Annotated in this window: 111 protein-coding genes and 4 pseudogenes (2 of these 115 cut by a window edge); 62 read left to right on the top strand and 53 right to left on the bottom strand. The window is 60.5% G+C overall.

Annotated features, from left to right (window positions below; genetic code table 11):
* On the top strand, window positions 1-604 hold the 3' portion of the coding sequence (locus tag M0D64_RS07635; protein WP_266257202.1) for a hypothetical protein. It extends 446 nt beyond the left edge of the window; the window shows 604 of its 1,050 coding nt (coding positions 447-1,050); the start codon falls outside the window, past its left edge; the stop codon is at window positions 602-604.
* Between the two features lie 90 nt (window positions 605-694).
* Here M0D64_RS07635 and M0D64_RS07630 read toward each other — a convergent pair.
* Window positions 695-793, bottom strand: a pseudogene (locus M0D64_RS07630) (IS5/IS1182 family transposase); the annotation flags it as partial.
* Between the two features lie 545 nt (window positions 794-1,338).
* Between M0D64_RS07630 and M0D64_RS07625 the strand changes: the two are divergent.
* The 5 genes and pseudogenes from M0D64_RS07625 to M0D64_RS07605 all read left to right on the top strand — a co-directional run bounded on the left by M0D64_RS07625 (window position 1,339) and on the right by M0D64_RS07605 (window position 7,584).
* Window positions 1,339-2,910: a PAS domain-containing methyl-accepting chemotaxis protein gene (locus M0D64_RS07625; protein WP_266257201.1), complete on the top strand. Its 1,572-nt coding sequence runs from the start codon at window positions 1,339-1,341 to the stop codon at window positions 2,908-2,910.
* Window positions 2,911-3,422: 512 nt separating this feature from the next.
* A pseudogene (locus M0D64_RS07620) lies at window positions 3,423-4,268 on the top strand (relaxase); the annotation flags it as partial.
* Between the two features lie 36 nt (window positions 4,269-4,304).
* Complete coding sequence (locus M0D64_RS07615) at window positions 4,305-5,036, top strand: IS6 family transposase (RefSeq protein WP_266257200.1); 732 nt, start codon at window positions 4,305-4,307, stop codon at window positions 5,034-5,036.
* A 190-nt stretch (window positions 5,037-5,226) separates the two neighbouring features.
* A complete protein-coding gene (locus M0D64_RS07610; RefSeq protein WP_266257199.1) occupies window positions 5,227-7,140 on the top strand; it encodes an FAD-binding monooxygenase in 1,914 nt (637 codons plus the stop codon).
* A 3-nt stretch (window positions 7,141-7,143) separates the two neighbouring features.
* Window positions 7,144-7,584 carry a MarR family winged helix-turn-helix transcriptional regulator gene (locus M0D64_RS07605; RefSeq protein WP_266257198.1) on the top strand — a complete coding sequence of 147 codons (441 nt, stop codon included), beginning with the start codon at window positions 7,144-7,146 and terminating at the stop codon, window positions 7,582-7,584.
* 571 nt (window positions 7,585-8,155) lie between these two features.
* Here the strand turns inward: M0D64_RS07605 and M0D64_RS07600 are convergent.
* Window positions 8,156-8,524, bottom strand: a complete 369-nt coding sequence (locus tag M0D64_RS07600; RefSeq protein WP_266257197.1) for a hypothetical protein — start codon at window positions 8,522-8,524, stop codon at window positions 8,156-8,158.
* Between the two features lie 55 nt (window positions 8,525-8,579).
* Between M0D64_RS07600 and M0D64_RS07595 the strand changes: the two genes are divergently transcribed.
* The 15 genes from M0D64_RS07595 to M0D64_RS07525 all read left to right on the top strand — a co-directional run bounded on the left by M0D64_RS07595 (window position 8,580) and on the right by M0D64_RS07525 (window position 27,020).
* Window positions 8,580-9,791 carry a M24 family metallopeptidase gene (locus tag M0D64_RS07595; RefSeq protein ID WP_266257196.1) on the top strand — a complete coding sequence of 404 codons (1,212 nt, stop codon included), beginning with the start codon at window positions 8,580-8,582 and terminating at the stop codon, window positions 9,789-9,791.
* A gap of 282 nt (window positions 9,792-10,073) precedes the next feature.
* Entirely contained in the window at window positions 10,074-10,871 is a 798-nt protein-coding gene (locus M0D64_RS07590; protein ID WP_266257195.1) for a creatininase, read from the top strand.
* Between the two features lie 21 nt (window positions 10,872-10,892).
* Window positions 10,893-12,350: a cytosine permease gene (locus M0D64_RS07585; protein ID WP_266257194.1), complete on the top strand. Its 1,458-nt coding sequence runs from the start codon at window positions 10,893-10,895 to the stop codon at window positions 12,348-12,350.
* 131 nt (window positions 12,351-12,481) lie between these two features.
* Window positions 12,482-13,645 (top strand): porin, encoded by a 1,164-nt coding sequence (locus M0D64_RS07580; RefSeq protein WP_266257193.1) that lies wholly within the window; start codon window positions 12,482-12,484, stop codon window positions 13,643-13,645.
* 235 nt (window positions 13,646-13,880) lie between these two features.
* Window positions 13,881-14,891 (top strand): GlxA family transcriptional regulator, encoded by a 1,011-nt coding sequence (locus M0D64_RS07575; protein ID WP_266257192.1) that lies wholly within the window; start codon window positions 13,881-13,883, stop codon window positions 14,889-14,891.
* A gap of 227 nt (window positions 14,892-15,118) precedes the next feature.
* Window positions 15,119-16,330, top strand: a complete 1,212-nt coding sequence (locus M0D64_RS07570) for a M24 family metallopeptidase (RefSeq protein ID WP_266257191.1) — start codon at window positions 15,119-15,121, stop codon at window positions 16,328-16,330.
* A 69-nt stretch (window positions 16,331-16,399) separates the two neighbouring features.
* Complete coding sequence (gene glyA, locus M0D64_RS07565) at window positions 16,400-17,659, top strand: serine hydroxymethyltransferase (RefSeq protein WP_266257190.1); 1,260 nt, start codon at window positions 16,400-16,402, stop codon at window positions 17,657-17,659.
* Between the two features lie 10 nt (window positions 17,660-17,669).
* Window positions 17,670-19,046 (top strand): L-serine ammonia-lyase, encoded by a 1,377-nt coding sequence (locus M0D64_RS07560; protein WP_266257189.1) that lies wholly within the window; start codon window positions 17,670-17,672, stop codon window positions 19,044-19,046.
* Window positions 19,047-19,057: 11 nt separating this feature from the next.
* Window positions 19,058-20,302 (top strand): sarcosine oxidase subunit beta family protein, encoded by a 1,245-nt coding sequence (locus M0D64_RS07555; RefSeq protein WP_266257238.1) that lies wholly within the window; start codon window positions 19,058-19,060, stop codon window positions 20,300-20,302.
* Between the two features lie 14 nt (window positions 20,303-20,316).
* Window positions 20,317-20,598, top strand: coding sequence for a sarcosine oxidase subunit delta (locus M0D64_RS07550; protein ID WP_266257188.1), 282 nt, complete (start codon window positions 20,317-20,319; stop codon window positions 20,596-20,598).
* Complete coding sequence (locus tag M0D64_RS07545) at window positions 20,595-23,591, top strand: sarcosine oxidase subunit alpha family protein (RefSeq protein ID WP_266257187.1); 2,997 nt, start codon at window positions 20,595-20,597, stop codon at window positions 23,589-23,591. The genes M0D64_RS07550 and M0D64_RS07545 overlap by 4 nt, the downstream gene beginning before the upstream one ends.
* A complete protein-coding gene (locus M0D64_RS07540; RefSeq protein WP_266257186.1) occupies window positions 23,581-24,168 on the top strand; it encodes a sarcosine oxidase subunit gamma in 588 nt (195 codons plus the stop codon). Before M0D64_RS07545 ends, M0D64_RS07540 begins: the two co-directional genes overlap by 11 nt.
* 43 nt (window positions 24,169-24,211) lie before the next feature.
* Window positions 24,212-24,652, top strand: coding sequence for a dihydroneopterin aldolase (locus M0D64_RS07535; protein ID WP_266257185.1), 441 nt, complete (start codon window positions 24,212-24,214; stop codon window positions 24,650-24,652).
* A 23-nt stretch (window positions 24,653-24,675) separates the two neighbouring features.
* Window positions 24,676-25,563, top strand: coding sequence for a formyltetrahydrofolate deformylase (gene purU / locus M0D64_RS07530; protein WP_266257184.1), 888 nt, complete (start codon window positions 24,676-24,678; stop codon window positions 25,561-25,563).
* A 77-nt stretch (window positions 25,564-25,640) separates the two neighbouring features.
* Window positions 25,641-27,020: an MFS transporter gene (locus M0D64_RS07525; RefSeq protein WP_266257183.1), complete on the top strand. Its 1,380-nt coding sequence runs from the start codon at window positions 25,641-25,643 to the stop codon at window positions 27,018-27,020.
* 566 nt (window positions 27,021-27,586) lie between these two features.
* On the opposite strand, the gene M0D64_RS07520 is transcribed toward M0D64_RS07525, so the two are convergent.
* On the bottom strand, window positions 27,587-29,002 hold the full coding sequence (locus M0D64_RS07520) for an ISKra4 family transposase (protein WP_266257182.1): 1,416 nt from the start codon (window positions 29,000-29,002) through the stop codon (window positions 27,587-27,589).
* A gap of 108 nt (window positions 29,003-29,110) precedes the next feature.
* Here M0D64_RS07520 and M0D64_RS07515 point away from each other — a divergent pair, with 108 nt between their 5' ends.
* From M0D64_RS07515 to M0D64_RS07505, 3 genes are read left to right on the top strand one after another with little or no spacing between them, the layout of a single operon-like run.
* Window positions 29,111-30,427: a Mu transposase C-terminal domain-containing protein gene (locus M0D64_RS07515; RefSeq protein ID WP_266257181.1), complete on the top strand. Its 1,317-nt coding sequence runs from the start codon at window positions 29,111-29,113 to the stop codon at window positions 30,425-30,427.
* Window positions 30,428-30,435: 8 nt separating this feature from the next.
* Complete coding sequence (locus M0D64_RS07510; protein ID WP_266257180.1) at window positions 30,436-31,305, top strand: TniB family NTP-binding protein; 870 nt, start codon at window positions 30,436-30,438, stop codon at window positions 31,303-31,305.
* The gene (locus tag M0D64_RS07505) at window positions 31,283-31,810 is read left to right on the top strand and encodes a TniQ family protein (protein WP_266257179.1); all 528 of its coding nucleotides are present in this window, start codon (window positions 31,283-31,285) and stop codon (window positions 31,808-31,810) included. The genes M0D64_RS07510 and M0D64_RS07505 overlap by 23 nt, the downstream gene beginning before the upstream one ends.
* A gap of 154 nt (window positions 31,811-31,964) precedes the next feature.
* Here the strand turns inward: M0D64_RS07505 and M0D64_RS07500 are convergent, their stop codons facing one another.
* Window positions 31,965-32,549, bottom strand: coding sequence for a hemerythrin domain-containing protein (locus M0D64_RS07500; RefSeq protein ID WP_266257178.1), 585 nt, complete (start codon window positions 32,547-32,549; stop codon window positions 31,965-31,967).
* Between the two features lie 873 nt (window positions 32,550-33,422).
* On the opposite strand from M0D64_RS07500, the gene M0D64_RS07495 reads away from it, so the two are divergent.
* The 6 genes from M0D64_RS07495 to M0D64_RS07470 all read left to right on the top strand — a co-directional run bounded on the left by M0D64_RS07495 (window position 33,423) and on the right by M0D64_RS07470 (window position 37,779).
* Window positions 33,423-34,043 carry a c-type cytochrome gene (locus M0D64_RS07495; protein WP_266257177.1) on the top strand — a complete coding sequence of 207 codons (621 nt, stop codon included), beginning with the start codon at window positions 33,423-33,425 and terminating at the stop codon, window positions 34,041-34,043.
* 217 nt (window positions 34,044-34,260) lie between these two features.
* Window positions 34,261-34,842: a hemerythrin domain-containing protein gene (locus M0D64_RS07490; protein WP_266257176.1), complete on the top strand. Its 582-nt coding sequence runs from the start codon at window positions 34,261-34,263 to the stop codon at window positions 34,840-34,842.
* 124 nt (window positions 34,843-34,966) lie between these two features.
* Window positions 34,967-35,314 carry a hypothetical protein gene (locus M0D64_RS07485; protein ID WP_097389460.1) on the top strand — a complete coding sequence of 116 codons (348 nt, stop codon included), beginning with the start codon at window positions 34,967-34,969 and terminating at the stop codon, window positions 35,312-35,314.
* A 201-nt stretch (window positions 35,315-35,515) separates the two neighbouring features.
* Entirely contained in the window at window positions 35,516-35,674 is a 159-nt protein-coding gene (locus M0D64_RS07480) for a hypothetical protein (protein WP_154563341.1), read from the top strand.
* Window positions 35,675-36,076: 402 nt separating this feature from the next.
* Window positions 36,077-36,550: a YbhB/YbcL family Raf kinase inhibitor-like protein gene (locus tag M0D64_RS07475; protein ID WP_266257237.1), complete on the top strand. Its 474-nt coding sequence runs from the start codon at window positions 36,077-36,079 to the stop codon at window positions 36,548-36,550.
* A gap of 278 nt (window positions 36,551-36,828) precedes the next feature.
* On the top strand, window positions 36,829-37,779 hold the full coding sequence (locus tag M0D64_RS07470) for a universal stress protein (RefSeq protein WP_266257175.1): 951 nt from the start codon (window positions 36,829-36,831) through the stop codon (window positions 37,777-37,779).
* A gap of 77 nt (window positions 37,780-37,856) precedes the next feature.
* On the opposite strand, the gene M0D64_RS07465 is transcribed toward M0D64_RS07470, so the two are convergent.
* Together M0D64_RS07465 and M0D64_RS07460 are read right to left on the bottom strand one after the other, a co-directional pair.
* Window positions 37,857-39,203, bottom strand: a complete 1,347-nt coding sequence (locus M0D64_RS07465; RefSeq protein WP_266257174.1) for an ATP-binding protein — start codon at window positions 39,201-39,203, stop codon at window positions 37,857-37,859.
* 23 nt (window positions 39,204-39,226) lie between these two features.
* Window positions 39,227-39,889: a response regulator transcription factor gene (locus tag M0D64_RS07460; protein ID WP_266257173.1), complete on the bottom strand. Its 663-nt coding sequence runs from the start codon at window positions 39,887-39,889 to the stop codon at window positions 39,227-39,229.
* 219 nt (window positions 39,890-40,108) lie between these two features.
* On the opposite strand from M0D64_RS07460, the gene M0D64_RS07455 reads away from it, so the two are divergent.
* The gene (locus M0D64_RS07455; protein WP_266257236.1) at window positions 40,109-40,378 is read left to right on the top strand and encodes a PepSY domain-containing protein; all 270 of its coding nucleotides are present in this window, start codon (window positions 40,109-40,111) and stop codon (window positions 40,376-40,378) included.
* Window positions 40,375-40,926: a cytochrome b/b6 domain-containing protein gene (locus M0D64_RS07450; RefSeq protein WP_266257172.1), complete on the top strand. Its 552-nt coding sequence runs from the start codon at window positions 40,375-40,377 to the stop codon at window positions 40,924-40,926. Before M0D64_RS07455 ends, M0D64_RS07450 begins: the two co-directional genes overlap by 4 nt.
* A gap of 133 nt (window positions 40,927-41,059) precedes the next feature.
* Here the strand turns inward: M0D64_RS07450 and M0D64_RS07445 are convergent, their stop codons facing one another.
* The 3 genes from M0D64_RS07445 to M0D64_RS07435 form a co-directional block, all read right to left on the bottom strand.
* Window positions 41,060-41,656 carry a hypothetical protein gene (locus M0D64_RS07445; protein ID WP_266257171.1) on the bottom strand — a complete coding sequence of 199 codons (597 nt, stop codon included), beginning with the start codon at window positions 41,654-41,656 and terminating at the stop codon, window positions 41,060-41,062.
* 46 nt (window positions 41,657-41,702) lie between these two features.
* Entirely contained in the window at window positions 41,703-44,213 is a 2,511-nt protein-coding gene (locus tag M0D64_RS07440; protein ID WP_266257170.1) for a cation-translocating P-type ATPase, read from the bottom strand.
* Window positions 44,214-44,721: 508 nt separating this feature from the next.
* Window positions 44,722-45,000, bottom strand: coding sequence for a hypothetical protein (locus M0D64_RS07435; protein ID WP_266257169.1), 279 nt, complete (start codon window positions 44,998-45,000; stop codon window positions 44,722-44,724).
* On the opposite strand from M0D64_RS07435, the gene M0D64_RS07430 reads away from it, so the two are divergent.
* Genes M0D64_RS07430 through M0D64_RS07420 form a run of 3 tightly spaced genes read left to right on the top strand, consistent with a single transcriptional unit; the run spans window position 44,993 to window position 46,791 of the window.
* Window positions 44,993-45,472 carry a CreA family protein gene (locus tag M0D64_RS07430; RefSeq protein ID WP_266257168.1) on the top strand — a complete coding sequence of 160 codons (480 nt, stop codon included), beginning with the start codon at window positions 44,993-44,995 and terminating at the stop codon, window positions 45,470-45,472. The genes M0D64_RS07435 and M0D64_RS07430 overlap by 8 nt on opposite strands.
* A 5-nt stretch (window positions 45,473-45,477) precedes the next feature.
* On the top strand, window positions 45,478-45,903 hold the full coding sequence (locus tag M0D64_RS07425) for a hypothetical protein (RefSeq protein ID WP_266257167.1): 426 nt from the start codon (window positions 45,478-45,480) through the stop codon (window positions 45,901-45,903).
* An 18-nt stretch (window positions 45,904-45,921) separates the two neighbouring features.
* The gene (locus M0D64_RS07420) at window positions 45,922-46,791 is read left to right on the top strand and encodes an ADP-polyphosphate phosphotransferase (protein ID WP_266257166.1); all 870 of its coding nucleotides are present in this window, start codon (window positions 45,922-45,924) and stop codon (window positions 46,789-46,791) included.
* A 127-nt stretch (window positions 46,792-46,918) separates the two neighbouring features.
* On the opposite strand, the gene M0D64_RS07415 is transcribed toward M0D64_RS07420, so the two are convergent.
* Window positions 46,919-48,667 carry a SulP family inorganic anion transporter gene (locus tag M0D64_RS07415; protein ID WP_266257165.1) on the bottom strand — a complete coding sequence of 583 codons (1,749 nt, stop codon included), beginning with the start codon at window positions 48,665-48,667 and terminating at the stop codon, window positions 46,919-46,921.
* Window positions 48,668-48,728: 61 nt separating this feature from the next.
* Here M0D64_RS07415 and M0D64_RS07410 point away from each other — a divergent pair, with 61 nt between their 5' ends.
* The gene (locus tag M0D64_RS07410; RefSeq protein WP_266257164.1) at window positions 48,729-49,025 is read left to right on the top strand and encodes a hypothetical protein; all 297 of its coding nucleotides are present in this window, start codon (window positions 48,729-48,731) and stop codon (window positions 49,023-49,025) included.
* Between the two features lie 173 nt (window positions 49,026-49,198).
* Window positions 49,199-49,921 carry a substrate-binding domain-containing protein gene (locus M0D64_RS07405; protein ID WP_266257163.1) on the top strand — a complete coding sequence of 241 codons (723 nt, stop codon included), beginning with the start codon at window positions 49,199-49,201 and terminating at the stop codon, window positions 49,919-49,921.
* Between the two features lie 178 nt (window positions 49,922-50,099).
* Here the strand turns inward: M0D64_RS07405 and M0D64_RS07400 are convergent, their stop codons facing one another.
* Together M0D64_RS07400 and M0D64_RS07395 are read right to left on the bottom strand one after the other, a co-directional pair.
* Entirely contained in the window at window positions 50,100-50,345 is a 246-nt protein-coding gene (locus tag M0D64_RS07400) for a hypothetical protein (protein ID WP_266257162.1), read from the bottom strand.
* A 580-nt stretch (window positions 50,346-50,925) separates the two neighbouring features.
* A pseudogene (locus M0D64_RS07395) lies at window positions 50,926-51,063 on the bottom strand (capsid portal protein); the annotation flags it as partial.
* A gap of 200 nt (window positions 51,064-51,263) precedes the next feature.
* Between M0D64_RS07395 and M0D64_RS07390 the strand changes: the two are divergent.
* Window positions 51,264-51,764, top strand: a complete 501-nt coding sequence (locus tag M0D64_RS07390; protein WP_154560335.1) for a hypothetical protein — start codon at window positions 51,264-51,266, stop codon at window positions 51,762-51,764.
* 241 nt (window positions 51,765-52,005) lie between these two features.
* On the opposite strand, the gene M0D64_RS07385 is transcribed toward M0D64_RS07390, so the two are convergent.
* The 7 genes from M0D64_RS07385 to M0D64_RS07355 all read right to left on the bottom strand — a co-directional run bounded on the left by M0D64_RS07385 (window position 52,006) and on the right by M0D64_RS07355 (window position 57,455).
* Complete coding sequence (locus tag M0D64_RS07385) at window positions 52,006-52,446, bottom strand: ester cyclase (RefSeq protein WP_266257161.1); 441 nt, start codon at window positions 52,444-52,446, stop codon at window positions 52,006-52,008.
* A 38-nt stretch (window positions 52,447-52,484) separates the two neighbouring features.
* Window positions 52,485-52,832, bottom strand: a complete 348-nt coding sequence (locus M0D64_RS07380; protein ID WP_266257160.1) for a hypothetical protein — start codon at window positions 52,830-52,832, stop codon at window positions 52,485-52,487.
* Between the two features lie 204 nt (window positions 52,833-53,036).
* Window positions 53,037-53,612 carry a hemerythrin domain-containing protein gene (locus tag M0D64_RS07375; RefSeq protein ID WP_266257159.1) on the bottom strand — a complete coding sequence of 192 codons (576 nt, stop codon included), beginning with the start codon at window positions 53,610-53,612 and terminating at the stop codon, window positions 53,037-53,039.
* A 381-nt stretch (window positions 53,613-53,993) separates the two neighbouring features.
* A complete protein-coding gene (locus M0D64_RS07370) occupies window positions 53,994-54,959 on the bottom strand; it encodes a hypothetical protein (RefSeq protein WP_266257158.1) in 966 nt (321 codons plus the stop codon).
* A gap of 76 nt (window positions 54,960-55,035) precedes the next feature.
* The gene (locus M0D64_RS07365; protein ID WP_266257157.1) at window positions 55,036-55,839 is read right to left on the bottom strand and encodes a glycosyltransferase family 2 protein; all 804 of its coding nucleotides are present in this window, start codon (window positions 55,837-55,839) and stop codon (window positions 55,036-55,038) included.
* A gap of 318 nt (window positions 55,840-56,157) precedes the next feature.
* On the bottom strand, window positions 56,158-57,210 hold the full coding sequence (locus M0D64_RS07360) for a glycosyltransferase family 2 protein (RefSeq protein ID WP_266257156.1): 1,053 nt from the start codon (window positions 57,208-57,210) through the stop codon (window positions 56,158-56,160).
* Window positions 57,207-57,455: a hypothetical protein gene (locus M0D64_RS07355; protein ID WP_266257155.1), complete on the bottom strand. Its 249-nt coding sequence runs from the start codon at window positions 57,453-57,455 to the stop codon at window positions 57,207-57,209. The genes M0D64_RS07360 and M0D64_RS07355 overlap by 4 nt, the downstream gene beginning before the upstream one ends.
* Window positions 57,456-58,083: 628 nt before the next feature.
* Here M0D64_RS07355 and M0D64_RS07350 point away from each other — a divergent pair.
* Both M0D64_RS07350 and M0D64_RS07345 read left to right on the top strand, forming a co-directional pair.
* The gene (locus M0D64_RS07350) at window positions 58,084-58,305 is read left to right on the top strand and encodes a hypothetical protein (RefSeq protein WP_154560342.1); all 222 of its coding nucleotides are present in this window, start codon (window positions 58,084-58,086) and stop codon (window positions 58,303-58,305) included.
* A gap of 167 nt (window positions 58,306-58,472) precedes the next feature.
* A complete protein-coding gene (locus tag M0D64_RS07345; RefSeq protein WP_166618183.1) occupies window positions 58,473-58,721 on the top strand; it encodes a hypothetical protein in 249 nt (82 codons plus the stop codon).
* Window positions 58,722-59,029: 308 nt separating this feature from the next.
* Here M0D64_RS07345 and M0D64_RS07340 read toward each other — a convergent pair whose 3' ends face one another.
* The 4 genes from M0D64_RS07340 to M0D64_RS07325 all read right to left on the bottom strand — a co-directional run bounded on the left by M0D64_RS07340 (window position 59,030) and on the right by M0D64_RS07325 (window position 62,817).
* Window positions 59,030-60,562 carry a sensor domain-containing diguanylate cyclase gene (locus M0D64_RS07340; RefSeq protein WP_266257154.1) on the bottom strand — a complete coding sequence of 511 codons (1,533 nt, stop codon included), beginning with the start codon at window positions 60,560-60,562 and terminating at the stop codon, window positions 59,030-59,032.
* Between the two features lie 247 nt (window positions 60,563-60,809).
* Window positions 60,810-61,232: a biopolymer transporter ExbD gene (locus M0D64_RS07335; RefSeq protein ID WP_266257153.1), complete on the bottom strand. Its 423-nt coding sequence runs from the start codon at window positions 61,230-61,232 to the stop codon at window positions 60,810-60,812.
* Window positions 61,229-61,939 (bottom strand): MotA/TolQ/ExbB proton channel family protein, encoded by a 711-nt coding sequence (locus tag M0D64_RS07330; protein WP_301717310.1) that lies wholly within the window; start codon window positions 61,937-61,939, stop codon window positions 61,229-61,231. The genes M0D64_RS07335 and M0D64_RS07330 overlap by 4 nt, the downstream gene beginning before the upstream one ends.
* 2 nt (window positions 61,940-61,941) lie before the next feature.
* Window positions 61,942-62,817 (bottom strand): energy transducer TonB, encoded by an 876-nt coding sequence (locus tag M0D64_RS07325; protein ID WP_266257152.1) that lies wholly within the window; start codon window positions 62,815-62,817, stop codon window positions 61,942-61,944.
* Window positions 62,818-63,130: 313 nt separating this feature from the next.
* Here M0D64_RS07325 and M0D64_RS07320 point away from each other — a divergent pair, with 313 nt between their 5' ends.
* Entirely contained in the window at window positions 63,131-65,416 is a 2,286-nt protein-coding gene (locus M0D64_RS07320) for a TonB-dependent receptor (protein WP_266257151.1), read from the top strand.
* A gap of 79 nt (window positions 65,417-65,495) precedes the next feature.
* On the opposite strand, the gene adh is transcribed toward M0D64_RS07320, so the two are convergent.
* Window positions 65,496-67,016: an aldehyde dehydrogenase gene (gene adh / locus M0D64_RS07315; protein ID WP_154560347.1), complete on the bottom strand. Its 1,521-nt coding sequence runs from the start codon at window positions 67,014-67,016 to the stop codon at window positions 65,496-65,498.
* Between the two features lie 474 nt (window positions 67,017-67,490).
* Between adh and M0D64_RS07310 the strand changes: the two genes are divergently transcribed.
* Window positions 67,491-69,218 carry a methanol/ethanol family PQQ-dependent dehydrogenase gene (locus M0D64_RS07310; RefSeq protein WP_266257150.1) on the top strand — a complete coding sequence of 576 codons (1,728 nt, stop codon included), beginning with the start codon at window positions 67,491-67,493 and terminating at the stop codon, window positions 69,216-69,218.
* A gap of 91 nt (window positions 69,219-69,309) precedes the next feature.
* Window positions 69,310-70,542 carry a c-type cytochrome gene (locus M0D64_RS07305; RefSeq protein WP_266257149.1) on the top strand — a complete coding sequence of 411 codons (1,233 nt, stop codon included), beginning with the start codon at window positions 69,310-69,312 and terminating at the stop codon, window positions 70,540-70,542.
* A 116-nt stretch (window positions 70,543-70,658) separates the two neighbouring features.
* Here the strand turns inward: M0D64_RS07305 and pqqE are convergent, their stop codons facing one another.
* The 6 genes from pqqE to M0D64_RS07275 all read right to left on the bottom strand — a co-directional run bounded on the left by pqqE (window position 70,659) and on the right by M0D64_RS07275 (window position 76,110).
* Window positions 70,659-71,795, bottom strand: coding sequence for a pyrroloquinoline quinone biosynthesis protein PqqE (gene pqqE / locus M0D64_RS07300; RefSeq protein ID WP_266257148.1), 1,137 nt, complete (start codon window positions 71,793-71,795; stop codon window positions 70,659-70,661).
* A 1-nt stretch (window position 71,796) separates the two neighbouring features.
* Complete coding sequence (gene pqqD / locus M0D64_RS07295; RefSeq protein ID WP_266257147.1) at window positions 71,797-72,078, bottom strand: pyrroloquinoline quinone biosynthesis peptide chaperone PqqD; 282 nt, start codon at window positions 72,076-72,078, stop codon at window positions 71,797-71,799.
* Window positions 72,075-72,794, bottom strand: coding sequence for a pyrroloquinoline-quinone synthase PqqC (gene pqqC / locus M0D64_RS07290; RefSeq protein WP_266257146.1), 720 nt, complete (start codon window positions 72,792-72,794; stop codon window positions 72,075-72,077). Before pqqC ends, pqqD begins: the two co-directional genes overlap by 4 nt.
* 2 nt (window positions 72,795-72,796) lie before the next feature.
* Complete coding sequence (gene pqqB / locus M0D64_RS07285) at window positions 72,797-73,720, bottom strand: pyrroloquinoline quinone biosynthesis protein PqqB (protein WP_266257145.1); 924 nt, start codon at window positions 73,718-73,720, stop codon at window positions 72,797-72,799.
* Window positions 73,721-73,789: 69 nt separating this feature from the next.
* The gene (pqqA, locus tag M0D64_RS07280; RefSeq protein WP_006410019.1) at window positions 73,790-73,864 is read right to left on the bottom strand and encodes a pyrroloquinoline quinone precursor peptide PqqA; all 75 of its coding nucleotides are present in this window, start codon (window positions 73,862-73,864) and stop codon (window positions 73,790-73,792) included.
* A 272-nt stretch (window positions 73,865-74,136) separates the two neighbouring features.
* Window positions 74,137-76,110, bottom strand: coding sequence for a sigma-54-dependent Fis family transcriptional regulator (locus M0D64_RS07275; RefSeq protein ID WP_154560354.1), 1,974 nt, complete (start codon window positions 76,108-76,110; stop codon window positions 74,137-74,139).
* Window positions 76,111-76,584: 474 nt separating this feature from the next.
* Between M0D64_RS07275 and M0D64_RS07270 the strand changes: the two genes are divergently transcribed.
* From M0D64_RS07270 to M0D64_RS07250, 5 genes are all read left to right on the top strand, one after another.
* Window positions 76,585-77,043: a universal stress protein gene (locus M0D64_RS07270; RefSeq protein WP_266257144.1), complete on the top strand. Its 459-nt coding sequence runs from the start codon at window positions 76,585-76,587 to the stop codon at window positions 77,041-77,043.
* A 193-nt stretch (window positions 77,044-77,236) separates the two neighbouring features.
* A complete protein-coding gene (locus M0D64_RS07265; protein WP_266257143.1) occupies window positions 77,237-78,052 on the top strand; it encodes a creatininase family protein in 816 nt (271 codons plus the stop codon).
* 62 nt (window positions 78,053-78,114) lie between these two features.
* Complete coding sequence (locus M0D64_RS07260; RefSeq protein ID WP_266257142.1) at window positions 78,115-79,287, top strand: YncE family protein; 1,173 nt, start codon at window positions 78,115-78,117, stop codon at window positions 79,285-79,287.
* Window positions 79,288-79,669: 382 nt separating this feature from the next.
* Window positions 79,670-79,906: a haloacid dehalogenase-like hydrolase gene (locus tag M0D64_RS44875; protein ID WP_233464857.1), complete on the top strand. Its 237-nt coding sequence runs from the start codon at window positions 79,670-79,672 to the stop codon at window positions 79,904-79,906.
* 144 nt (window positions 79,907-80,050) lie between these two features.
* The gene (locus tag M0D64_RS07250) at window positions 80,051-80,632 is read left to right on the top strand and encodes a hemerythrin domain-containing protein (RefSeq protein ID WP_266257141.1); all 582 of its coding nucleotides are present in this window, start codon (window positions 80,051-80,053) and stop codon (window positions 80,630-80,632) included.
* A gap of 195 nt (window positions 80,633-80,827) precedes the next feature.
* On the opposite strand, the gene M0D64_RS07245 is transcribed toward M0D64_RS07250, so the two are convergent.
* The 3 genes from M0D64_RS07245 to acs all read right to left on the bottom strand — a co-directional run bounded on the left by M0D64_RS07245 (window position 80,828) and on the right by acs (window position 84,309).
* The gene (locus M0D64_RS07245; RefSeq protein ID WP_154560359.1) at window positions 80,828-81,571 is read right to left on the bottom strand and encodes a YoaK family protein; all 744 of its coding nucleotides are present in this window, start codon (window positions 81,569-81,571) and stop codon (window positions 80,828-80,830) included.
* A 49-nt stretch (window positions 81,572-81,620) separates the two neighbouring features.
* Window positions 81,621-82,226: an acetate uptake transporter gene (locus tag M0D64_RS07240; protein WP_266257140.1), complete on the bottom strand. Its 606-nt coding sequence runs from the start codon at window positions 82,224-82,226 to the stop codon at window positions 81,621-81,623.
* A 106-nt stretch (window positions 82,227-82,332) separates the two neighbouring features.
* The gene (acs, locus tag M0D64_RS07235; protein ID WP_266257139.1) at window positions 82,333-84,309 is read right to left on the bottom strand and encodes an acetate--CoA ligase; all 1,977 of its coding nucleotides are present in this window, start codon (window positions 84,307-84,309) and stop codon (window positions 82,333-82,335) included.
* A 290-nt stretch (window positions 84,310-84,599) separates the two neighbouring features.
* Between acs and M0D64_RS07230 the strand changes: the two genes are divergently transcribed.
* Window positions 84,600-84,791, top strand: a complete 192-nt coding sequence (locus tag M0D64_RS07230) for a DUF2964 family protein (RefSeq protein ID WP_154560362.1) — start codon at window positions 84,600-84,602, stop codon at window positions 84,789-84,791.
* A gap of 67 nt (window positions 84,792-84,858) precedes the next feature.
* Here the strand turns inward: M0D64_RS07230 and M0D64_RS07225 are convergent, their stop codons facing one another.
* The 3 genes from M0D64_RS07225 to M0D64_RS07215 are packed head-to-tail and all read right to left on the bottom strand — an operon-like array spanning window position 84,859 to window position 86,090.
* Window positions 84,859-85,335, bottom strand: a complete 477-nt coding sequence (locus tag M0D64_RS07225) for a hypothetical protein (protein ID WP_266257138.1) — start codon at window positions 85,333-85,335, stop codon at window positions 84,859-84,861.
* A gap of 9 nt (window positions 85,336-85,344) precedes the next feature.
* On the bottom strand, window positions 85,345-85,746 hold the full coding sequence (locus tag M0D64_RS07220; protein ID WP_154560364.1) for a DUF3564 domain-containing protein: 402 nt from the start codon (window positions 85,744-85,746) through the stop codon (window positions 85,345-85,347).
* A 47-nt stretch (window positions 85,747-85,793) separates the two neighbouring features.
* Window positions 85,794-86,090, bottom strand: coding sequence for a cytochrome C (locus M0D64_RS07215; RefSeq protein WP_154560424.1), 297 nt, complete (start codon window positions 86,088-86,090; stop codon window positions 85,794-85,796).
* 346 nt (window positions 86,091-86,436) lie between these two features.
* Here M0D64_RS07215 and M0D64_RS07210 point away from each other — a divergent pair, with 346 nt between their 5' ends.
* Window positions 86,437-86,712: a DUF1488 domain-containing protein gene (locus tag M0D64_RS07210; RefSeq protein ID WP_266257137.1), complete on the top strand. Its 276-nt coding sequence runs from the start codon at window positions 86,437-86,439 to the stop codon at window positions 86,710-86,712.
* A gap of 30 nt (window positions 86,713-86,742) precedes the next feature.
* On the opposite strand, the gene M0D64_RS07205 is transcribed toward M0D64_RS07210, so the two are convergent.
* The 5 genes from M0D64_RS07205 to M0D64_RS07185 all read right to left on the bottom strand — a co-directional run bounded on the left by M0D64_RS07205 (window position 86,743) and on the right by M0D64_RS07185 (window position 92,286).
* On the bottom strand, window positions 86,743-87,774 hold the full coding sequence (locus M0D64_RS07205; RefSeq protein WP_266257136.1) for a nitroreductase family protein: 1,032 nt from the start codon (window positions 87,772-87,774) through the stop codon (window positions 86,743-86,745).
* Window positions 87,775-88,106: 332 nt separating this feature from the next.
* A complete protein-coding gene (locus tag M0D64_RS07200) occupies window positions 88,107-88,889 on the bottom strand; it encodes a helix-turn-helix domain-containing protein (protein ID WP_154560367.1) in 783 nt (260 codons plus the stop codon).
* On the bottom strand, window positions 88,882-89,313 hold the full coding sequence (locus tag M0D64_RS07195; protein ID WP_266257135.1) for a response regulator transcription factor: 432 nt from the start codon (window positions 89,311-89,313) through the stop codon (window positions 88,882-88,884). The genes M0D64_RS07200 and M0D64_RS07195 overlap by 8 nt, the downstream gene beginning before the upstream one ends.
* A gap of 184 nt (window positions 89,314-89,497) precedes the next feature.
* Entirely contained in the window at window positions 89,498-90,145 is a 648-nt protein-coding gene (locus M0D64_RS07190) for a response regulator transcription factor (protein ID WP_154560369.1), read from the bottom strand.
* On the bottom strand, window positions 90,142-92,286 hold the full coding sequence (locus tag M0D64_RS07185; RefSeq protein WP_233464858.1) for a CHASE domain-containing protein: 2,145 nt from the start codon (window positions 92,284-92,286) through the stop codon (window positions 90,142-90,144). The genes M0D64_RS07190 and M0D64_RS07185 overlap by 4 nt, the downstream gene beginning before the upstream one ends.
* A 322-nt stretch (window positions 92,287-92,608) precedes the next feature.
* Here M0D64_RS07185 and M0D64_RS07180 point away from each other — a divergent pair, with 322 nt between their 5' ends.
* Window positions 92,609-93,085, top strand: a complete 477-nt coding sequence (locus tag M0D64_RS07180; protein WP_266257134.1) for a universal stress protein — start codon at window positions 92,609-92,611, stop codon at window positions 93,083-93,085.
* A gap of 111 nt (window positions 93,086-93,196) precedes the next feature.
* Here the strand turns inward: M0D64_RS07180 and M0D64_RS07175 are convergent, their stop codons facing one another.
* The 10 genes and pseudogenes from M0D64_RS07175 to M0D64_RS07130 form a co-directional block, all read right to left on the bottom strand.
* Window positions 93,197-94,024 (bottom strand): universal stress protein, encoded by an 828-nt coding sequence (locus M0D64_RS07175; protein WP_266257133.1) that lies wholly within the window; start codon window positions 94,022-94,024, stop codon window positions 93,197-93,199.
* A complete protein-coding gene (locus M0D64_RS07170) occupies window positions 94,021-94,524 on the bottom strand; it encodes a universal stress protein (protein WP_154560372.1) in 504 nt (167 codons plus the stop codon). Before M0D64_RS07170 ends, M0D64_RS07175 begins: the two co-directional genes overlap by 4 nt.
* A 42-nt stretch (window positions 94,525-94,566) precedes the next feature.
* Complete coding sequence (locus M0D64_RS07165) at window positions 94,567-95,403, bottom strand: universal stress protein (RefSeq protein ID WP_154560373.1); 837 nt, start codon at window positions 95,401-95,403, stop codon at window positions 94,567-94,569.
* 139 nt (window positions 95,404-95,542) lie between these two features.
* Window positions 95,543-95,819: pseudogene (locus tag M0D64_RS07160) on the bottom strand (SDR family oxidoreductase); the annotation flags it as partial.
* Between the two features lies 1 nt (window position 95,820).
* Window positions 95,821-96,732: a carbamate kinase gene (gene arcC / locus M0D64_RS07155; RefSeq protein ID WP_266257132.1), complete on the bottom strand. Its 912-nt coding sequence runs from the start codon at window positions 96,730-96,732 to the stop codon at window positions 95,821-95,823.
* Window positions 96,733-96,742: 10 nt separating this feature from the next.
* On the bottom strand, window positions 96,743-97,741 hold the full coding sequence (gene argF, locus M0D64_RS07150) for an ornithine carbamoyltransferase (RefSeq protein ID WP_266257131.1): 999 nt from the start codon (window positions 97,739-97,741) through the stop codon (window positions 96,743-96,745).
* Between the two features lie 38 nt (window positions 97,742-97,779).
* Window positions 97,780-98,997, bottom strand: a complete 1,218-nt coding sequence (locus M0D64_RS07145) for an arginine deiminase (protein ID WP_266257130.1) — start codon at window positions 98,995-98,997, stop codon at window positions 97,780-97,782.
* Window positions 98,998-99,022: 25 nt separating this feature from the next.
* Entirely contained in the window at window positions 99,023-100,504 is a 1,482-nt protein-coding gene (gene arcD / locus M0D64_RS07140) for an arginine-ornithine antiporter (RefSeq protein WP_266257129.1), read from the bottom strand.
* A gap of 33 nt (window positions 100,505-100,537) precedes the next feature.
* Window positions 100,538-101,998 carry an MBL fold metallo-hydrolase RNA specificity domain-containing protein gene (locus M0D64_RS07135; RefSeq protein WP_266257128.1) on the bottom strand — a complete coding sequence of 487 codons (1,461 nt, stop codon included), beginning with the start codon at window positions 101,996-101,998 and terminating at the stop codon, window positions 100,538-100,540.
* Window positions 101,999-102,034: 36 nt separating this feature from the next.
* Complete coding sequence (locus M0D64_RS07130; protein ID WP_154560379.1) at window positions 102,035-102,274, bottom strand: hypothetical protein; 240 nt, start codon at window positions 102,272-102,274, stop codon at window positions 102,035-102,037.
* Window positions 102,275-102,580: 306 nt separating this feature from the next.
* Between M0D64_RS07130 and M0D64_RS07125 the strand changes: the two genes are divergently transcribed.
* The 10 genes from M0D64_RS07125 (at window position 102,581) to M0D64_RS07080 (ending at window position 109,871) form a co-directional block, all read left to right on the top strand.
* Complete coding sequence (locus M0D64_RS07125) at window positions 102,581-103,093, top strand: flavodoxin (RefSeq protein ID WP_266257127.1); 513 nt, start codon at window positions 102,581-102,583, stop codon at window positions 103,091-103,093.
* 157 nt (window positions 103,094-103,250) lie between these two features.
* Window positions 103,251-104,729, top strand: a complete 1,479-nt coding sequence (atpD, locus tag M0D64_RS07120; RefSeq protein ID WP_266257126.1) for a F0F1 ATP synthase subunit beta — start codon at window positions 103,251-103,253, stop codon at window positions 104,727-104,729.
* Window positions 104,726-105,190: a F0F1 ATP synthase subunit epsilon gene (locus tag M0D64_RS07115; RefSeq protein WP_266257125.1), complete on the top strand. Its 465-nt coding sequence runs from the start codon at window positions 104,726-104,728 to the stop codon at window positions 105,188-105,190. Before atpD ends, M0D64_RS07115 begins: the two co-directional genes overlap by 4 nt.
* Window positions 105,187-105,504: an AtpZ/AtpI family protein gene (locus M0D64_RS07110; protein ID WP_266257124.1), complete on the top strand. Its 318-nt coding sequence runs from the start codon at window positions 105,187-105,189 to the stop codon at window positions 105,502-105,504. Before M0D64_RS07115 ends, M0D64_RS07110 begins: the two co-directional genes overlap by 4 nt.
* Window positions 105,497-105,775 carry an ATP synthase subunit I gene (locus M0D64_RS07105; protein WP_266257123.1) on the top strand — a complete coding sequence of 93 codons (279 nt, stop codon included), beginning with the start codon at window positions 105,497-105,499 and terminating at the stop codon, window positions 105,773-105,775. Before M0D64_RS07110 ends, M0D64_RS07105 begins: the two co-directional genes overlap by 8 nt.
* Window positions 105,772-106,470: a F0F1 ATP synthase subunit A gene (locus M0D64_RS07100; protein ID WP_266257122.1), complete on the top strand. Its 699-nt coding sequence runs from the start codon at window positions 105,772-105,774 to the stop codon at window positions 106,468-106,470. The genes M0D64_RS07105 and M0D64_RS07100 overlap by 4 nt, the downstream gene beginning before the upstream one ends.
* A complete protein-coding gene (locus tag M0D64_RS07095; protein ID WP_012427417.1) occupies window positions 106,467-106,715 on the top strand; it encodes a F0F1 ATP synthase subunit C in 249 nt (82 codons plus the stop codon). The genes M0D64_RS07100 and M0D64_RS07095 overlap by 4 nt, the downstream gene beginning before the upstream one ends.
* A gap of 9 nt (window positions 106,716-106,724) precedes the next feature.
* Window positions 106,725-107,474, top strand: a complete 750-nt coding sequence (locus M0D64_RS07090) for a F0F1 ATP synthase subunit B (RefSeq protein ID WP_266257121.1) — start codon at window positions 106,725-106,727, stop codon at window positions 107,472-107,474.
* A gap of 1 nt (window position 107,475) precedes the next feature.
* Window positions 107,476-109,029 carry a F0F1 ATP synthase subunit alpha gene (locus tag M0D64_RS07085; RefSeq protein WP_266257120.1) on the top strand — a complete coding sequence of 518 codons (1,554 nt, stop codon included), beginning with the start codon at window positions 107,476-107,478 and terminating at the stop codon, window positions 109,027-109,029.
* Window positions 109,026-109,871 carry a F0F1 ATP synthase subunit gamma gene (locus tag M0D64_RS07080; RefSeq protein WP_266257119.1) on the top strand — a complete coding sequence of 282 codons (846 nt, stop codon included), beginning with the start codon at window positions 109,026-109,028 and terminating at the stop codon, window positions 109,869-109,871. Before M0D64_RS07085 ends, M0D64_RS07080 begins: the two co-directional genes overlap by 4 nt.
* Before the next feature lie 58 nt (window positions 109,872-109,929).
* On the opposite strand, the gene M0D64_RS07075 is transcribed toward M0D64_RS07080, so the two are convergent.
* Window positions 109,930-111,534: an oleate hydratase gene (locus M0D64_RS07075; RefSeq protein ID WP_266257234.1), complete on the bottom strand. Its 1,605-nt coding sequence runs from the start codon at window positions 111,532-111,534 to the stop codon at window positions 109,930-109,932.
* Between the two features lie 353 nt (window positions 111,535-111,887).
* On the opposite strand from M0D64_RS07075, the gene M0D64_RS07070 reads away from it, so the two are divergent.
* The gene (locus M0D64_RS07070) at window positions 111,888-112,718 is read left to right on the top strand and encodes a potassium channel family protein (protein WP_266257118.1); all 831 of its coding nucleotides are present in this window, start codon (window positions 111,888-111,890) and stop codon (window positions 112,716-112,718) included.
* Here M0D64_RS07070 and M0D64_RS07065 read toward each other — a convergent pair.
* Window positions 112,684-113,331 carry the 3' portion of a PAS domain-containing sensor histidine kinase gene (locus M0D64_RS07065; protein ID WP_266257117.1) on the bottom strand. It continues 471 nt past the right edge of the window, so 648 of the gene's 1,119 nt are visible here — the last part of the coding sequence; its start codon lies beyond the right edge, outside the window; the stop codon is at window positions 112,684-112,686. The genes M0D64_RS07070 and M0D64_RS07065 overlap by 35 nt on opposite strands.

Below are 113,331 nucleotides of genomic sequence, written 5' to 3'. Positions count from 1 at the left end.
CGTGCAGCGAACCACCGTGAATTTCAGCGATCACCGCGCACGGGTGTGCGCCAGCACGGAGCCGGCGCTTCGAGAGGAGATCGTGCGCCATGTGATGGATCAGCTCGTGCTGGCGGGCCTCGAGCGAATCGGTGCGGAAGCGTTGCGCCGCGACGAACTGGAGAAGGAGCGCGCGCTGCTCAAGACGCGCCTCGCGCTGCTGCAGCGGCAGGGCAGCGGGATGAGCGCCGTATTGGGCGCGCAGCCATCGTCCGGTCTCGTGGAGCTGGCGCGCCTGCAGGCGCAGATGGAAGAAAACGACGCGGAGCTGGCGCGTCTGGGACTCGCGACCGAGGCGATCGACCGCCGGTTGGAGACAATTGCTGATGTGCTCAATTCGCCCGCGGAACACCTGCATGTACTCAAGAGGGAACTGCGGCTCGATCGCATGAACGTGATCGTTGAAAACGGGCCCGCGCGGGAGAGCACAACGATCGAATTGAGGCTCGCGAGCGTGCCGGAAACAGCGGGTGCCATGCGGGCGTTCGCGCTGGTGCAATTTGCCCGCTCCGATCTGCTGCCGGCGCCCAGCATGGTCGATGAGGCGAGAAAGTTCTTGATCTGACGACGCCGCGAACGCTCTCGAGGAATCAGCCCTAGAAGGCAGTGTTCGATATACGACTGGCCCAAACGCGCAGGCAAGCGATGCAAACACGAGATAGGTCTCGGCGAGCTTGTCATATCGAGTGGAGGCGCGACGAAAATGCTTGATGAGATTGAAGAACCGCTCGACCAGGTTTCGTGTACGGTACAGCACACAGTTGTAGCCGCGCTTTGTCTTGCAATTCGAACGCGGCGATCGGCCGGCTAGAGATTCGCGCTCAGCTTGCTCCACCCCCGCTTCGCGCATTCGCCTTTACTGACATTATGCGCATTTATGACCATATTGTCACTACCGACATTAGAGTCTATACTTAGGTATAAGTAAAGACACCTGAAACCGTCTTGAGGGTCGGCCGCGATCGTGAAATTTTCGCCAAAAAAGTTTAAGGCGTTGATCAGGAAAAAAATTTGGTTTCGGCGTGGGTGCCGTTGTCGAACGCGGCGTCTTGCAAAGTCGAAATCGAGGACGGCAGTGCTAATCGTCCACCACCCACTTCGGCCCTTCGACCCGGCACGACTCTTATGGCAGCTCCCAAGGTATTTCGGTCAGAACTTTGCTTAGCGCTTGCTCGTTGCTGTAACTGAGAGAGGTTCGCAAACACAGGAAGCGGTCTCTTACCCAGAGGCTCTGATTGCCGCTCATCCTGGGCCTCTTGCGTCTCGCTGAAATATCCTTCTACAAGGCTCATCCACGTCATGCGCACTAATTTGCCCGTCACACAGCACGAGTACGAGTTCCCGCAAGACGCGACGCTCATGTCAACGACCGACACTCAGAGCAACGTCACGTACGCGAATGCCGCTTTCGTTCAGGTGAGCGGATTCGACAGCGATGAGATCTTGGGACAAGCGCATAATCTCGTGCGGCACCCGGACATGCCAGCTCAGGCCTTTGCGGACATGTGGGCAACGCTCAAAGCCGGCCTGTCCTGGACGGCGTTGGTGAAGAACCGGCGAAAAAACGGCGACCATTACTGGGTACGGGCCAACGCGACGCCGGTGATCCGCAATGGGCAATTGGCCGGGTACCTGTCGGTACGCACCAAGCCCAGCCGCGACGAGGTCGCTGCCACGGAAAAGATTTATCGGGAGTTCAGGGAAAACAAGGCTGGTGGCCGAAAGTTCCATCAGGGCTTGATCGTTCGCACCGGACTGTTTGCGTGGTTGTCTCTGTTGCAGACGATGTCGGTGCGGTGGCGCATTCGTGCTGGTCTGATGTCCTTGCTCGCGCTAGTTGCGGCGTGCGCTTTTTCGTTCGGTCTGCATGGCGCAATGTTAGGTGGGTTTGTTGGGTCGGCGGCAGTGATCTCGCTGCTGCCTACATTTTGGCTCGAGGCACAGGTTTCGAACCCGCTACGACGGGTACTCAAGCAGGCGCTTGCGGTCGCGGCGGGCCAGCCTGGCGAAAACGTTCATCTGAACCGAGTGGATGAAATCGGGATGATCCTGCGGGCGGTCAATCAGTCCGGATTGAACTTGCGCTCGCTGGTTGACGACGTGAGCGAGCAGCTTTCGGGGCTACAGACCGCAAGCGGCGAGATCGTTGCAGGTAACAACGATCTGAGTGTGCGTAGTGAACAGGCTGCGGCGAGCCTCGAGGAAACCGCGGCATCGATGGAACAGATGACAGCGACAGTCAAGAACAATGCCGACACCGCTGCGCAGGCGAGCCTGCTCGCCGGTTTGACAAGCGAGGCTGCCGCGACGGGCGGTGTCGTGGTTGGGGAGGTCGTTGATACGATGGTTGCGATCGCTATAGCCAGCAAAAAAATTAGCGAGATTATTGGCGTGATTGACGGTATTGCGTTTCAGACTAACATCCTGGCTCTCAACGCGGCAGTCGAAGCAGCGCGTGCCGGTGAACAGGGTCGCGGCTTCGCGGTAGTTGCGGGCGAAGTTCGCACGCTCGCGCAACGTAGCGCCAGTGCGGCGAAGGAAATAGCGGGCCTGATTAATGACAGCGTCCAGAAGACCGAAGCGGGCAGGGAACTTGTCAATAAGGCGGGGGCAGCAATGACGGACATAATGACGCAGGTTGCTCGCGTGACGGATCTGATTAGCGAAATCAGTTCTGCCACGAAGGAGCAGTCGGACGGAATCGGCCAGGTCAACGTCGCCGTCACGCAGCTCGATGAGATGACGCAGCAGAATGCGGGGTTAGTACAAGAATCAGCAGCGGTAGCCGACAGTCTTGAGGTAAGAACCCAGCAATTGGTTCAAGCGGTGGCGGTCTTCAAGGGTGCCGAAACGATTTCCAGGGAACGTTAACGCACGGCGACGCCGAAGGCTGGGCAAAAGCAACAGTGTCCAAGCAGAAAATTGGATCCGAAAGTATCGCAGCATGCGCATCGTTGGCAATGCATGCGCCATCGCCGCCGTGCCGAACAGGCCACCCTTGTCGATATACTGCCTGAAGTGCCACCCCATCGTGTGGCAGACCTCTCGTTCACCCGTAATGACACTTGTCGTCCGGCTTATACATGTAGTATCGGGCTCGCCAGCTCAACCGAAGACAGCAATTTGATCGAGTCATTGCTAAACGCGGCCGACAAGGTGCGCTACTAGGCCAAGGAGCGGCTCGGTCACCGTCGGCGGCCGCGTGTCGTAGGCCGCATCTCAAGAGAGAAGTGACGATTTTATTTCGAGTCCGGTAAACCCATGCTCCAGGCCTGGCCGGGATTCGTTAATATCTTAAGCTTCAGATATTTACGAATCCCGGTCAGGCCTCATCGCAGCAATGGTGGAACGAGCTCGAACGCGCGCACCGCGAAATCACGGGGCGATGGCGAGCCGGAGCGGATCACGACCTTGACGCTCGCTTCGATCGATCCGGCGCGCCGTCCCAACCCGCTCACCGTGTGCATGGCATGCCCGGCCGCGGTGTGGATGGCGACGCCGCGCGACGTCAAATGCTTCTGCCGACTGATGCATTACTGGAGCTGGGAGACCAGCAAGCCGAACGAGTTGACGCATTGCGATGGTCTGGCGATCGCGAGCGAACGGGAAGAGAACAGCTAGGCACCTTGGTGCCGCAGTCGCGATGGCGCGAAGGTGCCGACCGCGACTTCGAACCCGGCGGAAGTTACGGCGAGAGGGAGGATCGCTGGCAATGGTCGGGCGAGCCCGATGCTGTTGACAGGCCCGCCGGCGAGCCGGAATGGAAAGTGATGGTCGATCGCATGTTTGTCGCGTGGGACCAGGCAGACGAGGCAGGGCGGACGCGTCTTGCGCGTACCGGTGCCGAGAAGTTCATGCGGGCCGGAGGACCGTTCGGCTCACGCGAGCCTTTTGGTTTGAGCGGCGGCCGCCTGCCCGCAGGGTTCGGACCACGTGAGGAAATCCGCAGCCTCGCGGATGTGCAATCGTTCGATGCGATCGAATCGCTGCCGTTCGAGATCCGGCCAACTGATTCGCCGCCGACGACGGACGCAGCGTCGGTCGATTTCAATGCGAGTGCGCGCGCGTCGACGGGCCGGGCAGCCGATACCGTTCGCGACCAGTTTGCGCGTGACCTGTCCGAGGCTCGTACGGCGCGACGTGCCCGGGAGCGGGATGAGTTCACCGAGATCCGTGCGATGCTAGACGCGGGCCGGTTGCTGGCCGCGCTCGCGCACTCGCACGGGCTTTGTCACGTTGCGAAGGTGGTCGCGTAGAATCGGGAGATGAATATTTCTAGATCGCTCTATCACGGTCATCGCTTTCCGGCGGTGGTGATCAGTTGTGCCGTTCGCTGGTACTTTCGGGTTCAGTTGAGCTTGCGCGACATTGAAGAGTTGCTGTTCGAGCGCGACATCGTGGTGAGTTACGAAACCGTGCGCCGCTGGTGCGATAAATTTGGCACAGGGTTCGCGCATCGCGTCAAGGCTGCCCGGCGCAAACCGGGCAGTACCTGGCATCTCGATGAGTTGTTCGTGATGCTGCGCGGTGAACCTTATGTGCTGTGGCGAGCCGTCGACGAGCACGGCGCCGAACTCGATATCCTGCTGCAGACGCGGCGCGACACGGTCGCAGCCGAACGATTCTTCAAGCGCGTGCTTCGTTCGTGCCCGGTGCCGCGCAAAATCGTAACTGACCAGCTGCGCAGTTATCCGGCCGCGAAGTCCAGGATCCCCGAGCTGGCAAACGTCAAGCACGTGTTCGTCAAGGCTGCGGCCCGCGTAAACAATCGGGCCGAAAATAGCCATCAACCTACGCGTGAACGTGAGCGGCGCTTGCGCGGATTTCGCGACCCAAAGCGCACCCAGGCGTTTCTTTCGAGCTTCGGACCGATCCGGCAGCACTTCGCGCTCAAGCGACATTTGCTGCGCGCGTCTCTCTACCGCAAACAGCTCGCTCAACGCTTTCACGCGTGGCATCGTTTCACCGAGCTCGCCCAGAATCCGTCCGCCGTCTGAGCAAGCACACGTCCCCAGCAGTTTTTACGCCGTCGCCCCGTCAACGTGACAGCGCCCGATAGACGGAGATTCGCAAAACGCATCCTGAGATCAGGGTAAACATCCATCACGACATGAAGTGCTTTTAAATGGTTGGTGTACGGAGTATATTCGCCACCAAGGTGATCAAGACTGATTGGAGGAAGACATCATGCAATTTCATCTCAACGGTTTCCGCGTCGGGGATCCGATGATCGAGCCAACCGCCGATGGCGCGCCTCGCGTCGAAATGCCCGATACGGTCGATGTGCTCGTCGTCGGAAGCGGTCCGGCCGGGCTCGTGCTTGCGGCTCAGTTGTCGCAGTTTCCGTCGATCACGACGCGTATCGTCGAGCGTCGCTCGGGACCGTTGCTGATGGGGCAAGCGGATGGCGTTGCGTGCCGCACGGTCGAGATGTTCAATGCATTCGGCCTGAGCGAGCGCTTGCTGCGCGAAGCCTATTGGGTTAACGAGACGGTCTTCTGGCGACCCGATGCAAACGATCGTGGCGCGATCAAGCGTACCGGACGTGTTAAGGATACCGAAACAGGTATGTCGGAATTCCCGCACGTCATCGTTAATCAGGCGCGCGTGCAGGACTATCTGCTCGATGTGATGCGCCGTTCCGCGCAACGGCTCGAGCCGGATTACGATCTCGAAGTCGTGGACGTGCAACGCGATAGTGAGGGCGAGTATCCGGTGCGCGTGACGCTACGCTGCACGGACGCAGCGCGACTCGATGAAAAGGTCGTCGTGCGTGCGCGCTATGTCGTGGGCTGCGATGGCGCGCGCAGTCGCGTGCGCACGGCCATCGGCCAAACGCTGCGCGGCGATGCCGCCAATCATGCGTGGGGCGTGATGGATGCGCTCGCCGTCACCGACTTTCCGGACATCCGGCTGAAGGCTGCGATTCAGTCTGCGAGCAAGGGCAATCTGCTCATCATTCCGCGCGAAGGCGGCTATCTCGCGCGCTTTTACGTCGATCTTGGCGAAGTCACGCCTGAGAATCGCGACACCATCAAGCAGATCACGGTCGAGCGCATCATTCAGACCGCGCAACGGATTCTGCATCCCTATTCGCTCGACGTGAAAGAGGTCGCGTGGTTCTCGGTTTATGAAGTGGGACAGCGTTTGACCGATCGCTTCGACGACGCAATCGCCGCCGACGGAACATCTCGCGAGCCACGCGTGTTCATCGCCGGCGATGCCTGTCATACGCATAGCGCGAAAGCGGGCCAGGGCATGAACGTTTCGATGCAGGACGGCTTCAATCTCGGCTGGAAGCTCGGCGCAGTGCTGCAAGGACTTAGCGACATCGACCTCTTGCGCACGTATTCCGATGAACGCCAGCCCATCGCGCAAGAGCTGATCGACTTCGACAAGGAATGGTCCGCGATGATGGCCGCGCCGCCGAAAGATCCCAATCGCCCCGAAGCAGGCGGTGTCGATCCAACGGAACTGCAGGACTATTTCGTTCGTGCGGGCCGATATACGGCGGGCGTCGCGACGCGATATCGGCCGGGCGCGTTGACGGGCGAATCGACATTTCAATCGCTCGCGAGCGGCTTCACCATCGGCACGCGCTTTCATTCGTCGCCCGTCGTTCGTCTCGCCGATGCGAAGCCGATGCAACTCGGCCACGCGGCACGCGCCGATGGTCGCTGGCGCTTGTACGCTTTTTCGGACGCAAGCGGAAGTGCGCTAAATGCACTGTGCGAACGTCTCGCCAAGTCGCCCGATTCGGTCTTGCGTCTCATCACGCCAAAAAATGCCGATGCGGATAGCGTCTTCGATCTTCGCGCAGTGTTGCAGCAGCCTCATCGCGAAGTACGACTCGAAGATCTGCATGCGTTGTTGCTGCCGCGCAAGGGACGCTACGGCCTCATTGACTACGAGAAAGCGTTTACGAGCGACGCAGCGACTGATATCTTCGACGAGCGTGGCATCGAGCGGGAACGGGGCGCGCTCGTCGTGGTCCGTCCGGACCAGTACGTCGCGCATGTACTTCCGCTGGACGCCTACACCGAATTGAATGCGTTTTTGCGGCGCATTTTCCGAACGAACACATCTTCGCTACACGCTTAGAAATTGCCGACCAAACACGACAACCCCGAAACGCTTTCCAAATTCACGGGCAGCCTGGTACGCCGCGCCCAGCAGCGCCACGTAGCGGTATGGCTCAGCGAAGTCTCCGCCGAGATCACGAGCGTCCAGTACGCGGCGCTCGAAATCTTGCAGAAAACGCCCGGCGTCAATCAACGACAACTCGGCGATGAACTCGACGTGGACCGTTCGACAATCGCCGATCTCGTCGCGCGCATGGTTCGCAATGATTTGATCGAACGCTCGGATGATCCCGTCGACAAACGTAGCTATGTGCTGTTCCTTACTCCCGCCGGCAAGAAGCAGCTTGCGACGTTGCGTCCACGTGTCAAGGAGGTCGAGCGCATTCTCACTGCGAGACTGACACCGACCGAATGTCTGGACTTGCGGCGCCTGCTTTTGGCACTGTTGCCGCTGGGGGAATAGTGCGTTTGTTATTCGCGGTTGTGTCGTTGCGATAGTTCACAAAAGCCGACGGGTTAGTCGGTCATAAATCTTATAACGTGTTTGTGAATGAATAGCCGCACACTCTCGGCGGTCTTGCCAGTCCAAGGTGAGTCGGGTTCCTTAATTGGACCCGAACCCTCCGATACAGAGTGTCTTTTCGTAACGAAAGCGTTAACTTGGTTGAAGACCTTGAGGCAGCGAAAATTGACGCCTGAAGGCCAGCTACGCGACGGTCAACTCAAAGACGCAAGCGGCGGTTGTATCTTGGAAGCGGTCGTTGTAGTCGCGCGAGGGCTAGCGGCTGCTTTGAGTCAGATCCCGGTCCTTCGAAGTCTGAGGGCGGGAGCGAGCCGTCAGATTGCCTGGATATCAGATTTGGCCTTATGGGGTTGCGGTGATAACCCAGAGGATTGTTAGCAGAACGGGAACGGCGCAACGAGAGGGTCGGAGGCACGGCGACCGAGCCGTTTCCGTTCTGCTGCGCGGTTATCCAGGCGGACCCTGTAGACTAAGTTCCACTGCCGCCGGGAACGAACCTCGCTGTCCTTTACTACCAGCATGCGGCCATCTGGACGGGAACAGCCTTTCGAGGATCGATCTTGTCTGGACGTGGTGGCTGCATAACGCATTGGCGCACATGCTGTTCGACCGGCGCAATCTCATCGTTGCTGGAAGGGGTGCGCTCGTTCACCGTTGTGAGCCAAAGAGAGTCATCCGGACGGATGGCCCTCTGCGTAAGCCTGCGCTCCAGGCTCGCTGGTTCGCTCGCTGCGCCGAAATTAGCTGCCGCACTCGATTTCCTCTCTGCTTTCAGAGAGTTGGCTTCCAGAGTTAGATATCCGTAATTTTGATGAGAGTGTTTACCCTTCACGTCGAAAATCGAGAGTATTTTGTCGCAGTCGATAATTTTCTGAATCACCGAACTTCTACTATTCGCTCACACCTACTGGCGTTTTTCACCAAGGAGCGAGTGCATGAAACTGGAGAATCTGATTCGGATCGAGAACGGCGAAAAGGTAAAGCACACCTTCTCGGACACGGAGTATGCGAGCCGCCACGGCAAGCTGCGCGCATTGATGTCCAACGAGAATATCGATGCCGTGCTGTTCACGTCGTATCACAACATCAACTATTACGCGGACTTCCTGTACTGTTCGTTCGGCCGTAAGTACGGGCTCGTCGTAACGCCGAACAAGGTGGTGTCGATCTCGGCGAATATCGATGGCGGCCAGCCGTGGCGTCGTACGGTCGGCGACTACAACGTGGTCTACACCGACTGGCAGCGCGATAACTTCTTCCGTGGCGTGCAGCAGGAAATCGACAACAAGGGACGTGTCGGCATCGAGTTCGATCATGTTCCCTTGGATGTGCTGGAGAAGCTAAAAGCCGCGCTGCCCTCTGTCGAATTCGTTGATATCAGCGCTCAGACGATGCGCATGCGCATGATCAAGTCGGTGGAAGAAATCGAAGTCATCAGGCACGGCGCGAATGTCTGCGACATCGGCGGAGCCGCACTGGCAGCCGCGGTCCATGAAGGCGTGCCCGAGCACGAAGTGGCGCTGGCCTCGACCCAGGCGATGGTGCGCGAGATTGCGAAACGTTTCCCCGATTCCGAACTGATGGACACGTGGACGTGGTTCCAGTCAGGGATCAACACGGACGGTGCTCACAATCCGGTCACCACGCGCAAGGTGCAGAAGGGCGACATCCTGAGCCTGAACTGCTTCTCGATGATTGCGGGCTACTACACGGCACTTGAGCGCACGATGTTCTTTGATCACTGTTCCGACGAGCACCTTCGTTTGTGGAAGGTCAACGTCGAAGTGCATGAAGCGGGGCTGAAACTGATCAAGCCGGGGGCACGCTGTAGCGACATCGCGCACGAACTGAACAGGATTTACGCGGAGTACAACCTGCTGCAGTACCGCACGTTTGGCTACGGCCACTCGTTCGGCGTGCTGTCGCATTACTACGGCCGCGAAGCGGGGCTTGAACTGCGCGAAGACATCGACACGGTGCTCGAACCGAACATGGTGATCTCGATGGAACCGATGATCATGCTGCCGCAAGGGCTGCCCGGTGCGGGCGGCTACCGTGAGCACGACATTCTGGTGGTGGGCGAGAAAGATGCCACCAACATCACCGGATTCAGGTACGGCCCAGAGCACAACATCATCAAGGCCTGACACGGCCGCTTTCGGATCAACCGGATGACTACCCTGGCACCCGAGTTATCCGAAGCATAGGGCGGTGACTACGGGCGCACTGGCGGCACGATCGCGGCCAGGTCGAATCTTTGACTGACAATCGACGTCTTTTTACGCATGTAGCCGGAATGTCGAAAATGAGAAGAAATTTGTCGTGAACGGAAACATTCTCTCATTTTTAGACTTCTACGATGGGCCCTGGTCCGGCTGGTTCGTGTGGTCGAGAGACAGACAGAACAACAGGTGAGGAGAAGCATTTCCATGGAAAAGAGCGTGGTAATAGGTGAACTGGCATGGCCGGAATACGCGCGCCGCGTGAAAGAGCAGGCGCAGCCCATTCTGGTTCCCATCGGTGCGCTGGAGCAGCACGGGCCGCATATGTCGATGAACCCTGACGTGCTGCTGCCAAGTGCCATTGCGGTTGCAGTAGGGCGGCAAATCGGGGCGCTGGTGGCTCCTGCCATTGCGTACGGCTACAAGTCCCAGCAGAAGAGCGGCGGCGGCAACCATCTGTGTGGCACGACGAGTCTGGACGGCCACACGCTTTCGTTGACGGTGAAAGACGTCCTCAAGGAGTTTGCCCGACACGGGGCGCAGAAGATCTGCCTCGTGAATGGACATTTCGAGAATTCGATGTTCGCCGTCGAAGGGGTTGATCTGGCCATTCGCGAGTTGCGCTGGGAGGGCATTCACGACTTTCAGGTGGTGATGCTGTCTTACTGGGATTTCGTCACCGAAGAAACGATCGCCCGGATCTATCCGGAAGGTTTCCCCGGCTGGGCAGTCGAGCATGGCGGTGTGCTGGAGACGTCGTTGATGCTGCACCTGCATCCACATCTGGTCGACATGTCGTGCGTACCGACGCATGGGGCGGCGAGCTTTGAGCCTTACGACGTGTTTCCGCCGATTCCGGAGTGGACGCCCTCTTCCGGCTGCCTGTCATCGGCTGCGGACGCGTCGGCGGAAAAGGGTGCGTTGCTGTTCGATGTCTGTGTAGAAGGCATCTCGCGTGCACTTCGCGAAGCCTACGATGCGCGCGCGAAAGCGTCGCACGCCTGAAGCATCCATCTGGGGAACACAATGGGAAACTACGATAGCCGTAACCCGCATGCCGAGGTCGAAGCCGACAAGGCGTGGAGCATCGAACAGCACGCCATTGATCCGATTCCTTTAAAGGATCGGCATGGTACACCGGCCGAGCTGTTCAAGATGTGGATCGGTGCAAACACCAACTACGTGGTGGTTGTGACTGGCGCGCTGGCGCTCTCTCAGGGATTGTCATTGTGGCAGGCGCTGGGGGCGATTCTGGTCGGTAACCTGCTCGGCTGCTTCGTGCTAGGCCTGACAACGATCATGGGACCGCGTACGGGCACCTCCGGCATCATGACCTCGCGCAGTTCGTTCGGGCAGTTGGGTTCGTTCCTGCCGAAGGCGGTTAGCCTCGTTTCCGCACTCAGTTGGTTTTCGATTAACTCAGTGGTAGCCACCCAGGCGCTCGAAACGTTGCTGAAAATGGGCGGCTTTAAAAGCCATGGGGTGGTCTGGGTTTCGCTAGCCATCATTCTGGCCGCGGAAATACTGTTGGCGATCTTTGGACACGCGACCATCATTGCCGCAGAGAAATGGATTGCGGTCGTGCTGGCTATCCTGTTCGGTGGGCTGGCGGCATTCGTGTTGCCGCATACCAGCTTTGCGATGGCGTCGGCGATCAACCATGGCGGGGGATCCATTAGTACGTGGCTGATCGCGATGGGCATCATCTTTTCCTATCCGATTGGCTGGGCAAACTTTGCCTCCGACTACAGTCGCTATTTCCCTGCTGAAACCAGCTGGAAGAAAATCGTGCTGGCGGCCGGCGGTGGACAGTTCGTCGCGCTGATGTTCTGTGAAGTGATCGGCGTGCTGTTTGCGACCGCACTGGGTGGTTCGCTCGGGGATGACCCGGTCAGTCAACTTGGCCGATTTTTGCCGACGTGGTTCATCGTTCCGCTGTTGTTTTCGATTATTCTCGGCGGTATAGCGGCGAATGTGCCCAACGGCTACACGGCTGGACTCGGTTTGCTTGCGTTGCGCATTCCAATCAACCGGATTACGTCGCTGACCATCATTGCGCTTTTCACGCTCTGTTTCCGTGTGGTGACGGTGTTCTACGGACAATTCTTCGACATGTACCAGGTGTTCCTGAACTACATGGTCTTCTGGACTGCACCATGGGCCGCTATCGTGATCGTCGACTACTTCATGCGCCGGGGCCGGTATCAGGCGGATGCCTGGATGAAGTGGGGCAGCGGTGCGTACTGGTACGACGCAGGCGTCTTCTGGCCGGGTGTCATCGCGCTGCTGGTCGGCATCGTAGCGTCGCTCCTGTTCTCCAATTCGCCGACCTACGTCAGCCCGTTGATGCGCGACTACCTCGGCTGGGGCGATCTTAGCTTTGAGTTCGGCCTATTCTCCGCGGGCCTGACGTACTTCACGATGGCCCGGCGTAGCTCGTACTTCCGAGCCTGGAAGGACGCCGTCGCACAAGTGGCGAGTTGAACTCCGCACAATCTGGTTCTCCTGGACTACCCGCGTCAAACCTCGACAAGATAGAGTCGTCGTTGGGAAGCGCGGGTATTTTTTGACGCATCTGTTGATTTCGTCAACCGCTGCAAATTCATTGAGCCAATATGTATAAACGGTCCCTATTCGCGGTCACGCTTTTCTGCGCCTTTACAGTTTCGGCGCACGCACAAAGCAGCGTGGCCCTCTACGGTCTTATCGATACCGGCCTGATCTACACAAACAATCAACTCGGGCATAGCAACTGGCAGGAAGTAACCAGCTCGACACAGAACACGGTGTTTGGCCTCAAAGGAACAGAAGATCTGGGCGGTGGCTTTCGCGCGCTGATCAAACTTGAGCAATCGTTTCTTTTGAATAACGGCGCTCAGGCTTTTGCAGGTAGCGCGTTCGGTTCTCAGGCATGGGTCGGCCTGCAAAGCGATCCGTACGGCACCCTGACGTTTGGTCGCCAGTTTGACGTGATGAACGACCTCGTCGGACCGCTCACGGCCGGATACAACACGTGGGGTGGCAGTATCGCCGCACATCCGTTTGAAAATGACAACCTCGCCGCCAACTCGGTCGTAATCAACAACTCGGTCAAGTACGCGAGCCCGACGTACCACGGCGTCACGTTCGAAACGATGTATTCGTTCAGCAACAAGACAGGCGACTTTGCGAATAACCGCTCGTACGGTTTCGGCCTGTCGTATGCCGAGGGGCCGCTGAATCTCGCCGCAGGCTACCTGCAATTGAACAACGCGGGTAACGGCACCGGTGCCGTGACTACCAGCGATACGAGCGCAAACTTTATCGCCTCGCGTCAGCGTATCTGGTCGCTTGGCGGCAACTACACGTTCGGGCCGGCCACGGTTGGGCTGGTCTGGAGTCACACGCAGATCGACAACGCGGCGGGCGTCTTCTCGTTCGGCACGGGCAGCTACCTCGGCGCCAACGATGCCTCCGCCGGATCCCTCGCCGGTTCGCTGCGCCTCGACAACTACGAAGTGAACGCGAAGTACGCGCTCACGGAGGCGTTGAGCGTATCGGGCGCGTACACGTATACGCATGGTGCCTACAACGGCTCTTCGCCGGGATGGAACACGGCCATGTTGCAGACCGACTACTCGATCAGCAAGCGCACAGACTTCTATCTCGAAGGTGTGTATCAGAACGTGCATGGCGCGCCAGCGGACTCCGTGCTGTCGCATGCAATGATCAACACGATGTCGCCGTCCGCGACGAACACGCAAGCGGCGGTTACGGTAGGCATGCGTCACGCGTTCTGAGCGCCCGCTGTTAAACGACCAGCGGTAACGTATGCCTGGGCCTTGCCAGGCATACGCCCGTTTCGACCCCCTCAAAGCCTCGGGCCGCCCTCGCTATTGCGCCGCTCGCGGATCGGCGGACTTCACTGGAAATGATTGCGTGCTGGAGGTAGGATGCCAGGAATCCGTCGACCGAAGCGTTTGTGGGCGAGGTAGCCTGCAGGCGAGCCGGGTCGTTGCTGACCAGAACCCGCCTATGCCAACTCGCCCTATCAAGCTCGAAGAGCGTCACGCTGACGGACTTCATGACCTCAGCGTCAGAAAATATGGATTTCTGCTGCTCGACAATTTCTCGTTGATCGCACTGGGTGCCGCGGTCGATCCCTTGCGGATCGCCAACATGATCATCGGGCGCCGTGTCTACGACTATCAACTCATCAGCGCGGGAGGAGAGTGTGTTCAATCGAGCGACGGCATCCGGGTACTGCCCGACGCAACGATCCGGGACCCCGGCTCGTTCGACGCCGTATTCGTAGTCGGCCCCAATCCGATTCCACGCAAGGGGATCGGCGCAGTGCTGGATTGGCTACGGCTGCATGCGCGCAGCGGCACCGCGCTGGGCGGTCTCGACACTGGCAGTTACTTTCTCGCCCGTGCCGGTTTGCTAAACGGCTATCGGTGCACGATTCACTGGGAAGATCAGGACGTGCTGATGGGCCAGTTTCCAAAGCTCATCGTCTCCAATCGCCTCTACGAAGTGGATCGGGACCGCTACACGTGCAGTGGCGGTGTCGCGCCGCTGGACCTGATGGTGCATCTGCTCGGCATGCCACCCGGCAGCCGCTCGCTTGCCGCACGCGTGCTCGAATTGCTCGTAGCAGAACGACGCAGTCACGAGCAACAGCAGCGGACATCGCTTCGCCAATACATGGGCGCGGAACATACGAAACTCGACGAGGCTTTGCAGATCATGGAGAGCAATGTCGAGGAAGCGCTCTCGGTCGCGGAGGTAGCTTCGTATCTGGGCGTCTCACAGCGCCAGCTTGAGCGCTGGTTCAACGATCGGACAGGTAAGACGCCGGCTCAGGCCTATCTTGAGATTCGCCTGCTCCGCGCCCGCCAGTTGCTATACCGGACGGGCAAGCCGCTCGAAGAGGTCTGTTCACGAACAGGCTTCACATCAATGACGCACTTCGCGACGCGTTACAAAGCACAGTTCAAGATTTCGCCCATGGCGGACCGTCGGCGATACCAGAGCGCATTGTAAGGCAGCACTCAGCGCACAGCTTCCTTGCTCCAACCCACGCGCACGATCGCCGCGTGCGGAGGCGCGCGCTCGTTGAACAAGCCAGTCCGACAGCAAAACGACCTCACGGTGGTAAACCCTCAATGTCGAAATTAAGGATCATCGTGTCGTTTTGGAAAACTTTCTAAATCACCGAACTTCTACTATTCGCTCACACCTACTGGCGTTTTTCACCAAGGAGCGAGCGCATGAAACTGGAAAATCTGATTCGGATCGAGAACGGCGAAAAGGTGAAGCACACCTTCTCGGACGCGGAGTACGCGAACCGCCACGGCAAGCTGCGCGCATTGATGTCCAACGAGAATGTCGATGCCGTGCTGTTCACGTCGTATCACAACATCAACTATTACGCGGACTTCCTGTACTGTTCGTTCGGCCGTAAGTACGGGCTCGTCGTGACGCCGGACAAGGTGGTGTCGATCTCGGCGAACATCGATGGCGGCCAGCCGTGGCGTCGCACGGTCGGCGACTACAACGTGGTCTACACCGACTGGCAGCGCGACAATTTTTTCCGTGCGGTACAGCAGGAAATCGACAACAAGGGACGTGTGGGCATTGAATTCGACCATGTACCCGTGGACGTTCTGGCCAAGCTGAAGGCCGCACTGCCTGCTGTGGAATTTGTCGACATCAGCGCGCAGACGATGCGCATGCGCATGATCAAGTCCGCCGAGGAAATCGACGTCATCAGGCATGGCGCCAATGTGTGCGACGTTGGCGGTGCGGCCCTCGCGGCAGCGGTGCTCGAAGGCGTACCCGAACACGAGGTGGCGCTGACCTCCACCCAGGCGATGGTGCGCGAGATTGCGAAACGTTTCCCCGATTCCGAACTGATGGACACGTGGACGTGGTTCCAGTCAGGGATCAACACGGACGGTGCTCACAATCCGGTCACCACGCGCAAGGTGCAGAAGGGCGACATCCTGAGCCTGAACTGCTTCTCGATGATTGCGGGCTACTACACGGCACTTGAGCGCACGATGTTCTTTGATCACTGTTCCGACGAGCACCTTCGTTTGTGGAAGGTCAACGTCGAAGTGCATGAAGCGGGGCTGAAACTGATCAAGCCGGGGGCACGCTGTAGTGACATCGCCCACGAACTGAACAAGATTTACGCGGAGTACAACCTGCTGCAGTACCGCACGTTCGGCTACGGCCACTCGTTCGGCGTGCTGTCGCATTACTACGGCCGCGAAGCGGGGCTTGAACTGCGCGAAGACATCGACACGGTGCTCGAACCAAACATGGTGATCTCGATGGAGCCGATGATCATGCTGCCGCAAGGGCTGCCCGGTGCGGGCGGCTACCGTGAGCACGACATCCTGGTGGTGGGCGAGAAAGATGCCACCAACATCACCGGATTCAGGTACGGCCCAGAGCACAACATCATCAAGGCCTGACACGGTTTCGTTCGAATCACCCTGCGGCTACGGCCGCAGGCACCTCAGGATGTTGCAGGAGACGTTTCGATGTTTTCCAAAGAACAAACCATTGCCGGGTTCGATCCGGAACTCTCCGACGCGATGCGCCTCGAGCGCCAGCGCCAGGAAGACCACATCGAGCTGATCGCATCAGAAAACTACACCAGCCCGCGGGTGCTCGAAGCGCAGGGCTCGGTGCTCACTAACAAATACGCCGAAGGTTACCCAGGCAAGCGCTACTACGGTGGCTGCGAGCATGTCGACGTGGTGGAGTCGCTGGCCATTGCACGTGCGAAGCAGCTCTTTGGCGCAGATTATGCGAACGTCCAGCCGCATAGTGGCTCGCAGGCCAACGCCGCAGTCTACCTGGCCTTGCTGACGCCGGGCGACACGATTATCGGCATGAGCCTCGCGCACGGCGGCCACCTGACGCATGGCGCGAAGGTGTCGTTTTCCGGCAAGCTCTATAACGCGGTTCAGTATGGCGTCGATACGCACACCGGTCTGATCGATTACGACGAAGTCGAGCGTCTCGCCGTCGAACACAAGCCCAAAATGATCGTGGCAGGATTTTCGGCCTACTCGCGCGTGCTGGACTTTGCACGCTTCCGTCAGATCGCGGACCTCGTCGGCGCATACCTGTTCGTCGACATGGCGCACGTCGCCGGACTCGTCGCGGCCGGCCTGTATCCAAATCCGCTGCCGTTCGCGGACATCGTCACGACGACGACGCACAAAACATTGCGCGGCCCGCGCGGTGGTTTGATTCTGGCGAAGGCCAACCAGGAAATTGAAAAGAAGCTCAATTCGATGGTCTTTCCAGGTACGCAGGGCGGCCCGTTGATGCACGTCATCGCGGCGAAGGCAGTCGCGTTCAGGGAAGCGCTCGGCTCCGACTTTGTCGAGTACCAGAAACAGACGCTGGCGAATGCGCGCGCAATGGTCTCGGTATTCGTTGAGCGTGGCTACGACGTAGTGTCCGGCGGCACGGACGATCACCTGTTTCTTGTCGACCTGGTCGCGAAGGGGATTACCGGTAAGGACGCGGACGCGGCTTTGGGCCGTGCGCACATCACTGTGAACAAGAATGCAGTGCCGAATGATCCGCAATCACCGTTCGTGACCAGCGGGATTCGCATCGGCACACCGGCCATCACGACGCGCGGATTCAGGGAAGCCGATGCCGTGTTGACCGCCGCGCTCATCTGCGACGTGCTGGACAACCTGGGCGATGCCCAGGTCGAGGGGCGCGTGCGCGAACAGGTGGCGAAACTGTGTGCGCGCCTGCCGGTATACGCTGGACTTTAACGAGAAAGCCATGAACGTCAGCACATTCGATCTCTTCAAGATCGGCATTGGGCCCTCGAGCTCTCACACCGTCGGGCCGATGATCGCGGCTTGCCGGTTCGCTACCCGCATGCGCGACGCCGGAAAGCTGAGCGACGTGAGTGCGATCCGGGCGGACCTGTACGGCTCGCTCGGCGCCACCGGAAAGGGACACGGTACCGACAAGGCTGTGCTACTTGGGCTCGAAGGGAATCTCCCCGATGCGATTGATCCCGACTACGTGGAAACCCGGCTGGCTCATATTCGTTCAACGAAGTCGATCGAAGCCGCCGGAGTCCATCGGATCGCCTTCGACGAGAGGACGCAGATGGTGTTCCTGCGCCGCGAGGTGCTGCCGTTCCACTCCAATGGGATGCGCTTCACCGCGTTCGACGCAAACGGCAAGGTGGTCGACGAGCAGGCCTATTACTCGGTTGGGGGCGGCTTTGTTGTTGACGATGCAGGGGAACGCCTCAACGGTCAGGAAGGTGTCACGCAGGTTCCTTATCCGTTCAGGACGGGCGTCGACCTGTTGCGCATGTGCGGGGAGAGCGGCCTGTCTATCGCGGGGGTGATGCTCGCCAACGAAGCAACCTGGCGCACGCCTGAAGCAGTGCGGCAAGGGTTGCTGAAGATCAGGGACGTGATGTCGGCGGCGATCGCACGCGGCTGCTCGATGGAAGGGCACCTGCCGGGACCCATGAAGGTCAGGCGTCGAGCGGCCGAACTCTTTCAACAGTTGAAAGCCCAGTCGGAAGAAAGCCTGCGCGATCCGCTGTCGATGATCGACTGGATCAATCTGTATGCGATGGCCGTGAACGAGGAGAACGCCGCCGGCGGGCGCATCGTGACCGCGCCGACCAACGGTGCGGCGGGGATCATCCCGGCGGTATTGCAGTACTACATGAAGTTCGTCCCAGGTTCGAGCGACGACGGCGTCGTAACCTTCCTGCTGACGGCCGCTGCCATCGGCCTGCTCTACAAGGAGAATGCATCGATCTCCGGCGCGGAAGTCGGTTGCCAGGGCGAAGTCGGCGTGGCGTGTTCGATGGCCGCTGCGGCGCTTGCAGCCGTGATGGGTGGCTCGCCTGAACAGGTCGAAAATGCCGCCGAAATCGGCATGGAACACAACCTTGGCATGACCTGCGATCCGGTTGGCGGCCTCGTTCAGATTCCGTGCATCGAGCGTAACGCGATGGGCGCAGTCAAGGCCGTAAACGCCGCCCGCATGGCACTGCGCGGCAACGGCAAGCACTACGTGTCGCTGGATAAGGTCATCAAGACGATGCGTGAGACAGGCGCCGACATGAAGACCAAGTACAAGGAAACCTCGCGCGGGGGCCTCGCGGTCAACGTGATCGAGTGTTGAGGAGACAGATGATGAACCGGTATTCGATATTCAGTTTGTTGCGCAACGGGTTGTCGTATCACGAGAACTGGGAGCGCGCATGGAAGAGCCCCGAGCCGAAGAAGGAGTACGACGTGGTGATCGTCGGCGGCGGCGGCCACGGTCTCGCGACTGCGTACTACCTCGCGAAGGAACTCGGCGTGCGTAACATTGCGGTCCTTGAAAAGGGCTGGATCGGCGGCGGCAATACCGCGCGGAATACAACGATCGTGCGCTCGAACTATCTGTGGGACGAGTCGGCCGCGCTGTACGAAAAAGCCCTGCAGTTGTGGGAAGGCCTGTCGCAGGACATCAACTACAACGTGATGTTCAGTCAGCGCGGTGTGATGAATCTCGCCCATACGCTGCAGGACGTTCGCGACACCGAGCGTCGCGTGAATGCAAACCGGCTCAATGGTGTCGATGCAGAATTCCTCACACCCGAGCAGATCAAGAAGATCGTGCCGGTGATCAACCTGCACAGCCGCTATCCGGTGCTGGGTGCCTCATTCCAGCGCCGTGCCGGGGTGGCACGGCACGATGCGGTCGCCTGGGGCTATGCGCGCGGTGCGGACCAGCATGGTGTCGACATTCTGCAGAACTGTGGCGTGACCGGCATCCGCCGCGCCAATGGCGCAGTGGTCGGCGTCGATACCGTCAAAGGATTCATCAAGGCGAAGAAAGTCGCGGTGGTCGCGGCCGGCAACAGCAGCGTGCTCGCCGAGATGGCGGGGATCCGCCTGCCGCTTGAAAGCCATCCGCTGCAGGCCCTCGTCTCGGAGCCGATCAAGCCGATCGTCAATACGGTGATCATGTCCAACGCAGTGCATGCGTATATCAGTCAATCCGACAAGGGCGATCTGGTGATCGGAGCCGGTGTGGACCAGTACACCGGATATGGCCAACGCGGCAGCTTCCACACCATCGAGGGCACGCTGCAGGCCATCGTCGAAATGTTTCCGGTGTTCTCGCGCGTGCGGATGAACCGGCAGTGGGGTGGCATCGTCGACGTGTCGCCGGATGCATGCCCGATCGTCAGCAAGACAGACGTGAAAGGACTGTACTTCAACTGCGGCTGGGGCACGGGTGGCTTCAAGGCCACACCGGGCTCCGGGTGGGCCTTCGCACACACCATCGCCAACGATGCGCCGCATCTGCTGAATGCGCCGTTCTCGCTGGACCGGTTCTACACCGGCCATCTGATCGACGAACACGGCGCGGCAGCGGTCGCGCACTAATCAGGGAGAGATCCATGTTGCTCATTCAATGTCCCTGGTGCGGACCGCGCGCCGAATCCGAATTCTCGTACGGCGGTGAAGCTGACATCACTCGGCCGCTTGACACGGAAAACCGCACTGACCGGGAGTGGGGCGACTACCTGTTCATGCGCAAGAACACGCGCGGGTTGCACCGCGAGCAGTGGAACCATGCGCAGGGATGCCGACGCTGGTTCAATGCCGACCGAGACACCGTGACGTACGCATTCAAGTCAGTCAGCAAGATCGGCAATGCGAAAGAAGGAGAACCAGCATGACCCAGCAGAACCGTTTGCCATCGGGCGGGCGCATCAATCGCGCTATTCCGCTGACTTTTACCTTCAACGGGCGGACCTATCAGGGCTTTCAGGGCGACACTCTGGCGTCCGCGCTGCTTGCCAACGACGTACATTTCGTCGCACGCAGTTTCAAGTATCACCGGCCGCGCGGCATCGTGACCGCGGGCGTCGAGGAGCCGAATGCGCTGGTACAGCTGGAGCGCGGCGCGCATACCGTTCCGAACGCGCGTGCAACGGAGGTCGAGCTTTACCAGGGGCTCGGCGCGACAAGCGTCAACGCTGAGCCGAGTCTCGAGCACGATCGCATGGCGATCAACGAGAAGTTTGCACGCTTCATGCCGGCTGGCTTCTACTACAAGACTTTCATGTGGCCGCGCAGCTTCTGGCCGAAATACGAGGAACGCATTCGCCATGCCGCGGGTCTGGGCAAGTCGCCGGAGGTGAACGATCCGAGCCGCTACGACAAGCGCTTTGCGCATTGTGACGTGCTGATCGTCGGTGCGGGTCCAGCGGGGCTGGCTGCGGCACGAACGGCAGGCGCGAGTGGGGCGCGGGTCATTCTGGTTGACGACCAGCCCGAACTGGGCGGAAGTCTGCTGTCGGGCACAGAAAAGATTGACGGCAAGCCCGCGGGCGACTGGGTACGCGCGATCGAGGCCGAGCTTTCGTCAATGCCGGACGTGACAGTCCTGAGCCGTAGTACTGCGTTCGGCTATCAGGACCACAACCTCGTCACAGTCACACAACGTCTGACCGACCATTTGCCCGTTTCAACGCGCAGCGGCACGCGCGAGCGGTTGTGGAAGATCCGCGCGAAGAAGGTGATCCTGGCGACCGGTGCCCATGAACGACCGCTGGTCTTCGGCAACAACGACCTGCCCGGCATCATGCTGGCGTCGGCAATCTCGACGTACATTAACCGGTATGGTCTGCTGCCAGGCCGGCGTGCGGTGATCTTCACAAACAACGACGAAGGGTATCGCGCCGCACTCGATCTCAAGATACACGGGACAGACGTGACGGTTGTGGATCCTCGCGGCGCTAGCGCGGGGGCACTGCCGCAACAGGCGGCGCGCAGTGGGATCGCTATCGTCAACAACGCCGTTGTGATTGACGCAGGTGGCAAGGAACGCGTACGCAACGTCACCGTTGCCCGCTATGCACAGGGGCGCGTGGGTCAACGCATCGCGACCCTCGGCTGTGACCTGGTGGGCATGTCGGGCGGCTGGAATCCCGTGCTGCACCTTTTTGCGCAGTCGGGCGGCAAGGCACTCTGGAACGACGACAAGGCATGCTTCATTCCGGGCGCAGGCGTCCAGGAAGAATGCAGCATCGGCGCCGCGCGAGGCGCGTTCCAGCTGCCGGAGACGCTCGATGATGGCGTCAAGGCTGGTCGATGGGCTGCCCAGTTCACGGGCTTGCCGGATCCTGCTGTGCATCAGTGGCAGGCGAAGGCCTCGAATGAACAACCGCTGTTGCCGCTCTGGCTGGTTGCGAACCTGGATAAAGCATCGCGCGGTCCCAAGCGGTTCGTTGATTTCCAGAACGACGTGTCAGCATCTGACATCCTGCTCGCCGCACGCGAGGGCTATCACTCCGTCGAGCACGTCAAACGCTACACGGCGATGGGTTTCGGCACTGATCAGGGCAAGCTTGGCAACATCAACGGGATGGCGATCCTCGCCCAGGCACTGGGCAAGACGATTCCCGAGACGGGTACCACGACGTTCCGGCCAAACTACACACCGGTGACGTTCGGCACGATCGCGGGGCGTGAACTGGGCGACTTTCTCGATCCGGTTCGCAAGACCTGCATCCATCCGTGGCACGAAGCACACGGCGCGCAATTCGAAGACGTCGGCAACTGGAAGCGGCCGTGGTACTACCCAAAAAACCGCGAGGACCTGCACGCGGCGGTCGCGCGCGAGTGCCTCGCGGTACGCAACAGCGTCGGCATTCTGGATGCGTCGACGCTCGGCAAGATCGACATTCAGGGCCCGGATGCAGCGACGCTGCTCAACTGGCTGTACACGAATCCATGGAGCAAGCTGGAAGTCGGTAAGTGCCGCTACGGACTGATGCTCGACGAGAACGGCATGGTCTTCGATGATGGTGTGACAGTGCGCCTCGGCGAACAGCACTACATGATGACCACAACCACGGGTGGCGCTGCGCGTGTGCTGAACTGGATGGAGCGGTGGCTGCAGACGGAATGGCCGCATCTGAACGTGCACCTGAACTCCGTGACAGATCACTGGGCGACTTTCGCGGTGGTCGGGCCGAACAGCCGTAAGGTGTTGCAGAAGGTGTGTAAGGACATCGACTTCGCAAACGCGGCATTCCCGTTCATGACGTATCGCAACGGCACCGTTGCCAGCGCCTCCGCACGGGTCATGCGAATCAGCTTCTCGGGCGAGCTGGCGTACGAAGTCAACGTGCCTGCGAACTTCGGGCGTGGTGTGTGGGAAGCGCTGATGAGCGCGGGACGGGAGTTCGATATCACGCCTTATGGCACCGAAACCATGCACGTTCTGCGTGCAGAGAAGGGCTACATCATCGTCGGCCAGGACACGGACGGATCGGTCACGCCGTTTGATCTCGGCATGGGTGGCATGGTCGCTAAGAAGGACTGCCTCGGCAAGCGCTCGCTGTCGCGCTCGGATACACAGGGTGCGGGACGCAAGCAGCTCGTTGGACTGAAGCCGGTGGACCCCCGCGTCACGCTGACCGAAGGCGCACAGATCGTAACCAAACCTGCGACACAGGGCGTCACGCCAATGCTCGGCCATGTAACGTCGAGCTATATGAGTCCGATCCTGAAGCGGTCGATTGCGCTGGCGGTCGTCAAAGGCGGCCTCGACAGGATGGGGCAACGCGTCTTTGTGTCGATGTCCGCCACACGCTGTGTCGAGGCTGAGGTGTGCAGTCCTGTTTTTTACGATCCGGAAGGGGTACGTCAGCATGTTGAATGATCTGGTTCAGGAGTCGCCGCTCGTCGGTATCGAAGCGCGGATTGCCACTGCATCGGGTGGCTTAACTAAGCGCTTTCGGTTCACCGAGCGGCCGTTCGTGACGCTTCTCACACTGCGCGGCAACGGTACTGCGTTTGATGTGGCCGTGCAGCGCATGCTTGGCGTCCCATTGCCGAAGCAGTCCGGTGGTCGCGTGACGGCAGGTGAACGGGCAGTCTGGTGGATGGGGCCGGACGAGTGGCTGATCCAGTCTACCCAGGATATGGCGGCTGAGCTCGAACACGCCTTGCGCGAAGCGCTTGACGGACAACACTACGCGGTCGTCGACGTCAGTAGCGGTTACACGGTATTCGACATTTCGGGTACCCATGCGCGAGAGGTGCTGGCAAGCGGCTGCCCGCTCGATCTGCATCGACGCGTGTTCGCAGACGGGCGATGCGCCACCTCGCACTTCTTCAAGGCAGGCATCACGCTGTGCCGTGACGGGGATGACCGTTTCCAGGTCATCGTGCGGCGCAGCTTTGCCGAATACTGCTGTCTGATGCTGCTCGATGCGGCACAGCCGTATCTTGCATAGCACGCGCGCCGGCTGGTCCACGTCATAGAAAGGAGGTCGTTCGATGAAACATCCGGAAGCAGGGCCGACGGTCGAATGGGATGTCGTGATCGATCAGTTGCGCGCACAGACGCGCGTCGGGATCCACAATCACGAACGCGTAGCCCAGCCTGTGGTGATTGATGCGGTACTGCGTTGTCGAAGTCAGGCGCTACCGGAGGAGATCGGTGAGTGCCTCGACTACGACGCGTTCTGCCGGATGCTGTGCGCGTACCTCGACGCGCAGACACACACGGACCTGGTCGAGCAACTCGCCGCCGATCTGCTGGCGTTGGCGTTTGACCGCTACGCCATGCTCGAAGACGCGATGCTCACGCTCTACAAGCCGCACGCGGTGCGCTCGGCGGCGCAGGTGGGTGTGCGCCTGCGCTGGAGTCGTCACGACTATCTGCGCCGGCGTGTCCGTTTGCCGGCTGCACACCTCGCCGAAGCCACGCACGCCTGACACATGCCACATACGGAGTCCCCATGACTGAAACCACTACGAAGCAGAAGGATCGGGCGCCACAGTTCGCGCTGACCGTCACCTGTACCAGCGCACCGGGGCAGGTCGCTGCGCTGGTGCGATTTCTCGATGATCGCGGATGCTATATCGACGAGTTCGGTGTATTCGACGATGAATTCACTGCCCGTTTCTTCGTGCGATGCATTTTTCATGCGGCATCGATGCAGCAACTGGACATTGCGTCGTTGCGTGAGGAATTCGCGAATGTCGCTAGCCAGTTCGACATGGTGTGGACGATCCACGACATGTCAGTGAAACCCAAAGTGCTGATCATGGTGTCGAAGCTCGACCATTGCCTGGCTGACCTGCTTTTCCGCTGGCGCATGGACGAACTGAAGATGGACATCGTCGGGGTGGCTTCGAATCATCCGGATCTCGAACCTGTTGCGGCCGCGAACGGCATCGCGTTCCACCATCTACCGCTGACGGCCGACACCAAGCCACAACAGGAGGCGCAGGTACTGGGCCTGGTAGAGCGGACCGGTGCTGAACTTGTCGTCCTCGCACGTTACATGCAGGTGCTGTCCGCCGGTCTGAGCGCATCCCTCGCCGGGCGCGCAATCAACATTCACCACTCGTTCCTGCCCGGATTCAAGGGCGCGAAGCCTTATCACCAGGCGCATGCACGCGGGGTGAAGCTGATCGGTGCGACGGCGCATTTCGTGACCGATGATCTTGACGAGGGGCCGATCATCGAACAGGTCGTGGAACGCGTCACCCACGCGTACGGCCCCGACCGGCTGCTCGCGACCGGACGTGATATGGAGTGTCTCGCGCTGGCGCGCGCCGTCAAGCTTTTTATCGAGTATCGAATTTTTATCAACGGTAACCGAACCGTCGTACTTCAGTAGGAACACGCCGGTGAAGCGGGCGAAAGAGCCGCAGCCGAAAACGCAGCAATCTCACGATTCATGTTTGGAGACAACAAATGAGTAACAGGAAAGCGGTTTCAGGCCGGCCAGCGACAGCTGGCGTCATCTCACAGGTCGGCATGCCACCCCCGTACACTTCGGGCAATGGTCAGGCCGCCCCGATGCCAGACGGGCGTCTGCTTAAGCGCGCCGCGATGGCCAGTTTCATCGGAAATTTCGTCGAGTGGTTCGATTACGCGTCCTATGGCTATCTCGCGACCATCATTGCGGTTGTATTTTTCCCCAAGACTGACGCTGCGACGGGACTGCTTGCAGCCTATGCCGTATTTGCGATCTCGTTTATCGTGCGGCCCATCGGGGGCATCGTCTGGGGGCACTTCGGCGACAAGATCGGGCGCCGGACAGCGCTGTCGTTGTCGATCCTGATCATGTCGGCTTCGACCTTCGTGATCGCTTTCCTGCCAACCTATGCACAGGTTGGCGTCATGGCACCGATTCTTTTGCTGCTGGTTCGACTTATCCAGGGGTTCTCGGCCTCCGGTGAGTATGCTGGGGCATCGGCATTCCTCGCCGAATACGCGCCGGAGGGCAAGCGGGGTGTCTATACCAGCATTGTGCCGGCCAGCACGGCTGCGGGTCTGCTGTTTGGCTCGATCTTCGTCGCGGTGCTGCATGCCGTGCTCACCTCCGAGCAGATCCAGTCGTTCGGGTGGCGGCTGCCGTTCCTGCTCGCCGCGCCGTTTGGGCTGATTGGCCGCTATATCCGGGTGCGCCTCGAAGATACGCCGAAGTTCAAGGCGCTTGAGATGTCCCACCACGTCGCACGCGCGCCGGTCACGGAATTGCTGACTGTGCATCGCGGCAAGATGCTCATCGCGTTCGGGGTCACGTGCCTGAACGCGGTGGCGTTCTATCTGGTGCTGAGCTATATGCCGACATACCTGTCGACCGAGATGGGGATGGGCGAAACGCAATCCTTTATTGCAGCCACCATCTCTCTTGCGGCTTATATCGGCTTCATCTTCATCATGGGGGCGCTGTCGGACCGCGTCGGTCGCAAGACGATGCTGATCGGTGCTTCGATCCTGTTTGCCCTATTGACGGTACCGCTTTTCAAGGGACTCGTCGGTGCCAGCTTCATGACGATCGTGCTGATCCAGATCGCGTTTGGCGCGCTGCTGACGATGAACGACGGCACGCTGCCCTGCTTCCTGTCAGAGATTTTTCCGACGCGTGTGCGCTACAGCGGCTTCGCGTTCAGCTTCAATGCGGCGAATGCGCTGTTCGGCGGTACGGCGCCGTTCGTTGCGACGTGGTTGATCCATGCGACCGGCAGCAAGCTGGCCCCGGCTTGGTATATGGTCGGCGCGGCAGGCGTCGCTCTGATAGCCATGCTCGCGAGTCGTGAGACATCGCGCGGGCCGCTCGCCGACTGAATGCCATCGGACTGAAGTCAGGCTCCGCTTGTCTCGATCGGTCCTGCTCGAGCGGATCGAAGCGAGCGGGTCTGTCGTGTCGCAGGAGCCAGTGCGCCGGCGTACGGTCGAGCTCATTGGCGCGATCCGTGAACTCAGGTCCGCGAGCGCGTAACCAGTTCGCAGCGTTACCAAACACGCTTTTAATCGCGTCGTGCACGGCTGAGCGCGACATGTAGCGGCTCTTTCCCCTGAACGGGATGACCAGCGGCGTGTCGTCGGTGCGAGCCGGAAGCGGCGGGAGACCGTTCGCCTTCCGGTAGCGGGCCAGCTCGGCGATCAGTTCGGGCGACGCGGGGACGATCCGTTCCCGGTCACCCTTGCCGAGGATGTCAAGCCACCACTGCTCGCGCCCGTCCGCGCCGAGCCGGCGCGAGAAGTCGCCCATTTTCCCGGCGGCGACCTCGGAGAGGCGCATGCCATGCAGGTGGAAGAGGGTGGTCAGCCACCGGAAGCGGGCGGAGTACGCCTGCTGCTGTTGGTGTTCACAGTTGCCGGGAGTGGACGAAAAGTGGGGGAGTCTTCGTTCAGCGTCCAACGACCTCGGGCGATCTGAAGTGCGGGTATCGGTTTCGAAAGCAGCTTTCCAGTCTTCCATCGAGCAGCTCAACGCGGGTCTGTAGTAGATAATGAGCCCCCTTCATGGACCAACGCATTTGTTGCCGCTTTGAGAGACGACGGTTGATCAAGTGATTCATTACGGACTCTGCTGACGCCGACGACACACGGCGCCCTTCCATTCTGGCGCGTTGATAGTCGACAAGATCCTTTCTGTTGTGCTCGAGGAATGTGAGCAGACGGACGGTTGCACGATAAGCAGTACCTGAGGTGAGTCGATAGAAAAAAGGCAGTTCTTCTGCAGCGATTGCCAAAGAGGCGGCCAGCGTGCGGAGCATTTCGATTGCCGTCTCACCCCGACCGCGCCATAGCGCGTCGCGCACTCTGCCAAGAAGGCGCTCTGATCGCTGCATGATTTCAGGTCGCTTAGAGAAATAGTTGTACGCACAAATTGAAGATCGTACAGCCCGCAGCTTCATGCTGACGTGGAACCAGTCAAGAATCCTGGGCGATACACGAGGAGCTATTGATGTCGCCAGCGAGCGCATTCCGCGAGCACCATCCGAGATCACGTCGATCATGGTTGATGGAACCCAACCACATTGATCGAGTGCGCCCGCCACAAGAACCCGGGTCAAGCTCGGACGCTGCAAAGCAGACACAAATCTTCGCGCCATTTGGCCATCGCGCTCGACCCTGCCTGCGATGACTTCGAATTTGCGAACTTCCTGAAACTGGTTCGCGCTCAATACCGTTCCATCGATCGCGATCCGCAGGTGGCTGGCGCTGTTGCGCTTTCGTGCGCCAGCTAGCCATCCGATCCGGAACTGTTCGTTTTCGACATATTCGCCGCACTGAACGGTATCTTTGCGGACTGTAGTGTGTGATAGCGTCGGCAGTCCCGCCAGGTCGGCGACGGAACGTGCGGCCTCGCGATAGGAAACGGAGGCACCGTGTTTCGCGCAAAGGTACGATAGCTCCGGCGTGCGTCGCGTAGGCAGCAGAGGCTCAATGGAACACTCTGAAAACCGCAGACTGATAGATTCCCCGTTGTCATCGTACGGTTCAGGCGTGCACAAGCAGGAGACGACTCGCGGCACCTTAACCTGCACTCTGCCATGTGCAGTCGAAAAAATCCGGGAACGCCAGTCCTTGATACGCCGATACCTGCCGCATTCCCGGCAGTTCCGACGAAGCTTATCGTAGGCGTTAATCTGGTCTTGCGTGACGAGTTGTTGCAGCGTAGCCAGTAGTTGACGACCTTCGGCAAGAGACAATCCGAAATCGGCAGGGGTAGCGCCATTCACTGGGCGCTTAACGGAACAAACCGGGACCGTCTCGTCCGTTCCCTGTCGTTGCAGAAGAATCTTCCAGCGCAGTTCCATTGCCGTCTCCCCAGTAGGTCAACTGTTGCAGTTTAGACCAGACGTGCCTCCCCCAGATTTCGTCCACTCCCCACTCAACGACAATTGGCGCATCCTGCAACGGATCTCATGCTGGAGGTTCGACGAAAATGTGAACTCGCCGGACTGCAACCACCGAGCCGGACCACCATTGGCCGGCGGTGGGCTCAGCATCGCGAGGCGGACGCTCTGAAGCGCGCGGCCCTTCCCGACGCGATGACAGCGCCGGGCTCGCTTGTCGCAAAGTACCCTTTGGAAATCGTTCAGGTCGACCATACACAAGCGGACGTCGTCCTGGTTAGCGAATACGACAGACGGGTGATCGGCCGCCCCTGGCTCACTATCGCTCTGGACGTGGCGACCAGATGCGTGTTGAGTTTTTACGTCGGCATGGAGCGTCCCGGAGCGGCCACCGTTGGTTTGCTGCTGACCAGAGCGGCATTATCCAAAGCCCCTTGGCTCGCAAAGATCGAGGCAGACGCAGAATGGCCGATGCGTGGAATTCCGCGGGTTCTCCATCTCGACAATGCTGCCGAGTTTAAGAGCAGGGCCCTTCGCAGTGGGTGTCGGGAATATGGCATCCACCTCATGTATCGTCCAGTCGGGCGTCCTCATTTCGGCGGGCACATCGAGCGCTTGAACCGCACCCTGATGGAGCGCGTCCGAGGCCTGCCAGGGGCAACCGGATCATCCCCAAAAGGCCGCAAAGCAAGGCAGTCCGAAAAGACGGCCTCGCTGACGCTTCGAGAATTCGAGCAATGGCTCGCGATCGAGATCGCCAGACGCTACCACCAGGTTCCGCATCGTGGGCTGCTTGGAGCAACGCCGGCCGACACGTGGCGGATGCTCGCGCGTAACCCTGATTCGCAGCAGCTTCCCGCGTCTACCGACGCTGAACTGAGGTTCCTGATCCGCTTTTTGCCTGTTGTGCAAAGGAAGATCCAGCTTTACGGACTGACACTGTTCCATGTTCGTTACTGGCATCCGATATTCGTTGCCTGGCGCGAGACACGGCGTTCGGTAACCGTTCGATTCCATCCCGAAGATCTATCGCGCGTTTTTGTGGCGGCAGGAAGCGGCGACTACCTCGAAGTCCGTTACGCCGACTTGAGGCGGCCGGCCATTTCGCTTTCCGAACACCGGGCAGCGTTGCAAGCCATTCGTTCGGAAGGGCAGCACACTGTCTCGGAAGCGCTAATTTTCAGGACGATAGAAGACCAACGGCGCGTGATCTCCAAAGCCAGGCAGACAACGGCTCGCGCGCGTCGACGGTCACGCAAAAAGAATGTCCCTTTGGAAGAGTTACTCGACAGGATTGTCCCGTTCACGCGTGAGACCACGGAGCATCAGGCTGAAACGGTCGATTACGCCGCGCCAGTTCAGGCCTTCGACGTAGAGCAATGGTGAGGTGACACATGAAGGATGGGACGCTTGCACATTTGCTACCGGCCGCCAGAAAGCAGGCCGAGTTAGGGAACGACGAAAGAATTCTCGGACTTCTTTGCGACCGCTGGATCGATTATCCCCGCGCGACGCAAGCCCTGCAGCAACTTCAGCGCCTTTTTGAGACGCCACGCCGCGACCGGATGCCGTGCCTGCTCTTGCACGGTGATTCGAATATTGGCAAGACGAAAATCACGGCCAAGTTTCGACGTGCGCATCCCAACGAGTTTGACGAGCGACGCGGGGTCGAACGCTGTCCGGTCGTCGCAATGCAGATGCCATCAACCCCGGACCAGCATCGATTCTATTCGGGCTTACTGTTCGAGCTAGGCGCCCCCCATAATGCTGCTGCCGGACTGGCATCCCTTGAACGATTAGCTCGCGATATTCTCAAGCGGGTGTCGCCCCGCATGCTTGTCGTTGATGAGGTGCACCATCTACTGGCGGGCACGTATCGCGAGCAGCGCGCATCGCTGAACCTCCTCAAGTTCCTGGCCAATGACCTTCAGATCAGCATGGTTCTGGTCGGCACCCGCGACGCGGTGCTGGCGCTTCAAACAGATACCCAGATGATAAGTCGTTATACGCCGTTCGAAATTCCACGGTGGCGGGAGAGCGACGGGTTGCGGCGGCTTCTCGCGGCATTCGAACGTGTGCTGCCGCTTCGCAAGCCATCGGATCTGGCGCGACGCGAGATCGTTCAATTTGTTCTGAGCGCGACGGGTGGATTGACGGGCGAGATATCCACGTTACTAAGCAACGCTGCCGAACTGTCGATTCGCACCGGCGACGAATACATCGGCATCACGTATCTCGAGCATGTCGGTCGAGTCGCAAAGTAGCGTAGCTCCATGGCCGATTGCCCCTCGGCCTTTCTACGAAGAAGCCTTCGGTGGCTGGTTAGGCCGTGTCGCGGCGCGATATCAGGTGAGCGTTGCGATGCTGTGGGAGATGAGCGCAAGCGAGCCGCTGCCCTTGCTTGGAACTGCGGGATGGATTCTTTTTCCTCCGATTTCGCAGGCGGCGCTCCAACGATTCGCAACACTCGGACGTCTTGATGAAGACAGATTGAGGCACATCCAGACGCCGTCGGCTTGGCTCATAAATCCGCGCTGCATGCCGTACTGTTTCCGATGCCTCGTGCTGAATGACGCAGACGTATCGGCGCCGCGCTGGAAACATGAGTGGCTCGAGCCGACAGCCGAATTCTGCAGCGTGCATCACACGCTCCTGGAAACAGTTCCCGCCTCTGTATTTCGGCTGTCGGGTCACTTTGCTGCCGCGCTGCGTGCGATCGGCCGTTATCGCGAGATGCGTAAGTTCAAGGACTACCGCCGTTTGCGTTAGCGGAATTAACGGACACGATTAGCGCTTCAACGGACCTTATTAGCGCAATTTACGAACTTCAACACCTGCGCCAGAACATTATTCCACGGACGGGGTGGGCCCGATGCTGTTGCATCGCTGATGCGTGTGAACAGCATCCTGTAGCCGGGGCCAATCAATGAGTGTTCGGTGGCTGGACCAAGTCCTTTGACACCTGCGCGTCCAGAGCGATCTGCCTGCGAAGCGCCTCGAAGCGCTCAAGTACATTGTCTCCGAAAAGCGGATCGGGGCTAGCCGGTACTGCCGCATCGACTGTATCCCAGTCCTGTTCTGTCAGCACTTGCGCAGCGCGAGGCATCACGTCTCGCTCCTCAGTGGAAAGGTGGTGACGATAGTACACAAGATACGTGGCCGTGGCCGCCTCCAGAGCGGCGCGCGGGATTACAATATCTCCCGCGGCTTCATTGATGCGAATCAGGAGTTCATCGCCGGCCGTGGCAATCACGCGATGCTCCTGCAGAAGGCGGTTCACCACGATTTGAGTCCCGGGATCCCGTTCAGCAAGCCGCGCGTACGCAACATCTTCCCGTGGATGATGAACACGATCGGAGAAATTCCGCATGTAGTAAAGGATATCGCCCATGAGAGCGTAATTCGGGCTCTCACTCCGGTCGAGCGCAGCTACCTGTTCTTCAAGAATGTCGAGTAGCCGGGCGAAATTAATGTGCTCGATGTGCCATACGGCAAGTGGGTCGGCCATGGCGTGCTCCATTGAAATGGATCAAGTGCACGATAGACCGTCTGGGCCAAAGCGGAAATGCATTCCTTGCGGCGCGGTCGGCAGCGCCCAGCGCGATCAGTGCAATTCAAATACTACTGGTTGCGACCCGAGAAGGACTGACACAGGTCAATCCACCGCGGCATCAGTGCGTGGAGATCCCGCTGGACCAGACGGCTGGGGCGTGACTTGCGTGCCACATGCACTTCGGCCGAGTACAAGGCAGCGAACATGACAGCAGGGATGGCGGTTGTCCCATGGTAGCGGTCTTCGTGCCGGCGCAGTCGCATATGGCCGGAGAGGGGCGTAACCTACGCCGCAACTTTCCGCAGCGGTTGCATCGGGCCATGCGGAGACATTCGCGCGAGCGCCGCAAAGTGGTCATTCTCGGCATTCACGATTCAATTATCTGGTCCGGCCAGTCCGCAAGTTCATCCTGGGCTACATAAAAGGCTCCGTGCATCGCCACCTCGAGATCGCGGTGTGAACAATGTCTTATATGTAGCAGCTTACCTGCCCGTGGAACAATGTCGAGGCGGCCCTCGTAGCCGTTGGGTCGTGCTCAATGTCAGACTTTCGTTCGGCAATCAGGCTGCACGCCAGTCTGGGGTCGCCAGCGAACTCGACCGCCATCCGTGCGGACAGAATGTGAAGCTTTAGCGCATGACTGGTGTCGTCGCCCCACCCCTCGTTGCCCTCCAGTTTGATGGGGAACAGTACCCGCGCCGTTTCGTATGTGTGAAACCGCACGCCTGCCATCAACTTTCTCTGCGCGCCGAGCCTGGATAGCTCATATGCTGAGCAGATGGCCCGGCCACTGATACTTTCAATCCGCTCAGCCTGACGAGAACGTCCATGAAAAAGATATTTGCTCCCCGGATGTCTGCGGTCGCGCTATTTGCCGCCGCTGGCATCGCCTTGATACCAGCCCTCACACAAGCCGAAGATGGCGCCCGCATTGCCGGGCAGATTTGCTCTGGCTGCCACGGTGTACACGGGCGCAGCGAATCGCCGATGTTTCCGAAGCTCAACGCCCAGACACCTGAATACATCGAAGCCCAGCTCAAGGGATTCCACGATCACGCGCGCGGTGAAACTGCTGCCCGCGATTACATGTGGGGTATGGCCGCACTGCTGGACGAGGCAGCCGTCAAATCGCTGGCCGATTATTATTCGCGTCAGGCCGCAACCCGGGGGGCGGCGGGTGACCCCACCCTGATGGCCAAGGGGCAGGAGATCTTCGAACACGGCGTGCCGGACAAGGGCGTACCGGCTTGCGCTTCATGCCACGGTGCGCTGGCCCAGGGGGCCGGTACTTTTCCGCGCCTCGCAGGGCAGCATCAGGAGTATCTGCTGCATCAGATCGAAGTCTTCCAGAACGGTACCCGCGGCAACGCGCCCGTGATGACCGCCGTCGCGCATACGTTGAGCGCCGACCAGGCGAAGGCGGTTGCGGCCTTTCTGCAATCCAGATAAGTGGTTGCCAATTTATGCGGTCGACGGGTGCTGGCCCCATGGTCCACCATGTCCGCACAGTCGTTGATCTCCATCAAAGCTGTGGTGTTAGCGCGCTTTGATGTCCAGCGGAGGATGACTAGCATTAAGGTATCGGCGCAGCTTCCTGCCCATGCCACTGGTGTGAAGCAGCAAATCGATTCGCCAATGCTTTTCATGTACTGCTGCGGAGTTTGATATGCAGGCTCTGGTAACGCGTTCCGCCATAACCGTCATCCTTCATGAACACGAGCAGATGTCGACCGTGGTAGAGGGCATGCGGCGCTTTGTGGGCCTGCTGGCAGCAGGTACGCCGGCTCCGGGCCTCATGGTGCTTCGGGCGATGCTTTATTACATCCGCGAGTACCCTCAGCAGGTGCATCATCCTAAAGAGGATCGCTATCTGTTCATGCCGCTGCGCGATCGGACGGATGAATTTGACCACGTCCTTACGGAGCTGGAGTCCCAGCACGCTCGAGGTGACGTGAGGTTGAGGGATATCGAGCACGCGCTGACCCGGTATGAATTGAAGGGTGCTCCCGCACTTCGGGAGCTGCGAGCCCTGGTGGATACGTATGCCGAGTTTTATGCAGACCACCGGTGTATGGAAGAGACGGTGATTTTGCCGGCCGCCAGGCGTCTGCTAACAGAAGAAGACTGGGCTGAAGTCGACGCCGCCTTTGGCGCAAATCATGATCCGTTCGAAGGGGCAAAACTTGAAGACGATCTCGGCAAACTATTCAAGATGATTGTTAAAACGATCCCGGAGGCGGAGAGTTAGCAGTCCGGTTGCGCGTTGCGATGGGTGGCCGGTCACGTGATGCAAGTGCGGATCAGCGGGATCCGTGGCCGCGTCATTGAACAAAGAGTTTTTGTGAGCACCAAACGCCGACGCGGGAGGGGATATGCAAGCCGCTCGTCACTTTCACCTGGAACTGCGGCACGCAAGCGTGCCGACCTATGTTGCCAGTTACCTCTTTCCGATCCTGCTGCTGGCGTATGAGGTGCATAGGGTGGGCAGGTGGATCTTCGATTACGGGATGAATTTCGCGAACTTCAGGTTCATGGGTTACGAGTTTCTGCTGATGCTTGTGTTCGTTGCGCTCCAGGTCGTCTTTGAAGGCATTTTCCTGATTGGGGCGTGGATGAGCCGGGATCACGATTTCGAACACCGGGTCGCGAATCTCCTTGCGGGTCTCGGCTGTTCGCTGGTCGTCATCGGTTTCGACCTGGCTTTGCAGTACGCCCTGTAACGCGAGTTCTGCGTGCCGGCCAGGTCCGCTTTCAGCAATGCCGACTGTGCCGTTAGGGTCGACTTGGGACGCCAACGCTCCGCGTCGGCGCAAGCTCGCATATTGATGCGAGCGGTGAAATCGTGCACTCGGACCGCACGCCACTTCGGTAACCGCTGACCTACAATATAAGCATGGTCGCGACCTAATAAGGAGGCTGCCATGACCCAGTCTATGATCTACTTCGTTGTCGGCTTGGCGGTCTTGTTGGTCGCCGGGTTCATGGTGGCACAACGTTACAGGCGCGATCACCCCGCAGAGGGGATGGCCCAGTGGCTTGATTCGCACCATATGGGTTGGCTGCACCGGCACAAACATTGATGCCGCATCGCAAAATGAAAGGCCCCGCATTCCAGCGGGGGTTCGTGCGATATATCGGAACTCACAATCTTCGGCAGTAGTTCTCCTGCTTGTCGCACTTCCGCGACCCGTGCGCGATACTTATCGACCACAGCCATCTTTGCTCAGGCGGCACTTATGTGACGATGAGCCGCGCTTCGATTTCCGCCGCGACTCGCGCAGGGCGCGCACCAATCACCGGCCGCCGTGATGAACAGGGTACGGAGCGTGACGATGAGAGACTTCAACGTGCCCGACACCCACCTCAAGCGCCTTGAACAAGCGGCCAGGGCACGGGCCTCGCGTTCCTTGCCGGCGCTCTCGCTCACCTTATTGATCTTCACACCGGGACAGCCATCCATCGTTGCCGCCGAGGAGCGCACCATGACCCTGACGCTAACGTCGCAAGCCTTCCGACAGAACGGCGAAATTCCCGCGCAGCATACATGCCAGGGCGCCGACGTATCGCCGCCGCTCGCGTGGTCCGGCGTGCCCGCAAACACAAAAAGCCTGGCGCTGATCGTCGACGACCCTGACGCGCCGGACCCGGCCGCGCCGAAAATTACCTGGGTACATTGGGTGCTCTACAACATCCCGCCGACGGCAACTCGGCTTCCCGATGGCGCTGCGGCGCAGGCTTTGCCGGGCGGTACACTCGAAGGCATCAATGACTTCAAGCGTGCCGCTTATGGGGGCCCGTGCCCGCCCGTGGGACGCCACCGTTATTTCCACAAGCTGTATGCGCTCGACACCGTACTGCCCGATTTGAAAGGGCCCAGCAAGGCGGCGCTTGAAAAGGCCATGCAGGGGCACGTACTAACGCACGCGGAACTAATCGGCACCTATCAGAAGCGATGAGCGATGCGTCGTTGCATGAATTGGGATTGAGGACAAAGGAAATCCAGTGGTGCCGACACGTTATCCACGCGCGTCAGGAAGAGATCGGCCACAAGCGGTCACTGAGGACCTGAAATTCACGGCCGGAAAGCAGTCGTTCGAGCTTGATGACGTTGAAATTCCTGATGTCGGATGTACGTTCACAAGAGCGTTTGATTCTGATCAAATCGCGAGGACAAAGACGATACACACTGTGATCTCGTCGTCGTGGACAATGGATTTGATATCGAGGCGGAATCGTGAGTACCTCATACGTCAGCCAGAATGCTCCGTCAGGAATCGATCGTATATTGGTCGCGGTGGATTTGTCACCGTCCTCGTTGCGCGCAACAGAGTTCGTCCGAAACATCGCCCCAACTACTGCGCACATTCGCCTCGTGAGCGTCGCCGACAATCCTCGGACGCTTAGTCCCTTGCATGCGAAGGCGAGTGTTGAACTGTATGCCGCACGCGCGGAACTTCTGCGTGACGCGGCAGATGCACTCGTTCAGGCAAAGCACGTCTTGGCGGGTTGTGATTTTGGCCTCGAAGAGGATGTAGTCGACCTTTCGAAGCGAGGTGGCGACATCGCCACGGCATTGATCGATGCTGCCGACGACTGGCGTGCCGATCTTCTGGTCGTCGGCGCACGTCAGCATCATGGACTACTGCGCTGGGTCGAAGGCACAGTGTCCCAGCCACTGACAATTCATTCCCGATGCTCGCTCCTGATCGTGCCGCCTTCCCACGAGGAAAAGTTGGCGCGCCCCCCGCAACGGGTTCTGATCGCGATCGACGGAAGCGCGCCGTCGTTTGAGGCTTTGAGGTACGGCATGCGGTTTGCGAAGCCGGAAGTCAGCATGCGGGCGGTCTATGTCGTCGATCGCGCGGTGCGTCTGACGGATTTTGTACCCATTCGTGTGCTTGAAGACGCGTTTATCGAAGAGGGTAAAGCGACGCTTGCCACGGCAGCGGAAATATTCGCCGGTTCGTCCTGTCACTGCGATACCGCGCTCATCAGTACCGAGCAGACAGGAGACGACATCGCCCACGCGATCGTTCGCCAGGCAGGTCACTGGAATGCTGACCTCGTGGTTATGGGCACACATGGCCGACGCGGAGTAGCGCGATGGCTGCTGGGCAGCGTCTCAGGCCGTGTCGCGCATATTACGCAGACGCCGTTGCTGCTTGTTCATGCGCGAGACTCGTGACACAACGTGTCGACGAGGCACTGCGCATGAATCGATATGCCGGCCTGCTCCAATGAATCGTGCAACGCTGCGAGCGTTTATGGCGAGCTGGGGGAACGGGTGGCCGGGAAGCCGACCTCGACGCCCAACCCCCGGCCGTCAATGCCCGATGTATAGGTTAGATGTCCGTCAAGGCGAGCCACGATTCGCGCGACGATCGAGAGCCCCAATCCACTACCGCTTTGACGGCTTCCCCCAGCCCGGAAAAAGCGATCGCTCAGACGTAACCTGTCCTGCTCCGTTACACCTGGACCGTTATCTCGCACAAGCAGTAGGGTCGCCTCCGACGTTCGCCGGGTCACGACCTCGACACTACCTCCCGTCTCGCCATACTTGATAGCGTTGTCCACCAGATTGTCCAGCAGGATACGCACGAGTGCGGGCTCCGCTAACATCGTCACGTGTGTATCTCCGTTCAGGACTAACCCGATCCCTTTGGACGACGCATTCGCTTCGTGAGCAGCGATGCATTCGCGGGCAATGGCATCGAGTTCCACGGTCGAAGCCGGTGCGGATACACCTTCGTCAAGTCTCGCCAGCAACAGAAGTTGATCCGCCAGATGTGTGCTCCTATCGACACCTTCAACGACCCGCTGCATCGCGAGGCGTTGTTTTGCCGGATCCCGCGTGGTAAGAGCGACCTGTGCCTGAACCTTGATCGCCGCCAGTGGCGACCTGAGTTCGTGTGCAGCATCGGCCGTGAAGGCCCGCTCACGGTCGAGTGACCCTCGCAGCCGCGAGAACAAAACGTTAAGCGCATCGACCAAGGGACGCACTTCGGCTGGCGTGCGACGCATATCAATGGGGTCCAGATTGCCGGCGTATCTGGCACCGATGGCCCGCGAGAGTGTTTTAAGCGGCGCGAGGCTGCTGCCAATGCCCACCCAGATCAGCAGTGCAAGAACCGGCAGCGCATAAGCAAGCGGCTTCGCGATGCGGCGCGCCACTCCTGCGCCCAGATCAGCGCGGCTATCGCTACGTTCAAATACCCGCACACTCCTGCCATGCGCCGCGTCATGGAGCACGTAGGTATTCCATTTGAGCGCGTCGTATTTCGGTACAGCGCCCGCCCCTGCCTGAGACGACGGCGGCTCCTTCGCGGCAGCACGCGGTAAACCGGGGCTCGCTGCAAGCAGGCGCCCTTCGGCGTCGCGTACCTCATAAAGGAGCCGGCGTGACAGGTCATCGTCGCCGTCATCGTCGGATGTATGAAATCCATCTTCGGTAAGCGCTGCCAGATCATTGGTATCCACGAGCGTCAGTGTGCGGGCCGCTTGTTCGATTCGCGCGTCGTCCCACTCACCGGTTTCAAGAACGGCCTGGCGATAACTCGAAACGAGGGCTGCCACCCACACGACCGAGACGCTCGCCAGCACCAGTAGCATCAGACGTTGACGGATTGACCCTGTCACAATGTCTTCTCCACAACGTACCCAACACCCCTGATCGTCCTGATCAATCCAGGTCCGAGCTTTTTGCGCAGATTGGAGATGTGCACCTCAACGGCATTGCTCTCTACCTCTTCCTGCCAGCCGTAAAGACTTTCCTCGAGGCGGGCGCGCGAGAGTGGAGTCCCTTGATGCGTCAGCAGCTCGATCAGCACAGCGCACTCTCTCGAAGTCAATGGCTGGCGCAAACCGTTACGTGTGACCGTGAATTTCGAGGGATCGACGCTCAGATCCTGATACTCGATCGTCTCGACGCTGCGGCCATGCGCGCGGCGCAAAAGCGCCCGGCAGCGCGCAATCAGTTCAGTGAGATCAAAGGGCTTGCCGAGGTAATCATCAGCGCCGGCGGTCAGGCCGCCTACCCGATCTGCTACCGTGTCCCTTGCGGTCATGACCAGAACGGGCGTATCGTCGCGACGGGCTCGCAGCCAATCCAGCAACTCGGTTCCAGATAGTCTCGGCAGACCGAGATCGAGCACCACCAGCTCGTACTCTGTTGTAGTCAGCGCCAGCATCGCCTCCCGGCCATCGTGCGCCCAGTCGACCGTCATTCCTGCATCGCGCAGACCTTCTTCGACGCCGCTTCCTATCAAATCATCATCTTCGACAAGTAACACTCGCATTTCGTCGCACTCCAAAAGGAACAGGCAGGCAGCGGAGCCCGCTGCAAATTACTAGCCCTGATCATGGGCATCGATCGTCAAGTCTAATCCCGCTTCGCATGCCTGCGCGACGATGTTCTGCTTAAGATTCCCTTCAGGCTCGCGTTGCAGCATGCATCTGCAAATAGCACCGTCGATATTGAATCAACCCACCTGACTATGGAGTTCCACGTGAAAACGATGAATGTTCGCCTCGCCGCTGCGGTTGCCCTGATTGCGCTGCCGTTTGCCGCGCATGCAACTGGATCCTGCACCACCGAACCAAAAACAAAATGGATGCAGGACAAGGAAGTTTCGAGCCAACTGGAGAAACAGGGTTACCAGGTCAAGCCCGTCAAGACTGAGGGGACCTGTTACGAGGTCTATGCATTGGACAAGAAGGGCAATCATCACGAGATGGTCGTCAATCCTGTCAATGGCAAGGCTGTCAGCGAGGAGGTCAACGAATGAGTTCACTGAGCCGAGGGGAAGGCGACGCCGCCCGATCAACGCTAGTGTGGGACCTGTTCATACGAGTGTTCCATTGGGGCCTTGTGGGTGCATTTGGTGGGGCATACGTTTTGAGCGAAGACGGCGGAACCCTCCATCATGCCCTCGGCTACGCGGTCCTTGGACTGGTGGCCGCGCGTATCGTATGGGGCTTCGCGGGAACGTACCACGCCCGCTTTGCCAACTTCGTACCGACACCGCGCGCCTTTGCGGAATACGCGAGAGCCATGGTGGCGGGCCGCGAGCGGCGGTACCTCGGACATAACCCTGCGGGCGGGGCGATGATCATTGCCCTTCTTGTGCTACTCACCGCGACGGGCGTGACAGGATGGTTGCTTACGACCAATGCATTCTGGGGTTCGGAGGCACTGGAAACTCTACACGGGGCAAGCGCCAACGCAGTGCTGGTGTGTGTCGCAGTTCATGTCGGTGGCGTTTTGCTGGCAAGCTGGCGTCACCGGGAGAATCTGGTCAGCGCGATGCTTACCGGCCGCAAGCGCAAAGATTAAAACCTCGCCGGCTGGTACAAGTGCACCGGCCGGCTATTCGCGGTTAGACAAGTTCGCCCGGAGATCCCCCCAAGGTTCGCCTATGGTTGCAGGTCCGGTCCGGCGCTCAAGTCCGCCAGTTTCCAGATGCTTTTTACTGCCGCCTGAAGCGGAACCTATGCTCGTTCAGAAGGTGTGCCCAGTCGAGCTTCATGAAGATGAACACCAATCCCAACAACACCAGTTGGGAAGCGATGAAATAAGCGCCCAGATACCCGCCTTCCAGCTCTGTCTCCGGATCGACGTACGAATGCGTCAACTGCGCGAGGTGCGTCCAGACCGCATAGCTTGCGAGACGCCCAAAAAAGAAAGGCACGCCGATGAGCCACAGGCGTAACCTGGTCAGCCCGTATGCAATGAACAGGTAGTTCGATGGAAATGGACTGAATGCATACAGCAGCAGTGCCCCCGCGGTGACCGCCTTCCTTTTTTCCAGCCAGACCTTCACCACGTCGATGTTTTGCCGATCCGCTTCGCGCATCAGGTGTCCGCGCACGAGCCAACCGGAGCATTGCGCGAGAATCAGGCGTCCCGTCGTGGCAGCGCTCGCCGCGACGACGGCGAGCAGCAGCGGATTCTGCTCGGGATGATTGGAACCCATCCACGACATCGCTATCCATGTCGGAGGCGCGAAGGCCGGAATGAGGTTGAGCAGCAAAATGGCCACGAAGAGCACTGCCATCGTCATCACAGGAGGACTCTCCGCAAGTCGGTTTTGTGCATGCTATACGCCCGCATCAGGGACTGAGCAGCGCAACCAGTCCAAACAGTCGCGCCAGGGCAGGAACGGTCAACAAAAGCAGAAGCGCTGCCCCCGTTACGCCCAGAACAATCGGAAGGTAGCGATTCTGCTGAGGCGCATGGGCACGGCTCCCAGACCGCTGCAACACGCGGATCACAAAGATCAACGCAACATTGCCCGCTACGAGTGATACGAATGTGAGTGTGCGAGCGAAGGGCAGTTGGTAGCCATGAGTCAGCAGGCCAGCGTACAGGGTCAGCACCAGCATGGCGGCCAGAGCGCCTGCCGCGGCCCCTTGAGCCAATGCGCGATTCGATAGCAGCCGCGCGCCGGCGCGACGCGGCGGCAGACGCATCAGGTTCTCGCGTTCAGGCTCGTTCTCGAACACGACCGAGCAGACCGGATCGATAACCAGTTGCAGAAAAACGATATGAACCGGCGCAAGCATCGGCGGCCAGCCGACAAGAACCGGAATCATGGTGGCGGCTATCATCGGAATGTGAACGGCAACCGTGTAGCTGATCGCTTCCACGAGATTGGCGTAGATACGCCTTCCCAGCCGGATCGCTGACACGATCGGCGCGAAGTCGTCGCGTAGCAGAACCAGCGCGGCTACCTCGCGTGCAACCTCGGCGCCGCGCAGCCCCATCGCAATGCCGATGTGCGCCGCCTTTAGCGCGGGCGCGTCGTTCACGCCGTCACCGGTCATCGCGACCACCTGGCCGCTTTCCCTGAGCGCGTTGACGAGCCGTAGCTTCTGCTCCGGTTTGACGCGGGCGAATGTGTCAACGTTCTCTATGGCCTCGCGAAGCTGTGCGTCGTCCATCCCTGCCACTTCCTGGCCGGTCACGATTCGCGCGCCGTCGATGCCGACTTCGGTCGCAATCGCCCGTGCCGTCGACGGATAGTCGCCGGTGATCATCACAACGCGGATGCCGGCTGCCTGGCATTCTGCGATGGCACCTGCGACCTCCGGCCGGACCGGGTCCAGCAGGCCGACCAGCCCCACGAAAGAGAACTCGAAGTCATGCTGCTGTTCCGGCCAATCGGGACGTGAGTGCCGTGCCTTGGCTACCCCAAGCACCCGCAGCCCACCCGCGGCCATCTGCGCGGCCTGATCAAGAACAGTCTGCGTTTCCAGTTCGCCCAGGTGACACAAAGCACAGACCGCTTCTGGCGCGCCCTTGCAGGCCACTGCGTGATGGTCGAGTTCTGGCGCGTGCCATACGTGGGACATGGCCGGCAATTCCGGCGAGAGAGCGTACTCGTGAACCAGCGACCAGTCCTCGTGGAGATGTCCCGTGCCGGCGAGCCCAACCCGGCCTGTTTCGTGAAACGCACGCTCCATTGGATCGACCGGCTCGATTTCGCTGGCGAGCACCAGATATTCAATGAGTTCGTGATACGCCTCGTCAACGCACTGCGTGGCCTGATCGATGACGTGCCGCTTTCCTTGCGCGAAGAGCACGCGCACCGACATGCGGTTTTGCGTCAATGTGCCCGTCTTGTCGACGCACAGCACTGAGGTCTGGCCAAGGGTTTCGATCGCACTCATGCGGCGCGTCAGCATGCCTTCGTTAGCAATGCGGCGAGCCCCTAACGCCATGAACACGGTCAGTATCACGGGAATCTCCTCGGGAAGAATCCCCATGGCCAGCGTGATCCCGGCGAGCACGCCTGGAAGCCATTCCCCGGAGCGCCAACGATAGGCCACGACGAGCAGCACACACAGCGCGATCGCCGCCAACGCGAAGCGATTGACGAATGTTCTCGTCTCCAGTTGCAACGGCGAGCGGGCTTCCGCGATGCAGGTCAACGACTTTCCAATGCGACCGAGCGTCGTATCCGGCCCCGTCGCAGTCACGATCATGCGCCCCTGACCCTGCACCACCATCGACCCGAAAAAAAGCTGCCCGCCTGGATCTTCCTCCGGAAGTGCATTGACTCGCGCCACGGACTTGTTCACCGAAACGGACTCGCCCGTCAATAGTGACTCGTCTACGCTCAGTTCGTGAGCCTCCGTCACGGTGCCGTCCGCGGGCACGCGTGCGCCTTCGTCGACGAAAACCAAGTCGCCCGGCACCAGTTCGGCAGCGGAAACGAGTTGCCGTTGCCCGTCTCGAAGTACCTGCGCGCGGGGTGCGGACAGTTCGCGAAGAGCGTCGAGAACCTGTGCGGTGCGGTGACTTTGAAAAACCGTGAGAAAGACGATCCCAATCACGAACGCGAGGAGCGTCAGTGCCTCCGAAACGTCCCCGAGCACAAAGTAGATACCACTCGCAACGAGCAACAGAAGGAACATGGGCTCACGGAGTACCTCCCACAGCGTCTGCCACCATGTGCGCCGGGCCGTTGAGTCCACAACGTTGCGGCCGAATCGGACACGCTGCTCCTCCACCTGCGCGCTCGACAGCCCACGCTTCATGTCGGCATGCCCGGCCGGCGGCGCCAATTCGACGTGGCCAGAGACTACGTCCGGGCCGGGCTCAACGGGATTTGTCTGCATTCTGGTGTCCATCAGTACGCGGATTGCGACACGGAACAGGCCGCTCAGGGCCGGCCCATATCTGGACAGCTTTTACAGATGTGCACGACTCCGCGACGATCCGGATCTTCCCAGTAGAAACGCAATTCAGCCCCGCCACGTGTGGGCACCTGGATCCTTTTGGTTTCCGTGATGTGACGCATTTGCGCCCCAACCTGATAGCGCCGTGCAGGTAGGCGGACAAAGAGGAACGGTCCCTCTGTCCGAACGGTCAGGACGGGTCGGCCAGCTCCCGACGTTATCGTTACATCGACGTCGGACAGATAGCTCCCTGTCTTCGACGCGAATGTTATGCGAAAGTTGTAGCCTGGAGCTGCGGCGCGAAATACCTGAACTTCATCTTCGCCCACGCCGCCAGTTATGTAGGAGACGCCGGTTTGCGAAGCGGCTTGCGGTAGCGATTGCGCGAGCGCAGCGCCACTTGCACAGGCGCAGAACAGGGGAGGTAGAAGCAACGAAACGCGGGCGTTCATGAACATGGAAATTCTCGATATGCGAACTTTCTGGCGATGCGGGCGACCGAAACCGTGGTTTGTTGGCGCCTGGACAAGAAATGTTCAATCCGCTGGCGACAGGCTCCGCAGGCAACGTATCCATTTTCAGAATGACGCCAGGCGAACACGAAGACGTTGACCTGCGTCAAGTAGCTGACTTCCGGGTGAAATAGCCTGAACTCAGCGATCCGTTGTTGCAGCGTTGCGCGGCCGCAGATCTGACTGTCGGATACCCGGAGGTGGATGATGATCAAGCTGATTCCAGGGCGGTGGAGCATCCTGGGTGCACTGCTGATATTTTCGTCTTCCGTTGTCGTAGCCAAGGAGCTGGCGACCATCGATACGCATACCCAGCGATATGGTTCTCACATCGCCATTTCGGCTTACGACGATCCCCTCGTGAAAGGCGTGACCTGCTATGTCTCAGAGTCGCATTCCGAGGGCGCACTGGGAAGTGGACGAATCTCCCGCGGGACGGATCTGACGGCATCCTGCCATCAGACTGGCGACATCCGGGTTGCCGAAAGTGTGCCCAGACAAGCACAAGTATTCACGGCTGAGTCAGATCCAACTTTCGACTCGCTCCATATAATCCGGGTGCTGGACACCGAACGTCACTCGCTTGTCTACTTCACGTACAACGAAGACGAGGTTGCAGGAGACTTGCCGGGTCGCATCTATGTGATCCGTTTGCCGGCAGGTCCCAGGATGCCCACCGGACAGTAACTGCCATGAACTCCACTTCGTTCTGCGTGCGTAGACGCGCTCCATGGGTGAAAGCGGGGACCACCTATGCCCTCCTTGTCTTCGCGATAGGATTCGTTCTCGGTGCAATACGCGTCCTGGTGCTGGTGCCGCATCTCGGCGCAACTACCTCCGTGGTACTGGAAACGCCGATCATGCTTGCGGCCAGTTGGAAGGTTGCGCAATGGAGTGTGCAGTGGTTCAATCTGCAACCCGATAGGCGTAGTCGTCTCCCTATGGGGATCGTGGCCTTCATCGTTCTCGTGGTCGCAGAACTTGGTGTCGCTGTGTTCGCGTTTGGTGAGTCTTCGGCACAGTATGTTTCGGGTATCGGGTCGATTGCTGGAGGGATCGGCTTTGCGGCACAGATCTGCTTTGCCGGATTCCCCTGGCTACAAGCCTACCGACATTGAGCGGCTACGAGGATCAACATGGAAATCAATTCGCGAGATTTTCGGGTCCCGGAAGGCGGACGGGTCAAGCTCGACAAATGGCCGACGAAGGTAGAGCCCGCGTACAGTTCACGGGAACACTACCAACAATTGCTGGGTGAACACGTCGCGCGCCTGAGTTCTCTGCAGCAGTTGCTCTATGCCTTCAACCGATATGCCGTTCTGCTTATTTTCCAGGCAATGGACGCAGCCGGTAAGGATGGTGCCATCAAGCATGTCATGTCGGGCGTGAACCCACAGGGTTGTCAGGTTTTCAGTTTCAAACATCCCAGCCCCATTGAATTGCAGCATGACTTCCTTTGGCGCACTACGCGCGATCTGCCCGAGCGTGGACGAATCGGCATCTTCAACCGGTCCTATTACGAAGAGGTGCTGATTGCTCGCGTTCATCCCGAGATTCTCGATAACGAAGGCCTACCGGATGCACTGCTCGACGAAAAGACGGTGTGGCATGACCGCTATCGTTCGATCTTGGACCTGGAGTTACACCTTTCCGGGAACGGCACGCGGATCGTCAAGTTCTACCTTCACATCTCGAAGGAAGAGCAGCGCAAACGTTTCCTGCAGCGCATAGACGACCCCGAGAAAAACTGGAAATTCAGTGTTGCCGACGTCGAGGAACGGCGATACTGGAACCAGTACATGAAGGCCTACGAGGAATGCCTCAATGCGAGCAGCACCCAGCGCGCTCCCTGGTACATCGTTCCAGCCGACGACAAGGAGAACGCGAGGCTGATCGTGTCGAAGATCGTTCTTGAGACGCTTGAGGAACTTGAAATGACCTATCCGAAGGCGCACGCTGAACGCAGAAAGGAATTGCAGTCAATTCGTGCGCAGCTCGAGAAATGAGGAATGGGAACTGAGCGAAGTCAGGATTGCAAGTGAGGCCCGCTCTGGAGAATGCGGTAGAAGCATGGCATGTCAGGACGGTGCCATTTACAGATTGAACCGAGCTGCGCACAAGCTAGCCGGTCAATCACTCGCTCGTACAGTCAACGCCGTGCTGCGCGGAATAGCTGCGAACAGCAGCTGTCACGGTCTCGAAAAAGTGTGTTTCGTCAAACATTTCAAAGAGGCCGTAGGCTCGCAGTCGGTCTTTCACCGGGCCTTTCATTTCCGCAAAATACAGAGCAACGTTCGCTGCTACAAGCTCTTGATAAAGCCCAGAGAGCATGTCAGCAGCCGTGACGTCGATATCGGTGATCGGCTCCGAGGCGACGACCAACCAGGCTGGTGGTTGGGAGGCCTGCGCGATCGCCTGTCGCACGTGCTGGCGAAATATGTCCGCATTTGCAAAAAAAAGTGGTGCATCCCAGCGAATCAGCAGAAGACCGGGGACCTGCTTTGCGTCAGGGTGCCGCACAACATCGTGATACCCGGGTCTTCCTTCAATCTTGCCCAATACGGCATCGTAAGGGTGCCACGCGCGCCAAATGAATGACAGCAGCGACAATCCGATTGCGATGAAGATGCCCTGTACGACGCCGACAGTCAGGACACCTGCGAAGCAGGCCACGGACAATATGAACTCGCTGCGGCGCATTCGATAAAGGCGAGTCACGTTTCCAAGATCGACGAGCGAAAATGCGGCAGAGACAATGACGGCGGCAAGCGCCGCGCTAGGCACGTGCGTTAGCAATGTCGGGGCCGCGATCAGCAGAAATGCGATACAGAGCGCGGACACAACGCAGGTCAACTGTGTCTTTGCACCAGCTGCCTCAGCAACTGGCGTTCGCGACGCACTACTGCACACTGGGACACCCTGTAACAGACCGGCCGCGATATTAGCAAGGCCAAGCGCCACCAGTTCCTGGTTCCGGTTGACCGTGTAGGCGCCACGCAGGGCAAACGCTCGGGACAAAACGCTCATATCGGCGAACGACACGAGAGCAATCGCGACCGCCGCGCCGATCAACGCCCGTACATCCTGCAGCGACACCGCGGGAAGGTGAAACATCGGCAAGCCCTCAGGTAGCCGGCCTACGACAGCAATGCCGGCGCGGGCCTCCGGTTCGAGCAACCAGACTGCTGCGGTTGCCGTGACCACGACAATCAAGGTGCCTGGCAATGCAGTCGCATACCGCTTGAGCGATACCATCGCCGCCAGGCACGACAAGCCAATCGCACAGGCAACCCAGTTTATTTTCCCGGCGGCGACACCATGGATTACGCTAGCCACATCGTCCAGAAAAGTACCGCCTGGAATCGCAAATCCAAGCAATCTGGAAAACTGGCCCGCGAACAGTGTCAATGCAATCCCGTTGAGATAGCCGTACTGAATTGGCTTGGAAAGAAGGTCTGTTACAAAGCCCAGCCTGAACAGTCCGATCAGGACGCAGAAGATACCCGACATAATTGCCAGCACTCCGGCGAGTGCAAGAGCCGATTCTGGACGGCCGCCAGCGAGAGGAACCACAGCAGCCGCGATCAGCACCGTCAGTGCAGAGTCGGGACCGAGAACGAGAATTCGACTTGGGCCGAAAATGGCATATGCGATCAGGGCGGCGATGCTTGCATATAGGCCACCGACGCCTGGCAGCCCGGCGGCTTGCGCAAAGCTGAGTCCGGTAGGCACGAGTACTGCAGTCAGCACGATGCCGGCAAACACGTCTTTCGTGAGCCAGCCGGGCTCGTAGGTTCGCAACGTAGAGGCTGCCGGTATCCAGCGCCATATCCCTTCCGGTGGCTGTTCAGTGCGACGCCATAGATGTGGATGGTGTGGCATATGCGTGTGCAGGATTCGGGAAGCTGTGCTAGAGACCGCAGGAACACGGACATCACGCGCTATGGCACCTTTACTCTGGAAGCAAGTTTTTGCTGTATTGCCCGGATTGCGCTACCGCCAGCAATCATCCTGTTTGACATCGATCAACCTGGGCGAGATCGGACTTGCCGCACGGATCCGCCGTTGCCGGACTTGTTCTTCTGGGTATTCAACCTATGCTGAGCCTATCACGACCAGGACGGCTCGTTTTGAGGAATGGCTTTCTGCGGTCATTCGAATTCTGAAGTACCTCAAACCGGACAGTGACGACTGGCTGCTTCGGGTCGATGAACAGCGCCCGCCGACGGCGGTAGTGTGAGGCTGACCGGTTTGCGGCAGTTTCGCTGCCGCGCTCGATGCCGGCTAACATGATGACTGGCATCCGTACTCGATGCATATCCGGACCGGGTCATCCGATCGACATTGGGGCGGGGCCGTGACCATCCGCAAGCCGTGGATTCGCGCACTCGCGTTCTGCGTAGCGGGGTCGCATTGGCAGATGAAGTCAAGGTGATGATTTCGGGTGGGTTCGCGTCGGCCTATCGCGGACTGGGCCCGCAATTCGAGGAGGCGACCGGCCGTAAGCTAATCACCGTCTGGGGGCCCGCAGTGGGTACGGCCGCGAATGCGATCCCTGTGCGGCTTGCGCGCGGCGAGTGGGCCGACGTGCTGATCGTGGTTGGGTATGTGCTCGACGATCAGATCAATGTCGGCAAGGTCTTGCCTGACAGTAAGGTGGACTTCGCACGCTCGGCAATCGGCATGGTGGTTCGCGAGGGGACGCCGAAGCCGGAAATCAGCTCGGCCGACGCATTGCGGCAAGCGTTGCTCGCAGCGAAGTCGATCGTCTATCCGGACAGCCCCAGTGGCGTCTATGTTGACAGCGAACTGTTCCGGCGTCTCGGCATCGCGGGGCCGATGGAGAGCAAGAGCCGCATGATTCCGGTCGCGCAGGTCGCCGAGGCCGTCGCGAATGGAGAAGCTGAGATCGGAATTCAGCAGGTCGTCGAACCGTTGTCGGTGAAGGGGGTGACGGTGGTCGGCAGTTTGCCCGGAGAAGTGCAGAGGTACACGGTGTTCTCCGGGGGCATCGCCACCAATGCGAAAAATCCGGCCGGCGCAGAGGCGCTGATCCATTTTATGTCGTCACCGGACGCGGCGCCCGCAATTTCGAGGACGGGGCTCGAACCGCTTTCGGCGACGCCTACGAAATGAGCGAGAACGCGTGTCCTATTCGCCGTTCGACCTGAGTGGCCGGCGACTTTCCGGGAACGGCCATCCAGTCAGCCGAAGAATTTTTTAGCTGTCCGCCGTCGAGGGCAAGACGAGGCGTTCGCTATGACGCTGCTACCTTCAGTTAGGAACTCCTTGCGACTTTCGGTCCACGCTCTGGTCACTGGTCCGGAAACTCGACTATTGATGGAGTTCTCTGCGCACAGATCGCCGCAATAAACTCAGTAACAGTCATCTGATAGCGGACTTCTCGACGGATGCCAGGCGTCCTTCGGTCGATATCGGTCAGCACGACAGCTTTGCCGTCGATCGACGCCTCAAGGCGCAACGCGCGAATCTCGCGTTCGGATGGGGCTTCCGTCTCCGACATAAGCGTCATCGTGCCTGCTGCACTATGGACAGGCATGGTGAGTCCCCTTCACTCGTCCAGATCAGCACTGTGCCAGCAACTCGCTGTGCGAACTTCGCTGAAATCCTTGTTGTAGTACGCTCACGAACAGAGGTGGGAGTCGTTACCTGAGCTTTGCGAAAATCTGATTTCCAGGTACATCCACGAACCAGTGTGAGTCACGGCTTATCGTCAGCAGCGGAATCGCTAACGTCGACAGGAATACGAGTGATTCTTATCTGCATTGACAAACCGAAAACTTATGCGTTAACGCTGCTATCGGGTCCCGTGAAGAATGGGACCCCATCAAGGTTTGGCTTGCAGGCTATGGTGCGCCAACTTTTCTGAACAAACAGTAGGACTTATCCCACGCGTCGGCGAGCAAAGACCCCCTCTCCGCAGCACGAGGCCGTCGTGGGCAGGAGAGTGCATCACCGGCATGCACCTTCGCTTTACTGGCGACGGGTCGACCGACCCTATCAACGATATTCGTCAAGACGTTAACTGTTCGGTTGTGTCCGGCTCAATGAGTCCGTGACGTAATGTGATCTACGTCAAAGTATGCGTGGAGAATGTCAGAAGGGGAATGCACCGTCGCCTACGCGTTGGGATTCGGTGTCTTTATCGAGTATGGATTGAAGCGCGCAGCTTCGTCGCCGGTCCAATCATTGAGCTGCGCGAATCTCCGTTGCAGCGATTCCATTTCGTTGCGACCAAATACCTCATCAGCCGTATCGGTCGATCAAGGGACCGTGTATCGCGCCCTTGAGTATCTCGCACCGGCAAACTTCTCAGGCACCGCTGATTTAACTTGTGGTTGGCACTGGCGCTCTTCTGATCCACGTCAAATGGGGTCGGGCCAAGGCGGTCGATGATGCGATCAGGCGAGAAAAACTCATAACTCGCAGGTTCATCGATCGATGTCGGGAGACCGTCATGAAAAAATTCCTTGTTGCTGTTGTCACTGGTCTTGCCCTCAGCGGCCAGATGTTACCGACAACCGCAGCCGCGCAGACCACGCAAACGAAAAAGGCCCCTCCCGCGCAGGTGCCTAACACCGCTGAATTCGACAAGCAGCTCGCGCAGGTTCGGGCAGAGATGAAAACGATGCAAGCCCAAATGGATCAGGTCCGTCAGACGCAGGATCCACAAGAGCGGCAGCGGCTTTTGCAGCAACACTGGGCCACGATGCAAAGTGCCATGAGCGCAATGCGCGGTCTATGGCGACCGGGAATGATGGGCGGTCCTGGGATGATGGAGCCCGGAATGATGGGCGGTTGGGGGCATATGGGCGGCTATTACTCGAACCTGACACCCGAACAGCTTCGGCGACGCCAGTATATGACCGACCAGTACCTGAACATGCAGCAGATGATGATGAACAATATGATGTTGCACCAGCAGTACCTGATGGGGTTGCCTGCATCGACGAAATAGACGCGGACGCCGCCGTGAACGCTGACGATCGCCGATCTGTGCCACGGTACCTGATCAGTCACGCCTGGCAACTAGAGGAAGAAATGGCTGTTGTCGCCCGGAAGCTGCCCTTGGGGTCGCGCTTCCCGCAACGGCCGGAGAGGGTCGCCCGCGTCGGTAGGACATTCGAGCGACTTCTCTGCGCGGACAACGAGCCTTCGATTTAGTCGATTGCAACCGTTCGTAAATAGACAATGCTTGTTCAATTGAGACTGGGCGGCAGCGTTCCGAGCTGATGGAAGACACTTAGCCAGTCCTCGAGATGCCAGGTTTTCGCTATACGTTCGCCGCGGAACTCGTGAAAAGAGTGAATCGCAAACTCGATTGGCTTGGATGTCGCTGCGATGCCCATCAGAGATCCAGACTGCGTTCCCCTGACTTTTGCCCGCACGCCAACCATGTTTCCGTGGATCAATACATCCAGGATCTGAATGTCCATGTCCGGCAACGCAGAAGCCAAGTCAACAAATACTGGAATCATCTGGTCTGGCCCCCCGGCCGGCCCGAAAGACGCAGGCACGTATTGCCAGTCGGGCGTAACAACCGTCCGCAGAAGCGCTACGTCTTTTTGAGCGTGCGCGCGGTAAAAGCGGCCAATGATCTGCTGCGCAAGATCGCGGGTTACTTCGTTTGCCTGGACCATGGCATCACCTCTCACCGACAGAAGACGACACGCCCGGTCTAGAGGGCATGTTGCAAGGCAAAATCGAAGGCGAGGATGCCAATGGAACAGCCCACCCCAGCCAGAACATTTGTAATTCGATTATCGAGATCGTGATGTCGCCCCAACCAGGCTCCCAGGAGGAAAGCGACTTCGAAAATGATCTGGAGTGCGACGAACACGAGCATGAGCAGATACTCATAGCCCATAAACTTGTAGTTTGAGAAATTCATCCCGTAGTCGAAAATCCACCTGCCGACGCGATGAGTTTCGTAGACGAATAAAAGAAACGGGAACAGATAACTGGCAACGTACGTGGGCATCGTTGCGTGCCGCAGTTCCAGACGAAAGTGGTGCATGGCTTGCATATCGCCTCCCTTCTTGGCGGCAAGCGTCCTCACATCCTGTCACACCTGGAACGATCTGGCGGGCGGTCAAACATTCCATGAGTGTCGCTCGCAGAATGCGCTCTTGCCGGGCCGAACTGGTGATTCCCGGATGAAGGGCACTTACCGTCTAGCATGAACATGCGCCAACGCTGTCGCATTGACGCAGATCAACATTTGCATTTCCTATGGTTCCCGGGTGGCCTTGACGATCATCGCAAAGAGGCGGCCGAGATCTGCCTCAACCGTGACGCCGTCGAACGGATCGCGGTTTGTGCCAAACGCCTCGTCCAGCTCGTTCCAGTCTTCCTCCGTCAGCCACTGACGCGCGGCAGGCAGAATCACCTCTTCTTCCAGGCGCCTGTGATTTGCGGAGAACGCGGCGTATTCTTCGACCATCTTGCGCAACACCGGGAGCGCGGACTCGCCAACGAGTTCGTATCGGGTCAACGCATGTTCGATGTTTCGTATTCGAGCCTTGCCCTCAGCGTGCTGTTTCTCTAACTCGTCGATGGTCTTGTCGAGGTCGTTGGCATGGTGTCGCAAGCGCGCGAACAGGTAGCGCTCTTCCTTGGGATGATGTAGCTGCTCCGGATACTCGCTAATGTAATACAGCATGGACCGAAACATCGTCGGTCTAGGCACGGCTGCGCCGGCACCGAGCAGTTTGACAAAGCGTTGCATGCCCGTGACGACCATCGTTAGCTGCTGGTGTTCCCTAATGATGACCCGTACGGCCTTTCTCGCTACCGGCGTTTGCATATCGAACCCCTTACCCGTCGACACGGCGGGTTCAGCCTGCGGACGGCTGAGTCCCGTGTATCAAAAGTATGGAGGGCACGACGGGTAACCCTATGATCTGCATCAAGGATTCAGGTCAACTCTCGGCCTCAAAGCGGTGTGAGGATGCTTCTGGCAATAGGAGTATTCGTCCTTTTCATGAGAAATCTGGCGCTTTCGCCCAGAAAATCCAAATGCATCAACGGCTTGAAGAATCGTTGACGGCGCGAAATCGCCGAACCGGAGAGCCTTTCTGCAAGCGTCTCTGCGCGAGGCTACCGTCAGATTTCTCACGAGAAGGACGATTGCCCCCTGGAGGGCGAAAAACAGAGTAAACCTCAGCGATCGGAGATGCAGATACCCTCAGTTGAAGGGAAACATAAATCGGCCCGTCACGCTCGTATAGCGATAGCCGCTACCGCCCCCCGCGAAGCCAGCCGTGTGGTTGTTGGTCGTTTCCACGGCGACCTGCCACTGCATGGTCCGGCTACGGTGATTTTGCAGGCCGATGCGCGCTCCCCAGATGTTGACCCCCCCGTTCTCCGTATTCTGACGCCCAAGGTCAGCGCTCACGAAAAATGCCGCCTTGTCGCTGAGTGCGGCTCGCCAGGAAAGCCCACCCGAATACTCGGCCAGCCAGCGTGGCGAGTAGTAGTCGCCACGATTGGGATTGCTGTCGTAGTAGTTCCGAGTCTTGATGTAGGAGTTCAGCCCACTGTTTGCCACCAGTTCGTAATTCCATCGCGTGCGCAGCATTGGACGCGTGTTGTGATCCGAGAACCACATCGCACCCGCTACCGCCCCGACGGTAAAACGCGGAGTGAACTGATGATCCAGTACCAGCATGAGGCTGTTATACGTCAGACCTTGCTCAATCCCGCTGATCGAATCGACCACATTTCGCTCGGCGCTCACGCCGAGCGACGTGTCACCGCTGATGTGCCGCATATAGTCGAGCATGCCTGTTGGCGTAGCGTAGCCGCCGGTGTCCATGACGCCCAGCTGCGCGTCCACGATCTGCTGCGCGTCATGTTGTCGGTACTGCCCGTACAAGCCTCGCCCGTAGACCGACCAGTCGGGCGCGTTGTAATGCGTAACGCTCGCGCCCAGCCCCCAGCCATTCGGGAAAAGATAGCCGATGTTCGCCCGTTCTTCGTTGAAGTGGTCGCTGTCGTTGCTGAACAATGCATCTCCGGTCAGCGTGCCGTATTTGCCCGGTCCATCGTGGGACTGGGCATACGCGGACACTGGCGTGCATATTGCCAGGACGCTGGCGAGGCTCAGCGTGCGCCAGAGCGCACGCGCGTCAAGATGGCTGCATGCATACATGAATGAACAATCCCTTTCTTTTTTGCGTTAGCTCGTCACTTGGTGCCCGAGTGTTTGCCGCGTGTGATGAATCGCATCACGCAGGCTGCAAGACGAGCTCGTAAAACAGGCTGTAGAAGACGAACCCGGGCACGTTGCGGCGCACCTTCAGACCTTGCTCCGCAAACATTCGGGACTGGATCCGGTACATGATCCCATTGACCATCATCACCAATGGCAGCACCAGCAGCGTCACAGGCCCTGCAATCCAGTAGATGCCGAACAGCGCTAGCAGCAGCCCCGGTAAGAAGACGAGCGTATAGACCAGATCCAGATGCGGAAACAACGGGTTCCGCCAGATGAACAGCGTGATCATGCGTGGCTTGAACAATAGTTGCCAGTGCGCCTTGAACGCTTCCATCAGACCGCGAGACGAGCGCTGACGCTGTCGGATGAACTCGGGCCACGTGGCGGGCACGTTGGCGCACAGGAAGGCATTCTCGGCATAGCCAACGCGGTATCCGGTCTTCAGGATGGCTGAGGTCGGCACAATCTCCTGGCCCACGACACGCGGCCAGCCAGCCACCTCGCGTAGCACGCACCGGAGACCGCCGTTGACGTGATCTCGGTTCCAACGGCTGTTGAGTTGATCAGCGACATTCGCAACGTCACTTGGACCTCGCGCACGAGAAAATCCGAATCTTGAAGGGCACCGGTACAGGTAATCACTCGCGCGTAACCCGACGAACTGATCGCCTTGCACATATCGGTGAAAATATTCCACCGAGGGACGCTGTTCCTCGAAACTTTCGCGATCGCTCGTCACGAAGACTTCCGATCCTCCTGCCTGCCGGGGTGCCGATATCGGTTGCACATGGGTTGCCGCCGCAGCCACCTTCATTGCGATCCACGACACACATAGCGACGAGCGGGGTGTCATTTCGTCCCCCACGTTTTTCGCGTTTTCAGCAACTCGTCAAGGTAACCAAGTACGCTAGCCGGCTGTAGCAAAAAACTATAAAACAGCAGGTAGGCGGCCAACCCAACGCCATTGCGCCGTACCGTCAGGTGGAGTTGCCTGAACGTTTTTTTTCGACCGAAAACATGACGGCACTCATCAATCCCGCCAGCGGAACCAGGGTGACGGTCATCGGACCGACGATCCAGTAAACCCCGAAAAGAGCAGACACGAGGCCCGGGATAAAGGCAAATGAGAACGTCACATCCAACCAGGGAAACAACAGGTTCCAATAGATAAAAAAGTCGACAGGCGCGGCGTCGACAGGATGTCGGGATGTTGCCGAAACGCTTCCATCATTCCGCGGGCCCAGCGCTGACGCTGCCGGACAAACTGCCGTACCTTCGTCGGCACATTCGTGAAGCAGAACGCATCTTCGCAATGGCCGACCCGATAGCCGGCTTTCAGCAGGGCCCAGGTCAGCACGATGTCTTCGCCGACGCACGGGGGCCATCCCCCTACCTCCCTCAGCACCCGTCGGTCGTATAACGAAAACGCCCCTTGCGCAACCAAGGTTCCCTGATACAGGGACTGCATGCGTTTGATGGCCGCAATTCCGACGAAATAATCCCATTCCTGGCAACGCGTCAAACAGTTTTGACGGGAGTTTCTCACCAGTATCGCCCCCGCTACGGCGCGCGTGTTCGGCGGATCGTTCACGTACCGTTCGACGATGTTCACGAGCGCTCGACCATGTAGCTGGGAATCTGCGTCGACCGTCAGGATCAAATCATGCTGCGCGCGGCTCAATCCTTCATTAAGTGCATTGGCTTTCCCACCATTTGTGGGGATGTCGATGAGTTCCAGCCACGCGTACTCGGTCCGCGCGGCCCTTACCACCTGAGCGGTGCGATCGCGCGACCCATCATTAATGACGATCACCTGCATCGACGCCGGATACTGCTGCCGACCAATGGCCGCCAGCGTATCGTGTATTGAGGCCTCCTCGTTGTAGGCTGCGATCAGAATTGTCACGGGCGGATAGCTCGCCAACGGCGCATGAGTCGGGCGCCGGTCAAGCAAGAGGCTGACCACGAGAAAGGCATTCATGAAGCCCGGCACGATCGCGATGCCGCCGACCGCAAGCACCGTCGCTATACTGCCGATCCAATGAGACAGATCCGCCATCCATGGCCGCGCGGCCCACACGGAAAACGCTGTCCAGCTTGTTGCCGCGCACAACGCCAGCAGAAATTTGCAGCGTACCGAGAGATAGGCATGATGTTGATGGACACTGGGGGCTGTGTTATTCATTCGAGTCGGCTCGCGTTACAGATACGCTTATAAGGAGCCAATCTGGTTCCTATAAACATATAGTCGGTCTCAAGCTTCCGTTGAATACCCACGCGGGCAATGGTGCAATTGGCCTGCAGGGCAAGTGTGATGTTGAACGTCGTAGTACCTGTACCATTCGCATAGGATGCTGCACGCGCAAACGGCCGGGTCGGACCAAATATCGGCGTCGCGGCGAGCGCGGGCGAAAATAATCTTTGTTCCATCGTGAGCCTTCCTTGCGGACGATGTGCTGATGTGGATCCGCGCGCACCGCCCACGCCAGGACCACGAACCCTATGACTTTCTTCACTACAGGTTCCGATTCAATTGGAATTCAGAAATAGAAGCTCGAAATTATTCGTTCTTTGCGAGCATGGTCTAACCCCCGATTCACGATGGCGAACTACTGATATTTATTCACAATCCCTATGCATGTTTTATGTCTTGTTTTGATCAGCGATACATTTACGCTGACGCACATCTTAAGAAATAATGTATTCAGTCATTTGATCTGAATCAGAACCCCGTGACGTCTTGCCGAACAGCTGAGACGGCGGGCGGTACCGAACCACACGCAGTCAAAACATTCACTCCCGATGCTGGCTTTCTCATGTCCACACCAACTTATCGACAGAATGCCGGCGCATCTGAACGCGTCTTGCGAGCGCACTTGATGTAGATCAAACCTGCTGCCCCTCCAGGCGCAAATAGCCTCTGGAAGCCGGTATGCCCCGCATAAACGACGAACTCATCATTGGCGATGTAGCGTACAGGGGCACGGCGGAACCCTGCTCCCCCTACTGGTCAATCGCGTGCGAGGTCACGTCGAACCGCTAATTCCAAAGGACCGCTATGAATTTTGGTGCGCACGAAATCTTCCCCTCCGATTGGGTTCGTACTGGAAGCGGCCACACTTGGCTGTTGCAAGCCAGCAAGAAATATCGTGCCGAATCCGAAAATCGTTTCGCTGGAGCAAATGCCGGCCAGGTCAAGATGAAAGTTGCGGATATTCTTCATGTCCAGACAGACCACCACCGCGAAAGCGCACGGGGTACGCCCCTTGAGGTTGCTTGAGCTATGCGTCACGCGGCAAGTGCTCTGTAGGCGAACGCCTACAGAGCATGACGTTCGGCTACGTCATTCTCGGGCTCCTCTGATTTAACTTCGCGGGTGTCTGTCCAATAATAAATTCACGGACCTGTGGAACGACTTTCCGTCGCAGTCCAACCGGAGTTCACGTCATGAACAGCAACCGCGTTTCCCTGCGATCTCTTGTGGATAAATGGCTTGCACCTACGCTTTCGATGCCCGCGCGGGTGACGCAGATTGGTCGGGTGCTCGCGACGCACGGCCGCTATGTGCGACTGGAAGGTTGCATCTCGACCGGACCACTGACGATCGTATTCTTCCGGCATGAGGACGGTTCCTGGTGTGTGTTTCCGTCCGTCCCCGCGTCACCCTCGATGTCTGGACGTCTCTTTGCGAACTGAGCCGTCATGCCCATAAAGTGAATCGACCATACACCCATTCTCATTGCGATGGCGCCGCCGAGCGGCCCGCGCCGACGTTGCCGCGCCTGCGGCACTGAGAAAATTCGGCCAGACAGTTCCAATACTGTGAAAGAGGCGAGGAGCGCGACGACGGGTGAAAGTAAAACAAGAAATGGTAGATACTTTTCGCTATCGCAAGCACTGGCCCTGACCCCGCACCCAAGTAAGGCAGCTACGGTCTCAAGACCATTACGGTCATGCACGGCATGCTTCCGCGTGCCGAGATCAGACTTGCTAGCGGCACTGCTCTACTTCGCGACCGCGTCCATGGCCCAAAAACGAAATACCCCTTTGCCCGCTTTCTTTGCGTCGTACAAGGCCGCATCAGCCCGCTTCTTCAACAGTTCAAGGGGCTCGTGTTCTGTTGCGAAGGCAATGCCGATGCTCACGCCAATTTTCACCGTCGCGCCTGCTGATAGCGCATAGGGTTCGGATAGCTGCTGGATAATGCGCTGCGCAAGTGCGGCGGTGGAGGACGTGGTTGAGCTCTCAAGGACAATGGCGAATTCGTCGCCGCCGAGCCGTGCCACCAGCTCCCCTTGTCGCAGCGTCCGTCGCAAGCGCTCGCCGACCATTTTCAGTACTTCGTCGCCCGCCGCGTGGCCAAAGCCGTCATTCACCTGTTTGAAGCTGTCCAGATCGAGATACATCACCGCCAATGCCGGATCGTGATCGTCCGCGCACCGGGAAAGTTTCCACTCCAGTTGTTCGCGCAGGTAGCGTCGGTTCGGCAGACCTGTCAGCACGTCGTGACGGGCCCATTGAAGAATTCTGGCCTCGGCGGTCCTACGCTGCGTCACGTCCTCGATGATGATCACAGCGCTGCCGTCAGGCACCGGATTGCGAGTCATCTCGAGCTGGCGGCCATCATTGAGATTCAGGTCAAGCGGACCGTGTTTCTCCAACAGCCATGTCGTACACCGCTCGACAAGCTGCTTCCGGAGCGTTTCGCCATACTTCGCGAGCCCTAACTGACCAATGAACTCAGGGAGAGGGACATTGAGCTTCAGCATCTCGACAGGGGCGCCGAAAAGCTCTGCGGTTCGGCGATTGGCAATGATCACCTTCGCGGCGCTGTCGATGGTGCACAGCCCGTGCGGCATATACGCCAACGCCGCATCGAATTGGGCCCCAAGTTCAGCGTGCCTTTGTTCGGCCGTCATCAGGGCAACAAGCATCGCATAGTGGCGCCTGACCACCGAAGTCATCGCCGCAACGTACAGGCAAAGTGGTGGCACCAGAATCCACATTGCGCTACGGGAGGCGAGCAGCCCGGCCAGTCCAATGGGAATTGCCCCCAGGCAAATCTGCGCGATCGCCAGCCGGGGCAAGGCTGCATTTCTTGATGCTATTCCGCCTAGAATCCCGGCCGTCACCATGACGGCGAGCGCTGCCAGTTCGCCGTCATGGGACAGGATGCAGCCCATCGTACCGAGGCCGAACAGCAGGCAGGCCAGTAGCGAAGGCGGGACGTATCGGACGGCCCAGGGGCCAGGGTGAACCGCACCCGTACGGCTGCGCACGATGTAAGCACGAGCGATCCCGAGCCGTGTTAACAGGAGGCCAATATCCGCCACGAGCCATAGCTCGGCCCACGTCTGATGCAGACGGATCGCGGCTACGAGCGCAATGAAACCGCTTGCGCCCCCCGACATGACGAGCGGCCGTATGTTTTCAAAGAGCGTCGACAGCAGTGACGAACGAACGGCGACCGTGACGTCGCCGTTGTGCGGCGCTGGCGTCGCAAGAATCGAATCGAGAATGAATGTCTTGCCGGGCATGCTATGACCGCATCTGAAATTTTCTGCCAGGCCGCGTCGAGTGACGACTGCTCCCTGTGTTTGCGGAGAAAGCAGTGCTCTTACCGGGCGCTCAATGCCATTTTTTCGTTAGAGAACGTTGAACTGAGGAACTCTCGCTTTAACCGGTTCGTCCCCGTATGCGCGTTGACTATAAACACCCAATGGGCAACTCCGTTGATTTAAGTCAAAGGCATGAAAGGGGCATGAAGCGCAGGGCCGCGCTACGTCAATTCCGTGGCACCACGTTCGCCGTTATGACTGCGACGTGCGCGATGCCCGCATGGCCGATTCTGGCGAGCAGATTCGCAACAGCGCCGAATGGTTGGCTTTGATCGGAACGCAGGTTCACCACGGTCCGGTCATCCCGCGCTGCGATGCGCCTGAGCGTCGGCTCCAGTTGGTCCGCGGCGATGTCGCGGCCGTCGATCCTGAGCTTGCCGTGTGCATCGAGGCTGACTGTCACCGCGTGATCACGCGCTTCGGGCGCGCTGGCTGCAACCTTTGGCAGATCGATATGCAGCGTTCTGGTCAACATCGGCGCCATGACCAGAAGAATCACGACGAGTACCAGCATGACGTCGACAAGCGGCGTGATGTTGATTTCGGCGAGCGGTTGGTCCGTATCTTTTGCGTTCGAACGGGAAATCATGTGAGCACCTCCGCCCGATAAGCGCCCGTCACCGCGCGAAAACCGTTGCGTTGCGCAACGTTGACGAGATCCGCGGCGTAGTCCTCGAGATCGGCAATCGAGATGTGAACGCGGCGCACAAAGAGGTTATAGGCCAGAGCAGCGGGGATGGCGACGGCGATCCCGATTCCCGTCGCAGTCAATGCTTGCCCGACCGGGCCGGCGACCCCTTCGATCCCGCTCGCGCTGCCCACAGCGACTGCGTGCAGTGCATGGATAATGCCGAACACCGTGCCGAACAGGCCGATGAACGGCGCGGTACTGGCAATCGACGCAAGCAGCGTCAAGCCGCGTTCAAGCGTGCGCCTTTCTCTCTGGATCTGCTGGTTCAGGAAGCGATCGAGCAGTTCGTGGCGGTCCCAGGCCACGAACTCTGCATTGGCCGCTGCCGTCTCCGCTGGGGCGGTGCCCGACCATGCGGCGAAGCCGGCCCGCGCCACGCGCGCCTTCGGACACTCCGAAGCGTGTGACGGGCTGCCTGGCATGCCCGACGGATCGCGATCGGCGGCGCTCCAGAAAAGCGCCGTGAAACGCCGGTTCTCGGAAGCAAGATGCCAGTACGCGCAGCCTTTGTACAGAATCAGCCACCACGTCAGCAACGAACAGGCCGCGAGCAAGCAAAGCGAAGCGTCGACAATGAGCTGTGTGGCGAAGTCAGACATGTTCATGGTCAGGTTCCAAGTTTGAATTCGATGGGTACCTGGACCCATCCATCGACCGCTTGAGCGCCACGGCGAGCCGGCGCAAAACGCCAGTTGGTGACGGCTTCGAGTGCCGCGTCATCGAGCGACTCGTGGCCGCTCGACGACGCGAGTCCGACGTGGTCTGGCCGGCCGCTGGCCAGCACGTGAACCTTAAGCATGACGGTGCCTTGCCAGCCGCGTTGTTGAGCCACGCCTGGGTAGGTCGGCGCGGGATTCTGCAGGTAAGCAGCGCCGAAGCTCGGTTCGGTGACCGGTTCGGACGTCGGCTGGGAGTCCGGCGATGTTGCGGCCGATGCATTGCGTGGTTCGGGACCGGCGTCTGTGACCATGGGTTGTGGAGTCGTAGCGGTGGGCGCAGGCTGCGACTTCGATGTGTTGTTCGGTGCGATTTTCGCGAGCGGTTTCGCTGGCGCAGCCTGAGTAGTGTGTCTCGGGGTAGCCATGTCTCTTGCACGGCGCGTCGAGGTCGAGGGCGCTGGCACGGCCGATGTCATAGCCGACGGCAGGTTGGCCGCACGGTTTGCGGATTGCGTTGAAATCGCGGCCGGTGTCGGCACGACAGTCCCTACGTCGAATTGCAGGTCCAGCGCGTGCGGCGCCGTGTATTCCAGCTTTTCCACGGATACACGCCATGCCTTGAACGCAACCGTGCAATGGACGGCAAGCACGACTAGCGCAATGGCATGTGCGCGCGCTCCCCGAAGGTCGTTGAAAGCGCCCGTGGTGAACGGTGGCAGTCGGCTCGCTGCGACGCGCACCGGCGGGTTCGCCGCCGCGGCGCATTGCAGGCTACGCAGCCTGCGCCGTGCCGCGTTTGCACTTTTCAGCGTTGAAGTGATCATGCGTGCCACCGCCAGATTCTGATTGCCATTCGGATCGCAACATGCGTGCCGGTCGCGGGGACACGCATGCGGCCTTTGTTTGAATCAGGCGCGCTCCGAGGGTGTGTCTCAAGTGTCCCCGTACGGAACACCGCTTGTACCAAATCGACACAGATGTCACGTGAGCGAAGACAAGCGCGGAACAGCGTTCGACATCGCATCGCGTCGATGTCCGGCATCGATGTTGCTTTGAAGTGGGTACATCGGAAACCGCAATCAAAGAACATACCGCGTACGGCCATCACGCCGATGCGCGTCACGACGGAGGAGACACATGAAGTCGCATCGCGACGATTGGCGGCGCACGCGCATCGCCGCAGCCATAGCGAGCATGCTTGCTATGACCCACGGTATCTGCGCAGTGGCGCAAGACGAACCGTCGTCGTCGCCTTCCCAGGTGATGCCAGTCGTAACCGTGGTTGGTACGGCGCCGCTTACCGGACTCGGCATGGCGCTCAATGAGGTGCCTGCCGCCGTGCAGATCGTCGACGCGAAGGACATCGAAGCGCAACACCCGAATTCCATTACGGCCTACCTGCAGCAGAACGTCACCAGCGTGACGCTCAATTCGAGTCAGGGTAACCCGTATCAGCCGGACGTTAACTATCGGGGCTTCACCGCTTCGCCGCTTCTCGGCACACCTCAAGGCCTGTCGGTGTTCCAGGACGGCGTACGGATCAACGAGCCGTTCGGTGACGTGGTCAACTGGGATCTGCTCGCACAATCGGCGATCGAGCGAATCGAGGTGATGCCCGGGTCCAATCCGCTATTCGGGTTGAACACGCTAGGCGGCGCTATCGCAATCACCACAAAAAATGGCCGGGACAACCCCGGCGGCAGCGTCGAAGTGGAGGGCGGCTCGTTCGGACGCAGGAGCGTGGTCTTTACGCAAGGCGGCCAGCACGGACGCTTTGACTATTTTGTCACCGCCAACGACGAGGCCGACCAGGGTTGGGCCGACCACAACCCCAGCCGCGTGAAGCAGCTGTTCGGCAAGGTGGGCTATACGGACCCGCGCACCACGGTCGAGCTGAGCCTCACCGCAGCCGACAATCAGTTGCAAGGTACCCAGACCATTCCGCGCTCGTTCCTCGGCAATCCACGCCAGCCCTATACGTATCCCGATGAGAATCAGAATCGCGCGATCATGCTGAACCTGTCGGGCAAGCGTAACTTCAGCGATGCGTTGCAGCTCTCCGGCGACGCGTACTACCGGCACTACAACAACGACAACCTCAGCAGCAACGTCAATGGAGATTATGGTTCCATCGATCCGGCGACGGGCGTGATGGATACTGTACCTGCGCAGAACGCGCACTCCGTGATCTCGCAGGACAGTTATGGATTTGCACTGCAATTGAGCGTCACCGGCAAAGTCGCGGGGATGGAGAACCAGTTGACGGCGGGTGTCAGCGGCGATTTTGCGAACACCGGCTTCACGCAGTACACGCAGAATGCTCAGTTCGCCTCGGATCGCCAGACAGTCGGGACCAGCGGCTTCAGCCTGGAAACCGACGCATCGACGCGTAACAGCAATCTCGGCGTGTTCGTCACCGACACGCTTTCGTTGACCCGCACGATTGCGCTGACGGCCTCCGCGCGTTACAACCACGCGAGCGTCGACATCGAGGATCGCAGCGGCATGCAGCCCTTGTTGAACGGCTCGCACAGTTTTTCGCGGATCAATCCTGCGCTGGGCATCACCTATAACCCGGTGCCCTGGTTGACGGCTTATGCCAACTACAGCGAGGGCACACGTACGCCGACCGCTATCGAGCTGGCCTGCGCCGACCCGGCTGCGCCCTGTTCGCTGCCGAACGATTTCATTGCCGACCCCGCGTTAAAGCCGGTCATATCGCGGACCTTCGAGGCGGGCGCGCGCGGAACGCTATCGTCGGCAATTCACTGGAGCGCGGCATTGTTCCGCACCGAACTTCACGATGACATAGCGTTTGTCAGCAGTAATGGAGCATCGACCTCGACCGGATACTTCCAGAACATCGGCGCCACGCGGCGGCAAGGGTTCGAAATTAACGCACGCGCGCAGACAGGTCCGCTTACTGTGAACGCAGGCTATACCTATCTGCGCGCAACCTATCAAAGCAGCTTTGTCGAGCAAAGCGCGAACAACTCGAGCGCTACCGCCCAGGGCAACATTACGGTGCATCCGGGCGACCGTATTCCCGGCATTCCGGAAAACACGCTGAAGTTGCGTCTGGATTATGCGGCTACCGCGAAATGGAGTGTGGGAGCAAACATACTCTATCGCAGCTCGATATTCGCCCGTGGCGACGAGAACAATCAGGACAGTAATGGGCGTATCGCGGGCTATGCGATCGTCGATCTGGACACGACCTATCAGGTCACGAAGCAACTGCAGCTATTCGCGCATGTGAACAATCTGTTCGACAAACGCTACGCCGACTTCGGCATCCTCGGGCAGAATTTTTTCAATGGCCCCGGCCATTCGTTCTCGCCCGATGCGGTGACCAACGAACAGTTTCTCGGTGTGGGTGCGCCGCGCGGCGTATGGGTTGGATTGCGCTATGCGTGGAAGTAAAGCGGGGATGCGGGCTGCGACGTATATAACCACTTGTCTGGAGCGGGTCTCACACCGCTCCAGATCCGTGCGTAGTGGGCTAGAAGAAACCCAGCGGCTGCTCGCTATAGCTGACGAGCAGATTCTTGGTCTGCTGATAGTGGTCGAGCATCATCTTGTGAGTCTCGCGACCAATGCCGGACTGTTTGTAGCCGCCGAATGCCGCGTGCGCCGGATAGGCGTGATAGCAATTCGTCCATACGCGGCCTGCCTGGATTTCCCGGCCGAAGCGATAGGCACGTGTACCGTCGCGAGTCCATACACCGGCGCCGAGGCCGTACAGCGTATCGTTGGCGATTTCGAGCGCTTCCTCTTCGTTTTTGAATGTCGTCACCGACACCACCGGCCCGAAGATTTCTTCCTGGAAGATACGCATCTTGTTGTGGCCACGGAAAACAGTCGGCTTCACGTAGTAGCCTTTGCTCAGTTCGCCGCCGAGCGTATTGCGTTCACCGCCGATCAGACACTCAGCGCCTTCCTGCTTGCCGAGATCGATGTATGAGAGGATTTTTTCGAGCTGTTCCTCCGAAGCCTGGGCGCCGATCATTGTCTTCGTGTCGAGCGGATGACCCTGCCTGATTGCGGCGACGCGCTTCAGGGCACGCTCCATGAAGCGGTCGTAGATTTTTTCATCGATCAGTACACGCGATGGGCACGTGCATACTTCACCCTGATTTAACGCAAACATCGCGAAACCTTCGAGTGCTTTGTCGAAGTAGCCGTCGTCGCGATCCATCACATCGGCGAAGAAAATGTTCGGGCTCTTGCCACCGAGTTCGAGCGTCACCGGGATGATGTTCTGGCTCGCATACTGCATGATCAGGCGGCCTGTGGATGTCTCGCCCGTGAAGGCAATCTTCGCGATGCGCTTGCTCGACGCGAGCGGCTTGCCGGCTTCGAGGCCAAAACCGTTGACCACGTTCAGCACACCCGGCGGCAGCAGGTCCTGGATCAGTTCCATCAACACCAGGATCGACGCAGGAGTTTGCTCGGCAGGCTTGAGCACGATGCAGTTCCCCGCGGCCAGCGCGGGCGCGATCTTCCACACCGCCATCAGGATCGGGAAATTCCACGGAATGATCTGACCGACCACACCGAGCGGCTCGTGGAAATGATAAGCCACGGTATCGGCATCGATCTCTGAGAGCGTTCCTTCCTGTGCGCGAATGCAACCGGCGAAATAGCGGAAGTGGTCGATCGCGAGCGGGATGTCGGCGGCGAGCGTTTCGCGGATCGGCTTGCCATTGTCGATCGATTCGGCAAACGCGATGCGCGAGAGGTTCTGCTCCATGCGGTCGGCAATACGGTTCAGGATCGTTGCGCGCACGGCCGGCGCGGTATCGGCCCAGGCTTTGCGGGCGCGGTGGGCGGCATCGAGGGCGAGTTCGATATCTTCTTCTGTCGAGCGTGGGATCGACGTAAAGGCTTCGCCGGTGATGGGCGACACGTTGTCGAAGTATTCGCCGCGCACCGGCGGAACCCAGTTGCCGCCTATGAAATTGGCGTACTGCCGCGCATACGGAAATTCGACGTCGAGAAACTGCATATCTGCGTGGTTCATGCCTGACTCCTCCAATGATTGTGTGACTGGTGTCGATGGAGACGGTCCGCGTTGGCTCGACGTATCCGCCGTGCTGACACACTTCATCGTGCGGGGCATTCAGCGAGAAGCGTGCCATTCGGTCCTGTTTGCGTCGCGGCAGGCGTCAGGCGAACTCAGATGTCGACCACCACGCGCGACGCATACGTCGCCGCGAGTGGATCGCCTCCACGTGCCGCTTGCTACGTCCGTGTGGTAACTGTCATTTTTAGCAACACATCCTCGCTCGACTGCGCCAGCGTGCAACACCGGTTGTCACTCCGCGATGACCGCGCAATCGCGTAGCAGCGCCCGTCCTTATGATCCGCGACGGCTCGCGGCAACGCCACTGCCAATGGCACGCGACTTGCCTTGAATGGTCAGCAGCCAGTCTGCATTCACTAGACGATGGCGCCGCCGCACGGCCTCGCGTCGACAACTCAACAGGAGACAAGGATGAAAGCACGTTTAACTTCGGCGACGCGGCCTAAGGCGCTTGCGATGGGTGTGGCCGCCGCCGTCAGTCTGATACTGGGGTCGGTCGCAGTAGCCGACGACTATCCCGCCGTCACCTACGAGCGTTTGACTGCCGCACAAAGCGACCCCGGTTGGCTCACGTATTACCGAACCTATAACGGTCAGGCGCATTCACCGCTCAAGCAGATCGACGCAGCTAACGTCAAGAACCTCAAACAGGTGTGGAGCTACAAATTTCCGGCGGATCTGCAGCAGGGTTTCGAAGCGACTCCGATTGTGAATGGCCGCTACCTGTTCGTCACCACGCCGAAGGACAACGTGTATGCATTCGACGCCGCAACCGGCAAGCAACTCTGGAAATTCGAACCCAAGCTCGGCGCGGAATCGTTCAAGACGGCGTGTTGCGACGTGATTAACCGCGGCGTGGCGTTGTACGGCAAGAACGTCTACGTCGCGATGCTGAGCGGCGACGTCGTCGCGCTCGACGCAAAGACAGGCGCGCTTGTCTGGCGCAAGCAGATGTTCGAGCCGGGGCTGGGTTACGCGTTCTCCCTTGCGCCGCTCGCGCTCGACGGTGCGTTGGTGGTGGGCAGTGCAGGCGGAGAGTACGGCGCACGCGGCTTCATCGCAGCATTGAATCCCGACGATGGCAACGTGATCTGGAAGCGCTTTACGGTACCCGCGGCCGGCGAGAAGGGTGGCGATTCATGGCCGAACGGCATGCAGGAGCACGGCGGCGCACCCGCCTGGCTGACGGGCACCTATGACGCCGCATCGAAAACGCTTTACTGGGGCGTGGGTAACCCGGGACCGTGGCTCGCCGATCTGCGGCCCGGCGACAACCTGTATTCCGACTCGCTGCTCGCACTCGATCCCAGGAATGGCAACCTCAAATGGCATTACCAGTACACGAAACATGACACATGGGACTACGACGGCGTCAATACGCCGGTGCTTGCCACGATCAAGTACCAGGACAAGGATTACGACGCCATTATCCATGCGGACCGTAACGGCTTTTTCCACGCGATCGATCGCACGACCGGCAAGCTGATCTACGCGAAACCCTTTGTCACTGCATCGTCGGTCACCGGCTATACGGCGGATGGCTCGCCGATCCAGGACGCGTCGAAATATCCGAAGGCCGGCACCACGATCGAAACCTGTCCGAGTTTCCTCGGGGGCAAGAACTGGTGGTCGGTTTCGTACGATCCGGACAAGCATCTCGCGATCGTTCCCGCACTGCATGCGTGCATGTCGCTCTCCGGCAAGTCGGTGAACTACATGGAAGGCCTGCCGTACCTTGGCGAAGGGTTCGAGATCAAACCGGAGCCCGGCAGCAAGGGTTATGGAGAACTGCAGGCGATCGATGTCGACACCGGCAAGAAAGTCTGGAGTCACTGGAGCAAACTGCCGTGGAATGGTGGCGTAGCGACCACGGCGGGCGGCCTCGCGTTTAGCGGTTCGCTCGACGGCCACCTGTATGCATTCGATGAGGCGACCGGCAAAGTGTTGTGGCGGAGCCCGAAGTTGGCCAGCGGGATCGTTGCTCAACCGTCGGTGTTCGAAGTCGACGGCAAGGAGTACGTCGCCATTCTTGCCGGTTACGGCGGTGCCAACCCGATCTGGGGTGGGCCGATGGCGAAGGCTGCGGAGAAGGTCCCACGCGGCGGCACGCTGTATGTGTTTGCGCTCAACCACGGCTGATGTTCACCAGGCTGCCACGACGGTTTGCCCAGCGCGACATTTGCGCAGGCCGTCCAGCCGTGGTGGCCTGGTCTTTCCCGGAAGTAGGATCATGAAAACTCGACTCAATTCGTTCGCTCTCGCCGGTATGCTGCTGGCTACGGGCACAATCACGCCAGGTCTCGCTAACGCGGGTGTGCGCGTTTGCACGTTTCCCGGCAGTCCATCGACCGCGCTTGACGAGGCCGTGACGCGCGAAGCGTTTCGCACGGCGGGCATTGCGTTGTCGCTCGCGCCCGGGGGATTCGGCGGGAGTGACGACGACGGCGTATCGCTGAAAGAACTCAACAAGGCGCTTGCGCGTAAATGCGACGTCATCGCCGGCTTTCCGCGCTCGAGCGTCGCCGACGGGTCCGGCAGCAAGCTGACTTTCTCGCGCGGCTATCTGCACTCCGGCTACGTGAGCGTCACCACCCGCGAATCGTCAACGCCGTCCAGCGGCGAGGAGATCGTCGCGGCAACCTATGCGAGCCCCGCGCAGCTTATCGCCGTGCAGCAACCCAACGTCAGGCTCGATCTGGAGAACACGGCGGCACTTACCGTCGATGCCCTGGCAAGCGGGCATGCGCAACGTGCAATCGTCTGGTATCCGGCGGTGGTGGCATATACGATCACACATCCGCAACAGCACTTCCAGATTACCAGTACGGTTTCACCGTATGCGGACTGGCATCTGGTATTCGCTTTTGGCAAGAATGGCGCGGCGTTGCAACCGCGCATCGACGCAGCGCTGGAGAAGTTGGCGTCGAACGGCAGGCTCGCAGCGTTGACCCGCAACTGGGCACTACCTGAGGCGGCTCAGGCATCCCGTTCGCCCGCGGCCGAATTTGCCTATCGAGACGGCCCCGGCCGCAGCGATACGATGTGGCGAATGATGCTGGCCGGCAGTCGCGGGTCGCAGCAGGGCCGCTTCATCAAGGTCGATGCAAGCGCCGCGGGCGACGCCCCCGGCTTCGACCGCACGCAGGTGGCGCACGGCAAAACCCTGTACTCGAGTGCGTGCGCAAAATGCCACGGTCCCGCCCTGCAAGGTTTGAATGCACCCGCGTTGCGTGGTCCTGCCTTTGCACCGGTGGCAAACGCGAAACTGACCATCGGCGGGGTGTACGGATACATGACGAACAATATGCCGGCGGACCGCCCCGGCAAGATGAAACCGCAAGACTACGCGGACATCATGGCGTTCCTGCTGTATTCGAACGGCTATAGCGCCGGCGCCACCAAGCTGACGGACGACAACGCCAAGGCGTCGAAGACGCCGCTCAACGCGGGTACTTCGCAATAGTCTCGACAGCGTCAACGGTCTTGATTGGCGCCATAAAAATAGCCCGGTGATTCTCCGTCATTCACGGGAATCACCGGGCTTTCTCGAAACTCTCGAAACTGCAACTTCCTCCGAAATCATCCCAAACGCAACGAGTTATCCCTGCTGCGGAAAATCAGCGGCTGGAGCTGGTCGTCAGGTGCCGGCCGCCGCGCCAGCGTCACCACCTGCTCGATTTGCCCGTGATGCGCCGACTTTGCGCACACCGGGTCCGCAGCCGCGGCGTCTCCGGTCAGCAGATACGCCTGGCAGCGGCAGCCGCCATGATCGGTTTCGCGCTCGTCACAGCTCCGGCACGGTTCGCGCATCCAGCCATCACCACGAAACGCATTGAACGCATGACTGTGGTACCAGATATCCGTCAACGAAGCGTCCTGCACGCGGGGCAGATCCAGACCCGGCAGCGAGCGTGCCGCATGGCATGGCAGCGCGGTGCCGTCCGGCGCGATGCCGAGGAACACCGAACCCCACCCGTTCATGCAGGCCTTGGGCCGTACCTCGAAATAATCGGGGACCACAAACAGGATCCTGCAACGATCGCCGATGCGTTCGCGGTACCGGTTGACCGTCGCCTCGGCCTCCTTCAACTGTTCGCTGGTCGGCATCAACTGGTCGCGATTGAGCATCGCCCAACCGTAGTACTGTGTGTTCGCCAGTTCGAGATAGTCGGCGCCCATCTCGAGCGCCATGTCAATAATCTGCCCGACGTGCGGCAGGTTATAGCGATGCAGCACGCAATTGAGCACCATCGGGTAGCCGTGTGCCTTGATCAGGCGCGCTACGCGGTGTTTCAACTCGAAGGTCTTCGTGCTGGACACGAAATCGTTCAGCTCACGCGTCGAGTCCTGGAAGGAGAGCTGGATATGGTCCAGCCCCGCCTCTTTCAGACGGGCGATGCGTGTCTCGTTGAGCCCGACACCTGAGGTGATCAGATTCGTGTAGAAGCCCAATCCACGCGCGTGCTCGACCAGCGTTTCGAGATCGTCACGCACCAGCGGCTCACCGCCGGAGAAGCCAATCTGCGCTGCGCCCATGCGGCGCGCCTGCGTGATCACGTCGCGCCAGGTGTCGGTATCGAGCTCCGCACCGTGACTGGCGAAGTCGACGGGGTTGTAGCAGAACGCGCAGTGCAAAGGGCAGCGGTACGTGAGTTCCGCCAGCAACCACAATGGCGGGGAGGGGCGAGTGCCTGGGAAATCGATCGTCGTATCCATGTCAATCCAGCCAGCCGCGTTGCCGCGCATGGTCGATGAAGCGGTATACATCGGCGGCAAGGTCCGACACACTGAACAGGTCTTCCAGTTCGTCGATGATGTCGTCTAGTTCCCGGGTTCCGTCGCAGCGCGCGAGAATTTCGCCAGCACTCGGATTGAGTTTGACCATGCCTTCTGGATACAGCAATACGTAGGCATCCTGCGCGTCTTCCCATTGCAGGCGAAACATCGTGCGCAGATGTGGCCGCAGGCTGGCGTAATGATCGGTGTGTGGAGCGTTCATACTGGGTACGCCTTTTCGATGGCGTCGAGCATTGACCAGAGAATGTCTAGCTTGAAGCGCAGGATGTTGAGGGCACGCTGTTGGGCGTCGGGGGTCTTGAAGTGACTGAGCGTGACGTCGAGCCCGTGCTCGACATCGCGCTGGGCAAGCGGAATGCGGCTGCGGAAGTACTGCAATCCCTGCGCATCGATCCATGGATACAGGTCGGGCCAGCCGGCCAGACGGTCGCGGTGAATCTGCGGCGCGAACATCTCAGTGAGTGAAGAGCAGACTGCCTCTTGCCACGGCGCCCGCCGGGCGAAATTGACATAGGCGTCCACTGCGAAGCGCACGCCGGGTAGCACCGGCTCGAGCGACCACAATGTCTTGCGGTCGATGCCGACCGCGTCGGCGAGATGCGCCCATGCTTCAATGCCGCCGGGGTTGTCGCCGTAGCCATCGTGATCGTGCAACCGCTCGATCCAGAGGCGGCGCGTCTGCCTGTCATCACAATTGGACAGGATCGCGGCATCCTTGAGCGGGATGTTGATCTGGTAATAGAAGCGATTGGCGACCCAGCCGCGAATCTGCTCAGGCGAACACTTGCCACTGTTCATCCGCTGATTGAACGGATGATGAATATGATAGTGCGCGCCGAGCGCGCGTAGACGCGCTTCGAATTCGTTAGGTGACCAAGGGACGGCGCGGGTAACAGTGGTAGGCAGCGGGGCGTTCATGGCTATACCTGGAATTGCATTCCGTCGCGTGCCACTTCGATACCGCGTGCGCGTATCACGGCATGTTCGGGGGAATGCGGGTCGAGAATCGGATTGGTGTTGTTGATGTGAATCAGCACCTTGCGCGTCGCAGTGGGCAGCGCGTCCAGTAGCTGAACCATCCCTGACAGACGGCGATGGCCGCACTGCGCAAGATGGCCCATGTCGGCCGCGAGGTGGGTCGACAGGCCGAGGTCGATCATTTCGGTCGCGGACCAGAACGTGCCGTCAACCAGAACGAGTTGCGCAGAGCGCATCGCGGCGAGCACAGGTTCCGGTGCGCTCGCGAGCCCCGGCGCATAGAAAACGCGTGCGCCGGTAGCAAGGTTCTCGATCAGCAGTGCGATGTTGTCGCCTGGTGCGGCATTGGCACGCCGCGGCGAATAGGGGGGTGCCTTGCTTTCGATCGGTAATGCGGTGAGGCGGATACCCTCCACCGGCGCGATCGTGAATGGCTGATCGAGCACGATCTCGTGACGCTCGACGCCACAGTAATGGTCGAGCAGCGGAACCAGCGGTAAACCGGTGGAGAGATCGGCGAACACCGGTGCGCAGGCATACAACGGTAGGGGCGTGGTGCGTTCGCGCAGCATCAGCAGGCCGGTGACGTGATCGATCTGTGCGTCAATCAGCACGACCGCGGCAATGCCGCTGTCACGAATCGAGCGGGCCGGTTGCAGTTCCGGATTTGCGCGCAGCTGTGCGAGCAGATCTGGCGAGGCATTGATCAGAATCCAGTCGACACCGTTCTCGCTCACCGCAATCGAAGATTGGGTGCGCGGCAACACGTCGCCAGTCTGGTAACGGGCCCGGTTGCAGTTCACACAGTTGCAGTTCCATTGCGGCAGTCCGCCGCCTGCACCGGAACCTAGAATTTTGATCTTCATGAGCCATGCTCCGGGCGCCGCCGCGCACACCGACATACTGCGATGGGCGGGCGGCGCTTCATCGTTGCTTCAGCGATTGGCGATGTACATCGTGATTTCAAAACCGAAACGCAGATCGGTATAGGCGGGGGTGGTCCATTGCATGGTTGTCTCCTTGGATACGACATGTGATTGAGAAACCGCATTGAGGAAGCGGTCATAATGATCAAATGCAAGGTCTATGCCGGGCTTGTCACGTGCTGCGATCGGTACAGCCGGCGCACGATTAGCGTTTTGCGTCCTGAACGAAAGCGTCGTTGGACACCGACTCACGTTTTGCTGAGGGAAACTGACTAACTAGTCCGGCGCGTGAAACAGCGCGCTGTTCAGTTCGAGGACACCGCTGTTGCAAATTGGAGCACCTGTGCCGCAGGCGGTCAGACGGCGTCGTCGGCGTTGTCCATACCCTGCGGCGGCAGTTTGCGGTAGATCGTATTGCGCGAGACGCCGAGTGCGCGGGCGGCAGCCGACACGTTGCCGCCATGCTGCGCAACCGCCTTGGCGATGGCGTTGGCGGCGACATCCTCCAGCCGCCCGCTTGATAGCGGTAAGGTTTCCGTGGTGCTCGCAGGCGCGGCGGCAGTGCCGCGCACGTCGTCGAAGAAATCGTCGGGCAAATGCTCGCGCCGGAGCTGACCGTCCGCATCGACCATGGCGGCGGCGGTTCGCAGAAGATTGCTGAGCTGGCGAAAATTTCCGGGCCACGCGCATTGCTCGAACAGCGCCATCACCTCGTCGGCGACGCTCAGTCGCTGCCCATCCGCGCTTTCGGATGATGCGGATTGCAGCATCTTCTGGATTACGGCGGATAGATCCGTGCGCTCGCGCAGCGGCGGCAATTTCACTACCAGTCCGTTCAGGCGGTAATACAGGTCCTCGCGAAACCGGTTCTGCACGATCATGTCGCGCAGGTCGCGGTGAGTTGCGCAAATGATGGCGATATCGACTGGTATCGACTTCGAGGAACCAAGCGGATTGATGAGGCGCTCCTGCAGCACGCGCAGCAACCGCACTTGCAGCGGGTAGGGCATGTCGCCAATCTCGTCGAGAAATAGCGTGCCGCCGTTGGCCTGAAGCAATTTGCCGACGGCGCCTTTGCGCCGCGCACCGGTGAAGGCGCCTTCTTCATAGCCGAACAACTCGGATTCGATCAGCGTTTCCGGTATCGACGCGCAGTTGACCGCAACGAACGCACCCGAGCGGCGCGGCGAGTCGTTGTGGATCGCCTGGGCGAGCAGCTCCTTGCCGGTGCCGGTCTCACCGGTAATCAGGATCGGGATGTCCTTGCCGATTACCTTGCGAACTTTGGCGATGACGGCCGCGATCTGCGGGTCGCCGGTGTCCAGGTAGCTGAGTCTCGACAGCACGCTCGCGGCTAGGGGAGGGGACGCCACGCGTTGTGCGGGTCGTGACTCGCGATGCTCCTCCGGCGGCCAGGCATCATTGGTGCGTGTGGCACGCCGGAATTCGACGTGAGCGCATACCACCGCGCCGTTGCTCAGGTTCAGCGACAGATGCTGGTCCCGGCTGACGCGCAGACGGTCGATCAGTTGCGCGCTGGTGAGGCCGAATAGCGAGGACAGGGTATGCGCGCGCAAGCTGGTGAGCGGCAATCCCAGTTGAAATTGCGCACTACGATTGGCCGAAAGGAAGCGGCCATCGCAGGTAAACGCGACGATGCCTTCCATCAAGGTGCCGAGGAATTCGGGCCGACCGTGAAATGCAATTTGCAACGTCTCGCGAAAGGTATTGGTAAACAGATGATTCTCGATCATCTGTACGGACATCTTTGCCAGCGCCAGCGTGTGCTGGTGATAGCTGCGATGGTCGCCGGTGACGTCGAGCACGCCGATCAGATCGCCGTACGGATCGAGAATCGGCACGCTGGAACAGGTGAGAAAGCGATTGGCAGCCAGATAGTGCTGTTCGCCATGCACGACTGTCGGACAGCGCTCGGCGAGCGCCGTGCCGATTGCGTTGGTGCCTTGCCGGTCTTCCGCCCAGTTCGCACCCGGACGCAGCGCGACTTTCTCGGCTCGTCGGAGAAAATCATCGTCGCCGATCGAGTGAAGGATCAGCCCTTCGGCGTCGGTCAGTACGATCATGCTCTGTGTGTTGACGATCTGCTCGTGCAGCGTTTCCATCACAGGCGTGGCATGCGCGCACAGGACACGGCTTTGCTCGAGTTTCAATGTGAGTTCGGCTGCCGGCAGCACGTCGTAATCCGGCCGCATCGCGGCGCTCAAGCCGAACGTTTCGGAGCGTTCGTGGGATTTCTGAATCGACGGCGTGAGCCAGCCGGCCTCACGAGTCGCCATTGGCGTTACGGCGTGACCGACATCATCGCGCATTGTCTCCTCCTGCTGGTCAGCCCCGGTCGCTTCGCCAGGGTCGTGCGGGTACAACTGTGGGTACAACAATAAGCAAATCCTGCGCCAGGTCGGCGTTAATCGCACGCCGGCAGAGCGTCTTCGCCTTTGTGGTTGCGCCGTGGCGGGGCACCCGGATCTAGCCGGTTAGCCGCAGTCGCATCTGGCGATGCGAGATTACGCATATTCATCCCGATACGCGTAAGCGGCTTGATTTGAATCAATGCTAGTGAAATGCGCTGCCGCATCCGACGAAACGTCGGGTTCGCGACCAGGTACGCCAGCGACGGCGTGTACGCCATTGATACAAATCAATCCAGGCGTGAGGGGAAACGCAGATGATGAATTTGTGATCGCTTTCAGTCTAGGTGGGGCGCGTATTCGCGTAGTTTCCGGCGGCGCGATTGATTCGCCATCGGGGGCGCATTCATAATCGACTTACCAGAGAGGATGGCCATGTACAAAGATATCCTGGTGGCACTGGATGGCAGCAACGCGTCGAAGGGTGCGCTAAAGGAAGCTATCCGCATGGCGAAGCTGGCCGACGGCACGATGACGGTGGTGTACGTGCTCGACCGTTTCGCGATGTTTGCCTATTCAGCCAATTACGACCAGTTTGCGATGGTCGAGGCACTACGAGCTGAAGGCGATCGAATCCTGGCGAATGCGCATAAAGACGCGACGGAGGGCAACGTGGCGTGCAAGGTCGCTATCGCCGAGACGGACAACATCAGCGAAGACGTCGCCAGCTGCTTGCTGCGTTACGTAGAGGGGCAGGACGTGGACCTTGTCGTGATGGGTACCCACGGACGTCGCGGAATGCAACGCATGATGCTAGGTAGCGTCGCCGAGCGATTCCTTCGGTTCTCGACCTGCCCGGTGCTGCTGGTTCGTGATACGGTCGTTGCAACTTGAGCGACGTGGAGTTGCTGCCGCGCAGGCGCTTCAGTTCGGGCGGAGTGTGCGCATCAAGGATTTCGTAAGTCGGTAAGCGACGTGTGTACATGAGGCGACAGTCTCGCCGGTGCGAAGAACAACAGTAGACACCCCACGGGATACTATGCGGATATTCGCTCACGAGGTACGCATTTCCCACGAGGACTCCTTCATGCGCTTTCCCCCAGGACGAGCTTTCGCATCCGTCATTTTGCTCATCGCCACGCAGACTGTTTTTGCTCAAACCCCGAAAACCGTCTTCCTTGAGGACCTGACCTGGACCGAACTGCGCGACCAGATTCAGACGGGCAAGACCACCATCATCGTCCCCATTGGCGGAACCGAGCAAAGCGGCCCCGACGTCGCACTCGGCAAACACAATGCACGCGTCAAGGTGCTGTCGCAGCGCATCGCCGAGGGCCTCGGCAACGCGATCGTCGCGCCGGTCATCGCCTACGTGCCGGAGGGCGGCTACGCTCCGCCGACCTCGCACATGCGTTTTCCCGGCACGATCACCGTGCCGGACGACGTGTTCGAAAAGACGCTGGAATCCGCCGCGAACAGCTTCAAGGTTCACGGCTTTACCAACGTCGTCTTTCTCGGCGACCACGGCGGCTACCAGAACGATGTCAGGCACGTTGTAGCCCAACTCAACAGGAGCTGGGCCGGCACGAATGCCCGCGCATTCGTGCCGCCGGCGTACTACGGCACCAGCTCGGACGGTTACTCGCAGATCCTGCGGCAGCACGGGGTCAGCGATGCTGAGATCGGCACGCACGCGGGACTCGCGGATACCTCGCTGCTGCTGGCGGTCGCGCCGCAGATGGTGCGGCTTGAGCGCCTGCGAAGCGGTCCGAAACTGGGACCGGCCGACGGCGTCTATGGCGGCGACCCGCGGCACTCGAGCGTCGAACTTGGTCAACTGGGCATTGACGCGATCGTGTCGCGGACGATTGACGCGATCAAGAAAGAGACCGCAAGCCGTTGAAGCATTCGACAGACTTCTGCTTCCGTCCTCGATCCCCCATCCACTCGACAACGGAATTCACGATGCAATTGTGTCCTCCCCGTTTTTCGCGCGTTGCAACGGCCGTCGCCATCGCGCTGGCCGGTTTCTGTGCCGCCGGCGCTGCATCGGCTGCGTTGGCTGTCACCACGGTGGCCGGCATGCCGCCCGTGGTGAACCCCGATAACCTGTATAGCGAAGCGGGCACCGGCCATATGAGCCCGGCGGTCGCCGGCGCGTTGCCGCGCGTCTATGTGCCGAACCTGCGTTCGAACGACGTCTACGTGATCGATCCGGCCACGCTGAAAGTGGTCGACAGGCTTCACGTCGGCCTCAGTCCGCAGCACGTCGTTGCCGCCTGGGATCTGCAGACGCTGTGGGTGGCCAACAACGCCGAAGGCCGCCCCGACGGCAGCCTGACGCCGATCGATCCCAAGACCGGCAAACCCGGCAAGCAGATCATGGTCGACGATCCTTACAACATGTACTTCACTCCGGACGGCAAAGAAGCGATCGTGGTGGCCGAAGCACACGCGCGGCTGGACTTTCGCGATGCGCACACGATGGCGCTGAAATCGAGTCTCGACGCGCCGCAGTGCAAGGGCATCAATCACGCCGATTTCTCGATCGACGGCAAGTACGCGCTCTTCACCTGTGAATTCGGCGGCAAGCTGGCCAAGATCGATCTTGTCAACCGGAAGGTCGTCGGCTACCTCGAACTCGACAGGAAGGGCATGCCGCAGGACATCCGCATCTCGCCGGACGGCAAGGTGTTCTTTGTCGCCGACATGATGGCCGACGGCGTCTACGTGATCGACGGCGACAGCTTCACGAAGATTGGCTTCATCAAGACCGGCGTGGGGACGCACGGCCTGTACCCGAGCCGCGACGGCACCCGGCTCTATGTGTCCAATCGCGGCTCCAATCTCGTGCACGGACCGAGACATGGCAAGGGCAGCGTATCGGTGCTCGACTTCGCGACGCGCAAGGTCGTCGCGAACTGGCCGATTCCGGGCGGCGGCAGTCCCGACATGGGTAATGTCAGCCCGGATGGCAAGATGCTGTGGCTATCCGGTCGCTTCGATGACGTTGTCTACGCGATCGATACGACGACCGGCTCTGTCAAATCCATTCCGGTTGGCGCGGAACCGCACGGACTCTCCGTCTGGCCGCAGCCCGGGCGTTATTCACTTGGCCACACCGGGAATATGCGTTGACCAGGGACTGGAAACCGGACGGCGTCCTCTATCGAACAATGCGGCGCGATCCGGTTGCCGCCTTCGATTTCGACGGTATTATCACCGCCTCGCACAGCCTGCCTGATTTTGTGCGTTATGCAGTCGGTAGTCGAAGGTTGATCTATGGCGCGATTCGTACGGCACCATGGCTGGCATGCTAATCGGTGCCGCGACCCGGTGTGAACTGAAGGACGCGGCGCAGCGATACGCAGCTCAAGGGTCGCCGGCGCTTGTTCGAGCGGAAATGGCCGCGCGGATCGAAGAACATAAGCGTCGTGGTCACCTACTGGTACTGGCCAGCGCGTCTCGCGCGCTCTACCTTAAGGCCTAGGCTACGAGCGCGGGATTCGACGCGGTACTTGTGACCGAGCTCGAATTTCGTGATGACCGCTTTTACGGCCGCCTGCCTTCGCCGAACTGTTGGGGACCAGAAAAAGTACGACGACTGCAACGCAGGTTCGGCGATAGTCAACCGCGTGTGCTCTATGTGTATGGTGATAGTCGAGGCGACAGGGAAATGCTCGCGCTCGCCAAGCACGCGTGGCTATGCGACCACGGTGAAATGCCTTCCATCGATGCATCGACGTCGCACTTCTAGTGCGCCGGTTGATCTCAATCAACGCGCAGGCGTTGGCGGACGTCCACAGTGAAATGAAAGTGAGGACGTTCTCGCCGGTGCTCGCCGTCAATGCGTGGCAGGCAATCAAATCGTCAGTGTATTTCGAAGGTCGGAGAGTTTGATATGCAGCCGCTGGGACCTCGCAGTGCCATACAAGTCATCCTTAATGAGCACGGACAGTTGTCAGCGATTATCGAAGGCATGCTGTGTTTTACCCGTCTGCTGGAAACTGGGTCGAGGGCTCCGGGTCTCATGGTGTTTCGGGCGATGCTTTACTACATCCGGGAGTATCCGGAGCAGATGCATCATCCGAAGGAGGATCGTTACCCGTTTGCTCGGTTGCGGGCCCGGACAGATGAATTTGACGATGTACTTGACGAACTGGAGGCCCAGCACGCTGAACGTGACGTGCGGGTGCGAGATCTGGAGCACGCGCTGACCCGGTATGAACTGAAGGGCGAGTCCGCATTTGCTGCGCTGCGCGCCCTGGTGCAGGAATACGCAGAGTTCTGCCTGAAACACCGGAGTCTGGAGGAGGAAGTGATTCTGCCTGCTGCGAGACGTTTGCTGACGAAGGATGACTGGGCCGAGATTGACGCGGTGTTTGGGGTCAACCGTGATCCGTTCGATGGAGTCAAGCTCGAAGAGGATCTTGGCAAGCTATTCTCGATGATCGTCAAGGCCATTCCGGAAGCGAATAACTAGCGGTTCGTAGCGCTCGATACGCAGCCAGTCCACGTTAATTGCACCTCCATGAGGCGCAATATGAATTCGATGCCGTTCAGTTCCAATCAAGGAAGGGGTAACGTTTCTGTTCGACGTATCCCGTCACCCAATCCCGTGGCGCGACGTGACCAGCGGTCGAGCAACGCGAAACAGGGGGGCGTTGCGAAAAGTACTCTACCGGCGCTGCGCGAGCATATCGTCGAGGACCGGAACAGCGGCGAGAGTAAGAAGTACGACAGCAAGGGGAATGGTCGAGATGAACCCAAAGTGCTTGAAGCCTACGGCGCCTGTCAGGCCACCTGCGAGGAACGACAATAGGAGCGATCCGAGGATGTGCAGTTTCTCGCGATCTGCACGGACGGTACTCCCATCCATTGCTCCAACGTTCCAGTAAAAGAACTTGCCGAGTTCGATGCCGATATCCGTCACAAGACCGGTGACGTGTGTCGTGCGGATCTCCGCTTTTGAGATCTTTGTGATCATGGCGTTCTGCAGACCCATCACGTAGCACAGAAGACAGACGGTCGCCGGTACGAAAAGGACGCGATGGGTCTCGAGATTTGTGCCAAGCAGGCCAAAGCAGAGGAGCAGCGTAGCCTCGAGCAACAACGGCATTGCATACAGACTGTGCAATTGCTGGCGACGCCCCCAGTTGATCATGATTGCGGACGTGGCGGCCCCGAAGAGGAACGACAACAAGGAACTCAATCCCGTAACGATCGCGTTGATTTCGCCGAGCGCGAGGTTGTCGGCGAGCGACGACAAAATGCCCGACATGTGTGATGTGTACTGCCCCACAGCGAGGAAGCCGCCGGCGTTGGCCGCGCCGGCGACAAAAGCCAGCGATCGTCCCAGGCGCAGATTCGCCGCGTCACTGCGCTCAGGTTTCGTGAATCCTCGAAGATAGTTGATCGGCATGCCGAGATTTTATCCGTGTGAGCGGCGGTGCGGTGGCCGCCGCCTGCTTTCAGGCGCCGCGAAGTCCCTCGGTGACCGTTACGGTCACGTCGATCTTCTGAACGACGGTTCCCACCGGCAGCACCGTGTGCCCATGCGTTTCGTTGATGATCTCAGCCGCCGACAGGTAGAAAGCCAGCAGCGCCGTCAGCAGACCGAGGTAACCGCCGGCGTGGTGCAACCACACGAGGCCGGTCCATTCGCTCGCAGCAAGCACGAAGAAAGTGATCCACAAAGACAGAAACACCAGTTGCAATGCGCGCGGCGCACGCCATGTCGCGACCCACATGTAGAGCGTGAACACGCCCCACAGGAACAGATACCAGCCGATGAACGCCGCGGGCACGGTGCCGTGCAGGAACAGCACGAAGAGGGCGAACGACCACCAGAAGGCGCCATAGCTCAGAAAGGCCGTCGCGCCGAAACCATTGCCGCGCGGTATTTCCATGAGTCCGGCGAGCATCTGCGCGGTGCCGCCATAAGCGAAAGCGACGGCGAGCACCATGCCCATCGAATCGCCGCTGAACCAGCCGGCGTTGATCATGCTGAGCAGCCAGGTCGTCAAGGCAAAACCGCCGAGGCCGAGCGAAGCGGGATTAGGGGCTTTGATATTCATGATGAATTCCTCATGCAAAAAACCGAAGTATTGCTTGCGCGACTGTCGTGAAAACTGGCGCCGCGCAAGGGTCACATCGCAATCGAACGCCGGAGCGCAGGACCGTTCAGATCGAATCGGCGAACTGTGAAATCACGGCGGGGTTTTCGACGGTCGACGTGTCCTGCGAAATCGCTTCGCCCTTCGCGACTGAGCGCAACAAGCGGCGCACGACCTTGCCGGAGCGGGTCTTGGGCATGGCGTCGCCAAACCGGATGTCCTTCGGCTTCGCGATCGGACCGATTTCCTTGGCGACCCAGGCGCGCAATTCGTCCGCTATGCGCTTAGCCTCAGCACCGGTCGGCCGCGCCGTTTTCAGAACGACAAAGGCGACGATGGCTTCGCCGAACGTCTCATCCGGACGCCCGACGACGGCGGCCTCGGCGACGAGCGGATTGGCCGCCAGTGCCGACTCGATTTCCATGGTGCCCATGCGGTGTCCGGACACGTTCAGGACGTCATCGATACGACCTGTGATCGTGAAGTAGCCCGTGTCCCGGTCACGAATCGCGCCGTCGCCGGCGAGGTACAGCTTGCCGCCGAGTTCGTCGGGGTAGTAGCCGTTGCGAAAGCGTTCAGGATTGTTCCAGATCGTGCGGATCATCGAAGGCCACGGCTTGCGGATGACGAGCACGCCGCCTTGACCGTTGGCCACTTCATGGCCGGTTTCGTCGACGATCGCTGCGTCGATGCCCGGCATTGGCAGCGTGCACGATCCCGGCACGAGCGGGGTCGCGCCTGGCAGCGGCGAGATCATGTGGCCACCCGTTTCGGTCTGCCAGAACGTGTCGAGCACCGGACAGCGGCCGCCGCCGACATGTTCGGCATACCAGTTCCATGCGCTTGGGTTGATCGGTTCGCCGACCGTACCGAGAATGCGCAGGCTACTCAGGTCGAAGCTGCTCGGATGCACGGCGGTGTCAGCGTCGGCGCTCTTGATGAGAGACCTGATGGCGGTCGGCGCAGTGTAGAAGATGCTGACCTGGTGGCGCTGGATCATGTCCCAGAAGCGGCCCGCGTTCGGATAGGTGGGTACGCCTTCGAAGATCACCTGGGTCGCGCCGACTGCGGTAGGGCCATAGCAGATGTACGTGTGACCGGTGATCCAGCCGATGTCGGCGGTACACCAGAAGACATCGGCTGGCTTGATGTCGAAGGTCCATTTCATCGTCACGGCGGCCCACAGCAGATAACCGCCGGTGCTGTGCTGCACGCCTTTGGGCGCGCCGGTCGACCCTGACGTGTACAGCACGAATAGCGGGTGTTCCGCACTTACCCATTCCGGTTCGCAGGTATCGGGTTGGTCCTGTTCGAGTTCATGCAGCCATGCGTCGCGTCCTGCGATCCAGGGAATCCGGCCGCCGGTACGGCGATAGATGGCGACCGTTTTGACGGCTTCGGCGCCGCCCATCGCAAGGGCTTCGTCGACGATGGTTTTGAGCGGCAGTGTCTTGCCGCCGCGCACCTGTTCGTCGGCAGTAATCACTGCCACCGCGCCGACATCGACCATCCGTTCATGCAGCGATTTCGCGGAGAAGCCGCCGAACACGACGGAGTGCGGCGCGCCGATGCGCGCACACGCCAGCATGGCGGCGACGCCTTCCACCGACATCGGCATGTAGATCACCACCCGGTCGCCTTTCGTTACGCCGCGCGCACGCAGCGCGTTGGCGAGTCTGCACACGCGGTGATAGAGCGCCTGATAAGTGATGCGCGTGATCTTGCCATCGTCCGCCTCGAACACGATGGCCGTTTTGCCTGCGAGTCCGTTGGCGAGGTTGCGATCCAGGCAGTTGTATGACGCGTTGAGTTCGCCGTCTTCGAACCATTGATAGAACGGCGCGTCCGCCTCGTTCAGGACTTTCGTGAAGGGCCGGCGCCACTCGAGATGCTCTTTGGCAAGGCGCGCCCAGAACGCTTCGTGATCGCGTTCGGCCTCGGCCACGAGGGCATGGTAAGCCTCGATGCCGTCGATGCTTGCGTGCTTGAGCGCGGGGATTTTCGGCGCCGTAGTATTGAGTTGATTAAGCTCGATGGTAGACATCCAGTGTCTCCTCACATAAAAGTCAAGGATAGGGCGAGGCCTGAAACGGCGAGTCGCCTGAAGGAAGGCTCTTGATGGCCTTGGTGCAGGTGAGTGCGTGTAGGTCAACTATGACCGCACGGCCGATCGGGCGGTTGATACACATCAAGGGAGGGACTGAGGGGAGAGCGGCCGGTGCTTGATGCAAATCAATCGCAATACCTCCGGCGGGGCGATGATGAGTTCGTCGTTGACTGTTCGCGAATGTCACGCCGGTACGGAATTGCGTGCTTTGAGCATAGGGGGACATCATGGTCCAGGCAGAACCCAGAATCATCCTGGCGGCGGTGGCCGTTTTTACGGCATTGGCGGGTTTGGGTGCAACCATCCGCGGTTTGCTGTTCGACAGTCCAGCCTTTATCCACTATGGCGCGCTGGCACTGGTTGCCGGCGTCGCCAGTTTCGTCGTCCTGCTGATACCAACGACTGGAGACGGCACTTAGCCCTTCGCGCGTGAGGCGCGTGCCTACGTCGATGTCCGGGTTTTCGCCGCCTTGAGCGCAGCCCGCATCAGGCTTTGACCGTGTCGCATGCCCGGGCCGGCGTATCCGATGATGCCGCGCGCTCACTCGGTTCGAGCCGCAAAGCGCCCCAGCCGAGCGGCGCAAACACGTGGCCGCCCGCGAGTTCGACCTGCTCCACAAATGACTCGAGCGTGATGCCCGCCATGATGTGAATCGGTGCATTTCCGACAAAGCTTTGGGTACGCAGCCATGGCATCTCGCCGCGATTGATTTCGTTGGCGCTGCGCTCCTTGCCGTCGTAGCCGAGATCGGGCGTATACAGCGGACCATCGAAGGCGACGGTCAGGATCTGCTCGGGACTGTCGGTATAAGGAGGGCCGGCGTGCTGTTCATAAGGCACGCGTTCCCAGCCGTCGCCCCATTGCTGGTCGAGCGTCAAACGCGTGAAATAAGCCCAGGGCGCGCGCACGAAGCAGAGTCCGTACGCATGACGCACGCCGTCAAGATTGGCAATCATTCCCACGGTGGCACCTCATGCTGGTGGTAGTGTCGACAACCCTAACGGGTTGCCGTCGGCGGCGAAGATACCGTCTTCCGGCTCCGTGTTCTCGTTGTCGACACATTGCACGTGCCAATGGCCCGTCATCAACGATCTGCCCGCATCCCAGCACCATTGGGCGCGTCCGGTCTCGCCCTCGAATGGCCCAGACGTGGCGTTCAGATCGAGCCCTTCGAGTACGCAGCAGGGCGTCGAATCGTGCGGTCCGCAGATGAGCGTGTTGCCGCAATCGACGTGCAAGGCGCCCCATTCGGGCAGTTCGAGCCCCATATGCCCCTCGCGTGACCATTGACGTGTTTCATTGTCGAGCCACAGGATGGCGAATGCCATCGGATTGACACGATCGAACGTGTCGAGATGAATGGTGAGGCGCATGAGGGTTCTCCGTACATTTCAGGAACATGTGCAAACGAACTGGGTGGCTATTGACTCAACACCCACTGGATCAACGTGTGAGCATCTTCGGGTGTCAACGGGCCGCCGCGATCCGCCGGCAGCGGCATTGACATGTCGCCCCAGTGGGCCTTGCCGCCGAGTCGCAGCTTGTGTTCGAGCATCACGCTGGCGTTTGGTACGTCGCGATAACGGTCCGCAATCTGCTGAAACGAAGGCGCGAGAAACGGCGCGTCCCGGGTATGGCAGAACATGCAATGCTGTTGATCGACGAGTGCTGTCGGCTCGGACTGGGCAAGCGCTGCGCCGCTTGCTGCGAGCAACAGCGCAAGTGTGCTTGCAGTGAGATAGTGCGGGTGCAGGGCGTTCACGAGACACACTCCAGGACAGGTTTTGAGTTCAGTGTAGGGGCGGTGCCGCTCTCGCGATTGACCCAAATCAATCGCCTTTCTCACGCGCGCGGGCGTCCGCTTTCCGCAGCCCAGCGCAAGAGATCACTTGACCTGAGTCAAGCCGGATCGCCAGCGAAAATTGGGTGACAGGCAAACGAGGCCTATTCTGTTCACAGACGGGTGCCACGCGTGGCGGCACGCGCTTCGCTTTGCCGCGCGGGCATTGCAGTCGCTCGCATGACGGCGCCTTAAGCGCCACGCCTATCTTCAGGCTGCGGTCATGAATATTCATTTTCCCCAGGAACGTCCGCAATATTGCACTCGCGATCTGGTCATCGCCTTTCCGGCAGAGATCGGCGGCGTGCGGGTTCAGTGCGCGATTACCGCAGAGGCGCTCGAAGATCACTTTGGCGCAGCGTCGTTACGTGAAGACGACCTGATCGCCGCGTTCGATACTCATCGTTATCCGATCGAACAGGCGGCGCGGCGTCTGCTGGACGAGGTGGGCGCCACGCCGGTCATGCTGCACAGTGGCTACTTTCGGTTTTGCGACTGAAGCGGCCGTCATCAATGAGCCGCTTCGTCCCTACGACACGGCTTCGGCAAGTGGACGCCGCGGCGAATGAGGCGTTTGCCGACCGCGGCCGATACGCAGCAGCAATTGCGGCACGCCGTCCAGATTCAAGGCGGCGCGCAATGTGTCGCGCAGTGGAGCCACTTCGATCGGCTGATTCAGATAGGACGCCGTGATGCCCTCGTCCGCGGCGGTAAGCAGCACCCGTTCAAGCGCCTGACCTGCCGCCAGCCACGCTGCGGCATCGTCCGCTCCGGTGGCGATACACAGCAGTAACGGCGAGCCGGTGACCAGTGTGTGATGGGCGGCTGCCATGCCGCCGCCCAGGTCGAACGTGCGAATCACCGAACCTACCAGGGGCACCGCGAGATCGAGCAGGGCGCGCATGCCCGGCGACAACGCTGGCATGCCATCCCGGCTGCGTTTCGGATGGATCCAGCTCGCCAGTTCGCGCCTGAAGCGCGGATCCTTGAATTGCGCCTGATCGGCTTCAGCGACCAGCGTGGCGAGGTGCTCGCGGATGGCCGCGTTCCCGGCGCAGACAATGTCGGCACCCTCGGCGGCGCCGGCTTCCTCGAACCGCAACTGGAGTTCGACCGGGACGGGTTCGTCAGCGAAGGTTTCACGGGTCGTGACGCGCCGCGGCATGGCGTCAAATAGTGGTGTAAGGCTGGCGTCGCAACGGCCGTCGCGCAAGATCCGCAGATGCGCCAGCACGTCCACGTCGGCAGGCGAGGGAAACAGCGTAATCGCGTAAGCAAGACCGAAGCGGCTCAGCGCAACGCGGAGATTGAATAGCGCCGCGCCACAGCTGATGATCAGCTCGCGGTCAAAGGGATCGACCACCGGCAGCGCCCGCATACGGTCCGCGCACAGCGTGACGCAGTCGCCGTCGACGATGAAGTGCCAAGGTTGCGTATTATGGTTGGATGGCGCCAGCACTGCGTATCGTAGTGCAAACCGCAGTTTTTCTTCGATGCCGGCATTCGGGGCGAGTTGATGCTCGTCGACCGACCAAGCTGTGTTCTGGGGAAGTACGTTCATTCAGGGCCTCCTGCGCGTTTTCCGGATCGGCCGAACCGTGCGTGCGATGCCGGTTGTCCGATCACGTCGTCAAGCTATCGTGTCAGATGGCCTTATGTGTGACTTGACTCAGATCAAGCGCTGGTGGGCGGACTGCGGTGAAATGGATGACGGTGTCTGTCCGGCCCGCTGCCGCGGTTCCGCGGTGCTATCGATCCGCTAAACGCTGCTTGAGTACGCAAAAAAAGGCGGCTAACTGCACCGCCTGAACACGCCTCTTCCGAGGGAACGCTCGTAAAATTCCTTGTCAACCGAAGCTGCCGCGTCTGGCACCATGCATTTCAGGTCCGGGACTACACGCGCGCGAGGCCCTCGAGGTCCAGAATCCTGATCTGCTTGCCATGCGTATCGACCAAACCGTCTTTCTGAAACTTCGAAAACATGCGGCTGACAGTTTCGAGTTTCATCCCGAGGTAGCTGCCGATCTCCTCGCGTGTCATGCGTAAATTGAAGGTGGCCGGCGAGTAGCCGCGAGTTTTGAGCCTTCCTGACAGGTTCAACAGGAATGCGGCGACCCGCTGATCGGCGGACATCGTGCCGAGCAGCATCATGAGTGTCGCCTCGCGAACGATTTCGCCGCCCATCAGACGGTGGACGTGCTGCTGCACCACCTTCACCTCGCGGCACATGACTTCGAGCAAATGAAACGGGATGATGCAGACATTGCTGTCCTCGAGGGCGATCGCGTCGCAGCTATGCTGCCCAGAGCAGACGCCGTCGAGACCGAGCGAATCACCGGGCAGATGAAAACCGGTGACCTGTTCCCGGCCGTCGCGATGCATGACGACGGTCTTGAACGAGCCGGCGCGGACCGCATAGATGCTCTGGAATGAATCGTTGGCGCGGTATAGCGATTCACCGGTTTTGATCGTGCGGGAAACGCACATCAGCGACTCCATGCGCTCCAGTTCAGCTTTCGTCAAACCTTGTGGCATGCAGATCGAGCGCAGCGAGCAGCTCGAGCAGCGTGCGGCGGGGCGGGCCGGTACTGACGGCGCGAGCGCAGAATGGCCTGACGCCGGCAGTGGGACACGCTGCAGCGGCATGATTTCAGAATACTCGGCGACGTCAGACATGATGTGCTCCTGTGTAATTGAGGCCACGTGCGCAACGCTCGTGGGCAATCCGCTTGATCGTGTTGCACGCAAGATCAAATTCGCCCGTCTTGTCGAAAAAGTACTGCGCGCCGGCCGCGAGGCACGCCTGCCTGAACCCCGCACTCGAATGATTCGTCAGCACGATCGTGATTACCCGTGACGTGCTGTGCTCGAGGTCATGCAGCAGTTCCATACCGGTGCCACCGGTCAGGCGCAAATCCAGGACCACGACGTCGGCTCTGGTGGCGTCGATACCGGTGAGCGCGGCGCCTGATTCTTCGGCCTCGCCTACGATCTCGACACCTTCGATTGCGCCGAAGCGCGCCGCCATCCGTTGTCTGATCGGGATCGTGTCTTCAACGAGGAAAACGCGCAGTGCTTGCTGGGACGGGCTTGAGTTCATGGCTCGAAGTATCGGCCACGCTGTCTCAAATTAAAATCGGCGGCGAACGAACTTCGGGTAGGCGAGCGCGAAGGTGTGTAGGGAATTTCCTACACGCGGCGAATCCGAGGGTGGAGGTCGCCGCGCGACCGGCGAATTGATGTGACGATTCGATGTGGCTCTGGGGCCTTGCGCCGCCTCGGAACTAGATTTCGTCGTCTTCCCCGAGCAACTTGTGGCGCAGCGCGTAACGCACCAATGCGGCTTCGTGCGGCATCTGCATTTTTTCGAGGATACGCGTTTTATAGGTGCTCACCGTCTTGCTGCTGACACACAACTCCGTGGCGATTTCGGTGAGGGTCTGGCCTGCGGCGATACGGCGGAACACATCGAACTCACGGTCAGACAGGCGCTGATGGGGCAACGTGTCGGCGGGCTCGTTCAGGCTCTGTGCAAAACGTTCGGCCATCGCGAGACTCACGTAGACGCCCCCGGATGCGACTTTGCTGACCGCGGTGACCAGTTCGGCACTGGCGCTTTCCTTGGTTAGATACCCTGATGCCCCCGCTTTGAAAGCGCGTACCGCATACTGCTGCTCCGCATGCATGGTGAGCACGAGAATGCGGAGCAGCGGCTTTTCCTCCTTGATCTGTTTGATCAGCTCGACGCCGTTTCGGCCCGGCATCGACAGATCGAGCACGAGCACGTCGGCAGCGTTAGAGCGGGCCAGCGCTATCGTGCTGACACCGTCATTGGCCTCGCCGACCACCTCGAAGCCGCTTGCGCCTTGCAGGATATGCCGCAGACCGTCACGCACCAACGTGTGATCGTCTGCGATTAGCACTCGAATCATGTTTGCATCTCCTGCTGTTGCACCGCCAGTACCGGAAAGGTCACGGTCAGCGCAAAGCCCTTGTCATTGGAAGTATGAATTTCGACGGTACCGCCCAGCATGTGTGCACGCTCGCGGATACCGAGCAGGCCAAACGATTTGTCGCCGGAGGTGGGCGAGCGGTTCGCGCCATGGCCGTTGTCCGCGATCTGCAACACGCAAACGCCCCCTTCGACGTGCAACGTCAGCGTGACGAGCGTCGCTTCCGCATGCCGGGCGACATTGGTTAGCGCTTCCTGCACGATACGAAATAGCGTCGTTGCGCCCGTCGGTGTAAAGCTGGTGTCGCCGACTTCGATCCGGCGCTCCACATCGATGCCGTAGCGGTTTGTAAAGTCATTGGTGAGCCATTCGATCGCCGGAATCAGACCGAGATCGTCAAGCATGACCGGGCGCAGATCGGCCGCTATCCGGCGCACCGACGCGACCGTCGCATCGATCAGCCGGCGCATTCCACGCAGTTGCTGCAGCAGGCGCGGTTCAGCCGTGGTTTCAAGCTCCTGTTCGACCGACGAAATGTCCATCTTGAGGGCGGTCAATTGCTGCCCAAGGTCGTCGTGCAGTTCGCGTGCGATGCGGGTTTTTTCTTCCTCGCGAACTTTCTGCAGATTGGCAGAGAGTTCGCGTAGTTCCTCGCGCGATTGCCGCTGCGCATTTTCCGCCTTTACCCGTTCAGTGATGTCGCGCAGCATGACCGTGTACAGCTTGTCGTCGCCGTCGCGGATCTGCGAAATCGACGCTTCGATAGGAAACTCTTCGCCGTTGCTCCGTAAGCCGAACAGGACGCGCTGCTTGCCCATCTGCCGGTCGGAAACACCGGTCACGCCGAACTGTTCGACATGCCGCTGGTGTCCTGCGCGAAAGCGCTCGGGAATGAATCGCGAGAGCGAGGCGCCGACCGCGTCCATCGCGGAGCATCCGAAAACCTGTTCAGCCATTGGATTGAAGATGACGATGTTCTGCCGTTCGTCGACAGTAATGATGGCTTCCATCGATGACCGGATGATGCCCATCATGCGTGCCTCGTTCAGGTTCAACTGGCTGCGCGTCTCGCTCGTCGCGGCAGATCCGTCGCCGCGCCCGCTGACGATCACGAAGGCCATGGCGCTGAACAGGCATGCTGCCGCAACGCCGGCGATCAGCACCGTGGTTTCTGCAAATTCGTCCCCGGCTCGCAGATAGCGGCCGCTCGCAGTGTAGGACAGCGTGATAGGTACACCGCCGAGGTGCAAGGTATCGGTTTTGCGGATGACCGGCGCCGTCTCCACCAGGTCTTCATCTCCCGCGGCGGACGAATAAAGCAGCGTGGCAGGCGTTCCGCTAAATACCTGCAGATCAATGCGCCGTTGCCGGGCGAGGGCGTTATCGAACACACGGCCGGTGTCCAGCGCCGCTACCAGCAGCCGCTTGATGTCCGCGCGGCGCGCTTGTGGCGTCGACGGCAATCCGGCGTCCGAGTACACCGGAAAATAGACGTAAAGACGAGGGTGGGGGTTCGAGCCGATATCGCCAAACGGCGCTGCATCCGCGTCGAGCGCGCTTGCCCCTGTATCGATGGCGTGCAGCAACGCCGTACGGCTTGCGGGAGCGCTAGCCAGGTCGTAGCCGACTGGCATCGCATCGACGGTGGCGGGCGCCATCTGGGTAACTGGCGCGACCGGTTGCGGCGTGGCGGCTTGTCCGGCCACGTTACCGGTGCCGCCCGTCAGGCGGGCGACACCGGCGGCGTCAACATCAGCATAGCCAAGCGCGCGCACCACGGACGACGTTTCGTCCAGATCGAGTTGCGCGACATATCGGCGCCAGGCGTCGGCATCGGCCGCCGGCGCGACGGAGAGCAAGCCGCGCACGCCGCGCAGAAGCGATTCTCCGGTGGCGAACTCGCGCTGCAGATCAGCGGTGATATGCGCGGTATTCTGATCAAAGCGGCCGTTGGCAGCGCGCAATGACTGCTCGCCGACCCAGCGCCACGTGCCGAGCGCAGCCACAAGAACGACAGCAAATGTGACCGCCGCGACAAGCATGGGACGCCGCTCAGGCGTGACAACCCGCATGGGCGAAAGCGACTTTTTGGCGAAGGGCGTCTTACCGCGAAAGGGCATGTGCGCCTCATTGGATGGTGGGCAATCCGCAGCGCTGGCCGATGGCGCAGGCGTGGGTCGGGGCAAGTCACTAAGATTTTCTTTAATTGCGACCAATTGGTATAACGCGTGCGCTGCCTATTGTGCGCGGTTTGCACGGATCGTGCCAGTATGCAGCCAACTTACCATGGAGGCCGTGCCGTACATGAATGTGAGCAGACAGCGAGCCGTCGGCGCTTGATCATCGTCAAGCGCATTCCGATCTGCGAACCGCAGACTGAAAGCTCGTCGCCGCCTGATCACCACGCCCGTTCGGGACGGGTGCGAATTCAAGGAGAAGGTCATGTACAGACGGATTCTCGTAGCAATCGACGGCAGCCAGGCCGCGAAACTCGCGCTCGAAGAAGCGCTAAAAATCGCCCAAGCCGCGCAGGCGACGGTGATGGCGATATTTGTCGCCGAACATGCTGCGCAAATGGTCGACGTAGCAACGGGATTGGTCGAGGAGCAGGCAACCGGTACAGCGGCCGCTGAAGCAGCGATGGCGACGCTCGAAGACGCTCGCGCGCTCTTCGAACAGTGCAACGTGCGCGGAATAACCCGGACGATTGACGCGTATGGCGAAGACATCGTCACGGTCCTCTGCCGCGTGGCAGAAGAGTGTGAAACCGATCTCGTTGTAATGGGCACGCATGGGCGTCATGGCATCGGGCGGGTGTTGCTCGGTAGTGTCGCCGAAGCATTTTTACGGCGTGCCGGGATGCCCGTTCTGCTGGTCCGACGCGAACGGGACATGGACGAAATACCGTCGTACCTGTAATCGGGCGGTGGCGCGCCCGGGAAACCGAGGCCCAAAAAAAAGAAGCGCCCTGAAAACCGGGCGCTTTAATTTGCGCGAGGGCTTTTTTCGCGCAATTCGTGACTTGTCAGATCAATGCGACATCAGCACCGGCACGGTCATCGACTCAAGCAGGGTCCGTGTGACGCCGCCGACCAGCAGTTCCTGTGCGCGTGCATGTCCGTACGCGCCCATCACCAGCAGATCGATATGACGATCGGCCACCATGTTCAGCAGCATTGCGCCTGTAGGGACGCCGACCACCTTGGGCACGGCCGAAAATCCCGCCTGGATGCCGTGCCGTTCGAGCCAGCCGGCGACGTCGATGCCAGCTGGCGCTTCGTTACCCTGGTGTCGCTGCACGGTCATCACGGTGACGAATTTCGCGCGTTTGATCACCGGCAACGCATCGGCCATGGCCCGGGCGCTCTCGCGGCCGCCGTCCCACGCGATCAGCACGTTTTCGGCGAACGAACGGACAGTCCCGGCATAGGGCAGCACAATGGCGGGGCGGCCTGAGCTCATCAGCACGTCCTCGACAAAATGGTGTGCGATATAGGACGAAGGGTCGTCGGGATCATACTGACCGAGGATCAGGAGGTCGGCATGGCGTGTGTGCAGGAGCGCCGTTTCCACCGCAGGCCCGCCCGGTGCCCGCCATTCCACGCTGCGCCCGGCTCGTTCGCCTGCCGCCATGAAACGCGCTTGCGCGCTTTCGAGATTGGCATGGCGTTGCGCTTCGTGAGCCGCGACCCATGCGCGTTCGCCATGAAGAAACATCGGCTGTGTCAGATCCTGACAAACCACATACAGGCCGATCAGATGCGCGTCGTGCCGGCCGGCCAGTTCAAGTGCGAATTCGGTCCGCGCGGCGCTATGGGTGCTGTCGTCGAGATGCACCAGTAGGGTTTTGCAGGTCATGACGGCTCCTTGATTGATTCGACTGTCTGCGCGCCGTTTGCCGAAGGTTTGGCGCTGTGCGCCCGGATCATCAGCACCGGGCACTGCGAGATGCGCAGAAAACGTTCGGCCACACTGCCGAGCACCAGTCGCTGGAAGCCCCGTCGCCCGTGCGTGCCCATTACCACCAGGCTGGCCTTGAAATCGTTTGCCGCGCGCAGTATGCAATGCGCGATGTCGTCGCCCGCCAGGTCGGTTTCGACGATGCGCGGCGTGCCCTGCACGCCGGCCCGCTTCATGCGCGCGACTGCGTCTTTGATCACATTTTCGCCTCGCTCCAATAGTGCATTGCGGGCATGGGTCAGGTCGGAACCGGGCGTGTCATATACCAGCATGGGGACGTCAACGACAAAAAGGGGTTGTAGTTTTGCGCCGGCATCGCGCGCGAGTTGCAATGCTGCGTCAAGGGCACGCGCGGACGTTTCACTGCCGTCGACGGCAACCAGAATCTGTTGATACATGGTGAACTCTCCTGAATGGACCTGACTCGAAGCCTCGGTTCATCAATGTGACATCAGTACCGGCACGGTCATCGATTTGAGGATCGTGCGGGTCGCTCCGCCCATCACCAGTTCCTGCCAGCGGGCATGCCCGTAAGCACCCATCACGAGCAGATCTGCACCGATCGCGGATGCCTGCGACAACAGCGCGTCGCCGATCAACGCGTCCGTGTAGGCTTCAATATCCTTGACCTCGACGTTGCCCCCGTGCCGCGCAATGAGCGTCGCGATATCCGTGCCCGGAATGCGCGAGCGCGGCTCGTCACGCGCGCCGTTGATCGTGACGATTGTGGTAGTCTTCGCCGCGCGCATGAATGGCAGCGCGTCGTGTACCGCACGGGTGGCTTCGCGACTACCGTCCCAAGCGACCATCACATGCGCACCGGGCGACGTGACGCTACTGGCGTACGGCACCAGCAACACTGGCCGGCCTGCGGACATGATCAGGTTTTCAGGAAAAAAATCGCCGACGTACGATTCCGGATCGCCAGGATCATCCTGGCTGGCGATGATCAGATCGGCGCACCGGCCGCGATGCGGCACGGCGAGGCTGGCCGGGGCGTCGGCGGTGATCCACTCGCCGGCAACCTCGGCCCGGCTCAGCTCCGCATGAAAGAGCCGTTCGAGCGCGCCGCGGCGTTCCTCGCGCAGCTGTTCGTGCGTAGCGTAGTATTCGGCGGTTCCGGCCATCACGTAGAGCGAGCGCGGATCGGGCGAGAACACGGCAAACACGCCGGTCAGATGGGCATCGAATTGCTTGGCGAGCCGCAGCGCGAGTTCGAGCCTGGGGTGCGCGCGCTCACTCGTATCCAGGTGAACGACGATGGTCTTGTAGGTCATTGCAACGCTCCAGAAGTGGGTGAGTGGCGTATGAACGCGTGATCTGAGTCTAGGAGCCAGGTAGTCGCTGACGTTGATTCAGATCAACGGCGCGGTAGCGCGCGAGACTTCATCTGGATGCGCCGACGGCAATCCGTGCTCAGGCCATGCCATGAAAACCCGCGTCCGTGTAGACGGTCGAGCCAATCAACAGCATGCCTGCGTCACTCGCGACAACGGCGGTGATCCAGCCGATTTCCTCGATCGTGACGAGATGCTGCGCGGGCGCGCGCGCTGCATCTCGAAAGCAACGCGTTGAAGTGGTCGATACCCGATGCGGCTCGTGTTTTCAGCGCACCGGCGGCGAGATAGCGGACGCTCGACTCGAGCGCCGCCTTTACCGGTCCCATCACGAGCTAACCGATCACCGAACGCTCTTTACGCGCGCACGACACGCGTACCTGCCGTACCGTTTGCCATCTGCTCGATGCGGTCGAGCGAGCCGATGACTGCCGGCCGGCCAGTGCGTGAGACGAACTCGCACGCCGCCTCGACCTTCGGCCCCATTGAGCCGGCAGGGAAAGACATCGAGCGAAGTCCCGCCACCGATACCTCGCTCAGCACGCGTTCGCAGGGCGTGTGCCAGTCAGCATAGACTGCGTCCACGTCGGTCGCGATCAGCAGCAGATCGGCGTCCACGTCCGCTGCAAGCAGCGCGCTGCACAGATCCTTGTCGATTACGGCCTCGACGCCGCAGCGAGTCCGCCCATCGGTTCCGACCGTGACCGGAATTCCACCGCCCCCGGCTGCGATCACAACGGTATCGTGGTCGAGCAACCAGTGAATGGGCTGAAGGGCCACGATGCGTCGCGGTTTCGGCGACGCGACGACGCGGCGGAAATCATCGCCGTCCTGAGCGACGCTCCAGCCTTTGTTGATGACCAGACGCTTGGCCTCCGCCTCTGTGTAAACGGGACCGATTGGTTTGGTGGGGTGAGTAAAAGCCGGGTCACCGGCGTCGACCTCGACGCGCGTCAGCAGCGTCGCCACCTGCCGTTGGGGCGGCAAGGCATTAGCCAGTTCCTGCTCGAGCAGATAACCGATCATGCCTTCCGACTCGGCGTCGAGCACATCCAGCGGCGCCGCACCAGCCGCACCCGCGGCGGTGGCCTGCAACGCCAGCAGGCCGACCTGGGGTCCATTACCGTGCGCGACGATCAATTGATTGCCGTCGGCAAGCCGCGCGATCTGCTGTGCGGCGCGACGGATATTGGCGATCTGGTGGGACATCGTCATCGGCTCGCCACGTCGAAGCAGCGCGTTACCGCCCAGTGCGATCAGAATGCGCATGATGGGTTCCTTAAGCAAGTGTCGCCACGAGTACCGCCTTGATCGTGTGCATGCGGTTTTCAGCCTGCGAAAACACGATCGACGCATTCGATTCGAAGACTTCGTCGCTAACTTCGAGCTCGGACAGACCGAAGTGCTCGTGAATCTGCCGGCCGGTCTCGGTCTCCAGATTGTGATAAGCGGGTAGGCAATGCATGAAGTGGGTGCGCTGCTTGCCCGTCGCTTTCATCAACCCGGCATTGACCTGGTATGGCCGCAGGAGCTCGATGCGCGGCCCCCAGGCCTCCACCGGCTCGCCCATCGAAACCCATACGTCGGTATAGACAAAGTCGGCGCCGCTCACTGCCTCATGGGGATCGTCGACGATCGTCACGCGAGCGCCGGTCCGTTCCGCAAGGCGCCGCATCTGTTCCACAAGGTCGTCGTGGGGCCACAGTTCGCGCGGCGCGGCAATACGCACATCCATGCCCATCTGCACGCCGCCGATCAGCAGTGAATTGCCCATGTTGAAGCGGGCGTCGCCGAGATAGCAGAATGACAGCTCGTGCAGTGGCTTTTCGCCAAATTCCTGCATCGTCAGCAGGTCCGCGAGTACCTGGGTCGGATGGAATTCGTCGGTCAGGCCGTTCCATACGGGAACATGCGAATACTTCGCGAGATCCTCCACTACGCTCTGGTGAAAGCCGCGATATTCAATCCCGTCGTAGAGCCGGCCGAGCACGCGCGCGGTGTCTTTGAGCGACTCCTTGCGGCCAAGTTGCGAGCTCGCCGAATCGATGTAGGTGACATGGCCGCCCTGGTCGTGCACGGCAACCTCGAACGCACAGCGCGTGCGGGTCGAGGTCTTTTCGAAAATCAGCGCGATGTTCTTGCCGTTGAGCCGAGCGACTTCGTTGCCGGCGTATTTGGCGCGCTTCAGTTCGGCGGCGAGGTCGAGGAGAAAACGGATGTCGCGCGGGGTGAAGTCCTGCATATTTAGCAGGCTGCGGTTGCGCAGGTTGAATGCCATGGCGTGTGGTCCTTGGAATATGGGAGGCAGGAGGAGTGTCAGACGGGATCGCGTTCGATCGGACAGGTCATGCAATGTCCGCCGCCGCGCCCGCGCCCCAGTTCCCCGCTCGGAATCGTGATGACTTCGACACCGGCTTTGCGCAGTAGCGTGTTCGTGTAGACGTTGCGGTTGTAGGCCACCACGACGCCTGGCGCGAGCGCGATCACGTTGTTGCCGTCGTCCCACTGTTCGCGCTCGACCTCCCATGTGTCGCCACCGGTGGCGACGGTGCGAAGTTCTTTAAGACCTAGCGCCTGGGCGACGACATCGAGAAACGATGCGGTCTCGGGCCGGACATCGAGCGTGTGTGGCCGTTGCGACGGGCGCAGGCTGGTGCAGCGAATGCCAACGACGACTTCCGGAAAGATCGTGACCAGGTCGCGGTCGCAGAAGGTCAGCACCGTATCGAGATGCATCGCGCCGCGCGAACGTGGCAACTGCGCGGCGATTACATGTTTCACCGATTCATGTGCGAAAAGAGATCGTGCGAGTTGTGCGACGCCCTGCGGCGACGTGCGCTCACCCATGCCGATGAGTACAACGTCGCGCGATAAAGGCATGACGTCGCCGCCTTCCAGCGTAGCGCCGCCGTGATCGAGATCAGGGCCGCCCCACCAGATGCGCGTGCCACCGCTGAACAGTGGATGAAAACGGTAGATTGCCGCGCTCAATAGCGTTTCCTGGCGACGCGCGGGCCAGTACATCGAGCCGAGTACGGCGCCGTCGTTGATCCAGCAACTGTTGTCGCGGGTAAAGAGCGTATTGGGCAACGGCGGGAGGAGAAACCCGGCAGGCTCTGTACATTTCGCCAGCAAGCCCGTGGGCTCAAACGGCAGCTCGGCCCGCACGATCCCGCCGATCAGCCTGGTGGCGAGCTCGGCGGCTTTCATCTCGTTGAGCCAGGGCAGCAGTTGCGCGGATAGTTCCAGGTCGACAGTGCCTGACGACAGCTTGCGTTCGAGTACCCAGTCGCGTGCTTCCTGGCCTTGCAGAATGTCCGCGAGCAGGTCATGCATATCGAGCACTTCGATGCCGCGATCCTGCATCGCGCTGACGAACGCGTAGTGGTCGGTCTTGGCCTGGGAAACCCACAATACATCGTCGAACAGCAGTTCGCGGCAATTGGCCGGGGTCAGGCGCGCCTGGGCGAGCCCGGGCCGGCAGACCATGACCTTGCGCAAGGTGCCGACCTCGGAAAAGACGCCGAGTGCCATAGAGGTTCTCCTTGTAATGGGCGGCTTACAGGCCTAACGCGCCGCTTGACAGCAGCCAGGCGGCGATTGCGGCGAGTCCGATCAGCGCGGCCAGAGTGACGGCTTCGAAGGGCTTGAAAAGACGTGCGCCGCGTTCGTGTTTTGCCCAGCCATACAGCAGCACGCCGGGCGCGTAGAGGAGGGCGGAAAGCAGCAGATACTTCGGGCCGGCCGCATACAGCAGCCAGCAGCAATAGACGCTTGCGGTCGCGCCGATCAGCATGTCGCGTCCACGAACGGTGTCGGTTACGGCGTAGCCTTCGCCGCGTATGGCAATGCGGGTCGCGTACACAGCCGAGAAAAGATAGGGAACAAGGATCATCGAGGTCGCGAGCGAGATCAACGCCTGGTAGGTCGCGTTCGACACCAGCGTGATGATCAGGAACAGCTGCACGAGCCCGTTTGTCACCCACAGTGCATTGGCAGGTACGCCGTGGCTGTTTTCTCGGGCGAGGAAGGCCGGCATCACGCCGCCGCTCGCGGGAGTGAACAGCGTTTCCGCGGCCAGCAAGGTCCATGCGAGCAACGCACCGCCTACCGACACCAGCAGCCCGATGCTGATCAGCACCGCTCCCCAGGTTCCGACGGCCTTGTCCAGCACGCCAGCCATCGACGGGTTCTTCATTGCGGCCAGATCGCCCTGCGAGACGATGCCAAGCGACAGCAGCGATACCGCCATCAGCAACAGCAACACCACAGTGAAGCCGAGCAGGGTCGCGCGCCCAATATCCTGACGACGTTGCGCGCGGGCCGAAAACACATTTGCGCCCTCGATGCCGATGAATACCCATACGGTGATCAGCATCGTGCTTTTGACCTGCGTGAACACGCTGCCGAGCTTCGGGCTGCCCCAGAAGTCCTGCGTGAAGATGTGGCTTCTGAATGCCGCGAGCGCGAGCAGAATGAACAGCAACAGAGGAATGACCTTGGCCACCGTAGTGATCGCATTGAGAACGGCCGCGCTGCGCACGCCACGCAGAATCACCGCATGCATGATCCACAGCACGATCGACGCGCCCAATACCGCGGCGCGTGTGTTGCCGTCGCCGAACACCGGGAAGAAATAGCCTAGCGTGCCGAAGACGATGACGAGATAGCCGACATTGCCGATCCACGCGCTGACCCAGTAACCCCACGCCGAGTTGAAGCCGACGAATTCGCCGGCGCTTGCGCGCGCATAAGCATAGATGCCGTTGTCGAGATCGGGTTTTCGCGTCGTCAGGGTCTGGTAAACGAAAGCGAGCATCAACATGCCCACACCGGTAATCAGCCAGCCAATCAGGACCGCAGCTGCGCCAGCGCCCGACGCCATGTTCTGCGGCAGCGAAAACACACCGCTGCCGATCATCGACCCGATCACAAGCGCCGTCAGCAGGCCGAGCCGCAGGGGCTTCGCCGTCGAGGCCTTCGTCTGGGTGGCCGCTCCGGACACAGGTGGTCCCGACAATGAATCCGCTAGATTCTTCATGACATGCCCTCGTTATTCTTCAAGATACGTTGATTAGCTCACTTCGGGACGGCTGGCCGATTGATCTGGATCAGCCATTTCAGGGTCGGACATCGCCGTTGCCGCGCAGGGATGAATGTCTGCATCGCCGCCCGATCCGGGCAGTTCGACGGATTCAAAATAAGTGGGCACCTCGCAGTGCCAGTGAAGCGTTTCTTCGATATGACGCCGCAGCGCATCAGCAGCGGCAGGCTCGCCGTGGGTGATGAACGTTCGCTCCGGCGGCACGGAGATGGAGTGAAGCCATTTCGTCAGTTCCTGGTAATCCGCATGCGCGGACAACGACGAAAGCGTGACGACCGAAGCCCGCACGGGCACATAATCGCCGTGAATCTTGATCGCGGGCACATGGGCTCCAAGCGCCGCGCCGCGTGTGCCGGTCGCCTGGTAGCCGACCAGCGCGATCGTGTTGCGGCTATCGGGCGCGAACGCCTTCAGGTGATGCACGACCCGCCCGCCGGTCGCCATCCCGCTGCCGGCGATCACCACCATCGGACCGTGCCGCGCCGAGACGGCCTTGGATTCGTCGACGGTACGCACCATTTCGGCTGCGCTGCTGATCGCGTTGGCTTCGGTCATCGTGAGGCGATGCTCGCCCACGTGATGCCGGTACAGTTGCGTGACGCTCGACGCCATCGGGCTGTCGAGAAACACCGGCACATTGGCCATCCGGCCAGATGCCTTCAGGCGAGCGATGTAGTGAAGAATGGATTGCGCACGGCCGACCGCGAAACATGGAATCACGACCACGCCACCGTGCTGGAAGGTGCGCGCGAAGATGTCGGCGAGTTCGGTGGCCGGATCGGCGGCCTCGTGCAGACGATCCCCGTAGGTGGACTCGACTACCAGATAGTCGGCGTGCGCAAGCGGCATGGGCGCGCGCATGATCGGATCGTTCGGACGGCCAACATCGCCCGAGAAGGCGATCACCTTGCCTTCCATGCACACCACGACGCTGGCGGCGCCCAGAATGTGCCCGGACGGCAACAGCCGGAAGCACGCTTGCTCGTTCAGTTGCTTCGGGACATCGAACTCGCGTGGCACGAGCAGCTGCAGCGCCTTTTCGGCGTCTTCGAGCGTGTATAGCGGCAGCGCCGGATGATGTTTCGAAAATCCATGCCGGTTCGCGAAAGCAGCCTCTTCTTCCTGCAGTTTGGCGCTGTCGCGCAACAACACTTCGCACAGGTCGCGGGTGCCACGGGTGCAATAGACGGGTCCCCGATATCCCATCCGCGCGAGGACTGGCAGATAACCGCTGTGATCCAGGTGGGCATGCGTCAGGATCACGGCATCGAGTGATTCGACGGGAACCGGGAACGCGCTCCAGTTAAGCAGGCGCAGATTCTTTGTGCCCTGAAAAAGCCCGCAGTCGATCAGCACCCGAAGGCCGGCTCCCTCCAGCAGATACCTCGAGCCGGTGACGGTTTCTGCCGCACCTAGAAAAGTCAGCTTCATTGCTTCACCTCTTTTGGCGGATGAGCCGCACGCCCGTCACACTGCAGCGCGTTGGCCGAAGTTGTTGCAGAGGGCTTCAGCGAAGCGTTTGAAGGCGTGCAGCGAGCCCGCGATGCTTTGATACTTCTCGCGGCCAATTTGTCCGTCCAGCGTGATCAGCATTCCGGACTCTCGGGCCAGCGCGAGAATTTCATCGAATTCACTGACGGCGTTGCGTGCGTCTTTCGGTTGTCCAGCCAGCGCTGTGGCACGGACGGAAAAAGTATCGTTCGGCATGGCCGGTCTCCTTACAGGTCAACCTCCGCGCGCTTATCGAGGGTGTCGCGAGGGTTTTCGATTGCTGCTGTCCTGAAATTCAGTATTGGTCAGCGCATGGCCGATAGAAATCAGGTCGCGCTGAGCTTGGCGTAGGGCGTCCTGCGTTCTTGTCAGGGATTTCCTACACGCCATGGCGTGGTAATGACGCTCAAGTTCATCGCTTGACATGGATCATGAGAACGCGCCCAACCGCACCTATGCTCGTGCCATGCACTGCGAATCCCGCATGTGAGCGCACTGCGGTGTGCGGTCAGGAGATCGGAAATGCCCGAAGCAAAGGTTCTTGTCGTGTATTACTCGCGTACCGGCACCACGCGTTCGCTCGCGTCGGCGCTCGCAAAGATGCTGGCCGCCGATCTTGAAGAGATCTGCGATTGCAGCGATCGTGACGGGCCTGGCGGCTATCTGCGCTCACTGTTCGATGCCATCCGCAAGCGGCACGTTGAAATCGTACCGGCGGGGCTGGACGTCTCGGCGTACGACCTCGTTGTCATCGGCTCGCCGGTGTGGGCGAGTTCGGTATCAGCACCGGTGCGTTCTTACCTCATCGAGAACCGGGCACAGCTGTCGCAAGTGGCGTTCTTTTGCAGCTTCGGTGGAGGAGGCGCTGACAAAGCGCTGCATGAGATGCAGCAGATTGTGGGCAAGCCGGCCGTCGCCGAATGCAAAGTCACTGCGAGCGAGGTTCATCACGGCGCACACACCGCGCTTGCGGCTTTTGTCAGCGGACTTAAGCGGCACATCGCCAAATCCCGAAATCTGGAATGGGCGTGCTGATCCGTCGACACTTCGTAACGATGGGCGTGGCATAGTCGGCCTCTCGCTCAGGCATCGTGAGGCGTCATTTCTCATACGTTTGATGGAAGTCAATTTATCGGTCGATTGGGGCGGTATCGTGCGACTATCAAAAAAGCGGCCGCAAGGAATCCTCGATATGTCGACTCATTCAACAGCACCCTTGCCAGCGAGACAGCCCGCCGTAAGCGACGGTAGCGTTGTCGCTGTGCGGGGCGCAGTGGTCGACGTCAGGTTTGCGGGTGATCAGCTTCCGGCCATCGACGACGCGCTCCTCATCCTGCCGGACGATCTCGCGCCGGTTCTCGCCGAAGTTCAAGCCCACCTGAGCGAAACAACGGTGCGGGCGCTGGCGCTGCAATCGACGGCGGGATTGCGGCGCGGCGCGCGCGTGCGGGCCTGTGGCGGTCCCATTGAGGCGCCAGTCGGCGAGGCGGTGCTCGGCAGGCTGCTCGACGTGACGGGCGCGACCCGCGACGACGGCGCGGCGCTCCCCGCGCAGATCGAGCGCCGTCCGATTCATCGTGCAGCGCCGCCGCTCGCCGCGCAGACCGGCGCCACTACGCTGTTTTCGACGGGCATCAAGGTAATCGACCTGCTTGCGCCGCTCGCCCAGGGCGGCAAGGCGGCGATGTTCGGTGGTGCGGGCGTTGGCAAGACCGTCCTGGTCATGGAATTAATCCATGCGATGGTCGAGCGCTACCAGGGGATTTCGGTGTTCGCAGGCGTTGGCGAACGCTCGCGCGAAGGCCACGAGATGCTGCTCGACATGCGCACGTCGGGCGTGCTGGCGCGCACGGTGCTGGTGTACGGCCAGATGAACGAACCGCCTGGCGCACGCTGGCGCGTGCCGTTTACGGCATTGACGATCGCCGAGTATTTCCGCGACGAACGCCGGCAAAACGTACTGCTGCTGATGGATAACGTGTTTCGCTTCGTGCAGGCGGGTGCCGAGGTGTCGGGCCTGCTGGGGCGCATGCCTTCGCGAGTCGGCTACCAGCCTACGCTGGCGAGCGAAGTCGCCAGTCTGCAGGAGCGCATAGTGTCGGTCGGCGACGTATCGGTCACGGCAATCGAGGCCGTGTACGTGCCCGCCGACGATTTCACCGACCCTGCCGTGACCGCGATCGCCGCGCATATCGACAGCATGGTCGTGTTGTCCCGTTCGATGGCCGCCGAAGGCATGTATCCCGCCATCGATCCGATCGCGTCGTCTTCGATCCTGCTCGATCCGCTCGTAGTCGGCGAGGAACACGCGGCAGTCGCGACCGAGGTGCGCCGGATCATCGAGCACTACCGCGAACTACAGGACGTGATCTCCTTGCTCGGTATCGAGGAACTGGGCGCCGAAGACCGCGCTCTCGTAGGGCGTGCGCGGCGCCTGCAGCGCTTCCTGACCCAGCCGTTTGCCGTGACCGAAGCCTTCACGGGCGAAGCAGGCCGCTCCGTGGCAGTCGCCGACACGATCGGCGGCTGCAAGGCGATTCTCGCCGGCGAGTGCGATACATGGCAGGAAAGCTCGCTCTACATGATCGGCACGCTCGACGAAGGCCGTCGCAAGGAAGAGGCGGCCGCCTCGCAGGACATGGCGGCGCACGGCATGGAGGCGGTGCCATGAGCGCCGCGCCGCTAACCTTGACTGTGGCGACGCCGCTGCGGGTATGGTTCGACGCTGTCGAGATCGTGTCCCTGCGCGCGGAAGACGCAAGCGGCTCGTTCGGCATCCGCCCCGGACATGCCGATTGCGTGACGCTGCTGGCGCCGTCGGTGGTCCGTTGGACCTGTACCGACGGTACGACGCGCTATTGCGCGGTGGATGGCGGCGTATTGTTGGTGTCGCGCGGCGTTCGGATATCGATCGCCTGCCGCGAAGCAATCTCAGGCGATTCGCTGGAAAGTCTGGAAGCCGGGGTCCGCAGCCGCCATGCCGAGGAGGACGATGCGGCGCGGCGTGCCCGTGTCGAGCAATTGCAGCTGCATGCTCGCGCCGTGCGTCAGATGTTGCGCTATCTACGGCCGCACCCGGGCGGCGGTGCCGACGGACCCGACGGACCCGGTATCGGAGCCAACCCACGATGAATCCACATCAGATCGACCAGCGCAAACGGCCTGACGACAGGATGGCCGGCGCGGCCCGCCAGGCCGCCGAGCTCGATTCGCGCGGACGCGCTGAACCGGAGCCGTCGCTGGGTAGCAGGCTCGGCCAGATTGGCATCCTGGGGTGGGCCATTGTCCTGCCGACGCTGATTGGGCTCGCGATCGGACACTGGCTGGACCGGACCTTCGGCACGCGCGTGTTCTTCTCGGCGCCGCTGCTGATGATCGGTGCTGCGATCGGTTTCTGGTCGGCGTGGAAATGGATGCATCGTCAGCAACGGGGGCGCGATGACTAGTCCGCTGCCCTTGATCGCACAGTTGGCCGTGGGACTCGCGCTCGGCACGTTGGCCGGCGCGTGGCATTTCATGTCGCTGCGCTGGAACTGGCCGCTCTTCGCCGAGGGCCGCGCGGCAGCGGCGCTGGCGTTGCAGCTTGCCCGCTTCGCGCTCACCGGTGCGCTGCTGTTCATGCTCACGCACGTCGGCGCATTGGCGCTGCTTGCCGGCATGGCCGGCTTTCTGCTCGCACGCGCCATCGTAATGCGGCGCCATGGAGGCCAGCCATGACTGCTTCGCCGCTGGCCACCGCGCCGCTCCTGCATCTCGGTCCGCTCGCGATCACTGAGCCCGTGATCGCGACCTGGGCAATCATCATCCTGATGACCGCGGTGTCCGCCTGGCTGACCCGCAACCTGTCGCTCACGCCGGGCAAGGTGCAAACCGTGCTGGAGCTGCTGGTCGAGACGATCGATCAGCAGATCCGCGACACTATGCAAACCGGTCCCGCCACATATCGCGCTTTGATCGGCACACTGTTCCTCTTTGTGCTGATCGCCAACTGGTCGGCCCTCGTGCCGGGTGTGACGCCGCCCACCGCGCACCTCGAGACGGATGCCGCGCTCGCCCTGATCGTGCTGGGTGCGACGATTTTCTGCGGCATTCGCACGCGCGGCACGGCGGGCTACCTCGCTGCTTTTGCCGAACCCAGCTGGGTCATGATTCCGCTCAACGTCGTCGAGCAGATCACGCGGACGTTTTCCCTCGTGGTGCGCCTGTTCGGCAACGTGATGAGCGGTGTGTTCGTGATCGGCATCATTCTTTCGCTCGCCGGCCTGCTCGTCCCCATTCCGTTGATGGCATTGGACCTGCTGACGGGCGCCGTGCAAGCCTATATTTTTGCCGTTCTGTCGATGGTGTTCATCGGCGCTGCGATCAGCGATACCCATCATCCCGTTAGTGTAAAAAAGGGCGAAGCCTCATGAATAACCTCATTGAAATCGTCAGCATCGCCGCCGCGGCGCTTGCCGTGTCGTTCGGCGCGATCGGCCCGGCGCTTGCCGAAGGCCGCGCCGTCGCTGCCGCGATGGATGCCATCGCGCGGCAGCCCGACTCGGCCGGCACCGTGTCGCGTACGCTCTTTGTCGGGCTGGCCATGATCGAGACGATGGCGATCTATTGCCTCGTGATCGCCTTGCTCCTGCTGTTTGCCAACCCGTTCGTGAAATAGGCGGCGGTCATGCGAATCGACTGGTCGACGCTCGCGCTGCAGACGATCAATGCCCTGGTCCTGATCTGGTTGCTGGCGCGGTTCCTGTTCCGCCCGGTTGCGGGCATCATCACCGAGCGCCAGAAGGCGGCGCAGACGCTGATCGCGGACGCCGACGCGGCGAAGCGCGCGGCGGTTCTGGAGCGCGATACAGCGGCTCGCGAGACGCAGCAGCTTGTCGCCGCGCGCGGCGACGCCATGAAAGCGGTGGCCGCCGACGCGGCGGCGGAAAAGGCCGCCTTACTGGCGGCCGCGCAAGCCGATGCGGACAGGCTGCGCGCGGCCGCCGACGCCGAAGCCGAGGCCGCGCGCGTCGAACAGGACAAACTCGTCGCGGTCCGGGCCACCCAGCTGGCCGTCGACATCGCGGCAAAGCTGCTCGCGAAGCTGCCGGAGAACGTGCGCGTGAGCGGTTTTGTCGACGGTCTCGCCGAGGCCATTGCACAACTCCCCGAGCCGGTTCGCGCACAGCTCGGCGCAAACGGCTTGGCGCTCACGCTAGCCGCGCCGCGTGCGCTGAGTCCGCAGGAGCTGGACCATTGCCGCACGGTGCTCGCAGTGTGCCTGAACCGGGCGGTGTCTCTTGCGATCGAGGTCGATCCGCAACTGATTGCCGGGCTGGAACTGCGGGCCGCCCACGCTGTGGTGCGCAATAACTTCGGCGCGGATCTCGCGCAGATCAGGGCGGCGCTGCTGGGTAGCGAGCATGTGCCCAGCTGACATGGCCGACGACCCCTGGCTTGCGGCGCAGCGCAACACGCTGGCCCGCACCGCTGTGACCCCATACGCCGAGACGCTCGGACGGGTCGAGCGGTGCGGCGACGGCATCGCGTTTGTCTCGGGCCTGCCGGACGCGGCCCTCAATGAACTGCTCCATTTCGACAGCGGCGCGACGGGCTTTGCCCACACGCTGGACGCTGACCTGATCAGCGTCGTGCTGCTGGACGACGGGACCGGGGTCGAAGCGGGTGCGCGCGTGACACGTACCGGCACCGTGCTGGAGGTGCCGGTCGGAGAAGGGCTGCTCGGGCGCGTGATCGACCCGCTCGGGCGGCCGCTCGACCGTGACGAGCCAATCGTGGCGACAACGCGCATGGCAGTCGAACGGCCGGCGCCGGCGATCATCGAGCGTGACCTGGTTAGCGAGCCGGTCGAAACCGGTGTGCTCCTCGTCGATGCGCTGTTCGCGATCGGCCGCGGGCAGCGGGAACTGATCATCGGTGATCGCGCCACCGGCAAAACCGCCCTGGCCATCGATGCGATCGTCAATCAGAAACAGTCGGAGATGATCTGTGTGTATGTCGCGATCGGCCAGCGCACGACCGCCGTGCAGCGGGTAATCGAATCCGTCCGCCAGTACGGCGCCCCAGAGCGCTGTATATTCGTCGTCGCCGCCGCGGCATCGGCGCCCGGACTGCAATGGATCGCACCGTTCGCGGGTTTCACCATTGCCGAGTACTTTCGCGATCGCGGACAGCACGCGCTAATCGTCATCGACGATCTCACCAAACATGCTGCGACGCATCGTGAACTGGCGCTCCTGACGCGCGAACCGCCGGGACGCGAGGCCTATCCTGGCGACATCTTCTATGTTCATGCCCGCCTGCTCGAGCGTGCGGCGAAGCTGTCAGCAAAACTGGGGGGCGGCTCGCTGACTGCGCTGCCGATTGCCGAAACCGACATGGGCAACCTGTCCGCGTATATCCCGACCAACCTCATTTCGATCACGGACGGCCAGATTGTGCTGGATGCCGGACTGTTCGCCGCGAACCAGCGGCCGGCCGTCGATGTGGGCTTGAGCGTGAGCCGTGTCGGTGGAAAGGCGCAGCATCCGGCGTTACGCGAGGTGTCGGGCCGCCTGCGGCTCGATTACGCGCAGTTCCTCGAGCTGGAAATGTTCAGCCGCTTCGGCGGTCTGACGGACGCGCGTGTCGCCGGCAAGATCGCTCGCGGGGAACGTATCCGCGCGCTGATTGCACAGCCGCGCTTCAGCGCACTGCGTACCGTCGAGGAGATCGCGCTGCTCACCGCACTGTCGGCGGGCGTATTCGACGCGGCGCCGGCCGGGATCGTTGCCCGGGTGCGAACGCAACTGGCGGCACGACTGCAGAGCCAGCGCGTGCAATCCGAACTGGCGAAAGCGCACGCGCGCTCGCCGTCCGAATCGTTTAACGCCGATGTACAGGCGGCCCTGGTCGCCGCGGTTCGCGAACTGGTTCAGCAGTTGACGCTCCCAGCCACCAGCGGCACGTCGGGCACAGGGAGCGCGCGATGAGCGGAAAACTCAGCGAAATCGAATCGCGCAGCGCCACTGCCCGGCAACTCGACGCCGTGATTGGGGCAATGCGCGGTATCGCGGCAGCCCGCTCGCGCGAAGCGCAACGGCGGCTGCCCGGCATCCGTTCTTCGGCTTCGACAGTCGGGGCCGCGATCGGCGCCGTACTCGCGCACGGTGCCGGGGCGCCAATGCGCGTGCCGGAGCGCGGCACGCAGATCGTCATCGCACTGTGCGCGGAGCAGGGTTTCGTCGGCTCATTCAATGAGCAGATCCTTGACCGCGTACAGTCCCGCCTCGCGTCGGCGCCATGCGAGTGTCTGCTCGTGGGCACACGCGGCGAGATCGCGGCAAACGAACGTCGCCTCGCATTTGCCTGGCGTTCGCCGGCCGCCTCCCATGCCGACGATGTGCCCGCACTCGCCAGCCGTATTACCGACGCACTTTATCTACGTCTCGACCAACGGGTGGTCACCGAAGTCTCGGTCATCCACGCGGTGCCAGGTATCGCGGCCCATAGCGAGATCGTCGATCATCGCCTGATTCCGTTTGATTTTTCCCGTTTTCAGGTAGTGCGGCGCAGTCAGCCGCCGTTGCTCAATTTGCCTTCGGACCGCCTGCTTGCCGGACTGGTCGAAGCGTATGTCTATGTCGAGTTGTGCGAGGCGTTGATGCTCTCGTTCGCTGCTGAGAACGAAGCCCGGGTGCGTGCCATGCTGGCCGCGCGCGCCAATGTGAAAGAGACGCTCGAAGCCCTGACGCAGAATTACCGCCAGGTCCGTCAGGATGAAATCACGGCGGATATTGTGGAACTGGCGGCGAGTGCAGGTGCCGCCGTCTGAGCGGCGATGCCTTCTGCGGCGCCGGGCGAGTCGTCAGCCGCACGCTGCATGGCACGGACTAACGGTCCCGTAGCGTCGAAAATGCCTTGTAGACGACCCGGGGATCATGCTGGCCCTTGTAGACTTTGGGCGCGGCAAGATCGAGTCCGAGCAGCGCATACACCGCGTTCTGCGCCGAGCGCACCGAGTATTCGACGGTGAACACGACGTCGTCGGGCAGTTCGCAGAATTGCCCGGTGAAGGCGAGGTTTTGCCAGCCTTCGGGCACCACGGCAGGCCGGTCGCCACGGCTGCGCGGCAGGAACTGGCTCGTGATGAATGGCATCAGGCAGGGGATGCAGTTGGCGTGTTCGAGAATTCGGGCAGACTCCGCCTCCACCCGCAAATGGCCAAGCATCTCCGTCAGGATTTCGCGGCCGGTGCAGGCCTGCATTGGCTTGCCGACGAAATCGCCGGGCTCGTCGACCCGCAAGCCGTAGCCCCACAACACCTGCACGTCCGCGGGTTGGTCGATGAAATGCGGCTGATGCGGCACCACGATCGACGCCAGCCAGCTCGACTCGGCAAAGGTAATCAGCCCACCTTCACCCGGCACATTGCCGGTCAGGTCGCGGATCAGCCGGAATAACGTCGGGTCGCGCAAGGTCACAGTGAACGACAACCACTTCGAGGCGTCGACGTGATCCGCGAAGACGGACGGGTGGCCGAACTCGGGGCGGCCCGCAGCGATGGTTTTCCAGAGGCGCCAGGCGCCGGTGTCGTCGGTGCTGTTCAAGGCCGCGGGGTGGTCCATGGCGCCCAGGCTGGAAGCGGCTGTCATGGAGCCGAGCGTGACGATGACCTTGTCTGCCGGCCCTACCGGCAGTTCAATACGCTGATGCGCGGTTTCGCAGACAATGCCGCGCACGCGCTTTTCTGCACCGGTTTCGTCGAACAGCAGATTCGTGACCCGGGTGTCCGGCCGGAACGCAACGCCGTGGTCGTCCAGCCAGCGGCGCAATGGCCGGATCATCGAGTCGTACTGGTTGTAGACCGTACGCATGATGCCGTGCAACTGGCTAAACCCGGCCGACATATGCGCGAAGCGCAGCAGATAGCGCCGAAGTTCGACCGCGCTATGCCACGGCTGAAAAGCGAAGGTCGTGCACCACATCAACCAGAAATTGGTCTCGAAGAAGGACGAATCGAAGTGGTCCGAAATCCGGCTATTTCCGAGCATCACTTCGGGTTCGATCGACAGGCGGCCTAGCGTCAGTAGATGTTTTTCGTCGAGCCCATATTCGGGCGTGTCTTCGCGTTTGCCGTTTCCGACAAGCCGCGACTTCGATGAGGTTCTGATGGTCTCGTTCCAGTCGAAGATCTCCTGCGTCACGCTCTTGCTGTTATCCAGCGTAGGGATCGACGAGAACAGGTCATAGGTGCACAGATACTTGCTTTCGAGCATGCGGCCGCCGCGCACGACATAGCCGCCTTCCGCGGTGCCGGCGCCGTCCAGGCTGCCGCCGGGCTTGTCGAGCGCTTCCAGAATGGTGATGTCGCAGCCGCGCACATGCCCGTCGCGGATCAGGAACGCCGCTGCTGCTAACGAAGCGATGCCGCCGCCGATGAGATAGAACTTGCCGCCCTCTTGCGGGTGGCCGTCGAGGTCGGCGTCGGCGCGCAGAGTGGGTGCGTGAATCGGGTCAGAGTTTTGCACGTCGATTTCCTTTTCATGTTCGCCGCTATCCAAATGCAGTCGGACCGCCCCGAGGCGTAGGGTGGACGATGCTCCAACATACCCGCCGTGTCGGCGTTCCGATTGAGTTGGATCAAGTAGCGATCGCGGCGGCGCTTTTTTATCAAGGCGGAAGCTGGGGCCCCTCATTCGTTGCGGACGCTCATGCAGCGCAGGTCCGGCGCATTTCGCTGTTTTGTGATCCTTATCAAGAACACCTGATAGCACGTCCATATGCTGGTCCAGCACAGGGCGTCGTCCGCGTGGTCAATCAGCGTCCTAACCTCGAATTCGGTGGCGAAATGAACGAGCGTTTTCGCATTGCGGGCCTCGGCGGTGTCGATGCCCATGACAACGCGCGGGCGGTGCGTGCATGGCGTTGGCTACAGTGGGTTCTGTTGGGATTCAGCCTGCTCGCCATTCCCGCTTTCTACTTCGAACTGGCCGTCGATTTGCCGATGCTGCATCCGGCGGGCAGGGCGCTCTATGCCTGTATGGCGGCCGCGTTCGCCGTTTCGCTCGCCTGGATGGCCCGTCTGAGCCGCCATCCCAGGCGGTTTCTCATGCGAAACCGTTACGACCTGTTGATCACAATGGGCGCGGCGGCTAGCGTCGCGTGGGGCGTGTCCACGTGGTCGTCGCTCGAATGGGTGCTGCGCATTCTGTTCGTGGGACTGGTGGCGGCGCGCATCGCCATGTCGGTGCGGGCGTTTTTCTCGCCCAATCGCTTACTTTTGCTGTTGGCAATTGCTGCGGTCCTTCTGGCGTCGGCGGGCGCGGGCTTTTACTGGCTCGAGCCGAGCGTGCACAGCTATGCCGAGGGCGTCTGGCTGGCATTCGAAAGTAGCGCGACGGTCGGCTTCGGCGACATGGCGCCGACCACGCCGGCGTCGCGGGTTTTCGCTGCCTTCGTGGTGTTGCTTGGCTACGGTCTGCTGTCGCTGGTGTTCGCGAGCATTGCGGCGATCTTCGTCGAACAGGAAGAGCGCCTGCTGCGCCGTGAAATGCATCGCGACATCAAGACCTTGCAGGCGGAAATCGCGGCGCTGCGAAGGGAGGTGGGCCGCATCGGCACCCAGTCGCACGTCGACGATGGGGCTATCGGACGTGACTGTCCGCCTGAATCGCGCTGAGGGGCAGATGAACGGCAATCGCGAAGCCGGCGCCGGGTGTGCTAGCTATCTGGACGAAGCCACCCAGCTGGCGCGCTCGCTCGCGCATGCCGAGCAAACCGAATGCGCGCGGCCTGCGCTTATCGTCGAGCTCCGTGCCACGCCCGTCGTCTTCAATACGTACGGTGCAGGTGTCGGCGCTCGTCGATATCGCAATCAGCACGTGACGTGCCTCGGCATGCTTCGCGACATTGGTCAGCGCTTCCTGGACGATACGGTAAATCGTGGTAGAAGCGGACGGCGTAAAGCTTGTCTCGTCGAGGCCGGCTTCGACGACGGTCTCGAAGTCGTAGCGATGTGTGAAGTCGTCGACAAGCCACTCGAGCGCGGCGGCCAGGCCGAGGTCGTCCAGCATGGGTGGTCGCAGGTCGGACGCGAGGCGCCGCAGCGATGCCATCATGACGTCGATCTGCTGTTGCAGTCCGGTCGTTGCGGCTAGCGCGGCGGGGCGGGCGTTGCTCGCCGCCAGTTGCACCTCCAGTGCGGCGATGCCCATTTTGAGCGCAGTCAGTTGCTGGCCAAGATCGTCGTGCAATTCGCGAGCGATGCGCTTCTGTTCGTCCTCGCGCGCACT

Origin of the sequence: Paraburkholderia sp. WS6 (assembly GCF_030464835.1) — a bacterium.
GTDB lineage: Bacteria > Pseudomonadota > Gammaproteobacteria > Burkholderiales > Burkholderiaceae > Paraburkholderia > Paraburkholderia madseniana.
Note: the sequence above shows the minus strand (reverse complement) of the source record. Positions and strands in the feature narration are given on the sequence as shown.

Coding starts and splice junctions, on each gene's coding strand:
- M0D64_RS07310 (WP_266257150.1), top strand. CDS start 67,491: ATGAAAGCACGTTTAACTTCGGCGACGCGGCCTAAGGCGCTTGCGATG.
- M0D64_RS07080 (WP_266257119.1), top strand. CDS start 109,026: ATGAGCGGAAAACTCAGCGAAATCGAATCGCGCAGCGCCACTGCCCGG.
- M0D64_RS07100 (WP_266257122.1), top strand. CDS start 105,772: ATGACTGCTTCGCCGCTGGCCACCGCGCCGCTCCTGCATCTCGGTCCG.
- M0D64_RS07185 (WP_233464858.1), bottom strand. CDS start 92,286: ATGCCCTTTCGCGGTAAGACGCCCTTCGCCAAAAAGTCGCTTTCGCCC.
- pqqB (WP_266257145.1), bottom strand. CDS start 73,720: ATGAAGATCAAAATTCTAGGTTCCGGTGCAGGCGGCGGACTGCCGCAA.
- M0D64_RS07335 (WP_266257153.1), bottom strand. CDS start 61,232: ATGATTTCCCGTTCGAACGCAAAAGATACGGACCAACCGCTCGCCGAA.
- M0D64_RS07615 (WP_266257200.1), top strand. CDS start 4,305: ATGAATATTTCTAGATCGCTCTATCACGGTCATCGCTTTCCGGCGGTG.
- M0D64_RS07145 (WP_266257130.1), bottom strand. CDS start 98,997: ATGGCACTCGGCGTCTTTTCCGAGGTCGGCACCTTGCGCAAGGTCATG.
- M0D64_RS07425 (WP_266257167.1), top strand. CDS start 45,478: ATGAACTCCACTTCGTTCTGCGTGCGTAGACGCGCTCCATGGGTGAAA.
- arcD (WP_266257129.1), bottom strand. CDS start 100,504: ATGAAGAATCTAGCGGATTCATTGTCGGGACCACCTGTGTCCGGAGCG.
- M0D64_RS07585 (WP_266257194.1), top strand. CDS start 10,893: ATGGGAAACTACGATAGCCGTAACCCGCATGCCGAGGTCGAAGCCGAC.
- M0D64_RS07390 (WP_154560335.1), top strand. CDS start 51,264: ATGAAAAAATTCCTTGTTGCTGTTGTCACTGGTCTTGCCCTCAGCGGC.
- M0D64_RS07325 (WP_266257152.1), bottom strand. CDS start 62,817: ATGATCACTTCAACGCTGAAAAGTGCAAACGCGGCACGGCGCAGGCTG.
- M0D64_RS07130 (WP_154560379.1), bottom strand. CDS start 102,274: ATGCCGAACGATACTTTTTCCGTCCGTGCCACAGCGCTGGCTGGACAA.
- M0D64_RS07380 (WP_266257160.1), bottom strand. CDS start 52,832: ATGCAAGCCATGCACCACTTTCGTCTGGAACTGCGGCACGCAACGATG.
- M0D64_RS07535 (WP_266257185.1), top strand. CDS start 24,212: ATGAAACATCCGGAAGCAGGGCCGACGGTCGAATGGGATGTCGTGATC.
- M0D64_RS07510 (WP_266257180.1), top strand. CDS start 30,436: ATGAAGGATGGGACGCTTGCACATTTGCTACCGGCCGCCAGAAAGCAG.
- M0D64_RS07575 (WP_266257192.1), top strand. CDS start 13,881: ATGCCAACTCGCCCTATCAAGCTCGAAGAGCGTCACGCTGACGGACTT.
- M0D64_RS07540 (WP_266257186.1), top strand. CDS start 23,581: ATGTTGAATGATCTGGTTCAGGAGTCGCCGCTCGTCGGTATCGAAGCG.
- M0D64_RS07250 (WP_266257141.1), top strand. CDS start 80,051: ATGCAGCCGCTGGGACCTCGCAGTGCCATACAAGTCATCCTTAATGAG.
- M0D64_RS07610 (WP_266257199.1), top strand. CDS start 5,227: ATGCAATTTCATCTCAACGGTTTCCGCGTCGGGGATCCGATGATCGAG.
- M0D64_RS07165 (WP_154560373.1), bottom strand. CDS start 95,403: ATGACCTACAAGACCATCGTCGTTCACCTGGATACGAGTGAGCGCGCG.
- M0D64_RS07415 (WP_266257165.1), bottom strand. CDS start 48,667: ATGCCACACCATCCACATCTATGGCGTCGCACTGAACAGCCACCGGAA.
- M0D64_RS07375 (WP_266257159.1), bottom strand. CDS start 53,612: ATGCAAACGCCGGTAGCGAGAAAGGCCGTACGGGTCATCATTAGGGAA.
- M0D64_RS07085 (WP_266257120.1), top strand. CDS start 107,476: ATGGCCGACGACCCCTGGCTTGCGGCGCAGCGCAACACGCTGGCCCGC.
- M0D64_RS07580 (WP_266257193.1), top strand. CDS start 12,482: ATGTATAAACGGTCCCTATTCGCGGTCACGCTTTTCTGCGCCTTTACA.
- pqqC (WP_266257146.1), bottom strand. CDS start 72,794: ATGAACGCCCCGCTGCCTACCACTGTTACCCGCGCCGTCCCTTGGTCA.
- M0D64_RS07095 (WP_012427417.1), top strand. CDS start 106,467: ATGAATAACCTCATTGAAATCGTCAGCATCGCCGCCGCGGCGCTTGCC.
- M0D64_RS07410 (WP_266257164.1), top strand. CDS start 48,729: ATGGCACCTTTACTCTGGAAGCAAGTTTTTGCTGTATTGCCCGGATTG.
- M0D64_RS07195 (WP_266257135.1), bottom strand. CDS start 89,313: ATGAACTCAAGCCCGTCCCAGCAAGCACTGCGCGTTTTCCTCGTTGAA.
- purU (WP_266257184.1), top strand. CDS start 24,676: ATGACTGAAACCACTACGAAGCAGAAGGATCGGGCGCCACAGTTCGCG.
- M0D64_RS07220 (WP_154560364.1), bottom strand. CDS start 85,746: ATGCGCCTCACCATTCATCTCGACACGTTCGATCGTGTCAATCCGATG.
- M0D64_RS07090 (WP_266257121.1), top strand. CDS start 106,725: ATGCGAATCGACTGGTCGACGCTCGCGCTGCAGACGATCAATGCCCTG.
- M0D64_RS07345 (WP_166618183.1), top strand. CDS start 58,473: ATGAACAGCAACCGCGTTTCCCTGCGATCTCTTGTGGATAAATGGCTT.
- M0D64_RS07385 (WP_266257161.1), bottom strand. CDS start 52,446: ATGGTCCAGGCAAACGAAGTAACCCGCGATCTTGCGCAGCAGATCATT.
- M0D64_RS07210 (WP_266257137.1), top strand. CDS start 86,437: ATGAATATTCATTTTCCCCAGGAACGTCCGCAATATTGCACTCGCGAT.
- M0D64_RS07175 (WP_266257133.1), bottom strand. CDS start 94,024: ATGACCTGCAAAACCCTACTGGTGCATCTCGACGACAGCACCCATAGC.
- M0D64_RS07440 (WP_266257170.1), bottom strand. CDS start 44,213: ATGCAGACAAATCCCGTTGAGCCCGGCCCGGACGTAGTCTCTGGCCAC.
- glyA (WP_266257190.1), top strand. CDS start 16,400: ATGTTTTCCAAAGAACAAACCATTGCCGGGTTCGATCCGGAACTCTCC.
- M0D64_RS07560 (WP_266257189.1), top strand. CDS start 17,670: ATGAACGTCAGCACATTCGATCTCTTCAAGATCGGCATTGGGCCCTCG.
- M0D64_RS07480 (WP_154563341.1), top strand. CDS start 35,516: ATGACCCAGTCTATGATCTACTTCGTTGTCGGCTTGGCGGTCTTGTTG.
- M0D64_RS07360 (WP_266257156.1), bottom strand. CDS start 57,210: ATGAATAACACAGCCCCCAGTGTCCATCAACATCATGCCTATCTCTCG.
- M0D64_RS07340 (WP_266257154.1), bottom strand. CDS start 60,562: ATGCCCGGCAAGACATTCATTCTCGATTCGATTCTTGCGACGCCAGCG.
- M0D64_RS07190 (WP_154560369.1), bottom strand. CDS start 90,145: ATGATTCGAGTGCTAATCGCAGACGATCACACGTTGGTGCGTGACGGT.
- M0D64_RS07505 (WP_266257179.1), top strand. CDS start 31,283: ATGTCGGTCGAGTCGCAAAGTAGCGTAGCTCCATGGCCGATTGCCCCT.
- M0D64_RS07595 (WP_266257196.1), top strand. CDS start 8,580: ATGAAACTGGAGAATCTGATTCGGATCGAGAACGGCGAAAAGGTAAAG.
- M0D64_RS07180 (WP_266257134.1), top strand. CDS start 92,609: ATGTACAGACGGATTCTCGTAGCAATCGACGGCAGCCAGGCCGCGAAA.
- M0D64_RS07125 (WP_266257127.1), top strand. CDS start 102,581: ATGCCCGAAGCAAAGGTTCTTGTCGTGTATTACTCGCGTACCGGCACC.
- M0D64_RS07520 (WP_266257182.1), bottom strand. CDS start 29,002: ATGGAACTGCGCTGGAAGATTCTTCTGCAACGACAGGGAACGGACGAG.
- M0D64_RS07320 (WP_266257151.1), top strand. CDS start 63,131: ATGAAGTCGCATCGCGACGATTGGCGGCGCACGCGCATCGCCGCAGCC.
- M0D64_RS07465 (WP_266257174.1), bottom strand. CDS start 39,203: ATGCTACTGGTGCTGGCGAGCGTCTCGGTCGTGTGGGTGGCAGCCCTC.
- M0D64_RS07270 (WP_266257144.1), top strand. CDS start 76,585: ATGTACAAAGATATCCTGGTGGCACTGGATGGCAGCAACGCGTCGAAG.
- arcC (WP_266257132.1), bottom strand. CDS start 96,732: ATGCGCATTCTGATCGCACTGGGCGGTAACGCGCTGCTTCGACGTGGC.
- M0D64_RS07205 (WP_266257136.1), bottom strand. CDS start 87,774: ATGAACGTACTTCCCCAGAACACAGCTTGGTCGGTCGACGAGCATCAA.
- M0D64_RS07495 (WP_266257177.1), top strand. CDS start 33,423: ATGAAAAAGATATTTGCTCCCCGGATGTCTGCGGTCGCGCTATTTGCC.
- M0D64_RS07330 (WP_301717310.1), bottom strand. CDS start 61,939: ATGAACATGTCTGACTTCGCCACACAGCTCATTGTCGACGCTTCGCTT.
- M0D64_RS07400 (WP_266257162.1), bottom strand. CDS start 50,345: ATGCCTGTCCATAGTGCAGCAGGCACGATGACGCTTATGTCGGAGACG.
- acs (WP_266257139.1), bottom strand. CDS start 84,309: ATGTCTACCATCGAGCTTAATCAACTCAATACTACGGCGCCGAAAATC.
- argF (WP_266257131.1), bottom strand. CDS start 97,741: ATGGCATTCAACCTGCGCAACCGCAGCCTGCTAAATATGCAGGACTTC.
- M0D64_RS07355 (WP_266257155.1), bottom strand. CDS start 57,455: ATGGAACAAAGATTATTTTCGCCCGCGCTCGCCGCGACGCCGATATTT.
- M0D64_RS07545 (WP_266257187.1), top strand. CDS start 20,595: ATGACCCAGCAGAACCGTTTGCCATCGGGCGGGCGCATCAATCGCGCT.
- M0D64_RS07590 (WP_266257195.1), top strand. CDS start 10,074: ATGGAAAAGAGCGTGGTAATAGGTGAACTGGCATGGCCGGAATACGCG.
- M0D64_RS07265 (WP_266257143.1), top strand. CDS start 77,237: ATGCGCTTTCCCCCAGGACGAGCTTTCGCATCCGTCATTTTGCTCATC.
- M0D64_RS07570 (WP_266257191.1), top strand. CDS start 15,119: ATGAAACTGGAAAATCTGATTCGGATCGAGAACGGCGAAAAGGTGAAG.
- M0D64_RS07370 (WP_266257158.1), bottom strand. CDS start 54,959: ATGTATGCATGCAGCCATCTTGACGCGCGTGCGCTCTGGCGCACGCTG.
- M0D64_RS07110 (WP_266257124.1), top strand. CDS start 105,187: ATGAATCCACATCAGATCGACCAGCGCAAACGGCCTGACGACAGGATG.
- adh (WP_154560347.1), bottom strand. CDS start 67,016: ATGAACCACGCAGATATGCAGTTTCTCGACGTCGAATTTCCGTATGCG.
- M0D64_RS07245 (WP_154560359.1), bottom strand. CDS start 81,571: ATGCCGATCAACTATCTTCGAGGATTCACGAAACCTGAGCGCAGTGAC.
- M0D64_RS07460 (WP_266257173.1), bottom strand. CDS start 39,889: ATGCGAGTGTTACTTGTCGAAGATGATGATTTGATAGGAAGCGGCGTC.
- pqqE (WP_266257148.1), bottom strand. CDS start 71,795: ATGGATACGACGATCGATTTCCCAGGCACTCGCCCCTCCCCGCCATTG.
- M0D64_RS07555 (WP_266257238.1), top strand. CDS start 19,058: ATGAACCGGTATTCGATATTCAGTTTGTTGCGCAACGGGTTGTCGTAT.
- M0D64_RS07430 (WP_266257168.1), top strand. CDS start 44,993: ATGATCAAGCTGATTCCAGGGCGGTGGAGCATCCTGGGTGCACTGCTG.
- M0D64_RS07625 (WP_266257201.1), top strand. CDS start 1,339: ATGCGCACTAATTTGCCCGTCACACAGCACGAGTACGAGTTCCCGCAA.
- M0D64_RS07105 (WP_266257123.1), top strand. CDS start 105,497: ATGACTAGTCCGCTGCCCTTGATCGCACAGTTGGCCGTGGGACTCGCG.
- M0D64_RS07275 (WP_154560354.1), bottom strand. CDS start 76,110: ATGCGCGATGATGTCGGTCACGCCGTAACGCCAATGGCGACTCGTGAG.
- M0D64_RS07420 (WP_266257166.1), top strand. CDS start 45,922: ATGGAAATCAATTCGCGAGATTTTCGGGTCCCGGAAGGCGGACGGGTC.
- M0D64_RS07550 (WP_266257188.1), top strand. CDS start 20,317: ATGTTGCTCATTCAATGTCCCTGGTGCGGACCGCGCGCCGAATCCGAA.
- M0D64_RS07455 (WP_266257236.1), top strand. CDS start 40,109: ATGAATGTTCGCCTCGCCGCTGCGGTTGCCCTGATTGCGCTGCCGTTT.
- M0D64_RS07200 (WP_154560367.1), bottom strand. CDS start 88,889: ATGTCTGACGTCGCCGAGTATTCTGAAATCATGCCGCTGCAGCGTGTC.
- M0D64_RS07070 (WP_266257118.1), top strand. CDS start 111,888: ATGAACGAGCGTTTTCGCATTGCGGGCCTCGGCGGTGTCGATGCCCAT.
- M0D64_RS07135 (WP_266257128.1), bottom strand. CDS start 101,998: ATGAAGCTGACTTTTCTAGGTGCGGCAGAAACCGTCACCGGCTCGAGG.
- atpD (WP_266257126.1), top strand. CDS start 103,251: ATGTCGACTCATTCAACAGCACCCTTGCCAGCGAGACAGCCCGCCGTA.
- M0D64_RS07485 (WP_097389460.1), top strand. CDS start 34,967: ATGCAAGCCGCTCGTCACTTTCACCTGGAACTGCGGCACGCAAGCGTG.
- M0D64_RS07260 (WP_266257142.1), top strand. CDS start 78,115: ATGCAATTGTGTCCTCCCCGTTTTTCGCGCGTTGCAACGGCCGTCGCC.
- M0D64_RS07115 (WP_266257125.1), top strand. CDS start 104,726: ATGAGCGCCGCGCCGCTAACCTTGACTGTGGCGACGCCGCTGCGGGTA.
- M0D64_RS07240 (WP_266257140.1), bottom strand. CDS start 82,226: ATGAATATCAAAGCCCCTAATCCCGCTTCGCTCGGCCTCGGCGGTTTT.
- M0D64_RS07170 (WP_154560372.1), bottom strand. CDS start 94,524: ATGTATCAACAGATTCTGGTTGCCGTCGACGGCAGTGAAACGTCCGCG.
- M0D64_RS07365 (WP_266257157.1), bottom strand. CDS start 55,839: ATGAAGGTGGCTGCGGCGGCAACCCATGTGCAACCGATATCGGCACCC.
- M0D64_RS07350 (WP_154560342.1), top strand. CDS start 58,084: ATGAATTTTGGTGCGCACGAAATCTTCCCCTCCGATTGGGTTCGTACT.
- M0D64_RS07230 (WP_154560362.1), top strand. CDS start 84,600: ATGGTCCAGGCAGAACCCAGAATCATCCTGGCGGCGGTGGCCGTTTTT.
- M0D64_RS07305 (WP_266257149.1), top strand. CDS start 69,310: ATGAAAACTCGACTCAATTCGTTCGCTCTCGCCGGTATGCTGCTGGCT.
- M0D64_RS07525 (WP_266257183.1), top strand. CDS start 25,641: ATGAGTAACAGGAAAGCGGTTTCAGGCCGGCCAGCGACAGCTGGCGTC.
- M0D64_RS07450 (WP_266257172.1), top strand. CDS start 40,375: ATGAGTTCACTGAGCCGAGGGGAAGGCGACGCCGCCCGATCAACGCTA.
- M0D64_RS07490 (WP_266257176.1), top strand. CDS start 34,261: ATGCAGGCTCTGGTAACGCGTTCCGCCATAACCGTCATCCTTCATGAA.
- M0D64_RS07475 (WP_266257237.1), top strand. CDS start 36,077: ATGACCCTGACGCTAACGTCGCAAGCCTTCCGACAGAACGGCGAAATT.
- M0D64_RS07500 (WP_266257178.1), bottom strand. CDS start 32,549: ATGGCCGACCCACTTGCCGTATGGCACATCGAGCACATTAATTTCGCC.
- pqqD (WP_266257147.1), bottom strand. CDS start 72,078: ATGAACGCTCCACACACCGATCATTACGCCAGCCTGCGGCCACATCTG.
- M0D64_RS07515 (WP_266257181.1), top strand. CDS start 29,111: ATGCTGGAGGTTCGACGAAAATGTGAACTCGCCGGACTGCAACCACCG.